The following is a 113,109-nucleotide window of genomic DNA, read 5'->3' as shown; positions in this document are numbered from 1 at the left end:
GCCCCGCGCTGCCGTTCGACTTGCATGTGTAAAGCATGCCGCCAGCGTTCAATCTGAGCCAGGATCAAACTCTTCAGTTTAATCTCTGTTTGTTGACTCTTTCGAGTCACCGGTATTGCTACCGGGTCGCTCACTCAAAATACTGACCGTTACTCATTGCTGAGCAACGTTATACTTTTTGTGAACATTTGATAATTTAAGTAATCAGCTGAACTAGTCAGCTGGCACCTTCATCAAACGCCCACACTTATCGACTGTTAATTTTTAAAGAACTTATTCGGTACTGCCTTGCCACTAGCGACAAATCGTTTTGTTTGTCAGCAGCAGAGAAGCGAGAGTATGCAGTGTTCAGCTTAATTCGTCAACTTCTTTTTTGCCTCGTGGCTTTTAGACACGATCCTCATTGCAAGCAGCTTCGATGGTGCAAGAAGCCGTCGTTTGCGACGAGGGAAAGCATGATAGCAAAGCCGGGAGAACGCTGCAAGAGCCCTCACCCGCGCGTACAATGCCCGCTTTGCTTTTGCCGACGCCATCAAGCCCGCCATGACGATCCTGCTCTCCACTCTCAACGCACGCTATGCCCACGCTTCGCTCGGCCTGCGCTACCTGCTCGCCAATATGGGTGCGCTGCAGGAACAGACGTCACTGATGGAATTCGTGATCGGTGCGAAGACCACTGAAGTGGTGGAACGCCTGCTTAACAAAAAGCCGCGTATCGTCGGTTTCGGTGTCTATATATGGAATGTGGAGGAGACCGCCAGGGTGGTTGCCATGCTCAAGCGCGTGGCACCCGAGGTGACGGTGGTCCTGGGCGGCCCCGAGGTCTCGTACGAGACCGGCGACCAGGAGATCGTGCGCCTGGCCGACTACGTCGTCACCGGCTGGGGCGACATCACCTTCCCCAAGTTGTGCGGCGAGATCATCAACGGTCCGAAACCGCTGATGAAAGTCCACGCCGGCGTCCAGCCGCCCATGGCCGACATCGCCCTGCCCTACTCTCTATATAGTAACGAGGACATCGCGCACCGCACGATCTACGTGGAAGCCTCGCGCGGCTGCCCGTTCAAGTGCGAATTCTGCCTGTCTTCGCTGGACAAGACGGCCTGGCCGTTCGGCCTGGAGAGCTTCCTGGCCGAGATGGAAAGCCTCTACCAGCGTGGCGCACGTCTGTTCAAGTTCGTCGACCGCACCTTCAACCTGAACGTCAAGACCAGCCTGAAGATCATGCAGTTCTTCCTCGACAAGCTGGCGGCCCACCCCGACGATCCGGTCTATGCCCACTTCGAGCTGGTCCCCGACCACCTGCCCGATGCGTTGAAGAGCACCATCGCCCAGTTCCCGCCGGGCGCCCTGCAGTTCGAGATCGGCATCCAGAGCTTCAATCCGGAGGTGCAGGCCCTGGTGAGCCGGCGCCAGGACAATGCCAAGGCGGCCGACAACATCCGCTGGCTGACCGAGCACTCGCACGCCCACCTGCACGTCGACCTGATTGCCGGCCTGCCGGGCGAAGATGTCGACAGTTTTGCCGCCGGCTTCGACAAGCTGGTCGCGCTGAACCCGCACGAGATCCAGTTCGGCATCCTCAAGCGCCTGCGCGGCACGCCGATCATCCGCCATACCGTGCCTTACAAGATGGTGTTCGATCCCTATCCGCCCTACACCGTGCTGGCGACCGACCGCATCGACTTCGGCACCATGCAGCGCCTGGTGCGCTTTGCCCGCTACTGGGACCTGGTGGCGAACTCGGGCCGCTTTGCGCACACGGTCAAGGCCATCCTTGGTGACGCTCCCTTCGCCAACTTCATGGCCTTCGCGGACTGGATCTACACCCGGACCGACGCTACCCACCGCATCGCCCTCGAGCGCCTGGCGAAGCTGGTACAGGAATGGCTGCAATTGAAAGGCATGACCCAGCCTGACGCGGCCGCCCTGCTGGCCAGCGACTATGCCGGCAATGTCGACAAGGCCGCAGACAAAGCTGACAACAAGGACAAGCAAAAGCCGGCCGCGGCCCCCGAGCGCCAGGTCCGCCACCTCGCAGCCTGAGCACGCTAGCGCCACCCCGGTGGCAGCCATCCCGAATCTCTTTTACACTGCCGCAATGCGGATTGAAAATGCGCCAACATTAACCATCGAACATCCAGAGTCCACCAAGGAGCAATCCGTGGTGGCGCGCGGCGTATGGCAGGTGCACGCGCTGAGCGATCGCGGCGCCCTCAAGGGCATCAACAAGATGCTCGGCACACTCAAGGACCAGCCGCAACTGGTGTGGGACCTGTCCGGGATCAGCAGCCTTGACCACATCGGCGCCCAGATGTTCTGGACCGCCTGGGGCAAGCGCCGGCCCAACCGCCTGACCCTCGATCCGCGCCAAGAGGAACTGTTCGCGCGCCTCGAGGACGCCAGCCACCTCAGCTACCCGCGTACCCGCTCCAGTCCCCTGGGCTGGATCATCGCCCTGGGCGCCAGCGTGCTGTCGCTGTTCGAACACCTGAAAAGCGTGATCCTGCTGATCGGCCAAGTGGTGCAGGACCTGTTCCGCTTCATCCGCCATCCGGTCACCGGCCCCTGGCGCGAGATCTCGGCCAATATCTACCATTCCGGCTTCCAGGCGCTCGGCATCACCGCGCTGGTCGGCTTCCTGATCGGGATCGTGCTCTCCTACCTGTCGGCGCAGCAGCTGCGCATGTTCGGCGGCGATATCTTCCTGGTCAACATCCTCGGCATGGCCGTCATCCGCGAACTCGGTCCGCTGCTGGCCGCGATCCTGGTGGCGGGCCGATCCGGCTCCTCGATCACCGCCCAGCTGGGCGTGATGCGGGTGACCGAGGAACTCGATGCGATGCTGGTGATGGGCATCTCGCACGGCTACCGCCTGATCATGCCGAAGATCCTGGCCCTGGCCGTGGCGATGCCGCTGCTGGTGGTCTGGACCGATGCCATGGCCCTGCTGGGCGGCATGCTGGCGGCCAAGTTCGAGCTGGGTTTGTCGCTGCGCTACTTCGTGCAGAAGCTGCCTTCCGCCGTGCCGATCGTGAACTACGGGATCGGTCTCGGCAAGGGCGTGGTGTTCGGCACCCTGATCGCGCTGGTGTCCTGCCACTTCGGCCTGCGCATCAAGCCGAACACCGAAAGCCTGGGACGCGGCACCACCACCGCGGTCGTCACCGCGATCACCGTCGTCATCATGGCCAACGCCGTGTTCGCGATCGTCTTCTCCAGCGTGGGGTTCAGCTGATGGACAAGGTCAAGCAACGTCCGCCGCAACGATTGAACGCCCGGCCCGACGAAGACGTCGGCCCGCCGGTGGTCCAGATCCGCAACCTGTGGACGCGCTTCGGCCGCACCGTGGTGCACCAGGACCTCAACCTGGATATTTACGCAGGGGAGATCCTGTCCATCGTCGGCGGGTCCGGCACCGGCAAGACCGTGCTGCTGCGCCAGATGCTGGGCCTGGAACGTCCCAGCAGCGGCACCGTCAAGGTGTTCGGCGAGGACGTCAGCAGCGCCAGCCCGGCACAGCTGCAGCGCATGCGCAACCACTGGGGCATGCTGTTCCAGCAGGGCGCGCTGTATTCGGCGCTGACGGTGTTCGACAACATCGCCCTGCCGCTGCGCGAACTGAAATCGCTGCCCGAAGCCGTGATCCGCGACGCGGTCCTGCTCAAGATGGACATGGTGGGGCTCGGCGCGGGCGACATCAACAAGATGCCGGCCGACCTGTCCGGCGGCATGATCAAGCGCGCCGCCCTGGCGCGCGCGCTGGCGCTCGAGCCGCAGCTGCTGTTCCTCGACGAGCCGACGGCCGGCCTCGACCCCGACCTGTCCGACACCTTCGTCGAACTGATCCAGACCTTGCACAGCGAGCTGAAACTGACCGTGGTGATGGTGACCCACGACCTCGACAGCCTGTTCGCGCTGTCGTCGCGCATCGCGGTGCTGGCCGAGAAGCACGTGCTCGCGGTCGGCCCGGCCTGCGACGTGCTGCGGGTCCAGCATCCCTTCATCAAACAATTTTTCCTCGGCCCCCGCGGCCAGCGGGCGCTGGAAGTGCTCGAAGAACGCTATGCGCGAAAGGATACGGAAGACTGACATGGAAAACAGATCGTACGCCCTGATGACCGGCTTCTTCACGGTGGCCCTGCTGGTGGCCGCCATCCTGGTCGGCCTGTGGCTGAACCGCGACCGCACCGAAGTCCACCCCTACGAGATCGTCACCACCCAGACCATCCCCGGCCTGAACCCGCAGGCGACGGTGCGCTACCGCGGCCTCGAGGTCGGGCGCGTCGACGAGATCATTTTCGACCCGCGCGTGACCGGCCAGATCCTGATCAAGCTGTCGATCGAGGAAGGCGCGCCGGTCACCACCACCACCTTCGCGTCGCTCGGCTACCAGGGCGTGACCGGCATCGCCTTCATCCAGCTCGACGACGACCGCACCGGCTCGCCGTTACTGGCGAGCGACCCGCAGCACGTGCAGCGCATACCGCTGCGCGCCGGCCTGCTCGACCAGCTGGAAAAGCGCGGCCTGGCGATCCTGGAAAAGACCGAACGCATCACCGATGGCCTGAACAACATCCTCAGCACCGAGAACCAGGACAAGCTGACCGGTGCCATCGACCACATCAGCAAGGCAGCCGAAGCCTACGGCGAGATCCCGAAGCAGCTGCAGCCGGCCCTGGCGCGCCTGCCCGCCATCACCAACAAGCTCGACCAGACCATGGGCTCGGTGAACGACCTGGCCGCCAACGCCAACCGCACCGTGCAGAACTACGACCGCCTGGCCACCGGCCTGCAGGCGCCGGGCGGCCCGGTCGAACGCGCCAGCGCCGCCATCGAGTCGCTCGGCGGCGTGACGGCCGACCTCGAGCTGCACACGCTGCCGCACGTGGTCGAGATGACCGACGAAGCCAAGACCTCGCTGCGCGCCGTGCGCCGCACCGTGACCAACCTCGGCGACCGCCCGCAGAGCATCCTGTTCGGCGCCCCGACCGCCACACCCGGCCCCGGCGAGCCCGGCTTCGTGCCCCCGACCAAATGAAGATGAGGCAACCCGTGACCCTGCATCCGACTCCACGCAAGACCAATAACAAGCTGGCCGCCTGCGCCCTCGCCTTCGTGCTGTCCCTGTCCGGCTGCGCCTCGAACAAGGGCCAGCCGACCACCCAGTTCGATTTCGGCCCGGCCACCCCGAACACGCAGACGGCGCAGTCCACTCTGGGCGCACTGGTCGTCACCGACGTCACCGGCTCCAGCGCGCTGGACAGCGAGCGCATGTTCTACCGCCTGAGCTACGCCGACGCGCTGCAGGCGCGTACCTACGCCAACAGCCGCTGGACCGCGAATCCGCTGCAGATGATGACCCAGCGCCTGAAAACCCGCATGGGCCAGGCCGGCGCCAAGGTGCTGTCCGAGTCCGACGCGTCGCTGGGCGTGCCGATCCTGCGCGTCGACGTCGACGACTTCGTCCACGACTTTTCGAGCGCCACCCAGAGCCAGGGCGTGGTGGCGGTGCGCGCCTCGCTGTTCCAGGGCCATACCCTGGTCGACCAGAAGAGTTTCATCCGCACCACCCCGGCCACGACGCTGGACGCCGCCGGCGGCGCCCGCGCGCTGGCCGCCAGCACCGACGCCATCGCAGCCGACATCACCGGCTGGCTCGGCACGCTGAACCTGCAACGCCGATGACCGCGACGGAAGACGACGCCGGGCCGCGCGCCTCTCCGGTGGCGCGTGCGGCCCTGCTGGCCTACCTGCTGCTGATCGTCTACGCCAGCTGGTTCCCGTTCTCGGGATGGCGCAGCAGCGGGCTGTCGCCGTTCGCCTTCCTGAACCTGCAGCCGCAGCGCTACTGGACCGGCTTCGACGTCATGGTCAACATCGTCGGCTACATGCCGCTCGGCGTGCTGTTCATGCTGTCCATGTATCCGGCGGTGCGCGGCATCTGGGCGGTGCTGCTGACCGGCGTCGCCGGCCTGCTGGTGTCGGGCACCATGGAAACCGTGCAGAACTACCTGCCCAGCCGCGTGCCCTCGAACCTCGACCTGCTGACCAATGCCGGCGGCTGCCTGGCAGGCGCCTTCGTCGGCGCCTATTTCGCTTCCATGCTGCTCGACGAGAGCCGCCTGTACCGGCTACGGCGGCGCTGGTTCTCGCCCTACGCCAGCCAGGGCCTGGTGCTGGTGGCGCTGTGGCCGCTGGCCCAGGTCTACCCGCAGGGTTATTTGTTCGGCAACGGCCAGGTGCTGCCGCTGCTGTCGGAATGGCTGTCCGACTGGCTCGACACCGACATCGACCTGGTGACCCTGCTGCGCGGCGATTCCATCATGTCGGTCGAGCAGTACTGGCTGTCCGAGACCATCATCACCGCCTGCGGCATGACTGGCGCGGCACTGACCCTGATGTGCCTGACCCGGCGCGGCGCCCCGCGCATGCTGCTGATCCTGGCGCTGCTGGCGGCCGGCGTGGTCGTCAAGACGCTGGCCAGCTCGCTGTTCTTCGCGCCCGACAATGCCTTCCTCTGGCTGACGCCGGGCGCCGAGGGCGGCTTCCTGATCGGCCTGATCATGCTGGCCGGCCTCGCCTTTGCGCCGCAGGTGGCGCAGCGCCGCCTGGCGGTGGTAACGCTGGTGCTGTCGCTGATCGTGGTGAACACGATCCCCGCCAACCCGTATTTCGTCTCGACGATCCAGGCCTGGCAGCAGGGTAAATTCCTGAACTTTAATGGCGCCGCCCAGTTCCTGGGCATGGCATGGCCGATTTTCGCGCTCTGGTTCCTGCTGCTGCCTTCGCATCGCCTGAACCGTCAGTGAGTTGCGCGTATCATATGACCGATACCAGCAATCGAATGGATACTCCCATGGACACCAACGACAAACCTTTCTACGAACATCACGTGTTCTTCTGCATGAATGAACGCGAAGGCAAGGATTGCCGCGACAGCTGCGGCAAGCACGGCGCCCTGGAAGCGCAGAAGCACGCCAAGTCGCGCATCAAGGCACTCGGCCTGAGCGCCCCCGGCAAGGTGCGCATCAACAAGGGCGGCTGCATGGACCGTTGCGAGGAAGGCCCGGTCATCGTGGTCTACCCGCAGGGTACCTGGTACACCTACGTCGACAATTCGGACATCGACGAGATCATCGACCGCCACATCGTCAAGGGCGAGGTCGTCGAGCGCCTCAAGATCTGACGCGAGCCGGCAGAACATGAACAAGAATTCGCACAAGTTTTACCTGACCGGCCACGCCGGCAAGATGGAATGCCTGCTGGACGAGCCGGAAGGGCAGCCGCGCGGCATCGCCCTGGTGGCGCACCCGCACCCGCTGTACGGCGGCACCATGGACAACAAGGTGGCGCAGACGCTGGCACGCACCTTCGTCGGCCTCGGCTACGCGACGGCGCGCTTCAACTTCCGCGGCGTCGGCGAGTCCGAGGGCACGTATGACGACGGCCGCGGCGAGGTCGACGACATGGAAGTCATGCTCGAGCACATGCTGAAGGAATACCCGGGCCTGCCGTTCACCTTGAGCGGCTTCTCGTTCGGCACCTTCGTCCAGGCCCAGCTGCAGCAGCGCCTGGAAGCGCAAGGCCGCCCGGCCGAGCGCCTGGTGCTGGTCGGGACCGCGGCCGGCAAGTGGCCGATGCCGCCGGTCCCGCCCGACACCATTCTGATCCACGGCGAACTTGACGATACGATCACGCTCACCCAGGTGTTCGACTGGGCGCGCCCGCTCGACATCCCCGTCACCGTGATCCCGGGCGCCGACCACTTCTTCCATCGCAAGCTGGTTCACATTAAAAATCTCGTCGCACAAATGTGGCGCCGTGACATTTGAGCCGATCACTGGCCTATAATTAAGCGTCTTATTCTCAGGCAATGTCTTTCGGAAACTCCCGGTAAAGACATTGCCCGCTTTGCCATTCACTGATCTTCTCGTTTGCTCCCCATGAAAAAGTTAATCGCGGCCCTGGCCGCCAGCGCCCTCCTGATGTCCGCCGCCCATGCACAGCAAGTGCCGGCCCCGCAAATCGCCGCCCGCTCGTGGACGCTGCTGGATGCCACCAGCGGCCAGATCATCGCGTCGCAGGATGCGGACATGCGCATCGAACCGGCCTCGCTGACCAAGGTCATGACCGCCTACGTCGTGTTCGGCGCGATCCGCGACAAGAAGATCACGCTGGACCAGATGGTCAACGTTTCGGTGCGCGCCTGGAAAGTCGACGGCAGCAGCTCGAAGATGTTCATCGACCCGGCCACCCCGGTCAAGATCAACGACCTGCTGTACGGCCTGATGGTCCAGTCGGGCAACGACGCGGCGGTGGCGCTGGCCGAGGCGGTCGCCGGCGACGAAGCCACCTTCGTGCATCTGATGAACGAGCAGGCGCAGCGCATGGGCATGAAGAACACCCGCTTCGCCAACCCGCACGGCCTGCCCAGCCCGGACAACTTCTCGACCGCGCGCGACCTGTCGATCCTGGCCTCGCACGTGATCAAGGACTTCCCCGAGTTCTACAAGATCGACTCGGTCAAGGAATTCACCTATAACAAGATCAAGCAGCAGAACCGCAACCGCCTGCTGTGGATCGACCCGACCGTGGACGGCATGAAGACCGGCCACACCGAAGCCTCGGGCTTCTCGATGATCGCCTCGGCCCATCGCCCAAACGGCCCGTCCGGCGAGCGCCGCCTGATCTCGGTGCTGTCCGGCGCCACCTCGGACGGCCTGCGCACCGCCGAGAGCCAGAAGCTGCTGAACTGGGGCTTCCAGAACTTCGACACCGTCAAGCTGTACTCGAAGGGCCAGGCCATCCAGACGCCGGAAATCTGGAAGGGTTCGCAATCGAAGGTGAAGATCGGCTTCCTCAACGACGTGCTGGTGACCGTGCCGAAGGGCGTGGCGCAGAAGATGAAGCCGGTCCTCGAGCGCAAGGACCCGCTGGTCGCGCCGCTGGCACGCAACAGCCGCGTCGGCACGCTGAAGATGGTGGTCGACGGCAAGCCGCTGCTGGCGCTGCCGGTGGTGTCGCTGGAAGAAGTGCCGGAAGCGAGCATCTTTGGCAAGACCTGGGATTCGATGCGGCTCTGGATGAAGTAATCCTTCCCGCCAGCTTCAAACAATAGTCGTTCCCGCGCAGGCGGGAACCCAAGTTCTGCATGCGCCATCGAGATGCGTCCAACTTGGGTTCTCGCCTCCGCGGGAACGACGTTTTTATGGCAACTAAAATTGCCGGGGTTGCTTTAGCTATAATGAAGCCAATCCCAACCTCGGAAAAACCACAATGACCCACGCCCTCCCCCGCGACCTGTCCTGCCCGCGCATCGCCACCCGTCCGGGCGGCCTCGAACTGTCCCGCGTCGTCACCGGCATGTGGCGCATGGTGGAGTGGAACATGACGGTGGAGCAGCGCGTCGCCTTCATCGAGCAGTGCCTGGCGCTGGGCGTGACCTCGTTCGACCATGCCGACATCTACGGCAACTACGGCGTCGAGAGCCTGTTCGGCGAAGCGCTGCGCGCCCAGCCTTCGCTGCGCGCGCGCATGCAGCTGGTCAGCAAGTGCGGCATCAAGCTGCTGTCGAATAAACGCCCGCAGCACGGCATCCAGCACTACGACACCACGGCCGCCCACATCATCGGGTCCGCCGAGGAATCGCTGCGCCAGCTGCACACCGACCGCCTCGACCTGCTGCTGATCCACCGTCCGGACCCGCTGATGGACTTCGACGAGATCGCCGACGCCTTCACGCGCCTGAAACAGGCCGGCAAGGTGCTGCACTTCGGCGTGTCGAACTTCAGCCGCCACCAGTTCGAGGTGCTGAACCGCCGCATCGAGCTGGCCACCAACCAGGTCGAATTCTCGCCGCTGCACGTGGCGCCGATGTTCGACGAGACCTTCGACGGCCTGCAGGACCTCGGCGTCGCGCCGATGATCTGGTCGCCGCTGGGCGGCGGCCGCCTGTTCACCGCCAACGACGCCAACGCGGAAAACCTGCGCCTGGTGATCAAGGACATCGCCGACCGCCTGCACCAGCCCTTCGCCAGCGTGGTCTTCGCCTGGATCATGCAGCTGCCATCGCGGCCGATCCCGCTGACCGGGTCCGGCCGCATCGAGGCGATCAAGGTCGCGGTGGCCGGCGCCGGCTTCCAGCTGGCGCGCCAGGACTGGTTCGCGATCCTGCGCGCGGCGCGCGGCCACGAAGTGGCGTGACGGCACCGCCATGGCCGAGCCGCTGAAGATCGTCGAGGGACGCGCCCTGAGCGCGCAGCAGAAAAAGGATCTGCTCAACCGCCTGGCGCGCGTGGAAGGCCAGCTGCGCGGCATCCAGAAGCTGGTGGCGCTGGCCGACGCGCCCTCCGACTGCGACGCCGTGGCCCAGCAGATGGCGGCGGCGCGCAAGGCGCTGGACCGCTCGTTCGTGCAGCTGCTGACGGCCAGTATCGTGACCCACACCGGGAATGCCGCCGACGTCGACGAGGCAAAACAAAGCGCCGCCCATCTGGCGGCGCTGTTCGACAAATTCGCCTGATTCAGGCCGGCTCGTCGTCGTACACGCGCGGCGGCGCGATGCCGGTCCAGCCGCCCTTCCAGGCGATGTTCAGCAGCAGCGTCGCGCTGATATAAAACACGAAGAACAGCGCAAAGAAGCGCGTCTGCAGCAGCGCCAGCAGCAGCACGCATACCCCGAGTCCGATGAACACCGCCTTCGACTTCGGCTGCTTGGAACTCGGGAAGCGGACCGTCGATACCATCAGCGTGCCCACCGCCACCATCAGCACCATCACCATGAAGGCCTGGAACATCGTGTACGCCGGATCCGGCCAGGCCACCACCACCGACGCCACGCAGGCGGCACCGGCCGTGATCGGCATGCCGACGAAGTAGCGCGGATCGGTCTTGCCGACCATGACGTTGAAGCGCGCCAGGCGCAGCGCGCCGCAGGCGACGAACACGAAGCAGGCCAGGCCGCCCATGCGCACCAGGGTCGGATGGGCGGCGCTCATCTGCGCGAAGCCGTAGCAGTACAGCAGCAGCCCGGGCGCGCAGCCGAAATTCATCACGTCGGCGATCGAATCGAGCTGCACGCCGAAGTTGGACTGGGTGTTGGTGGCGCGCGCCACGAAACCGTCGAGGGCATCGAACACGCCGGCCAGCACCAGCAGGATGGCGGCCAGGCGGTAATCGCCGGGATCCCCGACCGGGGCGTTGTCGACGGAGATGACGATGCTGCCGAAGCCGCAGGCGATCGACAGCAGGGTCACGAAACTGGGAAGGGCGAACTTGGCGCGCGCAAGGCGGCGCTGGGAACTTGGTTTCAACATGTGCTCGATAAGGCAGGGCAATGGCTCATTTTACATGGGCTGGCACCACACCCGCATTTTCGGTCCAGCCCTGCCGCTGAGCGTCACCGATCCGCGATTTCGCCTAGAATGATGGCTCTTTCGCCCGCTAGGCCGAACCTTAGGAGTTTACAAGATGAGTACCCTGCGTCATGCAAAAAGCGTCATTGCCACCTGTATCGCCGCCTGGGCGCTGGTGGCGTGCGGCTGGCAGGATCCCGTCGCCGACAGCGGCAGCGGCAGCGGCAATGGCGGCTCCACCGGGTTCTCGGGCCAGGATGGCTCGGCGCCGACGCTGACCAAGAACATCGCCGTCGACGGCCGCGCCTGGCTCAACTACCGGCGCAGCCAGATCGGGCTGTCGACGCTGGCACAAGACACCACCGTCGACCGCGTGGCGCAAGGCCACTCCGATTACCAGCGCCTCAACAATACCGTCACCCACGACCAGGTGCGCGGCCAGCCGGGCTTCACGGGCGTGACGCTGGAAGACCGCTTCAAGGCGGCCGGCTACAATTTCGGCAACACCAATGCCATCGGCGAAGTGATTGCGGCCACCTCGAACCAGACCGGCTTTTTCATGGCCGAGCAGCTGATCACGGCCATTTACCACCGCTTCGTGATCTTCGAACCGGTGTTCCAGCAGGTCGGCACCGGCGCTGCCACCGGCGCCGCCGGCTATGCGTATTTCACCGCCGACTTCGTGACCAACAATGGCTATGGCACCGGCTTGCCCGCCACCACGCTGGCCAGCTGGCCCTTCGATGGCCAGACCGGCGTGCCGATCGATTTCCTCAGCGATTCCGAGGAACCGGATCCGGTCCCCGACGTCAACCAGGTCGGCTATCCGATCAGCGTCCACACCAACCTGACGCGCAAGCTCACGGTCCAGAGCTTCACGGTGCGGCCGCGCAGCGGTGGCGCCAACCTGCAGACCCGGCTGCTGACCAAGGACGTCGACCCGGTCAACACGACCAGCCAGTCGGTAGCCGCGATCATTCCGCTGGGGCCGCTGACCGCGAACACCCGCTACGACGTCACCTTCAGCGGCACGATCGACGACGTCGCGGTCAGCAAGACCTGGTCGTTCACGACGGCCCCATAAGGTGGCTCCCGAAGACGATCCCCATGCCCCGGCGGTGAACCACGCCGGCGGCATCGCGCGTCTGATGGGAGATAACGCGCTGTTCGCGCGCGTGCTGGCGCGTTTCCGCAACGAGTACCGCCAGACCGCGGCCGGCATCCGCACCGCGCTCGGCAACGGCGACGGTCCGCAGGCGCTGCGCCTGGTCCATACGCTGAAAGGGGCGGCCGGGATGATCGAGGCGGTACCGCTCAGGCACGCGGCGCAGGCGCTGGAACAGGTGCTGCGGCAGCCGGACGGCGGCGGCGATGCGTGGCAGCGCCTGGCGCGGCTGGAACAGGCGCTGGATCGTGTGCTGCTCGAACTCGATGCCGCCGCGGCCGTGGCGCCGCCCGCGCAGGAACAGGCACGCGCGGGCCTCGCGCAAGGTGCAAAACAAGGACGGAAACGAGCGCGCAGCGACACCGTACGGCGACTGGCCACGCTGCTCGACGACGGCAACGGCGAAGCCGTCGACCTGGTGCGCGAAGCCGCAGGCACGCTGGCGGCGCAACTCGGAGAACAACGCTACCGCCGGCTCGCGGACACGATCGAAGCCTTCGACTTCGACGGCGCGCTGGCAATGCTGGCGGAGTGGACCTGACGGTCAGCGGGTATATTCCGCTTCCTCGTCGAAGGCATCGGCGCATGGCTTGCCGCAGAAACGGCGCACGCTGTCGAGCGGTTTTTCGCAATACCAGCACGAGCCTTTCGGCGGCAGGCTTTGCCGGGTAGGCACTGAAACCGCCAACTTGTCCGCGTTCAGCGACGCGGCAACGAGCGGCTCGACCGCCATGCTCTTGTCGGGAAAACTGTCTTGTACTGTTTCCAAGATTACCCCCTTACCGGCAACACCTCAGTAACGCTGAGATTACTTCAGTGGAACACCATGTGCATGAGAAAGCGCAAGCGCCGCTTGTGCATTGCGTGCTGCCGGGCCTTCGAGACCTTTTCAGTGTGCGCCGATTACGATAGCTGTGCAACGGCATGTGGGCCGAAGTTTACAGATACAACAGTCGCGCCACGCTCTCGTAGGGAGCGGGCCAGGCGGCGCCCATCCATGCGATTGCGGTAAATAATAGCAGTATTGACAAGGCCCGCGCCGGGCTGTTCAATCGTGCGCACAGCGTCTCTTATTTGCTACGCCGGCGCCGGAAAAGTGCGCTAGCGGGCAGGTTCGAGGGTCACCACCAGCGCGCCCGGCGCCGTCTCGAGGCGGGTCGGCACGAACTGCATGCCGGCATAGCGCAGGTCCTCGGGGTGGAAGGAATATACCGCCATGTCGCGCACCATCTGGTTCAGCAGCAGGTCGGCGGCCTGGCGCAGGTCGCGCGCGCGGCCGGCGTCGATGCCGTCGATGTCGAAGCGGTCGACCCGGACGTCGGTCAGGAATACGGCATTCCGGGGCGCATCCAGCACCAGCCGTCCGGACAGGCCGACGGTGCCGCGCCAGGACTGGCGCAGGAAGGGTGGCGCCACCGAGGCGTCGAGCGTGAGGCCGACGCGCTCGCTCTGCGACAGGATCGCCAGTTGCGGATGGGTGAGCTGCACGTCGAACAGGTCGAGCATGCGGTTGCGCAGCGGGAAGCGGCGTTCCAGCCCGGCCTGCAGGCGCGCCTGGCTCAGCTCGACGCGGCGCGGTCCGACGATGCCGGCGCAGGAAGCCAGCAGGCCGGTTGCCGCCAGCGCCAGCGCGCCTGCGCAGAAACGCCGCCGCGCGATGTGCGGTTCCACCTTGTCCATGCTGCCCTCCCCTGTCTGCTCATGTTCGGCCAGGCAGAGGGTAGCACATCCATTCTCAGAGCATCATGCCGCCCGAGGCTTCCACGCGCTGGCCGGTGATCCAGCCGCTGCCCTCCGCCAGCAGGGCCGCCGCCGCGCCGCCGATATCGTCCGGCAGGCCGGCGCGGCCGAGCGCGGTCATGCCGGCCACCATGCGGTTGAGCGCCGGATCGTCGCGCACGCGGCCACCGCTGAAATCGGTCTCGATGGCGCCCGGCGCCAGCACGTTGACGGTGATGCGGCGCTCGGCCAGTTCGCGCGCCTGGTAGCGCGTCAGCACTTCCACCGCGCCCTTGGCGGCGCCGTACACCCCGGATCCCGGCAGGCTGACGCGCGCCAGCCCGCTGGAAATGTTCAGGATGCGGCCGCCCTCGTTCAGCAGCGGCACCAGCGCCTGCGTCAGGAACACCACGGACTTCACGTGGACGGCAATGATGTCGTCGAACTGCTGTTCCGTGACTTCCATCAGCGGCACGTGCAGGCTGGTGCCGGCGTTGTTGACCAGGATGTCGAAGCGCTCGCGCCCCCAGCCGTCCAGCAGCGTGCGCACCGCGTCGGTGAAGGCGGCAAAGGCGCGGCTGTCGGCCACGTCGAGCCGCAGCGCGGCGGCGCGGCAACCAAGCGCCTCGATCTCGGCCACGGCTGCGCGCGCGGCTGCCTCGTTGCTTTGCCAGGTGATGATGATATCGGTGCCGGCGCGCGCCAGGTGCAGCGCGATGTTGCGGCCCAGGCCGCGGCTGCCGCCGGTGATGACTGCGATGCGTTTGTTCATGTCGGGACTCCTTATGGGTGAGGCGTCCAGTATATTTTTCGCGCTTTTGCCAATAAACTAGCCAATCCTGCATAGACTTTACAGAATCCGCGAAGAATCGGCGACCGATGAACGAACTCGACAACATCCAGGTCTTCCTGAAAGTCGCGGAGCTCGACAGCTTCAGCGGCGCCGCCCGCCAGCTCGGCCTGCCGAATGCGACGGTATCCAGCGCCGTGCGCCAGCTCGAGGCCGGCCTGGGCACGCGCCTGCTGCAGCGGACCACGCGCCGCGTGCAGCTGACCCAGGAAGGCGCAGCCTTCTATGCGCGCAGCCGCGAACTGGTGGCCGACTTCGACGCCCTGCGCTCGATGTTCCGCGGCGGCGCCGACGTGCTCAGCGGCCGCCTGCGGATCGACATGTCGGTGGCGATGGCGGCGCGCATCGTGCTGCCGCACCTTGGCGAATTCATGGCGCGCCATCCGCGCCTGCTGATCGACCTCGGCACCGCCGACCGCCGCGTCGACGTGATCCGCGAGGGTTACGATTGCGTGCTGCGCGCCGGCACCCTGCAGGATTCCTCGCTGGTGGCGCGCCCGCTCGGCAGCTACCGCCTGCTGAACTGCGCCAGCCCCGGCTACCTGCGCGCATACGGCACGCCGCGCACGCTGGACGACCTGGCGCACCATCGCGTGATCCACTACGACGCGCAGCTGGGCGGCAGTGCGCCGGCCTGGGAATGGTTCGATGAAGCGGCCGGACAGTCGCGCAGCGCGCCGGTCGGCGCCGCCCTGACCGTCAACGGTACGGTGGCCTACGAAGCGGCCTGCCTGGCCGGCCTGGGCCTGGTCCAGGCGCCGGAAGCCGGCCTGCGCGAACGCCTGCGCGACGGTTCGCTGGTGGAAGTGCTGCCGGATTACCGGCCGGCGCCGATGCCGCTAGCCTTTGTCTATCCGTCGCGGCGCCACGTGCCGGCGCGCACGCTGGCGTTCATGGATTGGGCGCAGGCGCTGCTGGCGCCCTGGCTCGAGGGACCGCACCGGGACATCTGAGCTGCGGCGGCAGGCTTATTTACCGATACAGAACCGGCTGAAGATCACTCCCAGCAAGTCATCCGGCGTGAACTGCCCGGTAATGCTGGACAGCTGGTCCTGCGCCAGCCGCAGCTCTTCCGCAAACAAATCCAGCGACTGGTCGTCCTGGGCCGCATGCAGGCCCGCCATCTGCAGGTGCTCGCGCGCCGCCCGCAACGCGACCAGGTGGCGCTCGCGCGCCAGGTACAGCGACTCGCCGGTCTGCTGCCAGCCGGCGATGCGCAGCAGTTCCGCGCGCAGCAGGTCGATGCCGGTCTTCTCGTGCGCCGACAGGTAGATGTGGGTCGCATCGGCACTCTGGTCGCGCGACGGCTGGTGCCCGGACAGATCGATCTTGTTCCAGATGCGCACCACTGGCACGTTCGGCGGGAACGCGGCGACGATCTCTTCGTCGGCCTTGGCCGGGCCATGATTGGCGTCGAGCAGGTGCAGGATCACGTCGGCCTTGCCGACCTCGCCCCAGGTACGCTCGATACCGATGCGTTCGACCACGTCGATGCCCTCGTCGATGGCGCGGATGCCGGCGGTGTCGACGATGTTCAGCGGGATACCCTCGACCTGGATGGTCTCGGTGACTTTATCGCGCGTGGTGCCGGCGATCGGGGTGACGATCGCCACGTCGGCACCGGCCAGCGCGTTCAGCAGCGAGGATTTGCCGACGTTCGGCTGGCCGACCAGCACCACGTTCAAGCCTTCGCGCAGCAGCGCGCCCTGGGCCGCCTGGCGGAACACCGCTTCCAGCGACGCGACGATACCCTTCAGCTGGCCGCGCGCGTTCGATTTTTCCAGGAAGTCGATCTCCTCTTCGGGAAAGTCGAGCGTGGCTTCGACCAGCATGCGCAGGTTGATGGTCTGGTCGACCAGCTGGTGCACGACTTTCGAAAAGGCGCCGGACAGCGACTGCGTGGCCGACTTCGCCGCTGCTTCGGTGGAGGCGTCGATCAGGTCGGCCACGGCTTCGGCCTGGGCGAGGTCGAGCTTGTCGTTCAGGAAGGCGCGGCGCGTGAATTCGCCCGGCTCGGCCAGGCGCAGGCCCAGCCCGGCGCCGGCTTCCAGCACGCGTGCCAGCAGCATGCGCAGCACCACCGGGCCGCCGTGGCCCTGCAATTCGAGCACGTCTTCGCCTGTGTAGGAGTGCGGACCCTTGAAGTACAGCGCCAGGCCTTCGTCGATAGTGGCGCCGGCGGCATCCTTGAACGGCAGATAGGTGGCGTGGCGCGACGCCAGCGTCACGCCGGGAAACAGGACGTCGATCAGGGGCGCCAGCGCCTTGCCGGAGGCGCGCACGACGCCGATGCCGCCGCGGCCGGGAGCGGTGGCGATGGCGGCGATGGGGGAAGTGTCTAATTTCATGGGGGGATTGTAGTGGAATAAAAAAAGCCCGTGCAAGCACGGGCCTTTTCCATCAATACGAACCAGCCTACTTCGCCGGCGCGTACTTCTTGGTGATCACATACTGCTGCGCCATCGAGATCAGGTTGTTGGCCACCCAGTACAGCACCAGGCCGGCCGGGAAGAACAGGAAGATCACGGAGAAGGCGATCGGCATGAACATCATCATCTTGGCCTGCATCGGATCGGCCGGCTGCGGGTTCAGCTTCTGGGTCACGAACATCGAGATCGCGTACAGGATCGGCAGGATGAACAGCGGATCCTTCATGGTCAGGTCAGGGACCCAGCCCCACGAGGCGCCGCGCATCTCGACCGCGGCCTGCAGCACCCAATACAGCGCCAGGAACACCGGCATCTGCACCAGGATCGGCAGGCAGCCGCCCAGCGGGTTGATCTTCTCGGACTTGTACAGCTCCATGGTGGCCTGCTGCATCTTGACCGGATCGTCCTTGAAGCGCTCGCGGATCGCCTGCATCTTCGGCGTCACCGTCTTCATCTTGGCCATGCTGCGGTAGCCGGCCGCCGACAGCGGGAAGAACAGCAGCTTGATCAGGATGGTGAAGGCGATGATGGTCCAGCCCCAGTTGCCGATCATCGAATGCAGCCAGTTCATGGTGGCGAAGATCGGCTTGGCGATGATCGCGGCCCAGGCGTAGTCGCGCACCAGGTCCAGGCCCGGGGTCACGGCTTCCAGCAGCTTCTCTTCCTGCGGACCCGAGTACAGGCGGCTCTCGTTCGACACGGTCTGGCCCGGCTGCAGGGTACCCAGCGGCAGGTTGGTGCGGATCGCGAACAGGTTGTTGCCCAGGCTCTTGGTTTCGATGTCGCGCTGCAGCTTCTCCGGCGGCACGAAGGCCGAGACGAAGAAGTGCTGCGAGATCGCGATCCAGCCGTCGGTGGCGGTCTTCGAATGCTCGGCGCTGCCCTTGGCGATCTTGTCGAAGGTCAGCTTCTGGTACTTGTCCTGCGAGGTGTACAGGGTCGGGCCGGTGTAGCTGCTGTTGAAGAAGGTGTCGCCTTCCGGCTTGCTGCCGTCATGCATCAGCTGCAGGTAGAGCACCGGGTTCACCGCGGCGGCGCCGACGTTGGCGACGTCGTGGCGCACGCCGATCACGTAGTCGCCGCGCTTGAAGGTGAAGGTCTTGGTCAGGCGCACGCCGCCCTGCTCCGCTTCCAGCACCAGTTGCACCTGGCCGTTGGCGTCGACGGTCGGACCCGAACGCACGGTGAACGGGGTGCTGTGGCTCGGCATCGGACCGGCCGGGCTGTTGCCGGTCAGGCCGGTCTGGCCCAGGTAGGTGCGGCCGTTGGCGCTGTCGACGTGGAACAGCAGCTGGTTCTTGCTCTGATCGACCTTGTCGCGGTACTTCAGCAGCTCCAGGCGCTGGATCACGCCGCCGGCGGTGTTGATGTCGACCTTGAACAGGTCGGTCGTGACGGTGACGATGCGGGTGGCGATCGGTGCCGCGGCCGGGGCGCCCGGGACGGCCGCCGTGGTGGCGGTGTTCGGCTGGACGCTGTTGCCCTGGGCGGCCGGTGCGGTCGCGACCTTGGCCGGCGGCGCGTTCGACAGCAGCGATTGCTTGCCGTTGGCGACCATCCAATCGTTCCACAGGACGAACAACGAGACCGCGAACACGATCCACAAAATGGTACGTTTATTGAATTCCATTGAGGTCTTAGTCAGGAGTGCTTGCAGCCGCAAGCGGTTGGTGATGAAGGTGCGTGTTGACCAGTACCGGCGGGCGGCACCGGGTCGACGCCGCCGTCGTTCCACGGATGGCAGCGGCCCAGCCGGCGCACGGCCAGCCAGCTGCCGCGGAGGGTACCGTGGACTTGCAGCGCTTCGACTGCGTAATGGGAACAGCTCGGATAGAAACGGCAGTTCTGTCCGAGCATCGGAGACACCAGTAACTGGTAACCGCGCAACAGCCAGACGAGCAGCCGGTTCATGATGGCCTCGGCCCCGACCCCGGGGGCGTAGCTGCAGCTGCCGGTTCGGCAGCTGCAGCGGTGGCATTCCCTGTATTCGACGGCGGCGCAGGCTTGCGCGTGCGCGGCGCCTGCGACGCAAACAGCTTCGCCAGTTCGGCGTGCAGCAGCGTCTTCAGGGCCGTGTTGGTGGCCGGACCGGTCTTGGTATTCACCGGACGCGCCAGGCGCACGATGCAATCGATACCGGGTAGCGGCGTGGTACGGAACAGTTCGCGCGTGACGCGCTTGATCGTGTTGCGCGTGACCGCGCGCGGGGCGAAACGTTTGGCCGCGACGACGCCCAGCCGCGCATGAGGCAGGGCATTCGGTCGGGTGTAGAGCACGAAATGCGCGGTTTTTTGTGCCGGGCGCAAACGAAAAACGGATGAAAACTCATCCGTTTTTACGATACGCCGAACGCGCGCGAAGTCGTGCGAACCTTCGCCTGTCATGGCTGACCGCAGCGCGATTCGAAAGGCAGGCTTGGCTTAGACAGCCAGGCGCTTGCGGCCCTTGGCGCGGCGCGCGTTCAGGACTTGACGGCCACCACGGGTAGCCATGCGTGCGCGGAAGCCGTGCGTGCGCTTGCGACGAACGACGGAAGGTTGGTAAGTACGTTTCATGGTGGTCTCGCTTAAAGCAAATTAAAATGCAAAATCGGGCTGAGCCCTCATAGGTCAGCATTGCGCCAATGACATTTCGCAGTTGTTAAGCCAGCGTCACGCCACAGCAAAGCTAGTTCGCCTGTGTGCCGAGTGTCAGGTTGACAATGCGTACGGGCGGGGAACCCTGAATTAGACAGCATTTGCCTGTCCACTGTCAAGGCAACTGTTGCGTTGCAACGGCGGCAACCCGATCTGCTTGCCGTACGCAAACGGTTGCTTTTACGGCCAGACCTGTTGAGATTCAGTGGAAAAATCCTGGATCGCCTGTGGATAACTTCCGAGAAGACAGGTAAAATAGAGTGTTACGCTTAACTTAGTCGATGTATGGAAAACTTTTGGCAGACCTGTTCCTCGCAGTTGGAACTCGAGCTGACACCGCAGCAATACACCGCGTGGATCAAACCGCTCGTCGCCCTCGATTATGAGGATGGCAAGCTGCGTGTCGCCGCACCCAACCGTTTCAAGCTCGACTGGGTCAAGACACAGTTTGCAAACCGCATCACGGAACTGGCTTCCCAATACTGGGAACGGCCGGTCGACGTGCTGTTCGTGCTCGATCCGAAGAACAGCGCGCCGAAGAAGGTGGCCACGTCCGCCCCTGCCGCGCCGTCGAGCAACGGCAGCGGCGCCATTGGCGTGAATGCCGCGGCCGACCGCACCGTGCCGGAAATGCCGGTGATTACGCCGGACAACGTCATCGCCAACAATCCGCGCCGCGAGCAGAGCCGCGTCAACCCGGACCTGACGTTCGAGAACTTCGTGACCGGTAAGGCCAACCAGCTGGCGCGCGCCGCCGCGATCCAGGTCGCGAATAACCCCGGCATCTCGTACAACCCGCTGTTCTTCTACGGCGGCGTCGGCCTCGGTAAGACCCACCTGATCCACGCGATCGGCAACCAGGTGATGGCCGACCAGCCGGGCGCGCGCATCCGCTACATCCACGCCGAACAGTACGTGCGCGACGTGGTGACCGCTTACCAGCGCAAGGGTTTCGACGATTTCAAGCATTACTACCACTCGCTGGACATGCTGCTGATCGACGATATCCAGTTCTTCGGCGGCAAAAGCCGCACGCAGGAAGAGTTTTTCTATGCGTTCGAAGCGCTGATCGCGGCCAAGAAACAGATCATCATCACCTCGGATACCTATCCGAAAGAGATTACGGGCATGGACGACCGCCTGATCTCGCGCTTCGATTCCGGCCTGACGGTCGCGATCGAACCGCCGGAACTGGAAATGCGGGTGGCGATCCTGATGAAGAAGGCGGAATCCGAAGGCGTGGTCCTGAACGACGACGTCGCCTTCTTCGTGGCGAAACACCTGCGCTCGAACGTGCGCGAGCTGGAAGGCGCGCTGCGCAAGATCCTGGCCTACTCGCGCTTCCACGGCAAGGACATCACCATCGACGTGGTGAAGGAAGCCTTGAAGGACTTGCTGTCGGTGCAGAACCGCCAGATTTCCGTGGAAAACATCCAGAAGACGGTGGCCGATTTCTTCAATATCAAGGTGGCGGACATGTACTCGAAGCGCCGTCCGGCCAACATCGCCCGCCCGCGCCAGATTGCGATGTACCTGGCGAAGGAGCTCACCCAGAAGAGTTTGCCGGAAATCGGCGAACTGTTCGGCGGCCGCGACCACACCACCGTGCTGCACGCGGTGCGCAAGATCGCCCAGGACCGCCAGAAGAACGCCGAATGCAACCACGAATTGCACGTGCTGGAACAGACGCTGAAAGGCTGATAACGGAGCGGGGACCCTACCCTGCCCACATGGGAAACTGAAGAGGATTTTTCCCGGTTACTCTGGCAAAATATTGCGCAGAATATATTTTTTACCAATGAGGAGGGATCGAGTAACCGTAGCGCCCAGGTTAATCGGTCTCTGCTATGACTACCGAGGATATTTATGCAACTGGTCAAATCCACCCGAGACACGCTTCTCCGGCCACTGCAGATCGTGAGTGGTATTGTCGAGCGTCGGCACACTATGCCGATTCTGGCCAATATCCTCATCCGCAAGAACGGCGAAAGCGTCTCCTTCCTGTCGACCGACACCGAGGTGCAGATCACGACCCTGGCCAACATCGGCTCCGGTCCTGAAGAGACCGGCACGACGGTCGCCGCGCGCAAGCTGCTGGACATCCTGCGCGCGCTGCCGGAATCCGGCGACGTCACCCTGACCCTGCTGAACAAGCGCCTGACCGTGCAGAGCGGCAAGTCGCGCTTCGCGCTGCAGACTCTGGCTGCGGAAGAGTTCCCGACCGTGAACGTGGCCGAGACCCACAACGCCTCCGTCACCCTGCCGCAGAAGACGCTGAAGCACCTGTTCAACATGGTGCACTTCGCGATGGCCCAGCAGGACATCCGCTACTACCTGAACGGCCTGCTGCTGGTGCTGGACGGTAACAATGTGATCGCGGTCGCCACCGACGGCCACCGCCTGGCCTTCGCCCAGGTGGCCACCGACCAGACCTTCGAGCGCCAGGAAGTCATCATCCCGCGCAAGACCATCATCGAACTGCAGCGCCTGCTGGAAGAAAGCGACGACCCTGTCCAGCTGGACATCGCCGCCTCGCAGGTGAAACTGACCTTCGCCGACATCGAACTGGTGTCGAAGCTGGTCGAAGGCAAGTTCCCGGATTACACCCGTGTGATCCCGAAGGGCTACAAGAACGATTTCACGATCAGCCGCGAAGAACTGCTGCGCTCGCTGCAGCGCGCTGCGATCATGACCAGCGACAAATTCAAAGGTGTCCGCTGCATGATCTCGCCCGGCTCGATGAAGATCAGCTCGACCAACGCCGACCAGGAAGAAGCGGTGGAAGAACTGGAAATCGACTACGGCGGCGACGTGATCGACATCGGTTTCAACGTCACCTACCTGCTGGACGTGCTGAACAACCTGAAGTGCGACCAGGTGAACATTGCGCTGGGCGATTCGAATTCGTCGGCGCTGATGTCGATTCCGGAAAATGGCGACTTCAAATATGTCGTCATGCCGATGCGTATTTAAAAAAGGCGCAAACGACCCCATATCGTCTTGTTGCCTGAAGACCGCGTGCGCCTGAGCCCGCGGTCTGGTTTACCCGTTTTTTGAGAAAGCAGTCATGTCCGAGAACACTCAAGCAGTTTTGGAATCCACGCCAAGCAAGGCGGAAGAGTACGGCGCCTCGTCGATCCAGATCCTCGAAGGCCTGGAGGCCGTGCGAAAGCGTCCGGGCATGTACATTGGCGACACCTCGGACGGCACCGGCCTGCACCACCTGGTGTTCGAGGTGCTGGACAACTCGATCGACGAAGCCCTGGCCGGCTTCTGCACCGAGATCCACGTCACGATCCACGCCGACAACTCGATCTCCATCACCGACAACGGCCGCGGCATCCCGACCGGCGTCAAGATGGACGACAAGCACGAGCCGAAGCGCTCGGCGACCGAGATCGCCCTGACCGAACTGCACGCCGGCGGCAAGTTCAACCAGAACTCGTACAAAGTGTCCGGCGGCCTGCACGGCGTCGGCGTGTCGTGCGTGAACGCGCTGTCGAAGCTGCTGCGCGTGACCGTGCGCCAGAAAGGCAAGATCCACCAGCTGGAATTCTCGCGCGGCGTGCCGATGGACCGCATCATCGAAGTCGTCGACGGCGTCGAAGTGTCCCCGATGAAGGTCCTCGGCGACACCGACAAGCGCGGCACCGAAGTGCACTTCTGGGCCGACGAGGAAATCTTCACGCACGTCGAGTTCCACTACGAGATCCTGAGCAAGCGCATCCGCGAACTCTCGTTCCTGAACAACGGCGTCAACATCAAGCTGTCCGACCAGCGCACCGGCAAGGAAGAAATCTTCGCCTTCGAGGGCGGCACCCGCGGCTTCGTCGAGTACATCAACAAGGCCAAGGCCGTGCTGCACCCGACCGTGTTCCAGGCCACCGGCGACCGCCAGTCGGACCAGGGCACGAATATTTCGGTGGACGTGTCGATGCAGTGGAACGACTCGTACAACGAACAGGTGCTGTGCTTCACCAACAATATCCCGCAGCGCGACGGCGGCACCCACCTGACCGGTTTGCGTGCGGCGATGACGCGCGTGATCAACAAGTACATCGACGAAAACGAATTCGCCAAGAAGGCCAAGGTCGAGATCTCGGGCGACGACATGCGCGAAGGCCTGACCTGCGTGCTGTCCGTGAAAGTGCCGGAGCCGAAGTTCTCGTCGCAGACCAAAGACAAGCTCGTGTCGTCGGAAGTGCGCGGCCCGGTCGAAGAGATCGTGGCAAAGACGCTCACCGACTTCCTGAACGAAAAGCCGAACGATGCGAAAATCATCTGCGGCAAGATCGTCGAAGCCGCACGCGCGCGCGAAGCCGCCCGCAAGGCGCGCGACCTGACCCGCCGCAAGGGCGTGATGGACGGCCTCGGCCTGTCGTCGAAACTGGCCGACTGCCAGGAACGCGACCCGGCGCTGGCCGAACTGTACATCGTCGAGGGTGACTCGGCAGGCGGCTCCGCCAAGCAGGGCCGCGACCGCAAGTTCCAGGCCATCCTGCCGCTGCGAGGCAAGGTGCTGAACGTGGAAAAGGCGCGCTTCGAGAAGATGCTGTCGTCGGAGCAGATCACGACCCTGATCGCGACGCTGGGCACCTCGATCGGCCCGGACGAATTCAACGTCGACAAGCTGCGCTACCACCGCATCATCATCATGACCGACGCGGACGTCGACGGCGCCCACATCCGTACCCTGCTGCTGACGCTGTTCTACCGCCAGATGCCGCAGCTGGTCGAGCGCGGCCACATCTACATCGCCCAGCCGCCGCTGTACAAGGTCAAGGCGGGCCGCGACGAGCGCTACCTCAAGGACGACGTCGAGGAAGCCAGCTACATGATGAACTTTGCCCTGAACACCGCCGCACTGGTGCCGCAGGACGGCGCCGAGCCGATCAGCGGCGACGCCCTGGCCGGCCTGGTACGCCAGTACAACCTGGCCAACGCGATCATGATGCGCCTGACCCGCCTGATCGACCGCGCCGCCCTGTCCGCCATCATGACCGGCGTCACGCTCGACATGACGACCCTGGACAACGCCGAAGCCACGGCCCAGGCGATGGCCAAGACCATCAACGACCCGGCGGTCAAGGTGCTGGTACGTACGGACGACCTGTCCGGCAAGCACGCGCTGCGTATCGAGCGCATGCACCACGGTAACGTGCAGGTGACGTCGATCGACGCCGACTTCGTCGACAGCGCCGACTACGCCACCCTGGCCAGCTCGGCCGCGACCTTCCAGGGCCTGATGGGCGAAGGCGCACTGGTGCGCCGTGGTGAAGGCGAGCGCATGAAGGAGTTTGCGGTGCGTGACTTCCACGGGGCCATGGGTTGGCTGCGTGAAGAGGCGGAGCGTGGCGTGTCCAAGCAGCGCTATAAAGGTCTGGGGGAGATGAATCCCGAGCAGCTTTGGGAGACGACCATGGATCCGACCGTGCGTCGTCTGTTGAAAGTGCAGATTGAGGATGCGATTGCTGCGGACCAGATCTTCACGACCCTGATGGGCGACGAAGTGGAGCCGCGTCGTAACTTCATCGAGTCGAATGCGCTGCAGGCGGGGAATATTGACGTCTGATCGGATGTTTCGAGCTCAACAAAAAGCCAGCCCTCGGGCTGGCTTTTTTCATGTGCGCGCATTTCGCATCGCGCCAGCCGCATCGCCAGCATTATCCGCGCACTGTCGACGCCTTGGACGGCAGCGCATGCATCGGCAGCGCTCGGGACGATTTGGCGAACAGCTTTCCGAGGGGCGCCTCCACCCAACGGAAAAAGACAGCGCCGGCAGCCACACTGGCAGCCCAGGCGACCAGCATGCCCACTGCCTGCAGATAAGGCTGCTCAAACACGAAACGCTCGAACACCGCGTTCACGACCAGGCACACGGGAAAGTGAACGAGGAAGATCGAAAACGAGATCTTTGCCACGCGATTGACGAGACCCAGGGCGCCACCCGTGCAAAACACCAGACGCGCACGGCCAAACAGCAACAGGACGCCGGCCACGACGAAGGCCACGGCGATACGGCTGCGGAAATCCAGCGCCAGTGCCACTGCAGCCGGCAGCACCATCATCAGTAGCAAGATCAGGCTTGCAGCGGGCTGACGCTTGGGATCGCTGGCCCACCATGCCAATGCGCCCAAGCCATAGCTACCGAAGAAGTACGGCGCCCATACATCCCAGTCGGCGTCACGGTTGAAGTAGAGCAGCGACGCGCTCATGCCGATCACGACCAGCGCAGGCGCCAGCCAGGCTTGCACGTCCTTGCCGGCGACACGGGTCGGCAGCCACAGCAGCAGCGTCATCAGCGCATACAGTTGAAAATCGATTGCCACATACCAGGCGCCGGCGGACAAGGACTCATAGCCCAGCACGCCCTGCAGCAACAGCACATGCGACATCAACTGGCCAACGGTCGGCGACGCCGAAATCGAATCGTCGGTCATCCACAAGCTGGCCACGGCCGAGGCAAGGACGGCCAGCAACATCGCCACGATGAACGGCGGCGCCAGCTTCATGTAGCGGCGCCAGATGGCTTGCAGGGGATTGGCGACACCAGGCAGCCCCAGCGGCGACAAGGATTTCGCCGCCAGGAAGCCGCCAATGACGAGGAAGACTTGCACGGCAATGCGTGCGTAATCGTAGAGCCAGTCGATCAGCGACGGCATGATGGTCCGCGCATGGTCGGACATTGGGCCGTAGAAGGCCAGGTGGTGCAGGACGATCAGCTGCGCCGAACCGGCCTTGAGCAGGTTAATCAGGACAAACTGCTTCTGGGGTGCCGGTTGCGATCCGGACGTGGGTACCGCTCCATGTATGAACTTCATGCCTAGCCTTCTCAACAACGAATCGTTCAACATTGCCTTGGAGACAATGCCGAGCGACGCATCATAGCTGAGCTGACCGAAGCATGGTCACTCGTTACATTCAGTAACTTTCGTCAATACGCTGTCTTTTCGCGGTAATTTCGCTTGCCTGGTGAAAATTTTGTCAGCAATAGCTTGCATAAAATAGATCAGGACATTGGTGACGCTATCGTGCACCCGCTGCTCATCGCTTCTATGCGATCATCCCCGCCATGAGCTACCGCCTCGCCCTCTTCGACTTCGACGGCACACTCGCCGATTCCTTTCCGTTTTTCCTGAGTGTCTTCAATACCATTGCCGACCGCCATGGTTTCAAGCGCATCGACACGTCCCGGGCCGGCCAGTTCCGCCACTACACCATCCGCCGCATGATGGCGCACGTCGGCCTGCCGGCCTGGAAGCTGCCGCTGGTCGCGCGCAGTTTCATGGGGATGATGACGGAGAACGCGCACACCATCCCGCTGTTCGACGGCGTCGGCGACTCGCTGCGCCACCTGTCTGCCGGCGGTGTGCGGCTGGCGGTGGTGTCCTCGAATTCGGAACACAACGTGCGCCAGGTGCTGGGGCCGGAACTGGCCGGGCTGGTTGCGCAATTCGAATGCGGGATGTCGGTGTTCGGCAAGGCCAGCCGGATGCGTGCGGTGCTCAAGGCCAGCGGCATCGCCGCGGACCAGGCGATCTATGTCGGCGACCAGGATACCGATGCCGAAGCATCGCACCGGACCGGCGTGGCCTTCGGAGCGGTGCACTGGGGCTATGCCACCATCGAATCCCTGCGCGCGGCCGGCTGCGAGGAAGAATTCGTTACGCCGCGCGACCTGCACCGAATCGGCTGACCAGCTAGTTACACTAAAGAAACAACATTTCCCGAGAAAAATTGCGTACCGAGTTGAAGCAAAATACTTCGCATGCTAAACTTTCGCATATCAACAGTATCCAAGCGAACTATATTTACGCGAAGCTTCCATGACCCTGTCGGACCAGACCCTCAGTAGCCTCACGGCCGCCCTCACCCACGCTTCGCGCGCTTACCGCGCCGCCGCCGACAAGGTCGGCGCCACCTATGGCCTGTCGCAGGCGACCGGCCTGCCGGTGCTGGTCATCAGCCGTTTCGGCGAAGCCGGCGTACGTCCCGGCATCCTGGCCGAAACCCTGGGCCTGGAAGCGTCGTCGCTGGTGCGCGTGGTCGACCAGCTGATCGAAGCGCGCCTGCTCGAGCGCCACGAAGATCCGCACGACCGCCGCGCCAAGATCCTGCGCCTGACCCAGGAAGGCGAACAGACCGCCCAGCGCATGGACCAGGCTTTGATCCCGTTTCGCCGCAAATTGTTCGGGGATTTTGCACCCGCCGACGTCGAGGCCGCCCTGCGCGTGCTGGCCGGCCTGCCGGCGGCGATCGCCAACATTACCTTTGCCTCGGACAACGCAGAAGAGTCGATGCACGCATGAAGTTTGCTAGCAGGTCGGAGCTGCTGTTCTCCGTCAAGTCTTTCGCGGCAGCGATGCTCTCGGTATATCTATCCTTGCGCATCGGACTGCCGCGTCCTTTCTGGGCCATGATGACTGCCTACATCGTGGCCCAGCCGTTCGCCGGACCGACCCGTTCTAAGGGACTGTACCGGGCGGGCGGCACCATCCTCGGCGCCACCGCGGTCGTCCTGCTGGTGCCGCACCTGGTCAATTCTCCCGAGCTGCTGTCGCTGGCGCTGGCCTTGTGGATCGCCGGCTGCCTGTATTTCTCGCTGCTGGACCGCACCCCGCGTTCCTACATGCTGATGCTGGCCGGTTATACCGCCGGCCTGATCGGTTTCCCGGCCGTGAGCAATCCGGGCGCCATCTTCGACATCGCCCTGGCGCGGGTCGAGGAAATCGTGCTCGGCATCACCTGCGCCACCGTCGTGCACAGCCTGGTGCTGCCGCAGTCCTTCGGTCCGGTACTGCTGGCGCGCCTGGACCAGGCGGTACGCGATGCGCGCCACTGGATCCGCGACGCCCTCAACCCGGCCGGCGACGCGCGCTCGGTGGCCGACCGCCGCAAGCTCGCGACCGACATCACCGAGCTGCGCATGATGAGTACCCACCTGCCGTTCGATACCTCACGCCTGCGCTGGACCGGTAGCGCCGTGAACGCGCTGCAGGAACGCCTGTCGCAGTTCGTGCCCATCGTGTCCGGTATCGAAGACCGCCTGACCGCGCTGCGCGAGATGGGCGCGACCGGCGTGTCCGCGCACTGGAGCGCGCTGCTGCAGGACGTCGTGGCCCTGGTCGAGACGCCCAAGGAAACCGATATCGCCAAGGCGGGCGGGAACCTGCACGAACGCATCGACGAACTCGCGCCGCCGGTGCTGCGCGGACTGGGCTGGACCGGCATGATCGAACTGAACCTGGCTGCGCGCCTGCACCGCCTGGTCGACATCGCGGTCGAGATGCGTGCGCTGCGCCAGCATATCGACGCCGGCGTGCACGGCCGCCTGCCGCCTGAAGTACGGCGCATGCCGGGTGTGCCGGCCAGTGCGCTGCACCTGGACCGCGGCATGGCCCTGCTGTCGGCCTTTGCCGCCATCGTCGCCGTGCTGGTCTGCTGCGCCTTCTGGATCCTGAGCGGGTGGCCGGCCGGGGCGGCCGCGCCGATGATGGCCGCCGTGCTGTGCTGCTTCTTCTCGACCCAGGACAACCCGGTGCCCTTCATCCGCGGCTTCCTGGAGTACACCATCTATTCGATCCCGGTGTCGGCGCTGTACCTGCTGGTGCTGCTGCCGGCGGCGCACAACTTCGAGACGCTGGTGCTGTTCTGCGCCCCGGTGTTCCTGCTGGTCGGCGTGTTCGTTGCGCGGCCGGCGACTTTCGGACGTGCCTTCCCCTTCCTGTTCGGTATCGTCGGCACGCTCGCGCTGATGGACACGGATACTGCCGACATGGTGTCGTTCACCAACGGCATGCTGGCGCAGATCGCCGGCCTGGTGGCCGCCGCCGTCATCACCAGCATGTTCCGCCGCGTCGGTGCCGGCTGGACCGCGCGCCGCCTGCTGAAGGCCGGCTGGCGCGAGCTGGCGCGCCTGGGCAAGGGCGAAAAGACCACGCTGGCGGAATTCTCGGCGCGCATGGTCGACCGCATCGGCCTGCTGGCGCCGCGCCTGGCGCTGGCCGCCCAGGCAACCCCGGGCGACCTGGAAGGCTTGCAGGCACGCGACGCGCTGCGCGACCTGCGCGTCGGCCTGAACATGACGCTGCTGCAGCAGGTCCGTGCCCAGCTCGGCCGCGGCGACACCGCGCTGGGTCCTCTGATGTCTCAGCTGTCGCATCATTTCGAGCGCCTGCCCGCGCTCGACAAGGATGGCGAGACGCATCTGCTCGGCGCCCTCGACAACGCCCTGCGTGCCGTCTGCGAAGGCACGCACGACGCGCCCCAGCGCGAAGCGCTGGCGGCCCTCACCGGCATCCGGCGCGACCTGCTCCCGTGGGCGGCGCCGTACCAGCCCGCCCAAATGACTGCTGTTTAACCAAGGAGATCCGATGATCGGCGAAGTCAGCATCTATGGCCTCTACCTTCCTCCGCTCCTGCTCCTCACGCTGGCGGCACTGGTGGTATCGCGCCTGTTCAAAGTGGTCCTGGCCTGGACCGGCTTTTACCGCGCGGTGTGGCATCCCGCGCTGTTCGATTTTTCTTTATTTGTCATCGTGCTCGGCGCGCTGACGTATTTCACACGTAACTGGTCCTGACATGGCGACGAAAAATTTTCTTCCGGCGGTCGGCCGGGTTGGTATCACTCTGCTGGTGACTGCGGGCGCAATCTATGCGGGCTGGCAGATGTGGCGCCACTACGAGGTCGAACCCTGGACCCGCGATGGCCGCGTCAAGGCCTACGTGGTGCAGATCGCGCCGGACGTCACGGGACAGGTAACGAAAGTGTACGTGCACGACAACCAGCACGTGGCCGCCGGCGAACCGCTGTTCGAGATCGACCGCGCCCGTTTCGAGCTGGCGCTGCGCCAGAGTGAAGCCCAGGTAACGGCGGCCGAGGCGGCCCTGAGCCAGGCGACCCGCGAGAACAAGCGTAATACCCAGCTGGACGATCTGGTGTCGCAGGAAACCCGCGAACAGGGCCAGACCCGCACCGACCAGGCCCGTGCCACGCTGGCCCAGGCCATCGTCAACCGCGACACGGCCAAGCTGAACCTGGAACGCTCGCACGTGGTCTCGGCGGTGGACGGCATCGTCACCAACCTCGACCTGCGCGAAGGCGCCTACGCCACCGCGGCACACCCGGTGATGGCGATCGTCGACCGCAGCACTTTCTATGTCGAAGGCTATTTCGAGGAAACCAAGCTGCCCGGCATCCAGCTCGGCGACAAGGTCGAGGTGACCCTGATGGGCACGCGCCAGCCGATTTCCGGCCACGTCGAGAGCTTCGCCGAAGGCATCGCCGACCGCGACCGCTCGACCGGCGCCAACATGCTGCCGAACGTGAACCCGACCTTCAACTGGGTGCGCCTGGCCCAGCGCATCCCGGTGCGCATCGCACTCGATCCGGTACCGGCCAGCGTGCGCCTGGTCGCCGGCCAGACCGCGACCGTGAAGGTGCTGCCGGGCGCGGCGCAGCCTGCGCCTGCTGCCGCACCTGTCACTACACCTGCTGCTGCTCCGGCCGCGCCTGCGGCGACCGCTACCGCCGCCGCACCTGCTGCCAAGGCAGCGCATTAAGGAATTCATCATGACCCGGTATCGCTCCACTGCCTCCATCAAGAAGGCGCTGACCCTGTCGCTGATGGCGGCGGCGCTGGCCGCCTGCACCACGGTCGGCCCCGACTACCACGTGCCGAAAGAGGCCGTGGTCAAGCGCGACGCGGCCAACGCAAAGTTCATGGGCGCGGCCGACAAGGCTTTTAAATCCGACCCGCTGCCGGCCGACTGGTGGCGCCTGTACCAGGACCCGGTGCTGGATAAACTGATCGCGAAAGCCTTCAGCGCCAACGCCGACCTGCGCGTCGCCGCTGCCAACCTGCAGCGCACGCATGCGGTGCTGGAAGAAGTCGAAGAGAAGAAGCGTCCGGAAGCCGAGGCCAGCGTGGCGCCGGTGTACGGCCGCCTGGCCGGCGAATCGATCGGCATCCCGGAACAGTTGCCGCGCACCGGCCTCTACGACGGCGACATCCGGGTGTCCTACCAGCTCGACATGTTCGGCCGCATCCGCCGCGCCATCGAAGCCGTGGAAGCCGACGTCGACGCCGCCCAGGCCGCCGCCGACCTGGCCCACGTGTCGGTGGCGGCCGAAACCACGCGCGCCTATGCCGACGCCTGCTCGGCCGGCTACCAGCTGAAGGTGGCGCAGCAGTCGGTCGACCTGCAGCAGAAGTTCGCCAACCTGACGGCCGAGCGCGTCCAGCGCGGCCGCGGCATCGCCATCGACAACAGCCGTGCCCAGGCCCAGCTCGACCAGTTGCGCGCCAACCTGCCGCCGCTGGTGGCGCGCCAGCGCACCGCGCTGTACCGCCTGGCGGTGCTGACCGGCGAGGTGCCGAGCGGCTTTCCGCAAGAGGCGGCGCAGTGCACCACGCCGCCGCGCGTGATCAGCGCAGTCCCGGTCGGCGACGGCGCCGCCCTGCTGCGCCGCCGTCCCGACGTGCGCCAGGCCGAGCGCCAGCTGGCCGGCGCCACCGCCCGCATCGGCGTCGCCACCGCCGAGCTGTACCCGAACATCACGCTGGGCGCCTCGTTCGGCGGCGTCGGTTTCATGGACGACTTCGGCAACGCCAACACCTGGAAATTCTCGATCGGCCCGCTGATCCAGTGGAACCTGCCGTCGACCAGCTCGGCCCACTCGCACATCGCCCAGGCGAATGCCGCCACCGCGGGCGCACTGGCCCACTTCGACGCGGTGGTGCTGAACGCGCTGCGCGAGACCGAGAGCGCGCTGACGGTGTATGCCCGTGAACTCGACCGCAACGGCGCCCTGCGCGCGGCGCGCGACCAGAGCGCGCTGGCAGCCCGCCAGACCGCCAAGCTGTACCAGTTCGGCCGCACCGACTTCCTGGCGGCGCTGGATGCGGACCGCACGCTGGCCTCGGCCGAGAGCGTGCTGGCGGCGTCGGATGCGCAGCTGGCGGCGGATCAGGCGCAGCTGTTCCTGGCCTTGGGTGGTGGTTGGGAGAATGCGCGGCCGAAGGGTGGCGAAGGCCATGAAGGCGGCCATGGCGAGGCGAAGGAAGGCAAGGCCGAGCATGTGGCGCAGGCGGGGCACGCAGGCCACACCAAATAAAGCGTACCGCCCCTACTTGATCCGTCGCCCCTGCGCAGGCAGGGGCGACGTAATTATTTTTATCTCTATTGATTACTGGTGCGGCTGCCCGTTAGAAGCCCGCAACCCCGCATCCACCGGCAGGTTCACGCCGGTAATCAGGCGCGCATCCTCGCTCGCCAGGAACGCCATCGCAGCCGCAATACCCTCCGGATCCTCGGGCGCCCCGAGCGGCATGCGTTTCTTGAACTCGGCGATCAGTTCGGGTTTGGCCATCATGTCCTGGGTCATCCCGGTGTCCGTGAAGCTGGGATTCACTGCATTCACCCGCACGCCATCCTTGGCCGCATCCATCGCCATCGCGCGCACCATGTTGCTGACCGCGCCCTTCGAGGTGTTGTAGGCGAACAGCTCCCAGTCGCCGCCCAGGCCCGAGACCGAGGAGGTCATGACGATGGCACCGCGCGTCTTGACCAGTTCCGGCATCGCCGCCTTGGCCATGTGGAAGTAGCCGCCGACGTTGACCGCCATGACGCGTTCGAAGTCTTCTTCGCTCGTGTTCATGATGTCGCCCTCGGTGGCCACACCGGCGTTGTTGATCAGGATGTCCAGGCCGCCGAAGCGCTCGACGGTTGCCTGGACGGCGGCAGTGGCGGTGGCCTTGTCGGCGGTGTCGCCGACGTGCACCAGCACGCGCTCCTGCGGCAGTCCGCCGGCAGCGTCCTTGAGCTTGGCTTCGTCGTTGTCGAGCATCACGACACGGGCGCCTTCATCGAGGAAGCGGCGCGCGGTGGCCAGGCCGATGCCGGATGCGGCGCCGGTGACGAGTACGGTTTTTTCTTTGAAACGGGTCATCTTTTTCCTTTCTGCTTACAAAACTTTATCCAGCGTGATCGGCAGATCCCGCACCCGCTTGCCGGTTGCGTGATACACCGCGTTGGCGATCGCCGCGCCCACGCCCGTGATGCCGATCTCGCCGATGCCCTTGGCACCCAGCGGGTTCACATGGGGGTCGTCCTCGTCCACGATCTGGACGTCGATTTCCTGGATGTCGGCATTGGTCGGCACGTGGTACTCGGCCAGGTTGCCGTTCACCGCGCGGCCGTTGCGCTTGTCGATCAGGGTTTCCTCGAACAGGGCGAGACTGATGCCCCAGACCACACCGCCCATCAGCTGGCTGTAGCCGGTCTTTTCGTTCATCAGCTTGCCCACGCCGTAGACGCCGACCACGCGCGGCACGCGGATCTCGCCCAGCGCTTCGTCGACCTGCACTTCGACGAACACCGCACCGAACGAGTGCATCGAATATTTTTTCGGCGCGTCGCCCGGCTCGGCCTTGGCCGTGACTTCGACGTCCTCGCCATGGCGCTGCCGGTGGCGCGTGGCGATCTCCAGCATGCTGGCGCGCCTGGACGGATCGGCCAGCAGGTACAGCTCGCCCTGCTCCACGCCGACCGCATCCGGCAGCGCCCCGAACAGCGGCGAGCCGTCGTCGGCGGCGGCGATGCCGATCAGTTTCAGGCGCAGCGCATGGCCCGCCGCCTGCACCGCCGGGCCGACGCTGGCCACCGTGGTGGAGCCGCCCGACACCGGCGCTTCCGGCATTTGCGAGTTGCCGAGCTCGAAGCGCACGTTCTCCACCGCCACGCCCAGCGCATCGGCCGCGATCTGCGTCATGACCGTATAGGTGCCGGTGCCCAGGTCCTGGGTGCTGGAACGGAACAGCGCGGTGCCGTCCGGCTGCAGGCTGGCCGAGCACTGGCCGGCCGAGCGGTTGGTCGGATAGGTGCAGGTGGCCATGCCCCAGCCGACCAGCTTGTCGCCCTGGCGCATCGAACGCGGCTGCGGATTGCGGTCCTTCCAGCCGAAGCGCTCGGCGCCGATCTCGTAGCACTGGCGCAGCGATTTGCTGGAAAACGGCAGTTCCTTGCCCGGATCGATCTCGGTGTAGTTCTTCAGGCGCAGTGCGACCGGATCCATGCCCAGCTCATAGGCCAGTTCGTCCATTGCCGACTCCAGCGCGAACGACCCCGAGGCTTCGCCGGGCGCGCGCATGAAGGTCGGCGTGCCCAGGTTCATGGGCGCCAGCCGGTGCGAGGTTTCCTGGTTCGGGCTTTCGTACATCATGCGCGTCATCAGCGCGGTCGGCTCGATCCAGTCCTCGATTACCGAGGTGTAGGCGACCGTGTCGTGGCTGGAGGCCATCATGCGGCCATCGTCCAGGGCGCCGATGCGCATGCGCTGCTCGGTGACCGGGCGCTGGCCGACCGGGCCGAACATCTGGTTGCGGTCGAGCGACAGCTTGACCGGGCGGCCCAGCTGCTTCGCCGCCATCGCGGTCAGCGGCACGTGCGACCAGATCGATCCCTTGGAACCGAAACCGCCGCCGACGTAGGGGCAGATCGCGGTCACGTTGTCCTGCGGGATGCCGAAGATGGCCGACAGGATCTTCTGCACGCCCTTCATGTACTGGGTCGAGTCGTGCACCGTCAGCTTGTCGCCGTCCCACTCCGCAATCGTCGCGTGGGTCTCGAGCGGGTTGTGGTTTTCGATCGGGGTCGTGTACACCGCGTCCACGTGCTTGCTGGCCGCCAGCAGGCCGGCCTGCAGGTCGCCGCGTTTGGTGTCGGTGTCCTCGGTCAGGACTTTTTCCGGCGGATGCACGGATTGCTTGGCGACGTCGAAATCCAGCACCGCCGGCTTGTGCTCGTATTCCACGCGCAGGCGCGCGGCAGCGTCGCGCGCATGTTCCAGCGTGTCGGCCACGACCACCGCGATCGGCTGGTTGTTGTAATAGACATCGTCTTCCTGCAGCAGCGTCAGGCGGCGGCCGACCGGCGGCTGGATCTTGCCATCCTTGGTTTCCTGCGGCAGGCGCATGGCGTTCTGCGGCGTCATGACCAGCAGCACGCCGGGCACCTCGCGCGCCGCGCTGTCGTCGACGCGCAGCACGCGTCCGCTCGGGATGGTGGAGGTGACCAGCACGCCGTGGGTCAGTCCTTCGACCGGGTGCTCGGCCGAGTAACGGGCCTGGCCGCTGACCTTGGCCCAGGCGTCGGTACGGTTGATGGGTGCGCCGATTGCGTTCATACGTTTCCTCCCGCTGCAGTCTGTAAAGCGCGCACGACTGCGCGTTGGGCCAGTTCGACCTTGAAAGCGTTGTCCTTGTAGGCATGGGCGCCGGCCACCGCCGCCGCGGCCACCTTGGCCAGTACCTCGTCGGTCAAGGGCTTGCCGCGCAGCGTGTTTTCAGCATCCACCGCGCGCCAGGGTTTATGGGCCACGCCGCCCAGCACGATGCGCGCGTCGCGCACCAGGTCGCCATCCATCTCGACGGCGGCCGCCACCGACACCAGCGCAAACGCATAGCTGGCGCGGTCGCGCACCTTGATGTAGTGCGAACTCCGGGTAAATTTTGCCGGCGGCAGTTCGACCGCGACGATCAGTTCGCCCGGCTGGATCACGGTATCGTCCTGCGGCCGGTCTTCGGGCAGGCGGTGGAATTCGGCCACCGGCACCTGGCGCGCACCGCCAGGGCCCTGCAGGTGGACGATGGCGTCCAGCGCCACCAGCGCCACGCTCATGTCCGAAGGATTGGTGGCGATGCACTCCGGGCTGGCACCGAGGATCGCGTGGATGCGGTTGTAGCCTTCGAGGGCGTCGCAGCCCGAGCCCGGGTTGCGCTTGTTGCAGTGGGCGAAAGTCGGATCGGTGAAGTAATAGCAGCGTGTTCTCTGCAGCAGGTTGCCGCCGACCGTCGCCATGTTGCGCAGCTGGGTCGTGGCGCCGTTCAGGATGGCTTCCGACAGGATGCGGTAGCGCTGGCGCACCAGCGGGTGGTTCGCGGCGGCGGTGTTCGACACCGTGGCGCCGATGCGCAGGCCGCCGTCCGGCAGTTCCTCGATGGCGGACAGGGCCAGGCGGCTGACGTCCACCAGCCGGACCGGCTTTTCGATGCCGCTTTTGTACAGGTCGAGCAGGTTGGTGCCGCCGCCGATGAACTTGGTGCCGGGCTGGCGCGCCAGTTCGATCGCGTGGTCCACGTCGTTCGCACGTTCATAGGATATCGAGTGCATGGATCCCCCTCAGGCCTGGCGCAGGACGACGCTGCGGATCGCCTTGACGATGTTCGGATAGGCGCCGCAGCGGCACAGGTTGCCGCTCATGCGCTCGCGGATTTCATCGTCGCTGAGCTGGCCAGGTTCGAGTTGCTGGCCTTCGGTCAGGGCGCTGGCCTGGTGCTGCTTGACTTCGTCGAGCAGGGCCACGGCCGAACACAGCTGGCCGGGGGTACAGTAGCCGCACTGGAAACCATCGCAATCCATGAAGGCCTGCTGCATCGGGTGCGGTTCGCCCTCGTGGGCCAGGCCCTCGACGGTGGTGATCTCGCGGCCGTCGTGCATGACGGCGAGCGTCAGGCAGGAATTGATGCGCTGGCCGTCCACCAGCACCGTGCAGGCGCCGCACTGGCCGCGGTCGCAGCCTTTCTTGGTGCCGGTCAGGTGGGTGACTTCGCGCAGGGCGTCGAGCAGGGTGACGCGCGGTTCGATATTCAGCTGGTGTTCGGCGCCGTTGATGCGCAGCGTCAGCGCTTGGGGAGGGACGTAGGAAGGCGCGTCCGGCACCGCCGTCGCGTCCAGGGTCTGGTCGTCTTGTGGCATTGCTGGTCTCTCGATTCGGGTTGGTAGTGTGTTATTGATCATCGCCGAAATCAAAAAAATGCGCAGCGCGGCAGAGGCAATTCCGCTTGGAAATCAAAGGCTTGTGGAAACTTTTAAAAGGGAGGCGGCGTGCAGCGTTGCAGATGGCGTTTGAAGGGTTCTATACTCGGGGCAGTGATGCACACAGGAATGACTCATGCGCTCCCCTCTTACCAGGCTGACTTATTTGCTGCCGACGCTGCTGCCGACATTGCTGCTGGCCGGCTGCGTCAACGATTCGGCCAGCTATACCATCGATAACGACCGCGACCATGCCGTGATCGTGAGGGTCACGCAGGATTATTTCTGGAGCAAGCAGGCATCGCTGAGCGTGCTGGCCTCACACCTGCCCGATTGCCAGCGCCGCTTCGATTTCGGCAAGACCGACCTCACCGACCTCAACATCGAACTGTTCTCGACCGGCCAGGAAACCTTCCTGCTGCGCGCAGGCGAAGACATGTGGCAGATCGAAACCAACAACTGTACCCGGTTGCCGGCACCGGGAGACGACGTGCAGGCGCAGCCGATCGGCGTGTTCCACCTGGACGGCAAGAAGAAGCTGGTGTTCGAGAAAGCGGAAGGCGCTGCCTGAGAGTAGCAGCCGCTCAAGGGCGCAGCCAGCCGCGCGCGATGGGCCGCGCCAGCAGGCGCCGGTACAGCGTCGCCATCGACTCGGCCAGCGCCGCGCACGGTCCGTCCACGGCCGTGCTGCGGAACAGCAGGGCCACGGCGATCGCCACGCCGAGCGCTCCGATCATATCGAGCGGCCAATGTACCCCAAGGAAAACCCGTGCCCAGGCCACGACCGCGGCAAGCGGCAGCAGCGCTGCACCGAAGCGGCGCGCTGCCGGTGCCCGGGCACCGGCCAGTACCAGCGCCACCGTGAACATGATGGTGCCGTGGTCGCTCGGGAAGGAACTGTCGGGCGCATGGCGCAGGAAGCTGTGGCCGATGCCGCCGGCAAAGGGACGCGCGTGGAACCACAGCAGGCCGATGCAGGCATTCAGCGCCAGCGCGCCGGCGGTGGCGGCAAGCGCCCTGACCGCCGCTTCGCGCTGCAGCGGCTGCCCGCCGATCCAGAGGCCGGCCAGGCCGAGCGGCACCAGCAGGATCAGGTACTTGGCGGCGGCGATGCCGAGTTCGAGGCGCCAGCCATGCAGGCCGGCGTCCGCGTTGAGCATGGAAAACCACAGCAGGTTCAGGTGTTCGAGCATGATGAAGTGATGGCTTCGCTAGGGAACATCACTTCGTTATAGACGCCCGTCGTCCTGCCCGGAAGAGCGAGCTCAGCCGTAAACCTGCGCTAGATCAACCGGGCTTCGCCACCCTGCCTCGTCAACCCATCTCGCTGTCGAGGTGCGCCATCTGTGCGGCGTTGTAGCGCTCGCCCGCGGCCGCATTCGGCGGTACGATCGCTTCCAGGCGCGCCAGGTCCTCGGGCTTGAGTACCAGGTCGGCCGCGCCCAGCGCTTCCTGCAGCCGGTCGCGCTTGCGTGCGCCGACCAGCGGGACCACGTCGGCGCCCTGCGCCGCCACCCAGGCGATCGCCAGCTGGGCCACGGTCACGTCCAGGTCCTGCGCCAGCGCGCGCATGCGCTCGACCAGGGCCAGGTTGGCATCCAGGTTGTCGCCCTGGAAGCGCGGGCTGGCGAGGCTGCGGAAATCCTTGTCGCCGCCGCGCGCGCGGCTCCAGTGCCCGCTGATCAGGCCGCGCGACAGCACGCCGTAGGCGGTGATGCCGATGCCGAGCCGGCGCGCAGTCGGCAGGATCGCAGCTTCGATGCCGCGCGAGATGATGGAATATTCGATCTGCAGGTCGCTGATCGGGTGCACGCTGCTGGCGCGCTGCAGCGTGTCGGCGCCGACTTCGGACAGGCCGATGTGGCGGACGTAGCCGGCCTTGACCAGGTCGGCGATCGCGCCCACGGTCTCTTCGATCGGCACGTCGGGATCGAGGCGCGCCGGGCGGTAGATGTCGATGTAGTCGGTGCCGAGGCGCTTGAGGGTATAGGCGACGAAGTTGCGCACCGCTTTGGGGCGGCAGTCGTAGCCGTTCCAGGCCCCGTCCGGGCCGCGCAGGGCGCCGAACTTGACGCTGATCTGCACGTTCTCGCGCGGGCGCCCGGCCAGCGCATCGCGGATCAGCATCTCGTTATGGCCCATGCCATAGAAGTCGCCGGTATCGAGCAGCGTGATGCCGGCGTCGAGCGCGGCGCGCAGGGTGGCGATGCTTTCGTCACGGTCTGCCGGACCGTACAGGTCAGACATGCCCATGCAGCCCAGGCCGAGGCGCGAGACGCGCGGGCCGTGTTGTCCAAGTCCGGTGGTGTGCATCTTCTGTAGATTTCCTTTGGCTAGCGTTGTCCGGTCAACTGGCGCAGCCGCGTGATTTCGGCGCTGCGTCCGAGACGGTCGAGCGCCTGCTCGAGCAGGGTGCGGTCGCCCTCGCGCAGCATAGTCCATTGCGTGAAATACTCGTGCACGGTACGCCAGGGCGGAAATTCGGGCGGCATGCTGCGCCAGGCGCTGCCGGTGTGGAGGAAATACAGGACAGCGCAAAATACGTCGTACAGGTCGTGCTTGCGCGGACGGGTCTTGCGGCGCGCCGCTTCCAGCATGTCGCGCACCTGGTCGAACTGCTCACGCGGTACATCGCTCGGGAATATTGGCCTGGACATGTCGCTCGCCTCAAAATGACTTGGAACGCCCGATCCGGAACAGGTTCCCGATCGAAGCTGAATGGGACCACTCCCGTGTTGACTTTTAAACTTCGTCAATACGAGTGTAGCATGCGTTCCGCATCCCTGTGTACCACGATGGTGCAGGCGTGCATGGTCATGCGCACTCGCAGTGCATACAGGAAAATGAGGGAGAAAGACAGGGCGGCGTGCATGCCGCCCTGGGGGAAAGCGCTCGTGGCGCCTTTGCCGACGCGCGCTCAGTCGCGGGCCAGCGCCAGGAACTCGGTACGCAGCGCCAGGTTCGGCTGCAGTTCGCCCAGCATGGCCGAGGTGATGGTTTCCTCGCCCGGGGTGCGGATGCCGCGGCTTTCCATGCACATGTGGCGGCACTTGATGACCACGCCGACGGCTTTCGGCTCCAGCACTTCCATCAGCGTATTCGCGATCTGCACGGTCAGGCGTTCCTGCACCTGCAGGCGCTTGGAAAACACGTCGACCAGGCGGGTCAGTTTCGACAGGCCGACGATCTTGCCGTTCGGCAGATAGCCGACGGTGGCCTTGCCGAAGAACGGCGCCAGGTGGTGTTCGCAATGGCTGTAGACCGGAATGCCGCGCACCACGATCAGTTCGTTGTATTGCTCGGCGCCGTCTTCGAAGGCCTTCAGGATTTCGACCGGATCCTGGTCGTAGCCGGAAGTCCAGTGTTTCCAGGCCTTGGCGACGCGCGCCGGCGTCTCGTGCAAGCCCGGACGATCGGGATCTTCGCCGATGCTGGCCAACATGCGGCGCCAGTCGTTTTCGGTGAAGAGTTCTTTGTCAGACATGGTGGTCCCTAAATATGTGTAGATAAAACTGCCGAGAGTATATAGAAAATGCTGTGGACCTACAGGCTGCAGGCCGACTGTTGACCAAACCGGACGCATCCGTTGTAGCGATGCGCTAGCGTTGTTGACGTCCTTATCACCGCTTGGGAGACAAACATGCTCGGCAGCACTGTCCTGGAAGTCGCGGTCGGCCTGACGTTTTGCTACGGCACGGTCGCCCTCATCGTGAGCACCCTGCAGGAGGCGCTGGCGGCGCTGTTCCGGCTGCGCGCCAATACCTTGCTGGCCGGCGTCAAGAGCATGCTCAACGACCCGCGTTTCGACGGCCTGGCGCGCGCCGTGTACGCCCATCCGCTGGTCAATCCGCACACCGACGGCACGGCGCAGGACGAAGCGTCGCTGCGCACCAAACCATCGTACATCGAACCCGCGCATTTTGCGATTGCCCTGGTCGACAGCCTGTGGAAGGCACCCTGCGACTTCCTGGCCCTGCGCGGCGCCATCGACGCCATTCCCGACCCGCAGCTGCGCACCGCGCTGCAGGGCATGTACAACCGGGCACGCGACCTGCAGCAGTTCCAGGACATGCTGGCCGGCTGGTTCGACAATGCGATGGCGCGCATGTCCGGCACTTATAAACGGTGCCAGCTCCTGATCTCATTCCTGCTGTCGCTGCTGCTGGCGATCCTGTTCAACATCGACAGCATCCACCTGTTCCGCACGCTGTGGCAGCAGCCGGCGCTGGTGGCGCACCTGCAGGACGTACCGGATGCGATCGATCCGGCGCTGGTCGATGCCCTCATGACGCTGCCGATCGGCTGGCGCAGCTTCCCGCCGCAGGTGAACGCCGACTTTGCGCTGCAGGTGTCGGGCTGGCTGCTGACCGCCTCGACCACGCTGTTCGGGGCGCCGTTCTGGTTCGACCTGATGCAGCGCCTGGTACGCATGCGCAATACCGGCAACAAGCCGGAAGAGATCCCGCCCGGACTGCGGCTGGAAGGCCGGATCGCGGCCACGCCGTCACCGGCACGCCTGCCTTAGTCGGCCTTCGGCCGGTGGGCATCCACCAAGATGCTCGAAATCGAGATATGCGGCACCCGCTCCGGCCATTCGTCGCCGGGGCCGAACCAGCGCGCTTCCAGGATTTCGTTGGGATCGGTCTTGATCTCGCCGTCGAGATAATCGGCGGTGAAGGCGATCATCAGCGAATGCGGGAACGGCCATGACTGGCTGCCGAAGTAGTTCAGGTTGTGCACGCGCAGGCCGACTTCCTCGAACACCTCGCGGTGCACCGCTTCCTCGATCGTCTCGCCGGCTTCCAGGAAGCCGGCCAGCGGCACGAAGCGCTGGACGGCGGACTGCGCATGCAGGGCCAGCAGCACCTTGTCTTCCTTGCGGATCAACACCATCATCGCCGGCGAGATGCGCGGATAGGCCATGTGACCGCAGTTCACGCACTTGAAGCAGCGCTCGCCGCTGGCCAGTGCGGTGCCGCTGCCGCAGGCGCCGCAGAAGCGGTGCGTGCGCGCCCATTCCGCGATCTGCACCGCGCGCATCGCCACGCCCAGCAAGCCTTCGTCGAGCTCGCCGAACAGCGAGCGCAGGCCGCGCCAGCCATAGCCGCTCGGCGCCAGTGCCTCGTCGTCGACCCAGCCGGCCTGGCAATAACGCTCGTCCAGCAGGCCGACCGGCTGCAGGCGCTGCGGATCGAGGCGCAGGCTGGTTACGGTAGCCTCGTCCGGCAGGGCCAGGTCGGCTTCGCGCACCAGCAGGCGGCCGGCGTGAAAGATGAACGACAGGGCATCCGGGCTGGAGCGGGATGCCATCAGGGGCGTGAAGGAAGCGGGCGTGTGCAGCATGGGAAATCGGCTGAATATCCATTGGTCATTAGCCTGATGATACGCCGAACTAAAGTCGTCCGCTGTGTTCAAAGACTTTGCTGGACCATACGACTACCCGCATGCGCACCCACCAGGAGAGAGCGATGAACGAGGCGCCCGTCGTGCTTGGCATCAACCGGACGCAGGATGCCAGCGTCTGCCTGATGCAGGGATCGCGCCTGCTGTGGGCGATCCAGAAAGAGCGTCTTACGCGGCGCAAGCACCACTGGGGCAAGGTCGGCGATTTCCGCGACCACTACGGCCCGCGCCTGCCCTGGCCCGAGCGCCCGATCGACGTCGTGGTCGAATGCTTTTCGTCGGACCTGGAAGCCGGCAACCTGGCGCTGTACGAAGACGAGCTCACCGCTAGCCTGCGCCTCGCCCCCGACTGCCGGCGCGCGCGCATCTCGCACCACCTGGCGCACGTCTACAGCGTATTCCACCCTTCGCCGTTCCGCGACGCCGCCGTCATGATCGTCGACGGGCAAGGCAGCCCGGTGTCCGAGCTGACCGAGCACTGGGGCGGCGCCGCCTACGTCCCCGGCGACTGGCGCGAAGTCGCCTCGTTCTACCGCGCCGACCGCGAACGCGTGCTGTGCATCGACAAGCAGGTCTGGAACCGCGACGATGCGCGCCTGGTCGGCCTCGGCATGTTCTATTTCCTGCTGACGCAAACCGTGTTCCCCGGCGAAGGCAACGAGGGCAAGGTGATGGGCCTGGCGCCGCACGGCAACGCGCGCGTCCTCGGCCTGCCGCCGCTCGACGTGGAAGCCGGCCAGGTCAGCATCCCGGCGCCGTGGCGCGCCATCCTGCACGAGCGCGAACGCTTCCGCTACGGCCAGCCGGGCACCGCCTTCGACGACTGCGCCAACCTGGCGGCCGCCGGCCAGCGCGCCTTCGAGGATGCACTGCTCGAGGTGGCGCGCTGGCTGCACGCGCAGACCGGCCTGCCGCGGCTGTGCTTTGCCGGTGGCACCGCGCTGAACTGCTCGGCCAACGAAAGGCTGCTGCGCGAAACGCCCTTCCGCGAGGTCTTCATCCCGCCGGCACCGAGCGACGCCGGCACGGCGCTGGGTTGCGCCATGTACGGCCTGGCCGAACTGTGCCACGAAAGCCCTGCCTTCCGCTGGACCCGCGACGACCTCGGCCCGGCCCCGAGCCGCCAGGACATCGAGGCCGCCCTGCTCGACCGCGACGATGTGAAAGTCGATTACCTGCCGGGGCTCGACGCGCTCAGCAGCCACATGCTCGACCTGCTGCGCAACAACCGTGTGCTCGGCCTGCTGCAGGGAGCGAGCGAGTTCGGGCCGCGTGCGCTGGGCCACCGCAGCATCCTGGCCGACCCGCGCCGCGCCGCCATGCGCGACTGGATCAATGCCCGCGTCAAGCAGCGCGAATGGTTCCGGCCGCTGGCGCCGGTCGTGCTCGAGGAGCGTGCGCCCGCGTATTTCGACCTGCCCGGCCCGTCTCCCTTCATGCAGTTCGCGGCCCCGGTGCGCCCGCAGATGGCGGCGCGGGTGCCGGCCATCACCCACGTCGACGGCACCGCGCGCCTGCAGACGGTCGGCCCCGACGGCGATCCGCTGCTGCGCCGCCTGCTGGGCGGCTTCGAGGCGCGCACTGGCGTGCCGATCCTGCTCAACACCTCGTTCAACGGCAAGGACGAACCGATCGTCGAGACGCCGCGCGAAGCGCTCGCCGCGTTCCGCCAGATGCCGCTGCACGCACTGTCCATGCCGCCCTTCCTCGTCACCAAGCGCATCGAGCCGGAGCTGCCCGCATGATCCGCGCCTATCCGGGGCAGGCCAGCGTGTGGCCCGGCGGCACGCTGACCCTGCACGTGTCGACCGACAGCCCGCGCTTCCGGGTCGCCTTCCAGCGCTGGTCCGACGGGCCCGCACTGCTGCAGCGTTCCGACTGGCTACCCGGTGTACAGGCCGAGGCGCGCGCCGCGGACCAGGACTGGGCCTGGCCTGCCTACACATTCGCCATCCCGGCCGGCTGGCCGTCCGGCGTGGTGATCGCCGACCTCGAGGAAGAAGGCCGCAAGCGCGCCTTCGACCTGGCACGGGGTGACGGCGCCGCCCTGTTCGTGGTGCGCGGCAACGGCCGGTCGCTGCTGTATAAGCTGCCGCTGGCCACCTACCACGCCTACAACTGCAGCGGCGGCGCCTGCTTTTATGCCAGCCCGCCGCGCTCGCTTGAGCCGCCAGGCGCGCGCGTGTCGCTGCGCCGTCCTGGCGGCGGCATCGGCGGCTACGTCTGGGGTGCCCCCGACCATTACGATGCGGCCTCGCCGCGCCAGTCCTTCGCCCACTGGGATGCGCGCTTCATCCGCTGGATGGCGCGTGCCGGCTACGCGGCCGACTTCTGCACCGACCTCGACATCCACGCCGATCCCGGCCTGCTGAACGGACGGCGCCTGCTGGTGTCGAGCGGCCACGACGAATACTGGAGCGAAGCGACGCGCAATGCGGTCGAGTCGTTTGCTGCGGGCGGCGGCAATCTTGCCTTTTTCGGCGCCAACCTGTGCTGGTGGCGCATCCACCTGGTCGACGGCGGCGCGGCGATGGTGTGCCACCAGGGCGGACCGCAGGGCGCGCGCGATCACTGGTGGCCCGCCAGCGGCGCTGGCCGGCCGGAAGACGGCCTCGGCGGCGTCAGCTACCGCCACGGCGGCGGCTGGTGGGACGGGCCACGCACGACGCGCGGCTTCATCGTCCAGCAGCCGCGCCACTGGGTATTCGCCGGCACCGGACTGGTGCGCGGGGACGCGTTCGGCCGCGATACCTGGCCGCCGCTGGCCGGCTACGAATGCGACGGCGCACCGCTCGATGCGCTGGACGGCATGGAAGGTGCGCGGCTGGCAGCCGGCGCTGTTGCAACCGGCACGCCGCCCGGCTACCAGCCGCTGGCCGTGGCGCCGCTGGATGCCGGCTGGCAGGAGTTGCCGCCGCGCGAAGGCCTGGCGGCCGGAGAAGGCCTGCATGCTGCCACGCTCGGCCTGTTCCGGCACGCAGGCTGGCGTGGCGGCGCAGGCAGCGGCAAGGCCGGCGGCACCGTCTTCTCGGCCGGCACCACCGATTGGGCGCAGGTGCTCGGCAACGCGCGCGACCGCCGCGTAGAACGGATCACGCGCAACGTGCTCGACACGCTGTTGCATTGAGGAGCCCGCCATGTCCCGGCGACCGCTGCTGCACCGGCTGGACCCCGCATCCGTCATCGTGTTCCGCGCCCTGCAGCTGGGCGACATGCTGTGCGCCGTGCCGGCCCTGCGCGCCCTGCGCACGGCGCTGCCGCAGGCGCATATCACCCTCGTCGGACTGCCGTGGGCGCAACAATTCGCCGACCGCTTCAAGGCTTACGTCGACGAGTTCATCGCCTTCCCCGGCCATCCGCTGCTGCCGGAACAGCCGGTGCGGCACGAGGAACTCACCGGGTTCTATACCGGCCTGTGCCAGCGCCGCTTCGACCTGGCGCTGCAGCTGCACGGCAGCGGCGAGGTCAGCAACGATATCGTCAGCGGCTTCGGTGCCGGCGCGATGGCGGGTTTCTGCCGGGGCGACGCGGTCGTGCGCGAACGCATGGTCCTGTCGACATATCCCGAGACCGGCACCGAGCCGGAACGGCTGCTGCTGCTGGTCGAACAGCTCGGCGCCGGCGCGGCCACGGCAGAGGCCGGCACGCAGCTGGAATTTCCGCTGTCGCGCCAGGACGAGGACGAACTCGCCGCCAGCGGCGTCGCCCGCGGCCTGGAACCGGGCCGCTATATCTGCATCCACCCCGGCGCACGCCAGCGCGACAAATGCTGGCCGCCACGCCACTTCGCCGAACTGGGCGACCGCCTGGCATCCGAATTCGACGTCAAGGTCGTGCTCACCGGCTCGGCACAGGAAGCCGACCTGACGGCCGCGGTGGCGCAGCACATGCAACAGACCCCGGTAGACGCCGCCGCCCCGATCTCGATCGGTGCCATGGCCGCCCTGATGCGCGATGCGCGCCTGCTGCTGTGCAACGACACCGGCGTGTCGCACATCGCCGCCGGCCTGAAACTCAAGAGCGTGGTCATCTTCAGCAAGGCCGACATCGCGCGCTGGGCGCCGCTCGACCGCCATACCCACCGCTGCATCTGGGATCCGGGCGCGGAACGGGCGTCCGTGGTGCTGCAGCATGCGCGTGCCCTGCTGTCGGGCACGGCGCCCAGCCGCCAGCGCACGGTCGGCATGTGGCCGTACTGGTGAAGCGCAGGCGGCTCGCACGACTGCCTTCGCTACTGCCTGCGTTAGTGCCTGCGCTACTGCCTGTGCCCCTGCCTGTGCCCCTGCCTGCACCACTGCCCGCGGCGCGATTCATGCTGCCGACGCCGCCAGCGCCGCACGTGCCAGGCCGGCCACCTCGTCCACGCTCACCTCGTCCACGAAACTCACGTCGTGCGCACAGCGCTGCGCCAGGTTGTCCTGCCCGCACACCGGACAGCGCGTGCGCACCGACAGGGCCGCCCACAGGCCGGACGGCCGCAGCGGCATCCCTTCCAATAGATTGGTCAGCCAGAAGATGCCGACGCTGGGCACGCCCAGCGCCAGCGCCAGGTGCAGCGGGCCGGTATCGTTCGACACCACCAGCGCCGCCCGCTCCAGCAAGCCGCACAGCCCGCCCAGGTCGAGGCCGCCACTTTCCGGCGTGCCGCTCAGCACCACGGCGCGATGGCGCATGCCCCCGGCCACGGCCTGGACCAGCGCCGCCTCGGCCGGCGCGCCGTTGATGGCGATCTGGGCGCCCTCGGCAGCCAGCATGTCGCCGAGTGCCGCGAAGCGCTCGGGCGGCCAGCAGCGGCGCGGGTCGGTGGCGCCGGGCTGCAGGATCACCAGGCGCTCCCCCGCCCCGGGCGGCAAGGCCTGCGCCGCCTTGGCGCGGTCGATGGCGGTGACGGCCAGTTCCGGCATCGGCAGCGGGCCGGGCCAGGCGCCGGCCAGCCCGGCGATTTCGAGCAGCGCCAGCCTGCGGTTGATTGGTTCGCGATACGGCAGCCAGCGATCCAGGGCGGGGGCATCGGGCGCGCGCATGCCGACCGTGAGCCGGGCCTGCAATTGCATCAGGAATGGATTCGAATACAGGCCGCCGCCGAACATCTGTAGCGCCAGGTCGAACCGTTCGCCGCGCATGCGCTCGATGAACAGCGCAATGGCGTGCGCGTCGGCAGGTGCGTCGGGCGGCACACCCACGCCCGGCAGCGCCGGCATCTCGGCCACGCGGTCCACCGGCCCCGGCCGCCCGGCCAGGAACGCGCGGTGCCATGCCCTGCCGATGAAGACCAATTCGGCGTCGGGATAGGTGCGCTTCAGCGCGTGCAGCGCCGGCAGCGCGAACACGAAATCGCCGACGGCATTCGGCCGCAGCACCGCGATCCTGCGCACGCCGTCGAGCCGAGGCCAGCTGCGGTCCATCGCTTACTCGAGCGTACCGGAGCGCCGGCCCTGCGGCAGGCGATCCTGCTGCATCGGATCGGGTCCATCTGGCTCCAGCGGCAACACATACGGCGCATCCACCGCGCGCACCGTGACCGTGGTCGGCAATTCCATGTGATAGGCACCGGAAGGCAGGATCGCGCAGCCGCCGTAGCGTGCCATCACGCGCTGCTGGGCCAGCACGTCTTCGCCGCAGTGCTGGGACGGCAGCTCGCGCCAGAAGTCGAACCCGCCGGCGGCGCGCAGCATGCCGGTGTCGAACATCACGCAGCCGCCGACCCAGGCCACCTTGTAGCGCCGGTTGACGGCGTCGCCGGTGGCGAGACGGGTCTGCACGTGGAACAGGTTGGCGGCGCTGTGCAGGTGGTGGCGCGCCCAGGCCGCGCTGCCCGTGCGCACGGTTTCCGGACGCACCGGCCCGTTCCAGAATTCGACGGCTTCATGTGCCGGGCGCAGCTGGCCCAGGTAGCTCAGGCCGTGCAGCGCGCTGCCGACGAAGCCGCAGCCCTCCGCGCGCAGTACGCCGTGCAGGCGCGCCACCAGGTCCGGTTCGAGGATGACGTCGTCGTCGACGAACAGGCACACCGCGGCGCGGGCCTGGGACAGCAGGAAGGCGCGCTGCTCGGCCATGCCGCGGCGCGGCAGGCGGCGGAAGGTGTCGACGCTGCGGCCGGTGGCGCGCAGGTAGCGCAGCACGGCGGCCACCTCGGGCTGCTCGCAGGCGCCGGCGCGTTCGGACTGGTCGGAAACGACGATGCGCAACCTCGGCCAGCTCTGGCTGCCGAGCGTGGCCAGCGTGACGGCCAGCGCCGCCGGACGGTTGCAGGTCGGGACCAGCACGTCGATGGTATCGTGGCCGGCGCTCATGGCACGCCCCTGCCGAGACCCTGCGCCTGCCCGTTCAGGTAGGGGTTGAGCGCGGGATCGTTGTACATCTTGAACTGGCGGTACAGCTTGAAATAGGCGCGCCCGTCCTGGGCTTCCTGCAGCAGCGTGTCGAAACAGGATTGCAGGTCGTCGCGCTGCACCATCAGGCGCTCGAGCTTGGCGGTGCAGGCCTGCACGTGGGCATCGGTGGCATCGCGGCGCCGCGCCTGGGCGCGCATGTGGTGGATCTTGAGGGACAGGATCGACAGGCGGTCGATCATCGCACCCGCGGTCTCGCTCGACAGGCGCGCGCCGGCCAGGCGTGCCACACCGGCCAGTTCGGCCAGCAGGGCTTCGTCGATGGCTTCGACGGCGTCGTTGCGGCGCTGGTTGTAGCGGTCGATCAGGCGCTTGCTTGCGGCGATCTCGTCCGGCGGCACATCGACCCGGCGCGCGCGGTCTTCCTCGCGCCAGAGCAGGCCGTTGTAGCGGTGGTTGGCGTCGATCGCCTGCCACAGGCTGGCGGACGCCTGGGCATGGGACAGCATCGGCCAGTCGCGTTCATGCAACTGGCGGTCGTGGAACGCGGCGACGGATGCGGCGTCGATTTCTGACTGCATGACAACTCCGTTCTGGCAAACTGGCGACTCAGCTTGGAGTCGGCAGGCGGTCTGGAGTTCTTGTCAGTCATGCGCCGCTTGGCCCAGCGCAAACGCGTGCCCGCGCCGGGCGTGGATCAGGCAGCGCTCAGGCTGGGCAGGCGCGCCGCCACGGGACGTGCCGGTGCATGCGTCGTTGCCACAGGCCGGGCATCGGCGCCATGGCCGTGCCCGCCGAGGCGGAACACGCTCACCAGGCGCGCCAGGCCGGCGGCCTGTTCCTGCAGCGAACTCGAGGCGCCGGCGGCTTCCTCGACCATGGCGGCGTTCTGCTGGGTCACCTGGTCCATCTGGCTGACGGCCTGGTGGATCTGTTCGATGCCGGTGCTCTGCTCCTGGCTGGCCACGGTGATCTCGTTCATGATGTCGGCCACGCGGCGGATGCTGTCGACGACTTCCTGCATCGTCGCGCCGGCCTGGTCGACCATGCGGCTGCCGCTGTCGACCTTCTCGACCGAATCGTTGATCAGTTCCTTGATTTCCCTGGCGGCGGTGGCCGAGCGCTGCGCCAGGCTGCGCACCTCGGACGCCACCACGGCGAAGCCGCGGCCCTGCTCGCCGGCGCGCGCCGCTTCGACCGCTGCATTCAGGGCCAGGATATTGGTCTGGAAGGCGATGCCGTCGATCACGCCGATGATGTCGGCGATCTTGCTCGCCGACTCCTGGATCGCGCCCATGGTATCGACCACGGCGCCGACCGTGGCGCCGCCCTTCACGGCGATCGCCGAGGCCGAGGCCGCCAGCGCATTGGCTTGGCGCGCGTTGTCGGCGTTCTGCTTCACGGTCGCGCTCAGTTCCTCGACCGAGGCCGAGGTTTCTTCCAGCGTGCTGGCCTGCCGTTCGGTGCGGCCCGACAGGTCCAGGGTGGCGGCGCTGATCTGGGACGAGGCCGAGGCGATGGTGTCGGCCTCGGCGCGCACTTCGCCGACGATGTTGGCCAGGCTGCCGTTCATCTCGCCCAGCGCCCCCAGCAGTTGGCCGAATTCGTTGCGCGCATCGGTGCGGAGGTCGGCGCTGAGGTCGCCCTTGGCCACCTTGCGCGCGATCGCGACCGCTTCGCCCAGCGGCTTGACGATGCTGCGCGCCAGGAACATGGCGGCGGCGACGCCGGCCAGGCAGCCGGCCACGATGGCCGCAACCATGATCGCATCGTTGGTGCCGATGGTGCTGATCGCCAGTTCGGCATTGGTGTGGCCGCGCTCGTCGAGCAGCGCCTGCAGTTCGTCATACGTCGACTGGCCGCGCTTGTAGGCCGGGTTGACCCGGGTGATCAGGATGCGCTGGGCCTCGTCCCACTGGCCGGCTTCCAGCGCCTGGGTCGCGCTGCGCACGTCCGCGATGCCCAGGTCGCTGCTCTGCGCGTACCACTTGTGCACGATCGCCTTGGCGGCCGGCGTACGCAGCGAGGCATCGAAGTCGTCGCGCGCCTTTTCCAGCGCAGCCGTGTTGTCGGCGATCTGTTTGAAATGCACCGTCAGCGGATGGTCGTGCAGCTTGGCGTAATCGGTTGCCGGGTTGTGCTGCAAGGCTTGCAGCAGCTGGCTGCGGTTGGTTTCCATGCGCAGCATGATGTTGCTGATCATGCCTTGCTGGCGGGCGTCGCGCAGGGCGACGCCTTCGAGCAGCTCGACCGCACTCTGCGTGCTGTGGTAACCCAGTGCGCCGACTGCCAGGATGATGCCGATGAGCAAAGCAACAACGGACATGACGATAGTTTTGATACTGATGTGTCGCATTGGTGAATACTTTCTTGGGACGATATCGGCGCAAACGGAGAGTGGGAGATCGCATCGGGCGGCGCCGTCGCCAGAGCTGTGGCTGAATGAGATTCCAAACATTCATCAAGCAATAATTGGTGATTATCGTTGAATCCGTCAATTTTTCCAAGAGGAAACACGTGTTGTTTCTATAAATACACATATTTTCGTCAAATCAGGCTACCTGATATGTTCTTTTATGCGCTGTAAACGAAAAAAAGGGCGGCGCCGTTTGGCGACCGCCCCGAACAAAGGAGGAGAACTACAAAGAAAAACGCTTGCTGTTACTGCTCACTGCCACTGCAGGGTGAAACGTCCGTGCAAGCCGACAGGCGTGCCACCCGAATCACTTCACCGCATTACTTCAGCATGCGCGAACGGCTTGCCACGAAGGCGATCAGCGCTGCCAGGCCGCCGACGTAGGCGATGGCCACCTGCATGCCCATGCCCTGGGCGATGGCGCCGATCACCGGCGGGCCCATCAGGCTGCCGCTGTAGGCCATGCTGGCGACGCCGGCCAGTGCCGCCGGACCCTGGGCGCCGGCGGCGCTGAACACGAAGGGGAACACCAGCGCCAGGCCCAGGCCGGCCACCGCGAAACCGGCCAGCGCCAGGTAGGCGTTCGGCGACAGCACGGCGAAGAACAGGCCGGCCGCACCCAGCATCGAGCCGCTGGTGACCAGGGGACGCGCACCGTAGCGGGTCTTCAGCTTGTCGCCGACCAGGCGTGCCATCAGCATCATCACCGAGAAGGCCGACAGGGCCAGCGGGGCGAGGCCGTCCGATGCGCCGAAATGCTCTTTCAGGAACACGCCGCTCCAGTCGGCGATGCTGCCTTCGGCCATCGAACCCAGGAAACCGATTGCGCCCAGGAACAGCAGCGGGCCGCGCGGCAGCGAGAACGACTTCTTCTCGACTTTCTGGCCGACCTCGTCGGCATCCAGCAGCGAATACGCGAAGTACAGGGCCACGGCCAGCGGCGCCGCCAGCATCATGAAATGGGTGCCCGGGGCGATGTGCAGGCTGGCCATCAGGCTGCCCAGGGTCGCGCCGGCCAGGCCGCCGGCACAGCCGAGACCGTGCAGCTTCGACAGTTCCGATTTGCCGGTGCGCTTTTCGCGCTCGGTGGCCGACGAGTTGATGGCGACGTCGAAGGTGCTGGCGGTAATGCCCAGGCTCAGCACGGCCAGCATCAGCAGCGGCACGGTCGGGGCGACGCCGATCGCGATCAGCACGCCCAGCAGGGCCAGGCCGGCGAACAGCATGGTCTTGCGTGCACCGAGCGAAGCCATCATGCGCGACGACACCGGGTAGGACAGGACGGCGCCCAGGCCGCCGCACAGCAGCACCATCGACAGCGCGGAGTGCGACACGTGCACGCGTTCGGCCATCGACGGGATACGGCCGGCCCACGAACCCATGATCACGCCGAACAGGCTGAACAGGACCGGCAGGGCATATTGTTGCGCCTGCGCCATCGACTGGCTGCGTGATGCGATGGCGTTGGTGCGGCGAGGAGTTTGCATTTGAGAGATTTCTTTTATTGGGTGACTGTTGAATAACAGGCGCTGAAAGCACAACGCCAACCATAAGTAGTTGGCGTCGAGAAACTGATGAAGGTGAATTCTACGCACTTTGACGGGAGTTTGCTTTGCCTGCGGGAAAAAAAATTCTTTCAGTTTGTAACCTTCCATCGAAGCGTTGCACATTGCAGACAATGCCCGAAAATGGGGCATCTTTTTTATAAGAAATCGAAAAAATCAGTGGTTTTAAGGCTGAGTTAGATGAAAAAGACGCGTGATATCAGCCATATGCGCTGGTGATAATCAATGCCAGAGTGTAAGTACGCCGACTTCTCACCGGACCAAAAAGACCAAAATGTAAAATCTAACTAGCAAGAATCCATGCTCAGATTTAGCTGCTCTGACATCTGCATTTGGCTGCATGCAGTTACAAACCAAACATCGACGACGCTATGAATTTCCCACTGTTAATGTGCGATGCACATGAGCCAGCTCCGGCTAAGATGTGTTCTCGCCGGCATCGTGCCGGCCGCTGCGAAAGGCGATGGATGCAGAGGTTTTTGTTTGCGACAGGGATCGAGAGCAGCTATCCGGTGATCGAAGGACCGGATGGCGCGCCCTTGCGCATGGATGAAATGGAAAAGACCGATCATTACCGGCGCTGGCGGGAAGACCTGCAGCTGGCGCACGAGATCGGCGTCGACGCCTTGCGCTACGGCCCGCCCTGGCACCGCGTGCACCTGGGACCGGGGCGCTATGACTGGGAATTCACCGACGGCGTCATGGCGGAACTGGAGCGTCTCGGCATCACGCCCATCGTCGACCTGTGCCATTTCGGCGTGCCCGACTGGGTCGGCAATTTCCAGAACCCCGACTTCCCGCGCTGGCTGGCCGAATACGCGCGCGCCTTCGCCGAGCGCTTTCCGTGGATTACCTTCTATACGCCGGTGAACGAGATGTACGTCACCGCCAAGTTCTCGGCGCGGCTGGGCATGTGGAACGAGCGCCTGGCGTCGGAGCGCGCCTTCGTCACCGCGGTCAAGCACCTGGCCCGAGCCAGCATTCTGGCGACCGAAGCCATCCTGAAGGCCCAGCCCGCCGCCCGCTTCGTCCAGAGCGAATCGTCCGAGTACTATCACCCGGTCGGTCCCGAAGCGATCGGCTACGCGCGCCACCTGAACGAATTGCGCTTCCTGGCGCTGGACCTGACGTACGGCCATGATGTCAGCGGACGGATGTACGAATTCCTGGCCGACAATGGCATGACGCGCGAGGAATACCATTTCTTCCTCGACCGCAGCATCAAGTCACGCTGCATCATGGGCAACGATTACTACGCCACCAACGAGCACATGGTGTATGCCAACGGCAAGGTCGACATCTGCGAAATGTTCGGCTACTACATGATCACCAAGCAGTACTACGAACGCTACCGCCTGCCGGTGATGCATACCGAGACCAATAACCGTGACGAAGGCGACGGCGAAAAGGATGCCCGCGTCTGGCTCGAGAAGCAATGGTCGAACCTGGTCCGCCTGAAATCCGACGGCGTCCCCCTGCTCGGCTTCACTTGGTACAGCCTGACGGACCAGGTCGACTGGGACAGCTCGCTCACCGAAAACAAGGGCAAGGTGAACCGCTACGGCCTGTACGACCTGGACCGCCGCATCCGTCCGGTCGGCAGCGCTTACCGCGACCTGATCAAGACCTGGCGCCACCAGGTCGACAACGACTTCATCTGCCTGGGCTGACTGCCTCCCTTCTGATTGCCTCACGGCCGGACAGCACGCTGCGCCTGGTCTTCGGCCAGATATGCAGGATGAGATCGGTTAGTTGCAAATATGCAGAGTGCGTAAAGCCATACGTGCCGTTACCAGCGCCCGGTCCTGCGGCAGGCTACGTCACGGTTGATTGCGCTATCAAACCATGTTTCCGGTTTTACGGCCGGCATCGGTGGATTAACGCATGCTTCCAATAAAGGATTTTTTAAATATAGTGCTATGCAACATCGATAGTGCTTTACAAAATTTTGGACTTGCTGAAGACTTGGTAAAAAATAAAATGATAGCGCTAACTGCTATCCACACGGAGACCACACCATGGCAGCAAGCAATTCCCCTCCCACGCCACGACACCCGCAAAGCTGGGTCGTCATGGGCGTCAGCGGCTGCGGCAAGAGTACCGTCGGCGCCGCGCTGGCCGCGCGCCTGGGCCTGCGTTTCATCGAAGGCGACAGCTTCCACCCGGCCCGCAACGTGGCCAAGATGTCGGCCGGCCTGCCGCTGGACGACCACGACCGCGCCGACTGGCTGCAGGCGCTGGCCACCGAAATCCGCAGCGCCCGCGCGCAAGGCACCGCCCTGGTGCTGTCCTGTTCCGCGCTCAAGCGGCGCTACCGCGACCTGTTGCGCCAGGCCGATCCGGACCTGCGCTTTGCGCACCTGCAGGGCCCGCGGGCGCTGATTGCCGAACGCATGGCCGGCCGCAGCGGCCACTACATGCCGCCGGCACTGCTGGACAGCCAGCTGCGCGACCTCGAGCCGCTGGACGATGGCGAAGCCGGCCTGCGCCTCGACATCACCGAAGCACCGCAAGCACTGGTCGATCGCATCGCCCAGCGCGCGGCCTGAACGACGCCTCCGCATCGGGCTTTTGCATCCTGCTCTGAAAGGATCTACCTGTGTTGAATATGTTATCGGTGCTGCTGGCGGTCGGGCTGCTGACCTTGATGATCGCCTGGGGCAAGGTGCAGCCGCTGATCGCCTTCGTGATTGCCGCGCTGGTGGCGGCCCTGATGTTGGGGATGCCGGCCGCGAAGATCCCGGGTGCCATCGAAAAAGGCATCGGCGACCTGCTCGGCTCCCTGGTGGTGATCATCTGCCTGGGGTCCGTGTTCGGCAAGCTGATCGCCGACAGCGGCGCCGCCCGCTGCATCGCCGGCTCCCTGGTCAAGCGCCTCGGCCTGGGGCGCATCCCGGTGGCGATGACGGTCACCGGCTTCGTGGTCGGGCTGCCGCTGTACTACAACGTCGGCTTCGTGCTGATGGTGCCGCTGATCTTCTCGCTGGTCTACCAGTCGGGCCGGCCGGCGGTGGCGCTCGGGATTCCGCTGCTGGCCGGCCTGTCGATCGCGCACGGCTTCCTGCCGCCCCACCCTTCCGCCACCGCGCTGGTGGCGGCGGTGCATGCCGACATCGGCAAGACCCTGGTCTACGGCCTCGCCGTGGCGATTCCGACCCTGATCATCGCCGGGCCGATCTTCGCCATGTCGCTGGGCCATATCCGCGCCCAGCCGTCGCAGATGTTCCGCCACACCGAAGTGCCGGACACCGAACTGCCCGGCGCCTTCAACAGCTTCGCCACCGCACTGCTGCCGGTGGCACTGCTGGCCGCGCTGACGCTGGTGACGCTGGCCCGCCCCGAATTGACCAAGCCGCTGGCCTTCCTGTCCAACCCGCTGGTGGTGATGCTGCTGTCCTACGCCGTCGCGATCTGGTCGCTCGGCCTGGCACGCGGCAAGACGCTGCCCCAGGTCATGCAATCGGCCCAGGAAGCGCTGCGCGAGATCGCGCCCATCCTCCTGATCATCGCCGGCGCCGGCGCCCTGAAACAGGTGCTGGTCGATTCCGGCGTCAGCGCCGAACTGGGCAAGCAGCTGAGCCAGATGCCGGTGCCGCCGCTGCTGCTGGGCTGGGCGGTGGCGACGCTGATCCGCATCTGCCTCGGCTCCGCCACCGTGGCCGGCGTGACCGCCGCCGGCGTGGTCGGCCCGCTGGTCGAGAGCTCGGGCTGCGATCCGAACCTGATGGTGCTGGCGGTCGGCGCCGGCAGCCTGATGTGCAGCCACGTCAACGATTCCGGCTTCTGGATGTTCAAGGAATATTTTGGCCTGTCGCTGAAGGACACCTTCCGCTCGTGGTCGATGATGGAGACGCTGGTCGGGATCTTCGGGCTGCTGTTCGTGCTGCTGCTGTCGGTGCTGATCAAATAAGTCAAACAGGAGACAATGACAATGAAGATGATGTCGACTTCGCGCCCGGCGCCGCTGGTGCTCGCACTGGCGCTCGGCCTGGCCTTCGCCGCCGGCGCCGTATCGGCCGCGCCGGCCTCCACCTCCGCCTACCAGCAGATGCCGGACGACCCGCACGCAGTCGTGGTGCGCGCCAGGGGTGACGGCGTCGCCGACGACAGCGCTGCCATCCAGGCAGCGATCGACAGCGCCGCCAACAAGGGCGAAGGCGGACTGGTGTTCCTGCCGTCGGGCCGCTACCGCATCACGCGCAGCATCCTGATCCCGCTCGCCGTGCGCGTGTACGGCGTCGGCAAGACCCGCCCGGTGTTCGTGCTGGGGGCGAACACGCCGGGCTTCCAGAAGGGCGTGGCCAACATGGTGATCTTCACCGGCGGCGACCAGTACACGGTCGGCAAGGTGCCGATGCCGGTGCAGGGCGAAGTGCCGTTCACGGGCAAGGTGCGCGACGCCAATTCCGCCACCTTCTATTCGGCGCTGTCGAACGTCGACTTCGAGATCGGCGACGGCAACCCGGCCGCCGCCGCAGTGCGCATGCACACCGCCCAGCACTCGAACCTGAGCCACATCGATTTCCATACCGGCTCGGGCCTGGCCGGCGTCTACCAGGTCGGCAACATCGCCTACGACCTGCGCTTCTTCGGCGGCCGCTACGGCATCCTGGCCGAAAAGACCTCGCCGGCCTGGCAGTTCACGCTGCTCGACGCGCAGTTCGACGGCCAGCGCGACGCCGCCATCCGCGAGCACGAAGCCGGCCTGACGCTGGTGAACACCGATATCCGCAACACCCCGGTCGGCATCGAGATCGACCGCGGCTACGGCGACTGGCTGTGGGGCCGCGACGTGCGCTTCGAGAACGTGGCAAAGAGCGCGCTGGTGGTCAGCAACGAAAACAATGTGTATACCCAGGTCGGCTTCGAGAACGCCAGCGCGCGCAAGGTGCCGACCTTTGTCCGCTTCCGCGACAGCGGCAAGACCCTGGCTGGGGCGAATGCCGGCGGCGCCTACAAGGTCGACGCCTTCAACTACGGCCTGGCGCTGCAGGACATGGGCACGCCGGGGCGCTTCGCCACCAATTACAAGACCTCGCTGCTGTCCGCCTCATCGGCAACGGCAACGGCAGCGGCGCCGGCATTGCGGCCGCTGCCGCCGACCGCGCAATGGGCCAACGTACGCAGCTTCGGCGCGCGCGGCGACGGCAAGACCGACGACACCGCGGCGCTGCAGAAGGCAATCGACAGCAGCCGTGTGGTCTACCTGCCGCTCGGCTTTTATCTGGTCAAGGACACCATCCGCATGAAGCCGGACACGGTGCTGGTCGGCCTGCATCCGGGCCTGACCCAGATCGTCCTGCCGAACGGCGCGGCCGCCTTCGAGGGCGTCGGCAGTCCCAAGGCGCTGCTGGAAAGCGCGCGCGGCGGCGACGCCATCGTGTCCGGCATCGGCCTGGCCACGGGCGAGGTCAACCCGCGCGCGGTGGCCCTGCTGTGGCGCGCCGGCGCCAATTCGCTGGTCGACGACGTGCGCATCCAGGGCGGCCACGGCACCCGCCTGGCCGACGGCCGCCGCAGCGATCCCTACCAGAAAGACGCCAATTTCGACCCTACCGCGCACTGGGACCGCCAGTACCCCAGCCTGTGGGTGACGGACGGCGGTGGCGGCACCTTCTCCGGCATCTGGACCCCGAGCGGCTACGCCCAGGCCGGCTTCACCGTCACCAACACCAGCACGCCGGGCCACGTCTACGAACTCTCGGCCGAGCACCATGTCCGCGCCGAGATCGTGCTGGACGGCGTCAAGAACTGGGAATTCCTGGCGCCGCAGACCGAGGAAGAGGTGCGCGACGGCATGGATGCGGTGTCGCTCGAGATCCGCAACTCGAGCAACCTGCTGTTCGCCAACTACCACGCCTACCGCGTGACGCGCTCGATCAAGCCGGCGCCCAGCGCCGTGAAAATCACCAACTCCAGCGACATCCGCTTCCGCAACGTCCACGTCAACGGCGAAAGCGGTTTTGCGACCTGCGACGACAATGGCTGCGCTACTTATTTGCGCGCTTCCAAGTACCCATATGAGCAGTCGATCGTCGACGTCACCCGCGGCCTGCAGGTGCGCGAGCGCGAATTCGCGGTGTTCGACTACAGCGGCAAGCAAAGCGCCGCACCGGCACCTGCCGGCAAGGTCGAAAAACTGGCCGACGGCTTCTACTCGATCGCCGGCGGCGCCGTCGACAGCAAGGGCAAGCTGTATTTCGTCGACCGCCACTGGCGCCGCATCCACGGCTGGAGCCGCAGCGAAGGCCTGACGGTGGAGCGCGACGCGCCGCTCGACCCGGTCAACCTGGCGATCGACCGCAGCGGCAACTTGATGGTGCTGTCGTCGTGGGGGCCGGAAGCCACGGTGTACGCCTTCAAGCCTGGCACGCCGGCCACCGAGATGGCGACGATCAAGCCGACGCCTGTGGCCCAGCGCGCGGGTGCGCGCGTGGCGATTCCCGTCAACTTCTGGCAGAACGCCGAATTCAAGGACCAGATCGACCCGCAGACCTACGAATTCACCACGCTGGCCGAGATGTTCGCGCGCGACGTCGCACTGCCCAAGGCGCGCGAATACGTGTCGCCGGACGGCAGCCTGGTACTGCCGGCATACCGGGTGCTGCGCCAGGGTCCGGCCGACCACCTGGGCTACCGCTGGTCGGACACGCTCGACACCCACGGTTTCGTGCAGGGCGCCGTGGGCGAGCGCGTGGTATTCACCAACGGCTCGGAAAACCGCACCTTCAGCGGCCTGCTGGGCCAGGGCGGCGCCATCACCGATCTCAAGGCAGTGGCCGACCGCGGCGGCGAAAGCGCGGCGCTGGGGCCGGACGGCAAGGTCTACGTCGCCAACGGCCAGGTGTTCGTCTACGAAGGCGGCAGGCAGACCGGCCGTATCGACGTGCCGGAGCGCCCGCTGCAGCTGCTGTTCGGCGGCCCGGACAAGCGTACGCTGTTCATCCTGACCCACCACAGCCTGTATGCGGCGCGCGTGGAATAAGCCGATGCGAGTGCGCGCTTTCCTCCCCCTGCTGCTGGTAATCTCCTGCGCCGGCGCCGGCGCCCAGCAAGCGGCCGCGCCCGCGGTGGTCGCACTGTGGCCGGACGGGGCGCCCGGCGCGGAACAGCGCCACGGCGAGCCCGAAAAGCTCACCGACGGCGCCTATGTGAGCAACGTCCACGATCCGTCGTTGACCGTGGTCCCGGCCGACCCGCGCCATGCCAACGGCGCCGCCGTGATCGTGGTGCCGGGCGGCGGCCACCGCATGCTGGTGTTCCAGAACGAAGGCATGCTGGCCGCGAAGACCCTGAACCGCGTGGGCGTCTCTGCCTTCGTGCTCAAGTATCGCCTGGCGCGCGACACCGGCGCGGGGGCCCATTACAGTATCGAAGGCGACGCCGCTGCCGACCTGCGGCGCGCGGTGCGTTGGGTGCGCGCCCATGCGCGCGACTACGGCATCGATCCGCAGCGGATCGGCGTGATGGGTTTCTCGGCCGGCGGCGAACTGGTGACGCTGGTGGCCGACAATCCCGAGGCGGCTGCCACCACCCCGCGCGATGCGCTCGACCGCCAGAGCGGCCGGCCCGACTTCCAGGTACTGGTGTATCCCGGTCCGCTGGGGGTGCCGGCACGGGCTGCCAAGGATGCGCCGCCCGCCTTCCTGGTGGCCGGCTCACGCGATGCCTGCTGCATGCCGCCGGCGCTCGGCCTGTACCAGCAGCTGGTACAGGCCGGCGTCCCGGCCGAGCTGCACCTGTACGCCGACACCGACCACGCCTTCAACATGGGCCAGCGCGGCGAGCGCGTCTCGCTGCAGCACTGGCCGGACCGCCTGTCCGACTGGCTGGCCGACGGCGGCTGGCTGGTGCCGCGGGCCGGACGCAAGCCCGAGGGCGTACCCGCGCCCTGACGACCAAGGAGCCCCAATGCGCACCCTTTTACCGATGCTGGCCGCCGGCGCCGCACTGTCGATGGCGGCAGCGGCCGGCGCCGCCGACACCCAGTTCAAGCTGCTGGTGCTGGCAATGCCCAACAAATACCACTACGAATACATCCCGATCGCGCGCGCCAGCCTGGAGCAGCTGGCCAGGCTGCACAACTTCGACCTGGTCTACACCAACCGCCCCGACAGCTTCGAGGGCGACCTGAAGCAGTACGGGGCCATCGTCCTGCTGAACACCGCCGGCGAAGAACTGAATCCGGCCCAGCGCACCCGTTTCGAGGCCTACATGAATGGCGGCGGCAACGCCGTCATCGTGCACCGCGCGATGATCGCGCCGCAGGACGGGTGGGTCTGGTACGAGAAGCTGGTCGGCCGCTCCTTCACCATCCACCCGATCGTGCAGACCGCCGCCATCGACACCGTGGACAGCGGGTTCCCGGCCACCTACGGCGTGCCGCAGCGCTGGATCTGGAGCGACGAGTGGTACGAGCTGACCAATCCGTACAAGGTAGCCATCCACACGATCCTGAAGGTGGACGAGTCCAGCTACGACCCGACCCGGATCTGGCCGGGCCAGGTGGCGCGCGGCATGGGTGCGGAGCATCCGGTGGCCTGGTATCGCACGGCCGGCCAGTCCGGCCAGGGCCGCGTGTTCGTCACCACCCTCGGGCACAATGCCGAGATGTACCGCGATCCGCAGTACCTGGGCCACCTGATGGGCGGCATCTGGTGGGCCGCCACCGGCAAGGGGCAGCGGCCCGCCGCGGCAGCCAGGCCCTAGCCGCGCAGGAAGCCCAGCATCAGCGCGTTCAGCTGCTGCGCATGGGTCGCCGCAAAGCCGTGCGGCGCGCCCTGGATCACCTCCAGGCGGCTGCCCCGGATCAGCTCGCGCGAACGCCGCCCCGCGACGTCGATCGGCACGATCTGGTCGGCGTCGCCGTGCACGATCAGGGTCGGCACGTCGAACTTGGCCAGGTCGGCGCGGAAGTCGGTCTCGCCGAAGGCGACGATGCATTGCGCGGTTCCCAGCGGCGACGCCGCCCAGGCGATCCACTTGCTGAAGGCAAGCAGCTCATTACTGGACTGCGGCCCCTGTCCGGAGGACTTGTCCAGGTTGTAGAACTTGTAGAAGAAGTCGCCGAGGAAGCTGAGGCGGTCGTGCCTGACCGCGTTGAACATGTCGGCGAACACGGATTCGTCGACGCCCTGCGGGTTGTCGCCGGTCTTCAGCAGGAAGGGCGGTACGGCGCCCAGCAGCATGGCCTTGGCCACGCGCATGCTGCCGTAGCGGCCGATGTAGCGCGCCACCTCGCCGCCGCCCATCGAGAAGCCGGCGAGGACGGCATCGCGCAGGTCCAGCTTGGTCATCAGGTCGTTCAGGTCGGCCGCGAAGGTGTCGTAGTCGTAGCCGGCGGTCGGGTGGCCGGACTGGCCGAAGCCGCGGCGGTCGTAGGCGATCACGCGGTAGCCCGCTTCGGACAGCGCGGTGATCTGCGATTCCCACATGCGATGGCTGAGCGGCCAGCCATGGACCAGCACCACGGGCTGGCCCCGCCCCTGTTCGTAATAATAGAGTTCGGTGGGGTGCGGACCGGACGTATGGAGGCGCGGCATGGTGGTTGTCTCCTTTGAGGGCAATGTTGTTGGAAAGCCAGTGTAAGCCTTCCAACCGCGCCGCTCCGCACGCTTGCGCTAGAGCCCTCGGCTGGCGGCGGCGTCGCGCAGCAGCCGTTCGACGCTGTCGAAGTCCGCCGGTTTGGTCAGGTGCGCATCGAACCCGGCCTCGCTCGAGCGCTTGCGGTCCTGTTCCGCGCCCCAGCCGGTCAGCGCCACCAGCGTGGCGTCCTGCATGCCGGACAGCGCACGCATCGCCTGCGCGACCTCGAAACCGCTGCGGTCGGGCAGGCCGATGTCGAGGAACACGACGTGCGGCGGTTGCGCTGCCGCCGCTGCCAGCGCCGCGGCACCGTCGTGGGCCAGCGCCACGGCATGGCCGCTCATCTCGAGCAGGGCGCCCATGGTCTGCGCCGCGTCGACGTTGTCGTCGACCACCAGCACGCGCAGGGTGTCTGCAGCCGCAGGGCTGGCCGGCTGGACAGCCGCATCTGCCGGCGCATCGGGCAGCGCCGGCGCAGGCTGCGTCAGCGGCAGCCACACCGTGAAGCGGCTGCCCTGCCCGGCCCCGCCGCTCTCGGCGCCGACCCGGCCGCCGTGCAGCTCGACCAGGCGCTTGACCAGGTTCAGGCCGACGCCCAGCCCGCCCTGCGCCATCGCGTGGCCGTCGTGCGCCTGCACGTACATGTCGAACACGTGCGGCAGCACCTCGGGACCGATGCCGATACCGTTGTCGATGACGGAAATCGCCACCTCCTCCCCCTGCAGCGCCGCCTCGACGGCGATGCGTCCGCCGGCGGGCGTATACTTGGCCGCGTTGTTGAGCAGGTTGCTCAGCACCTGGGCGATGCGGTGGCGGTCGGCGCTCAGGGCGACCTCGGTCTCCGGGATGCGCACCGCCAGCTGGTGGTCGCCGGCATGCAGCAGCGGCGTGCTGATCTCGACGGCGTCGCGCACCACTTCCTGCAGCGTCACCGGGGCGCGCCGCAGTTCGACCTTGCCCTCGGACAGGCGCGCCATGTCGAGCAGGTCGTCGACCAGGCGCACCATGTGGTCGACCTGGCGCTGCATCATCGCCTGTACCTTGCCGCCGTTGGTGGCGGCGGGCCGCACCCGCATCAGTTCCAGGCCGGTGCGGATCGGCGCCAGCGGGTTGCGCAGCTCGTGCGCCAGCGTGAACAGGAACTCGCTCTGCATGCGGTTCTTTTCGGTCAGCTCGTGCGCCAGGCGCTCCTGCTCCTGCTGCGCCAGCGCACGGTCGTGGACGTCGATCACGGTGCCGACGTAGCCGGCAAAGTTGCCGGCGTCATCGTAGCGCGGCAGGCCGGTGTCGACCACCCAGCGGTAAGTGCCGTCCTTGCGGCGCAGGCGGAAGTCGGCCACGTAGGGCGTCTGCGCGGCATTACAGGCCAGGAAGGTGGCCTTGGCCTGTTCCAGTTCGTCCGGATGGATGTTTTCGGTCCAGCCGATGCCCAGGTCCTGCTCGACCGGCCGTCCGGTGAACTCGCCCCAGCGCTGGCTCAGGTAATAGCAGTAGCCGCTGGCATCGGTGGTCCACAGCATGATGGGTGCGCTGTCGACCAGCGTGCGGAAATAGGTTTCGCGCTGCGCCAGCTCGTCCTGGTGGCGGCGCCGCTCGCGCGTCAGGCCGATCTGGTGGCGCACCCGAGCCAGCAGCTCGTTGGCGGCGAAGGGCTTGACCAGGTAGTCGTCGGCGCCGGCCTGCAGGCCCTCGACCTTGGCTTCCTCGCCGGCACGGGCTGACAGCAGGATCACCGGCAGCTGGCGCACGGCGTCGGTGGCGCGGATGCGCGCGATCAGGCCGAAGCCGTCCAGCTTGGGCATCATCACGTCGCTCAGCAACAGGTCGGGCGGATCGCGCAACAGGTGTTCGTAGGCGGCTTCGCCGTCGCTGCAGGCGCTGACCACGGCATACGGGTCGAGCAGCGATTTCAGGTAGGCGCGCATGTCGTTGTTGTCGTCCGCGATCAGGATGCGCGGCAGGACGGCCGGCGGCTGCAGCAGGACCGTGGCCGTCGGTTCCACCGCCCCGGCGGGGGAGACAGGCCGGCTGTTGGTAGTCTCCTGGTCCGGCAGCCAGCGCAGCGCTTCCTCGACAAAGGCCGCGCCCATGCGGCCGCCGTCGCCGTCCGGTGCGGTGGCGTCGGGACCGGGCTGCACGATGCGGTCCTCGGGCAGGTGCGCGTGGCCGAACGGGATGTCGACGTCGAAGCGGGTTCCCTGCCCCTCCACGCTGTGCACCGCGATGCTGCCGCCGTGCAGGCGCACCAGTTCCTGGATCAGCGCCAGGCCGATGCCGGTGCCTTCATAGGTACGGCCGGGGGTGCCCTCGATGCGGTGGAAGCGCTCGAACACGCGCGGCAGCTCGGCTTCGGGAATGCCGCTGCCGCTGTCGATGACCGACAGGCGCGCCATGCCGTCGAGCTGGCGCAGCGTCACCGTCACGCCGCCGTGCAGCGTGAACTTGAAGGCATTCGACAGCAGGTTGAAGACGATCTTTTCCCACATGTCGCGGTCGACCCAGACCGGCTGCTGCAAGTCGTGCAGGTCGAGGTGGTAGGCCAGGCCGCCCTTGGCCATCGCCGACTCGAACACGCTGGCCAGGTCGGCCGTCAGGCGCGCCAAGTCGACCGGTTCGTAGGTCGCGCGCACCCGCCCGGCTTCGATGCGCGAGAAATCGAGCAGCGAATTCACCAGCTTCAACAGGCGCAGCGCGTTGCGGTGGGTGACGTCGATGCGCTTGCGCTGGCCGGGGCCCAGCGGCTCGGCGGCATCCGCCAGCGCGTCGTCGAGCGGCCCCAGGATCAGGGTCAGCGGCGTGCGGAATTCGTGCGAGACGTTGGAAAAGAAGGCGGTCTTGGCGCGGTCGATCTGGGCCAGTTCCTCGGCGCGGCGCTGTTCCTTTTCGTAGGCGATCACGTTGCCGACCGCGGTATTGACGGCGGCGCCCAGCAGGCCGTAGAAATTCAGGTAGTCGGCATCCAGTGCGCGCGCCGCGCTGACGCCGGCCACCACGAAGCCGTACAGCTCCTGCTGGCCCGGCACCGTCACCGGCAGCACCAGCGCCGCATCGGGCGCGATATCGTAGGGGCCGCATTTGACGTTGCCGAAACGCGGCCGCAGGCCATGCACCTGCTTGGCGCTGCGCGCCTGGGCGGTGGCGGCGAACGGCCACAGCGCGTCGTCGAACGCGAGGTACTCGGGCGCCAGGTCCGGGTGCCCGTCGAGACCGGCGCTGCCGCAGCGGTGCAGCTTGCCGCTGTCGGCGTCGATGTGGTACAGCACCACGAACGGCAGGTCGAGCGCCAGGTTCGGGTAGTGGGCCGCAATGTCGTTGCCGATGTCGCTGACCGCGCGTGCATCGCCGATGGCGGCGCTGAGGTCGCGCAAGCCCTGCGAGCGGCGCGCGTTCAGCACCGCCGGCGTCGCTTCCGAGATCGGGTGGAAGATGCCGCCCACCTCGCCCGACTCGTCGCGGATCGGCGAGAACGAGAAAGTCATGAAGGCTTCCTCGAGGTAGCCATGGCGGTCCAGGAACATGCGCTGGTCGCGGATATAGGTGCCCTCGCCCCGGTGCGCGCGGTCGAAGGCATCGCCCACCACCGGCAGCGCGCTGGCCCAGATTTCCTTGAAGGCACCGCCCATGGAACGCGGATGCAGGTCGCCGCAGATCGGCCGGTAGGCGTCGTTGTAGATCTGGACGTCGTCCGGCCCCCAGGCCACCAGGATCGGGAAGGTCGAGGACAGGCACAGGCTGACCGAGGTGCGCAGGCTTTGCGGCCAGGTGTGCAGGGGACCGAGGGGCGTGGTCGACCAGTCCATCGAACGGATCAACGCGCCCATTTCGCCGCCGCCGGCTAGCCAGCTGAGATCGTCGTTCGTATTCTGGTCGGACATGGATGCCAATTGAATGAAAAATAATTGCGGATGCCATCACATTGTACGGCAAAGCAAGCGCAACATTCGTCCAAATAAAACCGGCCCGGCAATCCGTTCGTCAGTCCTGTTTCGCTTGATGGAACACCAGGTCTTCCACATGCTCGCCCTTGCACAGGTGCTGGTCGATGATGCGGTCCATGTTGCCCGGCGTCACGTTGTAATACCAGGTGCCGTCCGGCTGGACGCACACGATCGGGCCGCCCTTGCAGGCGGCAAAGCAGCTGACCCGGCTGCGTTTGACGCGCAGGTCGCCGGCGTTCAGGCCGGCGGCCTTGAACTTGTCGCCCAGGCTGTCGAACAGCGCCTGCGACTGGCCGTCTTCGGTGCAGCGCGGGCCGGTGCAGACCAGCAGGTGGCGGCGGTAGTCGCCGATCTTCGGTTTCGGAATCGGGTTGTCGATCGGTTCGGTGCTCATGCTTCGCTTTCTTCGGTTGCGGATGCCGGCGCGGCGGCATCCAGGGGTTCGTCCAGCGTGGCCTGGATGTAGTCGGCGGGCAGGCGGTGGCGCGCCGCCAGGGTGGCGATGTCGGCGCCGGCCGCGTGTTCGGCCTGCAGCGTTTCCAGCCAGCCGAGCAGGCCGGTGGACAGCGAGCGGCCGGCCTTTTCGCCGTCGCGGGTGCTGCCGCCATCTTCCATGTCGTATTTATTCGCGTAACCGCGCGGCGTCACCATCAGGCCGTTGCGCACGAAGGTGTTGCTGTTGCCGATCAGGACCGTGCTGAGCATGCCGATGTCGGCATCCGCCATGCTGTCCAGCGTGGTGAACACGATGTTCTCGCGGCGCCGGTAGGCGCTCTTGACGATGGCGACCGGCGTATCCGGGCGGCGGTGGCGCAGGAACAGGCGCTGGGCCTCGACGATCTGGCGCGTGCGGCGTCCGCTCTTCGGGTTGTACAGCGCCACCACGAAGTCGGCCATGGCGACGGCATCCAGCCGCCGGGCGATGGTCGGCCATGGCGTCAACAAATCGGACAGCGAGATCGCGCAAAAGTCGTGGGTCAGCGGCGCGCCGACCAGGGCGGCGCAGCTGTTCAGCGCCGAGGCGCCGGGGATGATCTCGACCTGGACTTCGTCGTCCGGGGTCCAGCCGGACTGGAACAGCACCTCGAAGGTCGGGCCGGCCATGCCGTAGACACCGGCGTCTCCCGAGGAGATCAGCGCCACCTTCTTGCCGGCGCGCGCCGACGCCAGGGCGCTGACCGCGCGGTCGAGTTCCTCGGTCATCGACTTGCGGATGATCTCCTTGCCTTCGACCAGGTCGGCCACCAGCTTGATGTAGGTGACGTAGCCGATCACCACGTCGGCTTCGGCGATCGCCGCACGGGCGCGCTGGGTCATGTGGTCGACGCTGCCGGGGCCGATCCCGACCAGCATGATCTTGCCGGGCGCCGCTGCGTCGGCGGGCGCCGCCTGCGTGAGTTCTTGGTTCATTGGGTTTTCCTTGCGATCGAGACGGTGGCATTGCGGCCATCCTCGCCCCGGTATTTGTATTTTTCGACAACCAGCGCGCTCATCGGCGTGCCGGGACCGGCGGCCAGCAGCGCCGCCGCCTCGCTGACCGAGGGCGTGCCGGTATGGCGGCGCACGGTCTCGGACGGATTCGGCACCTGCACCCCGGCCAGCTGCTCGGGCGGATAGAACTGCAGCGGCCAGTCGTATCGCTGGGCCAGCGCCAGCAGCGCGGCTTCGTCCATCTTGAGCGTGATGCTGGCGGCGGCCACGACCTGGTCGGGCACCGCATTGACCAGCGCCAGCGCCACCTCGACCGCCTTGCTCACGGTCTCCAGCGAGGTGCCGCGGTCGCAGCCGAGGCCGATGGCGAAGGTGATCATGCGCCGCTGTCCTCTACCCCGTCCTGCGGCGGGCGATATACCACCAGGCGTTCCTTCAGCGCGTCCCAGCGCTCGGCCGGCACCTCCGCATGCGTCACCCACAGCAGGGCGGCGTAGCGCTCCAGCGGCACCTCGTCGAACCGCGCGAAACGGTGAATATTCTCGGGCAGCGGCGTCGGCCGGGTCCACCAGTCGGGACTGCCCGCATCCTGGATAAAGGCGATCGGTTCGCCGTTCACCACGTGGGCCGAGACCCGGGTGATGTTGATCTTCGGCGCTTCCACGCGCCAGCCGAGCTGGCGCCCAAGGATGTCGACCGGGATGGTGCGGCCCACGTCCGAGGCCGTGGTCAGCACCGGCGCCGCGTCCAGCAGCAGCGCCACCCGCTCGCTCCATTCGTTGGCGCCGCCGACGTGGCCGGACAGCACGGGAATGACGTACTGGCCGGCGTCGTCGACCACGATCACGCCCGGGTCTTCGTCCTTGCTGCGCAGGTGCGGCGCGATCAGGCGCACCACCGCGCCCAGCGACACGAAAAACACGATCTGGTCGTAGCCGGCGAACAGCGGGCCGATCTCGTCGCGCAGCGCGCCTTCGTAGGCGCGGATCGCGTTCGGCAGGCCGGAAAAGCTGGCCGCGAACTTGGCCGAGGTGCAGATGTCGGCATCGGGCAGGTCGACCGCCAGGCGCGCAGCCTGGGCGGCGCCGTGCTTGGTGATCGCCACCAGGCACAGACGGGGGTTATCGGTTGGTGCGCTCATGCGCTCTCCTCTAATAAAGGTAAGGGGCCGCTCTTCTTGAGGCAGCCCTTGATGCGTTCGCCGCGGATGCGGTGCGGGTGCTTGACGATCAGCAGCGACAGGTAGCTGACCCTGGTACCGCGCAGCGCCAGGATGTCGCGCGCGCTGAAGCGGCGCTCGTCGGGCGCGCCGACGCGTTCGATGAAGTGGGCGCCGGCCAGCAGGTCGCGCCGTTCCAGCCAGTCGATCAGCTCGTCCAGCAGCGGCTTCACTTTCATCAGCACCAGCGTGTCGAAGTCGGGCAGCAGGCGGTCGACCGCGCTCACGCCATAGGCGGCCGGCACGATGGCGACCGTGTCGTCCTGCTCGGCGAAAGGCACCGGCACTTCGGCGCAGGCTGCAGTGAAGGCATTCACGCCTGCGATGATTTTTACCCCCACCTGCGCGTCGAGCGCACGCACGGTGCGCGCCAGGTGGCCGAAGGTGGCATAGGTGCTGGCGTCGCCTTCGACCAGGAACAGCACGTCGCGGCCCGCGCGCAGCCAGGGCAGCACGGTCTCGGCGGCGCGCAGCCAGGCCCGCGCCAGCTTCTCGCCGTCGTGCGTCATCGGGAACAGCAGCAGCGCGTGCTCCTCGGGCGGCGCCAGGCCGGCGCGCTGCACGATGTCGAATGCATAGCTGGGGGTCTTGCCGCTGCGCGCCGGGTAGACCCAGACCGCATCGCGGCGCTGCAGTTGCTCCCAGGCGGCGCGCGTGATCAGGCCGGGGTCGCCGGGGCCGAGCGAGATGCCGTACAGTGTTCCGGTCATGCCTCGCCTCCTTCACGATGCGCGCACACGATCCATACCGGGTTTTCGGCCGCCATGCGATGCATGTGCAGGATCGGCTTGCTGCGCGCGGCCTGCAGCTGCAGCACGTCCCAGGCTACACCCTCGATGGCGTCGAGGGTAGCTGTCGCAGTCGCCAGGTTTTCCAGCGTGACGAAGTTCATGACCAGGTTGCCGCCGGGGCGCAGGCGCGCCACGATCATCGCGATCAAGGTCGCCAGTTCGCCGCCGGAGCCGCCGATGAAGACCGCATCCGGGTCCGGCCAGGCATCCAGCCCTTCCGGCGCTTTGCCCTGATGCAGACTGTAGTTGCCGACACCGAAGGCCGCGTGGTTCCGGCCGGCGATGGCGAAATCGGCATCGTTCTTCTCGATCGCGTAGACGTGGCCCTGCGGGCACAGGCGCGCCGCTTCCAGGCCGACCGAACCCGAACCGGCACCGATGTCCCACACCACGCTATCAAGCCGCAGCTGCAGGCGCGCCAGGCTCACCGCGCGCACTTCCTGCTTGGTGATCAGGCCCTTCTCGGGCTGGCGCTGCACGAATTCGGCATCCGCCAGGCCGAACTGCACCGGGCGCGGCGCCGGCGTCACGCGCCACAGCAGCACCACGTTCAGCGCCGCGAAGCGCATGCCAGCCGCATCCTGCGGGCTCAGTTCGGCCAGCACCCGCTCTTCCGGCTGCAGCAGGTTTTCCGCCACCGCCATGTGGAAGTCGTCGCCCAGGCCCTCGGCCAGCAGCAGGCGCGCGATGCGGTCCGGGGAATTGTCGGGACTGGTCAGTACCAGCAATCGCGCATGGCGGCGCAGTGCCTGGGCCAGGCCGTACAGGCCGTGCTCCGGGGTGCTGCCGCGCGCCCACTCGCCGGCATCCTTGGCATGCACCGAGACGATGCGCGCATCCTGCCAGGCCAGCCCGATGCGCGCGCAGGCCAGCTGCAGCGTCGACAGGTTCGGCAGGATGTCGAGCGCCTGCACGCACAGGTGCTGGGCCAGGTAGGGCGCGATGCCGTGGCACAGCGGGTCGCCGGTGGCCAGCACCACGCAGGCCAGGTGGTCGGCACGCGCCGCGCGCACCCATTCGGGCACCGCTTTCAGCTTGCCGGTGAGGTCATGCTGGACGGCGCCGGGTCTCAGTTCGCGCGCCAGCAGCGCCAGCGTGCGGGCGCCGCCGATCACCACGTCGGCATTGCGCAGGTAGGCCAGCGCGGTGGCGTTCAGGCTGGCGACGCCGTCGTCGAGCACGCCGATCACGCGGCAGGGGTTGGGGTCTTGCACGGTGGTGTCCATATCAGTCAGTGTCAAGGATGTGGTCGATGCTGGTGCGGCCGGCCGCCGGTGCGGCGCGCGGCAGCCCGGGCGGCGATAGCACGTCGGCCACCTGTTTGCCTTCGAAGTCGGTGACGATCACGCGCAGCTGGAAGGCGCGGCCATAGCGTTCCGGCGCCGTCAAGGTATCGATGGCGGCCTGCGCCAGCGCGTGGTGAAAGGCGTCGCCCAGCCCGCGCTCGACCATCAGCTCGGCGCCGAAGCGCGCGGTCTCGGCAGCGGCGATGGCGGCGCAATCCTCCGGCGCGGCGCCGATGCGGCGTGCGATCTCGGCCACCAGGTCGGTATCGACCTCGCTGCGGTTGGCGTGGGTGATGGTCTCGCCCTGCGCGATCTTGGTCAGCTTGCCGACCATGACCGCCAGCACCACCAGGCCGATGCCCTGCGCCGCCGCCTCGTCCAGCGCATAACGTAAAAAGTCGCCCATCTGCACGAAGCAGGCCGACGGCAGTTCGGGCCGCTCGGCGCGCAGCGTGGCCATGGCGAAGGTCTCGGTACGGCCGCCGGTGGTCAGCGCCACCAGGTTATGGCCGGCGGTGGCCGCCACCTGCACGCCCTGCACCACGCTGGCGCGCCAGGCGGCCGTGGAATACGGCTTGACGATGCCGGTGGTGCCGAGGATGCTGATGCCGCCCAGGATGCCCAGTCTGGCATTGGTGGTCTTTTTGGCCATGACCTGGCCGTCGGGCACGCTGATGGTGACCTCGATGCCGTGTTCCATCAGTAGCTGCGGTGCCGCTTCGCGCAGGTTGTCGGCGATGTTCCGGCGCGGTACCGGGTTGATCGCCGGGCCGCCGACTTCCAGGCCGAGGCCCTTCATCGTCACGGTGCCGACGCCGTCGCCGGCCACGTACGTGACGGTACCGGCCTGGCCCGGCAGCAGGCGCAGGTCGACCGTCAGGTGGGCGCCGTCGGTGCAGTCCGGATCGTCGCCGGCGAACTTGATCACCATCGCGTGCGCCTGCCCGCCATCGCAGCGGCCGTCGTGCACGTCGAAGCGCACCCGGGTGCCGTTCGGCAGCAGGCTGTCGATTTCACCCGGCACCGCGCCGCCGGCCAGACCCAGCACCGCCGCGCGCGCCGCCGCCGCCGCGCAGGCGCCGGTGGTGAAGCCCGTGCGGGTGCCGCGCTCGGCCGTCTTGTCCTTCATTTTTGCGCCGCCTGCATGGTCTTCTGCCTGGCTTCGGCCAGCGCCAGCAGCGCGTGCAGCGCCGCCACCACCAGCGTGGAACCGCCCTTGCGCCCGCGGATCACGATCCAGGGCACGTCCTTCAATTCGGCCATCAAGTCCTTCGACTCGGCCGCCGACACGAAACCGACCGGCATGCCCACCACCAGCGCCGGGCGCACGCCCTCCTCGCGGATCAGGCGCACCAGCTCGATCAGTGCGGTCGGCGCATTGCCGATGCCGACGATAGCGCCGTCCAGCAATCCGCGGCTGGCCGCCTTGCGCATCGCCTGCACCGCGCGTGTGGTGTCTTCCTGCCTGGCGCGCTCGATCACGTCGGCGTCGCTGATGAACTGGTACGTCTTCATGCCGAAGTGCGCCAGGCGCGGCTGCGACAGGCCGGAACAGATCATCTCGACGTCGGCCACCACCGGGCGGCCGCCGGCCAGCATGGCCTCGATGCCTGCGCTGACCGCATCCGGGTGGAAATCGGTGAGGCCGTTGAAATCGAAGTCGGCGTTTGCATGGATCATGCGGCGCACGATCGGCCACTGCTGTTCGGTATAGGCGTGCGTACCGGCTTCGGCGTCGATGATCGCGAAGCTGTCGTGCTCGATGGCCTGGCCGGCGCGGGTCAGCTGTTCGGTGACGGTGTTAATCGTGCTCATGCCGGCTGCTTCTCCGCATGGTCATGATCGTGTGCATGGTCGTGCCCATGAGCGTGGTCATGCGGGTGCGCGTGACCGTGGTCGTGGGTGTGCGCATGCGAATGGCCATGTCCGAGGTCGTGCGCGAGCTCGCGGTAGCCGCAGCCGTCGCAGGGCAGGCGGCTGTCAGGCACGCCGGCACGCAGGTCGGCCACGCGCTGGTCCATCAGCTCGAAGATCTCCTTTTCGAAGCCGAAATGCTCGCCGCAGAAAAAGCGCACTTGCGGGTACTGGCCGCGCAGGTGCTCGACCTGGCGGTGGATACGCTGCATCAGCGTGCCGGTGTACAGGTAGTACGGCAGCACCACGACTTGGCGCATGCCGAGCAGCACCTGGCGCTGCACCACCTTTTCCAGGCGCGGCCAGGTAATGCCCGTAAAGGCCAGGTCGACCAGTTCATGGTCCCCCTCTTCCTGCAGCCAGCGCGTCATCTTGGCCATCTCGCCGTTGGCGCCGCGGTCGGACGAGCCGCGGCCCAGCACCACCACGCCGGTGGTGGTCGGATCCGGCATGTCGAGCGCGCCCATGGCGCGGCGCAACCGGCGCTTCAGGATCGCCAGGATCGGATCGCAGGCGGTCAGGTGCGGCGCCAATAAAATCTCGGCCTGCGGGCACGCGATGCGCGCCTGCTCGACCGCTTCCGGGATCTCCATCTTGACGTGGCCGGCCGCATTCAGGATCAGCGGCACCACCAGCACCCGGCGCGCACTGCGCGCGGCATCCAGCAGGGCGGCGTTCAGCTCCGGCGGCGCGAATTCGATGAAGCACAGTTCGATGCGCAGGTCCGGCCGGCGCGCCCGCCACTGCGCCACGAATTCGCGGATTTCCTGGTTGCCGGCATCCTCGCGCGAGCCGTGGCCGACCACCAGCACGGTGTCGTCCGCGTGCAGCGTGACGGAGGGAGTAAAGATGATCTGATTCATGCGCTGGCCTTCCTGAAGCGATGGGTGAATGTGGGGTCGTACAGCTTGGAGCGCACCAGCGTCTCCCAATGCAGCGCGCCCAGTGTGGGACTGGCGACGATCATCGCCTGGCTGGCGACGCCGGCCTCGCGGCAGCGCGCCTTGATGTCGGCAAGGGTGCCGCGGATGATCTTTTCCTCGCCCGGCCAGCTGGCCTTGTGCACCACCAGCATCGGCGCATCGTCTGGCCAGCCGGCCGCGCGCAGCGCCGCCTCGACCTTGTACATCAGCGTGATCGACAAGAAGATGCAGATGGTGGTGCGGTGCGCCGCCAGGCTGGCCAGGTCTTCGCCTTCCGGCATCGGCGTGCGGCCCTCGACCCGGGTGAGGATCACGGTCTGGGTCACTTCCGGCAGCGTCATCGATTCGCCGGCGGCCGCCATCGACGCCATCGCCGACGACACGCCCGGCACCACCGCCCATTCGATCCCGGCTGCCGTCAGCGGGCGCGCCATCTCGATCAGGGCGCCGTACAGGGCCGGGTCGCCGGTCTGCAGGCGCACCACGGTGGCGTGGCGCTGCGCCTGGTCGATCAGCCAGGCCGTCATCTCTTCCAGCGTCATATCCTTGGAATCGCGGATGGCGCAGCCGGGCGGCGCGTACAGGGTCACGGCGCGGTCGACCAGCGAACCGGCGAACAGCACGGCGCCGGCCTGCTCCAGCAGGCTGCGGCCTTTCACGGTGATGAGTTCGGGGTCGCCGGGGCCGGCGCCGACGAACCAGATCTTGCCGGCGTCGTTGGCGATGTGGATTGTCATGTCGTTGTCTTCGTCAAAGGTTGGAACGGCAGGATGCGCAGCGCGTCCAGCACCGCGTCCACGCTGCGCGGCGCCTGTCCGGCCGGCAGCACGCCGCGCGTGACCAGGTGCGCATGCAGCGCCAGCGCCAGCGGCGGCCGCTGGCCGGCGGCGTCCAGCGCATCGACGTCGGTGCCGACCGTCGGCGCCGGCCCGGACGCGATCACGCGCCCGCCCGCCATCAGGTGCAGGTCGTCGGCCCAGCCGTAGGCAAAGTCGATGTCGTGGGTGGACAGCAGGATGGTCGTGCCGCGCGCCGCCAGGCGGTCCAGCAGGGCCGTCAGTTCGTCCTGCATCGGCGCGTCGAGGCCGGCCATCGGTTCGTCGAGCAGCAGCACGTCCGGCGCCATCGCCAGCACGCCGGCGATGCAGACCCGCTTCTTTTGGCCGAAGCTGAGGTGGTGCACGGCGCGCCGCGCATGCCCGCCCAGCCCGACCGCATCGAGCGCGGCTTTTACGCGCGCACGCACGGTGGCGGCGTCGAGGCCGAGATTCAGCGGGCCAAAGGACACGTCTTCCTCGACCTGGGCCGAGAACAGCTGGCGCTCCGGATTCTGGAACACCAGGCCGACGCGGCGGCGCAGCTGCGCCAGCCCGCTGCGACTGTAGTCATAAGGCTGGCCGTCCAGCAGCAGCCGGCCGGCAGTCGGGCGCAGCAGGCCGTTCAGGTGCTGCAGCAGCGTGGTCTTGCCGGCGCCGTTGGCACCCAGCAGCGCATGGCGGCGGCCGCGGCCCAGCACCAGGCTGCAGTCGCGCAGGCCGCTGCTGCCGTCGGCAAAGGCGTGACTGACCGCCTGCATCTCGATGATGGGATTCATACGCGGTCTCCGGCTGCCGCCAGCAGCAACAGCGCCGCAGCCAGTACCGCCCACGCGTTCTGGCGGCGCGCCTGGGGGAACTCGGCCGGCAGGAAGCGCAAGGTGCCCTGGTAGCCGCGCGCATCGGCTGCCATCTGCAGGGCGCTAGCGCGCTGCCACACCTGCACCGCCATCTGCCCCGCCAGCAGGCCGGTCGAGCGCCAGGCGTGTCTCCAGCCGCGGTAGCCGAGGCGCGCGCTCTGCGCCGTGACGCCCTCTTCCCAGGCCTGGCGCAGTACGAACAGCATGCGGTAGCACAGTGCCATCAGGTCGAGCAGCAGTTCGGGCGTGCGCAGGCGGCGCAGCAGCGCCAGCAGGTCGGGCAAGGGCGTGGTCAACACGAAGCCGAGCAGCGCCGCCAGCATCGCCAGCGAACGCCCGGCGGTGCGCGCCACCGCCGGCCACATCGAAGCGGCCCAGTGCCAGCTGCCATCGACGCCCGGCGTGGCGACGCCCGGCGTCACCAGCATGGTCAGGCAGGACAGCAGCAGGAAGCCGAGCGGGGGCACGGCCACGGCGACGTAGGTACGCAGCGGCACGCGCGCGCCGATCAATGCGGTGAGCGCCAGCACGGCCGCCAGTCCGGCCAGCGTACCCGGACGCGTGGCGAGCCAGGCCGCACCCATGCCGCCCAGCGCGAACAGGGCCTTGGCCGACGGGGCGACGCCCTGCCAGCGGCTGGCGTAGGCGGCTGTCTCAATCCGCACGTGGGTCCTGTTCCGAAGGGATGCCCTCATGCGCGCTCTTGCGCGCACGCTCGCGCGCCACCGACAAACCGAGCCAGTAGCCGATCACGCCGGCGCCGATGGCCGCCTGCAGCGCGAACAGCAGCGAGGCGATCTCGCTGCTGGCCGGTTCGAACACCGGCGCGAACCAGGGTTTATAGTGCGGCGCGATGGTGCCGATCACCTGCTGGGCGCGGTCGTCGGACCCGCCGAACAGGTCGGCGCCGGGCGGTGCGCTGATCAGGCACAGCGGCAAGACGGTCAAGAGGACGATGGTTCCCCACAGCAGCCAGCTGCGCGTTTTCATGCGCCCTCCCGCGTGCGCAAGGCCATCACCGGCAGCGCGCGCAGCTCATGCGCATTGAAGCGCGCCATCGCGTTCACCACCAGCACCGTCAACAGGCCTTCGCTGATGGCGATCGGCACCTGGGTCAGCGCAAAGATGCCGGCGAATTTGAGGAAGGAGGTGTCGAAGCCGCCGACCGCATCCGGGAAGGCCAGCGCCAGTTGCGCCGACGTGGTGAGGTAGGTCGCCAGGTCGCCCAGGCAGGCGGCCAGGAACACGGCGATCGAGCGGTTCGCGCCCAGCGTCGCGGCACCGCGAAACACGGCGTAGGACACGAAGGGGCCGACGATTGCCATCGAAAACACGTTGGCGCCGAGCGTGGTCAGGCCGCCGTGCGCCAGCAGCAGCGCCTGGAACAGCAGCACGACGAAGCCTACCGGCACCATCGCCGCGGGGCCGAACAGCAGCGCGCCGAGGCCGACGCCGGTCGGGTGCGAGCAACTCCCGGTCACCGACGGCAGTTTCAGGGCCGACAGCAGGAAGGCAAAGGCGGCGGCCACGCCGAGCAGCATGCGCCGCTCGGGATGCGCTTCCAAGGCCCGTCCCATCGAGCGCAGGCCCCAGGCCAGGAAGGGAACGGAAACCGCGGCCCAGCCGAGCGCATGCGCCGGCGGCAGAAAGCCTTCCATGATGTGCATTCGAAACCTCCCGTCGAATGGTCGATAAGGACACCAGACGGAGGCTGAAAAGACGGTCGACGGACTGGGAGCGGGACTGAAGGCGGACGCGCGCAAGCCGGTCGACAGCGGCTTCCCGTCACCCCGGGGAATGGTGCTGACAATTCGGGCCGGTATTCTGGCTCGCCTTCGTCCTCCTCCGGGCCTTCCCACGATGGACATCGCAGTGGCGTATTGCCGGAGTCGTCAGGCTTACAGCAGCGGGGGCTGCACCGGAATGACCGCATTTCTCATGCGGCGTCACCGGTTTCCCGTTTAACGCCATCCCCGGACGGGAATGGACGCACCCAAAGTCGGGATATTACACGGATGAGAACAGGCGTGCCAGTCTTGCCATCGCGGATTGTGGCTGGCATGCCATCAAGATGGCGGTATCAGTCCGGCGTGCCGGCGCCCAGCATGCCCATGACGGCATCGCGTTTATCCAGCAAATGCTGGCGCAGGATGGCGCCAAGGCGCTTGCCGTCGCGTGCTTCCAGGGCCTTGATCATTTCTTCGTGGTCGTGGGCCGCGCGGTCCCATTTGTCGGCCTTGAAGTTGGACTTGAAGCGCAGCGCCTGCAGGCGCCGGTTCATGCTCAGGTACGTCTGGTTCAGCACCGAATTGCGCGCGGCCTGGTTGATCTTGTCGTGGATCTGCTGGTTGCGGCTGTAATAACCGGGCAGGTCGTTCTGCACCTTGCAGGTCAGCATGGCGTAATGCAGCGCCTTGATCTCGGCCAGTTCCTCGGCGGTGATACGCTCGCACGCCAATTCTCCGGCCAGCGCTTCCAGGCCGCTCATGAATTCGAAGGTCTCGCGCACTTCGAGGGTCGACATTTTATAAACCGAGGCGCCGCGGTTCGGCGCGATCTCGATCAGGCCTTCCACCGCCAGCACCTTGAGCGCTTCGCGCAGCGGCGTGCGCGAGATGCCCATCGTTTCGCACAACTCGCGCTCGTTCAGCTTGGTCCCGGGCGGGAATACCGCTTCGACGATCAGGTGGCGCAGGTGCTCGACGACGGTGTCGTGCAGGTGCTGGCGCTCGAGTTTGGGAACGGAAATGGTGGCTGCGCCAGGAACGGGCGCCTGCTCGACTGCCGAGTTTTGCATACAAAATCCTATCTTGCTGTTGTTCTCATTTTAGCATGTACCGGCGCTGTCTTTACCGTTCCCCCGACCCACGAATGTTACTGATAAATAAGCGTTGTCCTGCCGAGAACCCACTGCTATTCTGGATTGCATGCAAAATACAAAATAAATCATTCATTCATGGAGGAGTACATGCTGAAACTGGATTTCCACCCTGCCGGCCGTCATTTCCTGCAGATCCCGGGGCCGAGCCCGGTCCCCGACCGCATCCTGCGCGCCATGAGCTACCCGACGATCGACCACCGCGGTCCGGAATTCGGCGCGCTCGGCTTGCAGGTCCTGAATGGCATCAAGAAGATCTTCAAGACCGAGCAGCCGGTCGTGATCTACCCGGCTTCCGGCACCGGCGCCTGGGAAGCCGCGCTGGTCAATACCCTGAGCCCGGGCGACGACGTGCTGATGTACGAAACCGGCCACTTCGCCACGCTGTGGAAGAAGATGGCGGAAGCCCTCGGTCTGCAACCCGAATTCCTCGGCCTGCCCGGCATCGAAGGCTGGCGCCGCGGCGTGCAGCCCGACCTGATCGAAGCGCGCCTGCGCCAGGACGGCGCACACCAGATCAAGGCTGTCTGCGTGGTCCACAACGAAACCTCGACCGGCGTCACTTCCGACATCGCCGCGGTGCGCAAGGCGATCGACGCCGCCGGCCACCCGGCGCTGCTGCTGGTCGACACGATTTCCGGTCTGGCCTCGGCCGATTACCGCCACGACGAATGGGGCGTCGACGTCACCGTGTCCGGGTCGCAGAAAGGCTTGATGCTGCCGCCGGGGATCAGTTTCAATGCGGTCTCGAAAAAGGCGCTCGAAGCCAGCAAGACCGCGAAGCTGCCGAAGGCATTCTGGGGCTGGACCGAGATCATCGAGATGAACGCCACCGGCTACTGGCCCTACACCCCGAACACCAACCTGCTGTACGGCCTGGCCGAAGCGCTCGACATGATCCTCGGCGAGGGTCTCGACAACACCTTCGCGCGCCACCAGCGCCTGGCCCACGCCTGCCGCCAGGCGGTGCGGGCCTGGGGCCTCGAGATCCAGTGCGCCGACCCGGCCGTCTACTCGCCGGTGCTGACCGGCGTCATGGTGCCCGAAGACTTCGATGCGGACCAGATCCGCAAGACGATCTACGAACACTTCGACATGTCGCTGGGCACGGGCCTGGGCAAGATGAAGGGCAGGATGTTCCGCATCGGCCACCTCGGCGAAGCCAACGATCTGACCCTGATGGCCACCCTGGCCGGCTGCGAAATGGGCCTGAAGCTGGCCGGCGTGCCGCTCGCGGGCAGCGGCGTGCTGGCGGCGATGGAGGTGCTCGGCGCGCAAAAGGTCAAGCCGGCGCTGAAAGCCGCCTGACGCCTCGTACGAACAGCCCGGCCGCGGGCCGGATCCAACAGTTTTTCCAAGCATCGAATCCGTGCCGGGCATCAGTCTCGGAGAAGACCCTGCCCCGACGAGGGCGGGCCGGCACCATCAGGAGACAACCATGAAATATCTGCGTTTGCGGGCGACGTCGGTCGTCCTGTTGATGCTCTGCTTGATGTATTTCATCACCTATCTGGACCGCGTCAACGTCAGTACCGCCGCTTCCGGCTTCGGCAAGGAATTCAATCTGTCGAAAACGGAAATCGGCCTGGTCTTTTCCGCATTCGCCTACCCCTATCTCGTCTTCCAGATCATCGGCGGCTGGGTCAGCGACAAGTTCGGCGCGCGCAGGACGCTGATCTGGTGCGGCCTGCTGTGGGCGGTCGCCACCATCTGCACCGGCTTTGCCGGCGGCCTGGTCTCGCTGCTGCTGGCGCGCCTGCTGCTCGGCTTCGGCGAAGGCGCCACCTTCCCCGCCGCCACCTCCGCCATGTCGCGCTGGGTGTCGAAGGACAACCGCGGCTTCGCCCAGGGCATCACGCATGCCTTTTCCCGCATCGGCAACGCCGTGGCGCCGACCGCCGTCGTGGCCGTCATGGCGGTCTACGGCTGGCGTGAATCCTTCTATATCTGCGGCGTCATCAGCCTGGTCTGGGTACTGATCTGGTCGCGCGTGTTCACGGAAGACCCGTCGAAACACCCGCGCATCACGCCGCAGGAACTGGACGTGCTCCCGGTCGCCAAGAAAAAGAAGGTGACGGTGGCATGGAAGCCGCTGTTCTTCCGCATGCTGCCGGTGACGCTGGTCTACTTCTGCTACGGCTGGACGCTGTGGCTGTTCCTGAGCTGGATCCCGCAGTACTTCCTGCACAGCTACGACATGGACATCAAGAAGTCGGCGCTGTTCGCCTCCGGCGTGTTCTTCGCCGGCGTGATCGGCGACACCCTCGGCGGCATCATCAGCGACCGCATCCTGAAACGCACCGGCAATCTCAGGAAAGCGCGCAGCTACATGGTCGCGGTGTGCATGTTCCTGACGCTGCTTTCTCTGCTGCCGCTGATGTGGACCCACGACCGCACCGTGTCGATCCTGAGCCTGAGCGCCGGCTTCTTCTTCGCCGAAATGACGATCGGGCCGATGTGGGCCATTCCGATGGATATCGCCCCGGACTGCTCCGGCACCGCCAGCGGCATCATGAATACCGGCTCGGCGATGGCCGCGATCCTGTCGCCGGTGATTTCCGGCTATGTGATCGACAGGACCGGCAACTGGGAACTGCCTTTCGTCGGCAGTATCATCCTGATGGGGATCGGCGTTTTGCTGTGCTTCCGCATCCAGCCCGACAACCGCTTCCACAACGTCAAAACGCCGCTCGACGACGCCATGGCGAATATCCAGGCCTGAACGATCAATTCAATACGATAGACAATGACAAGCACCCCTGAAGAACTCGGTATCCTGCTCAGCGATGCCCATGCACAGAAAGCCGGACAGGTGACCGTGCCGGCGCACCTCGAACCGGCGAGCGGCGCCGATGCCTACCGCGCACAGCAAGCCTTCCTGCAACGCCGCGGGCTCGACATCGGCGGCTGGAAGATCGGCGCCAAGTCCGAAGACGGCCCGATCCAGGGCGCACCGCTGCCGCGCCAGGGCATTTACGCGTCCGGTGCCGCTGTGGCGCGCAGCGATTTTCCGGTATTCGGCATCGAGCTCGAAATCATGTTCCGCTTCGGGCGCGATTTCCTTCCAGGTTCCGCTGCGGTGACCGAGGAGCAGGTGCTGTCCGCCATCGACGGTATCGCGGCCTCGATCGAGATCGTCTCGAGCCGGCTGACAGGCTGGCCCGACGTGCCCAAGCTGAACCAGCTCGCCGACCTGCAGAACCACGGCGCGCTGATCGCCGGCGAGTTCGTCGCCTACGATGCCGGCGTCGACTTCCGCAGTCCGCAGGCGCACCTGGTGCTGAACGGTCGCGACGTATTCAAAGGCGCCGGCACCAACCCGGCCGGCGATCCGCGCCGCCTGCTGCACTGGCTGGTCGGACATTGCAACGCGCAGAACATTGCGCTGCCGGCCGGGACGGTCATCACGGCCGGTTCGTACACGGGGATGCTGTTCCCCGAGGAAGCCGGCCTGGTCGTGGGCGAGATTGCCGGGCTGCCGCCGGTGCGCTTCGACATCGCCTGAGCTTCATCCTTGATCTGTGCCTGACCCGCTTGCTGCCGCGGCGGGATTTTTTCGGCTGCCGCAACGGTCTATATTGGGGACACTCATCACAGGAGAACGCCATGCCGTATGTCGATGGTTTTGTGGTGCCTGTTCCACGGGCCAAGCTGGACGCCTACAAGGACATGTCCAGGGCCGCGGGCAATATCTGGCGCGAACACGGCGCACTCGAGTTCCGCGAATGCATCGGCGATGATGTCAAGCCGGGCAAGCTGACTTCGTTTCCGCAGAGCGTGATGCTGGAGGATGGGGAGGTGGTGGCGTTTTCGTGGATCGTCTACGCATCGCGGGCCAAGCGCGACGAGGTCAACGAGAAGGTGATGAAGGATCCGCGCATGGCCGAGTTCATGAAACCGGAGAGCATGCCTTTCGATGGCAAGCGGATGATTTATGGGGGGTTCGAGATGGTGGTGGATGTGTAAGCCCGCTTGAATGAAAAAAATCCCCGCAGCCTGAAAGCTGCGGGGATTTTTCGAATCAGGACGCGAAAAACGCGGCGCGATCAGAATGGAATATCGTCATCCATATCCGAGAAGTTCGCAGCCGGCTTCGGCTGCGGACGGGCTGCCGGTGCCGGCGGCGCCTGGCGCTGCGGTGCCGGACGGCTCGGCGGGGCGTCGTAGCCGCCACCGCCACCGCCGTAGCTGTCGTCGCCACCGTAGCTGTCGCCGCCGCCCATGCCCTGGCGGCCGCCCAGCATCTGCATGTTTTCAGCGATGATGTCGGTGGCGTAGCGTTCGATGCCGTCTTTATCGGTGTACTTGCGGGTCTGCAGGCGGCCTTCGACGTAGACCGACGAACCTTTTTTCAGGTACTGGCCGACGATTTCGGCGAGGCGGCCGAAGAAGGAAATGCGGTGCCATTCGGTCAGCTCTTTCTGCTCGCCCGAGTTGCGGTCCTTCGACTTGTACGAGGTCGCAACCGCGATGTTGGCGATGGCGTCGCCGCTCGGCATGTAGCGGATTTCCGGGTCGCGGCCGAGATTGCCGACGATGATGACCTTATTGACTGATGCCATGGTGAAACTCCTAAGTTGATCCCCGACTCTGCGTGTTGACTAAGTGCCGGAGAGGCTGTTGATTTGCGTCCGTTATTATGCCTGTTTGCTTGCCCTGATAGGCAACTTTTTGCAGGTGTTGCAGGCTGGCGGACGCCCCGTTTTCCGACATCCGCTCAGACCACGAAAATGGGGGCGGAGTGCCCCATTTGGAAGAGATACCGGTCAAAATTCTTGAGGTAACAATGCGCTAATTAATGGCGCGTCATGACTGCAGGTTCACCGCCGTGACCGCCCCTTTGAACGGCGTGATGTACAGCACCCCGTTCGGCGAGATCGACAGCCAGCCACCCTCCGGCGTGCGCCACACGACTTTGCGGGTCGCGATGTCGATGGCATAGGTGCCGCTGTCCGACTGCGGAGTGCTGCTGACGAACAGCAGGTTCCTGGTGGCCAGGATGGCGTTCGCCCCCGACGTCGGTGCCGGCGTCGGCATGCTCCACAGCAGCTTCCCGGTTGCCCTGTCGATCGCCTGGATCGCATTGCTGGCAATACCGTACAGCACGGGTCCCGGCGGCGCGGCCAGTTCCAGCAGTTCCGGGCCCTGCCACTTGAAGGTGCCGCGCTTCAGGTCGGTCGCGACCAGGCCACCCGCGGCGAGTGCGTACGCCGTCCCATCGGAGACCATGCCCGGCATCGGCGCATCGGTGAATTGCCGGTGGTGCTCGAGCACCGTTTTGCCGGTGCGCGCATCGACGGCGAGCAGGCCGCCGCTGGAAAAGGCGGCGTACACCCGGCCGCCCTCGACGGCCGGCGCAAAGGCGTGGTTCGCGGCGCCGGCCCACTCGCTTTCCCACAGCAATGCGTGCGTCGCAGCATCGAACTTCGCAAGCAGTTTGCCGCCGGCGCGGTCGTTCACGTAGATGCCGTCACCCGCGATGACCGGCGCCATGCGCAGGTCGGCCGTCGAATGGCCGGCCATACGCCGGGCCGGCATCGTCCGCTTGTCGAGCAGTTTTCCGGTGCGCTGGTCGAAGAACCACAGGACGTCGCCGTCCAGGCCGGCGGCGCTGCTCAGTATGACCTTGCCGTCATGGGTGGCGGGCGGGTCGACGATGTCGAGCTGGCCCAGCGGTGCGGTCCAGTTCTGCTTGCCGCTCGCTTCGTCGATCGCATGCAGGCGCCAGGTCCCGCCGGCGTCGCGGACCACGGCGAAAGCCTGTCCACCGTCGAGCGCAAGCTGGGCCTGGGATACCGAGGCGCCGGCAGGCAGCGTCCAGCTGAAACGGTGCGAGAATTTTGCCGGATCGAAGGTAGCGGGCACGTAGTTGGTGTGCCCCGGATTGCCGCCGGTCGTCGACCAGGCGGGCACGCCCGGAATGGCGGACAGCGCCGTCAATCGGGCCGGCGCCGGCTGCGGCGCCACGATGGCGGGCGCGTCCACCTGCGCCGTCGCCGTCGCCGTCGCCGTAGCCGCGGGCAGGCTGGCCGCGGCGCGGTCAGCGCTGCTGCCGCAACCGGCTTGCACGACGGCGAGCATCATCAGGCCAAGCGGACCCAGAACGGTTTTCATGATTGAAGCCAGGAATGAAGTATGAAAGGGCGGGAAGTATTCCACCGTCCGCCACGCCTCTCAATTCCATAGCCTCAGATACCAAAAGTCATTAAGAAATTCATACTTTTGATGAATCGCCATCCATGCACCACAAATTTATTTTCAGATTTTGATCGCTTTGTCATTGAAGAGCGCTTGAAACAGCCCACATAGATGCGGTCCCTGTGGAATCCGTTGCGTCTGCTTGCAAGACTGCCATGCAAGGATATTCACGCTGGCACGAGCGCTTCAGCGGCACGTACGGGCAAGAATGAAACCGGCTATAGTTAACGGTTCTCCCCGATTGGCCCGCCCACCGCGACAGTCTCGTGCGCCGGCCCTCAAACCATGTGAAAGGCTTCAAAACAAGCTAATGGAAGAAATCCGAATCCGCGGCGCCCGCACGCACAATCTCAAGAACATCAACCTCGATCTGCCGCGCAACAAGCTGATCGTGATCACCGGCCTGTCGGGTTCCGGCAAGTCCTCGCTCGCGTTCGACACGCTGTACGCCGAGGGCCAGCGCCGCTATGTCGAATCGCTGTCGGCCTACGCACGCCAGTTCCTGCAGCTGATGGAAAAGCCGGACGTCGACCTGATCGAGGGCCTGTCGCCCGCGATCTCGATCGAGCAGAAGGCGACCTCGCACAATCCGCGCTCGACCGTCGGCACCGTCACCGAGATCCACGATTACCTGCGCCTGCTGTACGCGCGCGTCGGCACGCCCTACTGCCCGGACCACTCGCACGAGCCGCTGGCCGCGCAGACCGTATCGCAGATGGTCGATGCCGTGCTGGCCATGCCGGAGGGGACCAAGCTGATGATCCTGGCGCCGGTCGTGGCCAACCGCAAGGGCGAGCACGGCGACCTGTTCCAGGCGATGCAGGCCCAGGGCTTCGTGCGCTTCCGCATCCAGAGCGGCACCGGCACGGCCAAGATCTACGAGATCGACGACCTGCCCAAGCTGAAGAAGACCGAAAAGCACACGATCGACGTCGTCATCGACCGCATCAAGGTGAATGACGAGATCAAGCAGCGCCTGGCCGAGTCCTTCGAGACCGCGCTGCGCATCGCCGACGGCCGCGCCGTGGCCTACGAAATGGATACCGAGAAGGAGCACATCTTCTCGAACAAGTTCGCCTGCAACGTCTGCGGCTATTCGCTGCAGGAGCTGGAGCCGCGCCTGTTCTCCTTCAATAACCCGATGGGCGCCTGCCAGGAATGCGATGGCCTGGGCCACATCGAGTTCTTCGATCCGAAGCGCATCGTGGCCTTCCCGAACCTGTCGCTGGCGTCCGGCGCCGTCAAGGGCTGGGACCGCCGCAACCAGTTCTACTTCCAGATGCTGACCAGCCTGTCGCAGCACTACGGCTTCGACCTGGATAAACCGTTCGAGCAGCTGCCGAAGACGGCCCAGGATGCCGTGCTGTTCGGTTCCGGCAAGACCGCGGTGCCGTTCGCCTACGTCAACGAGCGTGGCCGCACCGTGATCCGCGAGCACACCTTCGAAGGCGTGGTGAACAACCTGCAGCGCCGCTACCGCGAGACCGATTCGATGGCGGTCAAGGAAGAGCTGGCGAAGTTCATCAACGAGAAGGAATGCCCGACCTGCAACGGCGCGCGCCTGCGTACCGAAGCGCGTTACGTCAAGATCGGCAACGGCGAACAGCAGCGCGCGATCTACGAGGTCGCCAAGACCCCGCTGCGCGACTGCCTGAAGTACTTCGACGGCCTCGAACTGACGGGCGCCAAGAAGGACATCGCCGAGCGCGTGATCAAGGAAATCGTGGCGCGCCTGAAATTCCTGAACGACGTCGGCCTGGATTACCTGTCGCTCGACCGCAGCGCCGACACCCTGTCGGGCGGCGAGGCGCAGCGTATCCGCCTGGCCTCGCAGATCGGTTCCGGCCTGACCGGCGTGATGTACGTGCTGGACGAGCCGTCGATCGGCCTGCACCAGCGCGACAACGACCGCCTGATCGCGACCCTGAAGCACCTGCGCGACATCGGCAACAGCGTGCTGGTGGTCGAGCACGACGAGGATGCGATCCGTACCGCCGACTACATCGTCGACATGGGTCCGGGCGCCGGCGTGCACGGCGGCGCCGTGATTGCCGAGGGTTCGCTCAAGGACATCATGAAGAACAAGGAGTCGCTGACCGCGGCTTACCTGTCCGGCAAGAAGAAGATCCACGTGCCGAAGAAGCGTACCGTGGCCGATCCGGAGCGCCAGATGGTGATCACCGGCGCCACCGGGAACAACCTGAAGAACGTGTCGCTGGAGCTGCCGGTCGGCCTGATGACCTGCGTGACCGGCGTCTCGGGTTCCGGTAAATCGACGCTGGTAAACGACACGCTGTACCCGGCCCTGTCGCGCCACCTGTACGGTTCGCAGACCGAGCCGGCGCCGCACGACGCGATCCACGGCCTCGAGCACTTCGACAAGGTGATCTCGGTCGACCAGGCGCCGATCGGCCGCACCCCGCGCTCGAACCCGGCCACCTACACCGGCGTGTTTACTCCGATCCGCGACCTGTTCGCGACGGTGCCGACCGCCAAGGAACGTGGCTACAGCGCCGGCCGTTTCTCGTTCAACGTCAAGGGCGGCCGCTGCGAAGCCTGCCAGGGCGATGGCGTGATCAAGGTCGAGATGCACTTCCTGCCGGACGTGTACGTGCCGTGCGACGTCTGCCACGGCAAGCGCTACAACCGCGAGACGCTGGAAGTCCAGTACAAGGGCAAGAGCATCACCGAAGTGCTGGACATGACGGTCGAGGATGCGCACGAGTTCTTCAAGCCGGTGCCGGTCATCGCGCGCAAGCTGCACACGCTGCTGGACGTGGGCCTGGGCTACATCAAGCTGGGCCAGAGCGCGACCACGCTGTCGGGCGGCGAGGCGCAGCGCGTCAAACTGTCGCTGGAACTGTCGAAGCGCGATACCGGGCGTACGCTGTACATCCTGGACGAGCCGACCACCGGCCTGCACTTCGCCGACATCGACCTGCTGCTGAAGGTGATCCACCGCCTGCGCGACCAGGGCAACACGCTCGTCATCATCGAGCACAACCTGGACGTGATCAAGACCGCGGACTGGATCGTCGACCTGGGACCGGAAGGCGGTGCCGGCGGCGGTACGATCGTGGCGCATGGTACGCCGGAGGAGGTGGCGGAGAATCCGGAGAGTGTGACTGGCAAGTACCTGAAGCCGTTGCTTAAGCAGTAAATATCAGCATGGTGGCTGTATCACCGTAGTCACCACAATACGTCGCCCCTGCGCAGGCAGGGGCCCAAGTTCGATGCGCCGTCGAAACGCGTATAACTTGGGCCCCTGCCTTCGCAGGGGCGACGGCTATTGAGCTGCCTGCTCCACCGTATAAAACGGCTGCCGCACCCTCACCGGCCGCACATCCATCCGAATCCGGTAAATCGAAAACGCATCCTCGCGGTTGGTGGCAAACTCGCCGCTGTCCGGCATCCGCGTGAACGTGAACTCGAACCCACGCTCGGCCATCGGGCTGCCGGGCGCATCGAAGGCCACGCCGACCGCGCGCTGCTGGTCGCTGTCGACCAGCTTCTCCAGCAGATTCACCACCGTGGTGTTACCCAGGATATCCGTGTAAAAAATCGGCGGGCGGTGCTCGGGCACCGCTTCGTTGATGCGCTCCTTGCCCGGTCCTGGATAAAAGGTGCGGGTGGCCAGATTGAAACGGTCGCCGCTGTCCAGGTAGCTGATGCGCGCGTTGGCCAGGTTGAAGCCGGGCTGCGTCTTGTCGCTGGTGGCCTGCGCCAGCTCGAGCACGATGGCGCCGCGGTAGCCGATCATGGTGACGTCGCGTCCCGGCCCGATCACGGCGGCGGTGTTCTCGTCGATCCCCAGTCCCAGCACATAATGCTTGGCCAGCATCGCCGGCAGCATGCGCGCAAAGCGGCCGCGCACCAGCAGGTGCTGGTCGACGAAGACGTCGTCGCCGATGAAGCCCAGGCCCGGCGCCACGTCCTTGCCGTCCACCACACCGTTCTTCAGCACTGGCAGCACCTCGGCCGGCGGATCGTAGAACATGGTGCTGCTCATGATGGCGGCGCCGGCGCTGGTGCCGGCGATGACGCCGCCGCGCCGGTACAGCTTCCACAGCGCGTCCAGCACGGCGGTGTTGCTGCCGTCGGGGTGGCGCAGCGCGGCGGTGATGCGGGCCTGGTCGCCGCCGGTGAAGAACACGCCGCCGGCATCCGCCAGCGCGCGTGCCAGCGCCGGATCGTCGGCATCCTTGCGCACGTCGCGCCCTGGCAGGCGCGGCGCGATCGGCACCACGAAGGCTTGCGCGCCCTGGCGGTTCAGGTTGGTTACGGTGAGCTGCCCTTCGCGTTCGGGATTGCCGGCCGCCGTCGCCAGCACCGCGATGCGCGCGCCCTTGCCGCCCGCCAGCGCGACGATCTTTTGCCACACCGCGGCATTGTCGGCCTGCAGGCCGCCGCCGATGATGACCAGTGATCCCTTGGGCGCCTCGGCAGCCGCCGCGCCGGTCACCGCAGCGCCGGCCAGCGCCAGCGCCACCGCACAACACAGTCGCTTCAACATGGGCGGCCCATCACTTGAACGAGTAGTTCACGCTCACGAAGGCGCTGCGGCCGCGCGGATCGGTGTAGCTCGGGTCGTACCCGGCCAGGAAGAAATATGCCTGGTTCGAGAACGGCGGATCGGTGTTCAGCAGGTTCAGCACGCCGGCGCGCAGCTTCAACTGTTTATTGATCGCCCAGCTGCCGGTCAGGTCCCACAGCGAGTACGACTTCACGTGGTTCGGCGGCAGCAGCGCGTCGGTGTACGGGTCGTAGGTCGTGTTCTGGTCGGTGTAGCCGGACGAGTACTGGTTCGCCAGGGTCAGGCTGTAGGGACCCGCATCCCAATCCAGGCTGATGCGGTGGCGCCAGCGCTGGATCACCTGGTCGTTCAGGAACACGCCGAGGTTGGTGCGGTAGGGTTCGTCCGGACCGAACTGGCGATCATAGCGCAGGATGTAGGTGCCGGACAGGCTGAGGCCGAGCCGTCCCCAGGCGCCGCGCTCGCTGTGCCAGTCGGCGCCGAGGTCGATGCCGGACGTCTTCAGGCGGCCCTGGTTTTCCTTCATCAGCAGGATGTTGGAAATGAAACCGTCTTCGTCGCGCTGGATGTACTTGCCGTTGTAGGCGTCGGGATTCTCGATGATGACCTGCTCGCCCAGCGTGCTGATCACGTCCTTCTTCTCGATGTTCCAGTAGTCGATCGAGAAATTGGTGCGCTTGTCCAGTTCGACCACGGCGCCGAGCGTGAACTGGCGCGATTTCTCCGGCTTCAGATCCGGGTTCGAGCGGCGCTCGACGTTCCACTGGTCGGTGCAAGTGTCGATGCTGCCTTCCTGGCGCACGCACTGCGGGTCGGTCAGGATGCCGGCCGAGGTGCCGAAGATGGTCGGGCGCTTCAGGTCGGACAGCGAAGGCGCGCGGAAGCCGGTGCCGGCCGAGCCGCGCAGCAGCAGCGACTTGGTCGGCTGCCAGCGTACCCCGATCTTCGGGTTGGTCGTGTTGCCGACTTCGCTGTAGTGGTCGTAGCGCAGCGCGAACTGCATCTCGAGTTCCTTGGTCAGCGGTGCGATCACCTCGGTGAACACCGAGGCCACCTTGCGCGCATCGTCGAGCGTCTCGACGTCGGCCAGCTGGCCCGGTGCCAGCGTGCTGTCGCGGTCGCCGGCGATGTTGTTCGAACGGAGCAGGTCCGACGGATTGAACTGCTGGCGCTCGTGGCGCAGCTCGCCGCCGACGGCCAGTGCCAGGTCGCCGCCGGCCAGCGTCGTCAAGGAGCGCGACATCTTGCCGTCGAGCGAAGTCGACACGCCCTTGGCCTTGCGCGCCTCGTCGTTGATGCGGATGCCGTCGATCAGGTCCTGGCCGGCCTGCGACGACGGCGCAAACGGATTGACGGTGCCGTTGCGCACTGCCGCGTCGAACTGGTCGTACAGGACGTAGCCGTTCACGTACTTGTCGTTGGCGCGGTTCTCGGCGCGCGACACGGCGACGTCGTAGTCCCAGCCCCGCAGGGTGCCGCTGGCGCCCAGCACCAGGCGCTGGCCGGTGCTGGTCACTTCGTTGCTGCGGTTGCCGGCTTCGGCCATGCGGTAGCGGATGCCGCTGAAGGTATCGGGCAGGCCGGGACCGGTCAGCGCGTTGCGGTAGGCCGTCGGCAGGATGCTGACCGGCAGGTTGCGGATGCGGACCGGATTCGGCGACAGCACATACTTGGTGCGGGCCTGGGTCTGCACCAGTTCCGCGAACAGCTGGTTGTCCGGATCCAGCTGGAAGGTGGCGCGGCCGATGAAGCCGATCTTGCGCGACTCCGGATAGATCTCGGTGTCTTCCATGTAGTCGTAGCTGCAGCCGGCCGCGCCGCCCGGTCCCTTTTCGGCATACACGGTGGCGGGCGGGTTGCAGTCCGGTGCGCTCGGGTTGACCCGGCTGACCCGGCTGCCGGCGGGCAGCAGGCCGGCGCCGATCAGGGCATTGCGCTGGGCGGCCGAGATGTCGATATTCGCCGGGAAGGTGTTGCTCGACATCTGCGCCGGCAGCGTGGTGGCCAGCGGACGGTCGCGGATGAAGCTGCGCTGGCTGGAGCGCATGCGATCCAGCTGCTGCACGTCGAGCACGCCGAACACGTTGAAGCGGTCGTCCGTCAGGCTGCCGGTGCCGGCGCTGATGCTGGCGGTGCGCTTGCCGGCGCCGCCCTGCTCGGTCCCGGCGGCGGAGGCGGCCACGTCCACGCCGGTGTAATCCTTGCGCGTGATGAAGTTGATCACGCCGCCGATGGCGTCGGTGCCGTAGATCGCGGAGGCGCCGTCCTTCAGCACCTCGACGCGCTGGATCGCGCCGGCCGGGATGTTGTTCAGGTCGACGCCGGCGTTGTCGCCGGGCGACGCGAAGTTGGCCAGGCGGCGGCCGTTCAGCAGGATCAGCGTCGACGACACGCCGATGCCGCGCATGTTGGCGCCGTTGAAGCCGCGCTGGCCGGAAGTGCTGTCCGAGATGCTCGGGCCGTCGGTCAGCGGCGCGGTGTTGGCGCTGATGTTCTTGACCAGTTCGGCGGCGGTGGTGGCGCCCATCTTGTCGATGTCCTCGCGCGTGATCAGCTGCACGGGCAGCGCGGTCTCGCTGTCGATGCGCTTGATCGACGAGCCGGTGATCTCGACGCGCTGCATTTTCGGTGCTTCCTGCGCCCAGGCGGACTGGCCCATCAGGCCCAGCGCGGCGGCCACGGCCGACGCCAGGACGGTCTTCGACATCTGCTTCATATGCAATGCTCCCTCTCTCGGTGGGTGACTCAGGATTTTTTGTTGGTGGCGCGTTTATGGGTGCTGCGGATCTGGTGTTCGCCAACCAGGTAGGCGGCAATCGCCCCGGTATGGCGCGCCGCCTTGGCGACATTGGCTTTATTGGAAGTCATCAGCGATACCGCCAGCGCTTCGATGACCGCCAGCGCAGCGCTCGAGCTGCTGGGCAGCACCGGATGCGTGCTGTGCGCGTACAGCACGTGGTGTCCGAGCGCCGCCAGCGGGGACGCGGGCGAATCGGTGATGGACACGATGGTGGCGCCGCTGTCGCGCGCGAAGCGGGTCAGCGACACCGCATCCAGCGTGTAGCGCGGCAGCGAGATCACGACCAGCACGTCCTTGGCGGTGATGGTGGCCAGGTGGCTGGCGGCGACCTCGGTGCCGCCGCCGACGGCGACGTCGATCACATGGCGGCAGAACGGCTGCAAATGCATCGCCAGCGCCCCCGCCAGGAACGAGGACAGGCCGAAGCCGAGCACGTACACCGCGCGCGCCTTGGTGAGCATGGCGCCGATACGGTCGATCCGGTCGCCGGCCAGCGCGGCGCTGGTGGCGGTGATGGCTGCCTCGGCATAGCCCAGGCTTTCCAGTGCCGGGGATTGGACGGCGCGGCGTGCGATCGTGGAGCGCAGCTTCTCGACCGGCTGCAGTACCGATTGCAGCGTCTCGGCCACCGCGCCGCGCATCGCCGCGTAGTTCCTGAAACCGAGGTCGCGCGCGAAGCGGCTGATGGTGGCGGTCGACACCGCGCAGGCCTCGGCCAGTTCCTCGACGCCGAGCGCGGTCACGCGCACCTGGTTGCGCAGCAGGTAGTCGGCGATCGCGCGATTCGACGCCGATCCCTCGGCCAGCATGTGCCGCAGGGCCTGGCCGAGCCCGGACTCGGCAAAGCCGATGTCGGGCGTGGCAGCGCTGGAGGAGGCAGCAGGGGTCATCGTCGCCTTGGATGAAAAATTAGCTTTTTTACTCTAATCTAGTTGCATTCAAGAACTCAACAAGATTCTGAAAATAATCCTTCATCGATTTACCTTGTGTAAAAATTCATACATAATCGATCGAACAAAGCCATCGACCGGCGTCCGGAGACTGCAACATGCCTATACAAACCCATCCGATTGCAGACGAACCCGGCATCGCCGCCTACCGGTTGACGTCCTGCCATTACGGCAACCCCGGCCGCGGCAAAAAGGCGTACATCCAGGCCTCGCTGCACGCCGACGAGGTGCCGGCCATGCTGGTGGCCCACGTCCTGAGGCGCGAACTCGAACGGCTGGATGCCGAAGGGCGCATCCACGGCGAGGTGATCCTGGTACCGGCCGCGAACCCGATCGGCCTGTCGCAGCTGATCCAGGGCACGCCGTTCGGGCGCTTCGACCTCGGCACCGGCATCAATTTCAACCGCGACTTCCTGCACGTCGCCGGCGAACTGGCGGCCACCCTGGCCGGCCGCCTGGGCAGCGACGCGGCGCAGAACGTCGCCGTCATCCGCGCCGAGGCACGCGCCGCGGTCGCCCGCTGGGATGCAAACGGCGCCACCGCGGTCCTCAAGAAAACGCTGCTGTCGATGGCGATCGACGCCGACGTCGTGCTCGACCTCCACTGCGACAACGAAGCGCTGCTGCACATGTACGCCGGCACCGCGCTGGCCGCGCGCGCCGAGCCGCTGGCCGCCCTGCTCGGGGCGCGCGCCCTGCTGCTGTCCGGCGCCTCCGGCGGCGAACCCTTCGACGAAGCCTGCAGCCGCCTGTGGTGGGACCTGGCCGACCACTTCGGTCCGGAGATCCCGATTCCACCGGCCTGCGCTGCCATCACGGTGGAGCTGCGCGGCGAGATGGACGTGCGCTACGACTACGCCGAGCGCGATGCGCAGGCGCTGCTGCAGTACCTGGCGCGCGAGGGCGTGCTCGACCTGCCGCCGGCGGCGGCACCCGATGCCCTGTGCGCGGCGACCCCGCTCGAAGGCGTCGAGCCTGTATATGCGCCGCAGTCGGGGGTGCTGGTGTTCCTCAAGGCGCTGGGCGACCAGGTGCTGGCCGGCGAAGCGGTCGCCGACATCGTCAACCCGGTCAGCGGCGCCACCACCACGCTGCGTGCGCAGCGCGGCGGGCTGCTGTTCGCCTCTACCGCGCACCGCCACCTGCTGCGCGGCATGCAGGTCTGCAAGCTGGCCGGCGCCACGCCCTTCCGTAGCGGTTCCCTATTAAGCCAGTGAGTCTGTAACCATGCGCCTGCGCCTGCCCAATACCTTCGTCCTGCTGTTCGCGATCCTGGCGCTGATTGCGCTGGCCACCTGGCTGATCCCGGGCGGGAAGTACGAGACCCACCTGGTGAACGGCAAGCAGCTGATCGACCCGGCGTCCTTCCACTACGTGGCCAGCAGCCCGCAGGGCCTGGTGGCGCTGATGAAGGCGCCGATCAAGGGCTTCGTCGAAGCGGCGCAGATCATCGGCTTCGTGCTGATCGTCGGCGGCGCCTTTGCCGTGATCCAGAAGACCGAAGCGATCGATACCGCGATCCGCTCGGTCGCCAGGGCGCATGCGCACTCGCCGCTGATCCGCGCCACCCTGATCCCGGTCTTCGTCACCCTTTTCTCGCTCGGCGGCGCCACCTTCGGCATGAACGAGGAGTCGATTCCGTTCGTGCTGATCTTCGTGCCGCTGGCGCTGGCGCTCGGCTACGACACCGTGACCGGCGTGTCGATCCCCTTTCTCGGCTCGCAGGCCGGCTTCGGCGCCGCCTTTCTGAATCCGTTCAACGTCGGCATCGCGCAGGGCATCGCCGGGGTGCCGGTGTTTTCGGGGATGGGCTACCGCCTGATCGTATGGGTGACGGTGACCGCGGTGACGATCGCCTTCCTGATGTGGTACGCGGCGCGGGTCAAGCGCACGCCGACGCTCAGCCCGACCTTCATCCTCGACCAGGCCAAGCGCAAGGAACAGCCGGCCGGACTCTCCATGCAGCATCCGCATGAGCGCATGCGCGGGCGCCATGTCGCGGTGCTGGCGATCTTCGCGCTGTCGCTGGGCGCGATGGTGATCGGCGTCGTGAAATTCGACTGGTTCGTCGACGAGATCGCCGCCCTGTTCCTGGCGATGGCGATCGTCGCCGGCCTGGTGGCGCGCCTCGGCACCGACGACTGGGTGGCCGCCTTCATGCAGGGCGTGAAGGACCTGGCGCCGACCGCGCTGGTGATCGCAATCGCGCGCGCCACCATGATCATCGCGCGCGACGCCCACATCATCGACACCATGCTGCATGGCCTGATGCCGCTAGTGCAGTCGAGCCACCCGGTATTCGCGGCCCAGAAGATGTACCTGATCCAGTCGGTGATCAACTTCTTCATCCACTCGGGCACCGGCCAGGCCGCGCTGACCATGCCGATCATGGCGCCGCTGGCCGACCTGGTCGGCGTGACGCGCCAGACCGCGATCCTCGCCTTCCAGCTCGGCGAGCTGTCGACGCCGATGCTGCCGACCTCGGGCATCACGGTCGGCGTGCTGGCCCTGGCGCGCGTGCCCTGGCTGACCTGGGCCAAGTGGATGATTCCGCTGCAGCTGATCTACCTGGTGCTGGCCCTGCTGCTGCTGGTGCCGCCTTGCCTGATGCAGTGGAGCTGACCCGGTCTCACGGCTTCGCTGCGATCTTCACCAGCACCACATCGTTGACCCGCATCGGCACCTGCACGCTTGCCGTGCCGTTCGCCGCCACCTTTACCTGGCGCGTCTCCGGCTTGTCCACGGTCAGCGCCTGCAGCTGCGCGACCTGCGACTGAGTGAGGCTCTTGGGCTTGCCCATCTCCAGCCAAGTGGTGTGCGCATCGTTGGCCTTGAAGCCGGTGCGGTACACCTGCATCGTGTAGGTGCCCGGCTTCATCCCCTTCAGCTCCAGCGCCAGCGGGGTGCCGTCGCGCGTCGGCTGCACCGTCGTGTAGTAGGGCCGGTTGCTCTTGTTGCCCTGGTCCGGCTTCTGGAAGTCCCAGGCCAGTACCTGCACCCCGCCCTTGGCGTCGCGCGCGACCCAGGACTGCGCATCCGGCGTCCTGACTTCCTGCTCGCCCAGCTGGTGCAGGTATTTGTAGGCGAACCAGGCCGGCTTGCGGATGCCCTGCGGGTTCATCAGGCCGAAGCCGCCCTCGAAGGGCGCGGTCGGCGGACCCGGCTCCTCGAACAGATCGGAATAGGTCCAGTAGCTCATCCCCTGCAACTGGCCTTCGCTGCCTTTCAGCTTGCTCAGGATGTAGGGCGCGCTCACGTACGAATCGTGCACCGGGTCGCGCGGCGTGTAGCTGGTGCTCCATTCGGTGAAGTACAGCGGCAGCTTGGGCAGGTAGGAGGCCTCGATTTCGCGCCGCACCTTGCGCACGTCGCCGACGATGGCGTCGTCGGACGCCGACAGCTTGGTGTCGCCCTTGCCGTTCTCGTCGAGGAAGCCGCCGTCCACGCCATAGGTGTGGGTGGTGATGAAGTCGACCGCCGCCCCGCTCTTCTGCGTATGCGCCAGGAATTCCGGCACCCAGGCCGCGCCCGCGGTCGACGGCCCGCCCACGCGCAGCTGCGGATCGATCGCCTTGATGGTGCGCGCGGTCAGATCGTACAGCGCGAAGTATGCCGGCTGGTCGGCCTTTTCCCAGAAACCGTCCAGGTTCGGCTCGTTCCACACCTCGAAGAACCAGGTGCGCACCTCGTCCCGGCCGTAGCGCTGCTGCAGGTGCCGCACGAAGGCGTCGACCAGTGGCGCCCACTGGGCGTGGTCCGGGTGCGAGGTGTTGCCCTTCCAGTAGAAGATGCTGTTATCCGAGGTCTTCATCGCTTCCGGCGTGAAGCCCAGTTCGACGAAGGGCTTGATGCCCATGGCGAGCAGCTTGTCGTACAAATAATCGATCCTGGTCCAGTCGTAGACCGGCTTGCCGCCGACGACCTTGTAGGTGCCCAGCACGTCGTGGAAGATGCCGTGGAAGCGGATGTAGCGGAAGCCCAGTTCCTCTTTCGCGGTCTTGATCTGGGCCAGGCTGTCGTCGCGGATCAGGGTGCCGGGGAAGTCGGAACCGACCGAGAGGTCGGCGAAGCGGTCGCGCGCCACCGTGGGCGCGTTGAGGTCGATGGGAATGCGGCGGGCGGCGTTATCGGCCGCCAGCGCCGGGACATTCAGGGTGGAAGCGAAAACCAGCGCCAGGGCGCTGCCGAGCAGGGTACGACGTGATCGCATGCTTGTTATCCTTTATGGGCGTCGATTGTCTCCAAATGAATGTTTGCGCTAACAATTCATTTCGCACAAGAATAAAGGATAAATACTGCGAAGTAAAACAAAACGGCCGGCATCGCATGCCGGCCGTTTCATCGAGCCCCGCTGCCTGCGCGGGTGGCAGATCAGCCGTCGATATGCACCGCCACGCCGGTATTGCTGTACTCGAGCGACGCCTTGTAGCCATCGGCGCTCACGCCGGTGAACACGCCCTTGCGCGCGCCTGCGCTGACCACCTGGTACGACGTGCCGACGCTCGGCTTGAAGCCGTTCGCGAACTTCAGGCGCAGGGTGCCGCCGACGATGGTCGCGGTGCCCTTCACGCTGAGGGTGCCGGCATTCGCGGCGCCCAGCGTGATCTGGAGCGTGCCCTTGTCGAGCTGGGTGTAGTTGCCGCCCACGGTCACCGGCGCCGGGGCGCTGCTGGCCACGGTGGCGCCGGCGCCCACATATACGTCGCCGCTGCCGAAGGCCGTCGCTGACAGCGCCTCGAGCGTACCGGCTTCCACCTGGGCGCCGCCGGTCCAGCTGTTGTTGCCGCCCAGTTTCAGGGTGCCGCTGCCCTGCTTGACCAGCTTGCCGCTGCCGCCGATGTCGTTGCGCCAGCGGTCCGACGCGTTGAAGCCGCCTTTGCTCCCATCCATGTTCAGCACCACGTTGCCGCTGAAGGCGGCGTAGCCGTCGGCGGCGGCGAACAGGTTCAGGCGGCCCCAGCCTTCGGCATCGTCCAGCACCGGATAGCCGGACGCGATCGCCGTGGTTTTCAGCACCACGCGGCGCTGGGCATCGCTCAGGTAAGGCAGGCGGGTTTCGAGCAGCACTTCGGCGCCTTTCGGCACCACGGCCGGCGCATTGGTGGCGCCGGTCTGCGGCAAACCATAAGTCATGCGGCGCACGTAGTTGGCCTTGCTGGCAGCGTAGTCGGCGAAACGGTCGTTGGCGGCGGTGCCCGACACGGCATACGCCGCGAAGGTGTCCGCCGTGGTGTTGGTCAGCTTGATGAGCGTCGTATGGGCCTGGGTCACGGTGGCGGCACGGGTGGTGACGCCGGCGGCGATGATGTTGGCGGCGGCGACGGCCTGCGCCTGCACACGGCCGCCCATCACGTCCAGCGGCGAGTGCATGCCGGCCAGGATGCGGCTTTCGCCCAGTTCCAGGCCGCGGCCGACCAGTTCCTGGTAGCGCTCGGGCAGCACGTAGGCCATGCCGACCGCGTTGCGGGTCGCCTCGGCCGCGTGGCCGCTGGGGAAGCCGCCGTCGCTGACCGGGGTCGGGCTCTTGGCCGGCACCAGCGCCGGCAGCACCACGACCTGGCTGCTCCAGCGGTAGGGACGCGCGTATTTGTAGAAGCGCTTGGCCGGTTCGGTCGACCCGTTGCCGCCCATCGCATTGACGAAGTCGACCACCTTGCCGAAGTCGGCATTGGCATCGCCGCCGACGCCGTTGTTGTTGCCGCCGTCGTCGTATTTGACGGTAGTGGCGTCGGCCGGCACGTTGGTGATGGTGGTCGTTGCGCGGCTGGCGCTGCGCCAGGCGTCGGTCAGCGGACCCATGCCTTCGGTCACGCTGTAGCCCTTGTTGCGGCGGTCGTCGAGGTAGGCTTGCAGGCCCTGCGCCGCAGTGCGGCTGCCGGTGGCCTTGACCACGTAGTCGATGTTGGCGCTGTGCACGGCGGCGTTGGCAATGGTGCCGCCGTTGCTGCCGTCGTTCGGCACGCCGGTCCAGCTCGATTTGACCACGGCCGGGAAGCCGTCCAGCGCGGGCGCGCTGACGTCGGCATCGACGATCTCGGTCAAGGGTTTCCAGACGTTGAGCATGCCGCCCAGCACGCGCACGCCGGCATTCGTGGCCAGGGTCGCGTAGCGGGCGTCGCCGCGCTGGTTGCTGGCGGCGCTGTCGACGAAGGCGGTGACCTGCGGCACCGGCGCCGTATCGGCTGCACCCTGGTCGGCCGGCGCGGCCGGGGCGACGCTGACTGGCGTCAGGTCGGGACCGTCGTTGCTGCCGCCGCAAGCGGACAGCAGCACCAGGATGGCGCCGGCAATGGCGTGACGTGAAATAGTATGGGCAGTACGGGATTGGGACGTGCGCAGCATGCTTGCTCCAGAATATTGAACATCGAGTGACGCGCATTATTCCGATGCAATGTGACCTGGCGATGAAATGAAAAAAGGGACAGGCGAAAGCCCGTCCCTTCTTCGTTCTTCTTCTTGATATTCGCGGCTGCGATCATTTGCCGCAGCCGTCGTCTCCCCGCCTGGAACGCTAACAGAACCTTCATGGCTGCGTTGTATCGTCTCGCCGTACTATCGTACTGTCTTCGACGATACGCCTTGCCCTGAAGCTCCTGTTAGACGTTCCTACTTCTCCGACAGAAACATTTTAGCTGGACAACCTTTCCTCCAGCGCACGCTTGGTTGCCACCAGTTCCTGAGGCAATCCATGCGCCAATTTATCGAAGAGTTCGGTGTGCAGCTTGAGTTCGTCGCGCCAGGCATCCTTGTCGATCGAGGTGATGCGCTGGAAGGCTTCCGGGCTGAAGTCGATGCCGGTCCAGGTCAGGTCGCCGTACGACGGCGTGGTGCCGAAGATGTGCTCGACGCCGCCGGCCTGGCCCTGGACGCGGTCGAGGATCCACTTCAGCACGCGCATGTTGTCGCCATAGCCCGGCCACACGAAGTTGCCGGCGTCGTCGGTGCGGAACCAGTTGACGCAGAAGATCTTCGGCAGCGCGGCCGGATTCTTGGCCTGTACTTTCTTGCCGAGGTCCAGCCAGTGCTGGAAGTAATCGCTCATGTTGTAGCCGATGAAGGGCAGCATCGCGTACGGATCGCGGCGCACCACGCCCTGCTGGCCGGCAGCGGCGGCCGTGGTTTCCGAACCCATGGTCGCGGCCATGTACACGCCTTCGGTCCAGTCGCGCGCCTCGGTCACCAGCGGCACCGTGGTCGAGCGGCGGCCACCGAAGATGAAGGCCGAGATCGGCACGCCGGCCGGATCGTCCCAGGCCGGGTCGATCACCGGGTTCTGGGTCGCGGCTACCGTGAAGCGCGCGTTCGGGTGCGCGGCCTTGGTGCCGGACGCCGGGGTCCAGTCCTTGCCTTGCCAGTCGATCAGGTGCGCCGGGGCTTCCTTGGTCATGCCTTCCCACCAGACGTCGCCGTCGTCGGTCAGCGCGACGTTGGTGAAGATGACGTTTTCACGCAGCGACGCCATGCAGTTGGCATTGGTTTTCTCGTTGGTGCCCGGGGCCACGCCGAAATAGCCGGCTTCCGGGTTGATCGCAACCAGCTTGCCGTCGGCGCCCGGCTTGATCCAGGCGATGTCGTCGCCGATGGTGGTGACTTTCCAGCCTTCGAAACCGGCGGGCGGGATCAGCATCGCGAAATTGGTCTTGCCGCAGGCCGAGGGGAAGGCGGCCGCCACGTACTGCTTTTCGCCCTGCGGCGATTCGACGCCCAGGATCAGCATGTGTTCGGCCAGCCAGCCGGTGCCGCCCTGTTGCGCTTCCTGGTAACCCATGTTGGAGGCGATGCGCAGCGCAAAGCACTTTTTGCCGAGCAGCGCATTGCCGCCGTAGCCCGAGCCGAACGACCAGATCTCGCGCGTTTCCGGGTAGTGGACGATGTACTTGGTGGCATTGCATGGCCAGCGCACGTCCTGCTGGCCGGCGGCAAGCGGCATGCCGACGCTGTGCACGCAGGGCACGAAGTCGCCATCGGACCCCAGCACGTCGTACACGGCGCGGCCCATGCGGGTCATGATGCGCATGTTGACGGCGACATAGGGCGAATCAGACAGTTCGACGCCGATGTGGGCGATCGGCGAGCCCAGCGGCCCCATCGAGAACGGCACCACGTACAGGGTGCGGCCGGCCATGCAGCCGTCGAACAGGCCGTGCAGGGTCTGGCGCATTTCCTGCGGATCGGTCCAGTTGTTGGTCGGGCCGGCCTGCTCTTTGGTAGCGGAGCAGATGAAGGTGCGGTCTTCGACGCGGGCGACGTCGCTCGGGTCGGAGCAGGCGAGATAGGAATTCGGGCGTTTTTCGGGGTTCAGGCGCTTCATCGTGCCTGCCTCGACCATCTGGGCGCAGAGGCGGTCGTATTCTTCTTCGGAGCCGTCGCACCAGTAGATGGCGTCGGGTTTGGTGAGGGCCGCGATCTCGGCCACCCAATTGATGAGCTTGTTATGCTTGATGTAAGCTGGGACGTTCAGAGCGGCGACGCCGTGCATGATGGGTTGATTCATGAGGTACTCCAATGCCAATAAAGAAATCTTGGCGACTCCGAAACCCGGGCGCGTCCGCTTCCGTCATGGCGATGCGGTCCGGCGGTGCGCGCTGCCGCGTTTCGCGGTCCCTGTTGTCTCGTCCGGACGCGGCTGCCCTGCGGGTTCGCGATGCGGACGATGGACGTCTATCGTACTGGCCGCAAAAGATATCAATCAGACATCGCGGTCTCTTATTTCTGGACGATTCTACACCCGCGCCGATGCGTTTCAAATGCTTCAACAACAAAAATGTAGGAATTTTGGTTGACTAATGTAGTAGGCTATTTTTGCCGTTTCAGATCCTGTCATTTCATTACGTCCAACACACAAACTTCAGCGAACTCCCATGAAAATAGCGATTCTCGACGATTACCAGGATGCGGTCCGCAAGCTAGACTGTTTCAAATTATTGGATGGGCATGAGGTCAAGGTGTTCCAGCACAGCGTACGCGGACTCGGCCAGATGGCGATCCGCCTGGCGCCCTTCGATGCCCTGGTCCTGATCCGCGAGCGCACCGCCCTGTCGCGCGCCTTGCTGGCGAAACTGCCGAACCTGAAACTGATCTCGCAGACCGGCAAGGTGTCCGGCCACGTCGACGTGGCCGCGGCGAGCGAGCGCGGCATCGCGATAGCCGAAGGCGTCGGTTCGCCGGTGGCCCCGGCCGAGCTGACCTGGACGCTGATCATGGCGGCGTCGCGCCGTATCGTCCCGTACGCAAACAACCTGAAGGATGGCTTGTGGCAGACGGCATCGATCAACCCCGAGTTGAACGGGCTGGGACGGGTGCTGCGTGGACGTACCCTGGGGATTTGGGGTTACGGCAAGATCGGACGTCTGCTGGCCGGGTACGGCAAGGTGTTCGGAATGCGGGTGATGGTGTGGGGCAGCGACGGGAGCCGGGCAGCGGCCGAGGCCGATGGGTTTATCGCGGCGCCGTCGCGCGAAGCCTTCTTCGCAGACGCCGACGTGCTCAGCCTGCACCTGCGCCTGGCCGATGCCACGCGCGGCATCGTCACCGCGGCCGACCTGGCGCGCATGAAACCGGATGCGCTGTTCGTGAACACGAGCCGGGCCGAACTGGTGGCCGACGGTGCGCTGGAAGCGGCGCTGCAGCGGGGACGGCCGGGGCAGGCGGCGCTGGATGTGTTCACCAGCGAGCCTTTGCCGGCCGAGGCCGACCTGTTGAAGATGCCGGTGGTGCTGGCAACGCCGCACCTGGGATATGTCGAGAAGGACAGTTACGAGATGTATTTCCGGGCGGCGTTCGAGAACGTGGTCAATTTTGCCAACGGGACGCCGACCAATATTCTGAATCCGGAAGCATTGACGCGGTGATGCATCCGCTGTCCACGCGTTCAACTGGACGATGCCTTATCCCAGCTCCGGTTCGCCCGTGAAATTCGGCTTGCGCATCGGCATCTCGTGGCGGCGGGTCCACAAACCGGCCCAGCCCGGTGGCCAGGAAATCGCCGGCCCGGCATAGGCCGGCAAGCCGGCGCGCACCGGCACCACGGGCACCGGCGGCATCTCGATCAGGCCGCCGTCTTTCGATGGCGCCATGTCGAAGCTGTACATATAACCCGGCAACAAGGCATCGCACACGCCGGCGAACCAGGCGGTGTGGTCTTCGTCGCGGCCGAGCGCGCGCGCCAGGCCTTCGGGGTCGAACTTGGCCAGCGCGTGGATCAATTCCTCGGTGGTGGCGCCCGGGGCGTCGCCCCAACCCATCACCGGATTGCCGTTGTAGTCGGCGCCCGAACCGTACCAGCCTTCGCGCCAGGGGCGCTGCATCCAGTCGCGCTGGCCGGTGAACAGGTGCCAGCGCCAGTGCAGGCCGGACGCCTTGGGCCAGGAATGCAGGTACAGCCTTTCATAGCCGGCCATGTGCAGGTCGCGCACCATCGCCATCAGGCGCGCGTGCGGCATGCGGTCCGGCGGCGAGCGGCGGAAGCGGATCGCTTCGCCATCGGCGTGCTGCACGTCATCGGTCGACAAATTGAGGTCGAGCGGACGCGCTTCGTTGCCGAAACGTGCAGAAATCCAGCCGGTCAGCAGGTTGACGTGGGTAATGACGCCATAGCCGCGATGGCGGTGAAAAATGACGGTTCCGGGGGCAACGGGTTTCATGTGGGGCGATCAGTATGCTCATCCAATCCTGCCGATTTTAGCGCAGACCCATGGGGGTACACTACCGTTTGCGGCTATCATTACCCACCTTTTTTCACTGCCTTTCCAAACCATCATGACTTTGCGGATCATCGCCACCGGCGGCACTTTCGACAAACATTACAACGAGCTCAACGGTGTACTCGGCTTTGCCGAGAGCCACTTGCCGGACGTTATTAAACGTACCCGCATGACCATCCCGGTCGAGCTCGAAGTCGTTTCCCTGCTGGACTCGCTCGACATGCAGGATGCCGACCGCCAGCGCGTGCTGGGCGCCTGCCAGGCCGCGCCGGAACAGGCGATCGTCATCGTGCACGGCACCGACACCATGCGTGAAACCGCCGAAGTGCTGGGTGCGGCCGTCAGCGACAAGACCATCGTGTTCACGGGCGCCATGATTCCCTACGAAATCGCCAACTCGGATGCGCTGTTCAACTTCGGCTTCGCCTGCGGCGTGGCCCAGGTGCTGCCGCCCGGCGTGTATGTGGCGATGAACGGCAAGATTTTTAGTTGGGACAACGTCACCAAGAACCGGGCAGCCGGCGTGTTCCAGTCAGCCTGACCGGGCCGCATGATCGTCAAATCTGGGGCTTTGACAATGCACCTTTCCTAAAGGCTCCAGAACGCTGCGCATTTTCGTCCTTTTTTATAATTGCTTCCCCATGAAAGCAGGAGGAACAAGCGATGAATGAGCAGCGTCCCACGTTAACCACCCGCCAAGGCCACCCCGTCCGCGACAACCAGTCGCTGCGCTCAGTGGGTGAACGCGGCCCGGCGACCCTCGAGAACTACCAGTTCATCGAAAAGATCACGCATTTCGACCGCGAACGCATCCCCGAGCGCGTCGTGCATGCACGCGGCACCGGCGCCCACGGCTTCTTCGAAGCCTATGGCACCATCGGCGACGAACCCGCCACCAAATACACCCGCGCCAAGGTCCTGACCGAGACCGGCGTACAGACCCCTGTCTTCCTGCGCTTCTCGACCGTGATCGGCGCCAAGGAATCCCCGGAAACGGCGCGCGATCCGCGCGGTTTCGCCATCAAGCTGAAAACCGTCGAGGGCAACTGGGACCTGGTCGGCAACAACCTGAAAGTATTCTTCATCCGCGACGCGATCAAGTTCCCGGACATGATCCACGCTTTCAAGCCGGACCCGGTCACCAACCAGCAGGAACCGTGGCGCTTCTACGACTTCATTGCCAACCATCCGGAGTCGCTGCACATGGTTACCTGGGTCAAGAGCCCATGGGGTATCCCGGCCAACTACCGCGAGATGGAAGGTTCCGGCGTCAACACCTATAAGCTGGTGAACGACCAGGGCATCGCCCATCTGGTCAAATTCCACTGGCAGCCCAAGCAGGGCGTGCGCAATTTGACGAGCCAGCAGGCCGCCGAGATCCAGGCCCACGACACCAGCCACGCCACCCGCGACCTGTACGATGCGATCGAACGCGGCGACTATCCGGAATGGGAACTGTGCGTGCAGCTGATGAGCGACGGCGAGCACCCGGAACTCGATTTCGACCCGCTGGACGACACCAAGCGCTGGCCGGAAGACCAGTTCCCGCTGCTGAAAGTGGGCCGCATGGTGCTGAACAAGAACCCGGACAACGTCTTCGCTGAAACGGAACAGTCGGCCTTCGGTACCGGCGTGCTGGTCGACGGCATCGACTTCTCGGACGACAAGATGCTGCAGGGACGTACCCTGTCCTATTCCGACACCCAGCGCTACCGCGTCGGCCCCAACTACCTGCAGCTGCCGATCAATGCGCCGCAAGAAAAGGCACGCGCCCGCACCAACCAGCGCGACGGCCAGATGGCGTATTTCGTCGACGATGGCGGCGAGAACAAGCACCTGAACTACGAGCCGAGCCTGATCGGCGGCCTGCAGGAAGCACCGCAGCCCGAGAAGGACTATCACCAGTACGTGCAGGGCCACCTGGGCCGCTACCAGACCACCAGCACCGCCGCCGACTACAAGCAGGCCGGCGACCGCTACCGCACCTTCGAGGACTGGGAGCGCGACGACCTGGTCGCCAACGTCGGCGGCGACCTCAAGAAATGCCCGGAAGTGATCCAGCTGCGCATGGTCTGGCACCTGTGGCATTGCGACGAGGACTACGGCCGCCGCGTGGCCGAGATCGCCGGCATCGACCTGGAAAAGGCGAAAGCACTGCCGCCGCTGCCGGGCAAGCCGGCACCGCACGCGAATCGCCAGGCGCCGACCTATACCAGCGGCCAGCAGGAGAATGGCGACACCGGCGGGGTCAAGGAGCCGTCGACCACCGAGGAAGTGGCTGCGGCGAAATGATCGTCGGTATCTGAAAATGCAAACGGCCCGGGTGTGAATCCGGGCCGTTTTTCATGTGGCGAGCGTTAATTACGCCTTGGCTTCGCCACCCAGCGCTTCCACCAGGTCGGCCAGCATCTTGGCCAGCTCGCCGGTCATCAGCATGATGTCGTTATCGAAACGCTCATCGTCGCTGTAGGTGATGGTTTCGCCTTCCTTGATCACGTCCAGCGGCTTGATGCTCTTGATCGCCAGCTGTTCGGTCAGCACGAAGGAGATGCGGCTGTTCCAGGTCATGGCCAGGCGGGTGCACTGCTTGCCGCCGGCGATGTGGCGGCGGATGTCTTCCGGATCCAGCGAGTGCTTCACGTAACGCACGGTGGCCTTGCTTTCGCCGGTGGCGCGCAATTCCGTATCCTGGTCGATCGTGAAGTTGTACGGTGCCTCGTCCGATTCCAGCCAGCCGGTCATGACGGCCACCGGCGAACTCTGCACGCGCACCGATTCCAGCGGCATCTTGTCGACCGCTTTCAGCAGCAGCTTGATGATGTCGTCGGCCTTGTTCGGGCTGGCGGCGTCGACCACCAGCCAGCCGTTGACCGGGTCGATCCAGGCCCAGGTGTTGCCACGGATCGAAAATGCGCGCGGCAGCAGCTCGTCGGCCACGCGTTCCTTCAGTTCTTTCATCGCCTTCTTGCCCGGCGGGAAGCCCTGCTGCTCTTCCAGCTCGGCGGCCTTGGCCTTGGCGACCTGGTTGATGACCGAGCTCGGCAGCAGTTTCTTTTCGGTGCCCAGCATCATCAGCATCTGCTTGTTCACCACGTGCACCAGCTTGCCGTTGCCGCGCGGCGAATCCCAGCCCTGCTGCAGCAGTTCGTTGCTGTTGGCCGGCACGAAGGCTTGCGACGCCAGCGCTTCTTCCAGCTGTTCAGGGGTATAGGCCCAGGGAGCGGGCAGGCGGTAAATCTGAAGATTCTTGAACCACATAAAGTTGCTTTCGGTTATCTCTAAAATCCAGGGGAACGACATTCTACACGCTGCCGCGTGGCTCATTTCACGTGACAGGGCAGGCTTTTTTAATGTGTTGCACGTTCGTCAAACAGCTTGAGCTGTTCGACGACCTCGGTGTCGCCGAGGCGCACGCCGACGCCCAGCAGGCGCACCGGACGGCTGGCGCGCAGCCAGCCGGTTTCCAGCAGCCGCGCATAGATCTCCAGGTTCGGCGCATAGCCGACGCACTCGACCGTCGTCTGCTGGAAGTCGGAAAATTTGATTTTCACGAACAGTTTATTGATGAAGCGTTCGGCGCCGTTGCGCTTGATACGGCCCTGCAAGTGCTCCATCAATTCCGGCAGCAATGCCACGCAGGCGGCCAGGTCGGGCACGTCCGGCGTGTACGTTTCCTCGGTGCTGATCGATTTGCGCTCGCGCACCGGATTCACGTCGCGGTGGTCGATCCCGCGGCTCAGCTCGTACAGCCGGGTCCCGAAGGAACCGAAATGCTCCTGCAGCTTCGCGATCGGCCATTGGCGCAGGTCGCCGCAGGTGTCCAGTCCCAGGCGGTTCATCTTGGCGGCGGTGACCTTGCCGACGCCGTGCAGCTTTTTCACCGGCAGCACCGCGACGAAGGCATCGACTTCGTCGGGCCGCACCAGGAACAGGCCGTCCGGCTTGTTCCAGTCGCTGGCGATCTTGGCCACGAACTTGTTCGGCGCCACGCCGGCCGAGGCGGTGATGCCGACGGTCTCGAAGATGCGGCGCCGGATCTCCTGCGCGATCAGGGTGGCGCTGCCCTTGCAGTGGGGCGACGCCGTCACGTCGAGATAGGCTTCGTCCAGCGACAGCGGCTCCACCAATTCCGTATAGTCCTGGTAGATCTCCATGATCTGGCGCGAGGCGATCCGGTACTTTTCCATGTTCGGCGGGATCACCAGCAGGTCCGGGCACAGCTTGATGGCCTGGGCCGTCGCCATTGCCGAATGGATGCCGTAGCGCCGCGCTTCGTAATTGCAGGTGGCGATCACGCCGCGCTGGTCATGGCGCCCGCCCACCGCCAGCGGCCGGCCGCGCAGCGACGGGTCATCCCGCATCTCGACGGACGCGTAGAAACAATCGCAATCGCAGTGGATGATCTTGCGGACGGGAGCGTTCATACTGTAATTGCATACAGTATCGTTGAATTAATACAGGGATGCAAGTCCGTAGGGTGGGCTCGGGGAGCCCGCCCTACGATATGCGGCAATCTCAGCGCGTGGCGCTCGAATAGCTGCACGCCTTGACCACGTTCGGCAGCGGATCGCCGAAGGTCGCATTCGTGCACGCCGCCGAGCCGGTGAACACGCGCGACACGAAGCTGTTGTTGGCGCCGTAGCGCACCTCGCGCGTGCCGCTGAACGAGCAAGTGCCGCCCTCGTTCGCGCAGGCGGTCCAGGTCACCGGTGCCGGCGCTTCCACGGTCGCGCTCGAATAGCTGCACGACTTGACCACGTTCGGGATCGGGTCGCCGAACACGGCGTTGGTGCACGCGGTCGAGCCGGTCACGACCTTCGTCACGAAGCTGTTGTTGGCGCCGTAGCGCACTTCGCGGGTGCCGCTGAACGAGCAGGTGCCGCCTTCGGGTGCGCAGCTGGTCCAGGTCACGGCCGGGGCCGGCGAGGACGTACCTGCCAGCGCCGCGTTGACGGCGGCCTGGGCATCGACGATGCCGGCGCCGCAGCCGTTGCAGGCGGCCGGGAAGGCGCGCGCGGTCGATTTCAGCGTCGCCTCGACCTGGTCCGGGGTCAGGTTCGGATTCGCCGCCAGCATCAGCGCGGCCACGCCGGCAACGTGCGGGGTCGCCATCGAGGTGCCCATGTAATAGGCGTAGCTGTCGGAGGCCGGTGTCGAGGTACCGCTGTTGAGCGTCGACAGGATACCGGCGCCGTTGTCGCCGCCCGGCGCCGCCACGTCGACCACGCTGCCGTAGTTCGAGTACGAGGCCTTGCCGCCGCTGCGGCCGACCGCCGCCACCGCGATCACGCCGGTGCAGTTGGCCGGGCTCGAGTTCGCGGCGTCGATGTTCGAATTGCCGGCAGCAACCACCACCACGGCGCCGCGCGAACGGGCGCCGTTGATGGCGTTCTGGGTGGTCGTGTCGCAGCTGCCGCTGCCGCCCAGCGACAGGTTCAGCACGCGTGCCTTGTTGGCGTTGGCCGGCACGCCGTTGACGCTGCCGCCCGAAGCCCAGACGATGGCGTCGGCGATGTCGGAGGTATAGCCGCCGCAGCGGCCCAGCACGCGCGCCGGGACGATTTTCGCGTTGTAGGCGATGCCGGCGATGCCCGCGCCGTTGTTGGTGCGCGCGGCGATGGTGCCGGCCACGTGGGTGCCGTGCCAGCTCGAGGCCTGGTCCTGGCCCGGGACGCCCGCCGCGCAGCTGCCGGCCGGGGTCCAGTCGCCCGGGTCGCTGGCGTCGCTGTCGCGGCCGTTGCCGTCGTTGGCGATGCTGGTGCTGGCGATGAAGTCGTAGCCTTGCAGGATCTGGCCGGACAGGTCGGCGTGCGGACGGTAGCCGGTGTCGATCACGGCGACGTTGATGCCGCTGCCGGTCGAGCGGTCCCAGGCGCCGGTCACGTTGATGCCGCCGGTGGCTTCGTACAGGTCCCATTGCTGGCTGTAGCTGGGATCGTTCGGGACCGCCATCGCGGTCATGATGCGGTCCGGCTCGGCGTAGTCGACGCTGGCGTCGCGCGCCTTGAGTTCGGCCGCCAGCTGCCTCGCCTCGGCCAGCGACATGGTGCGGCTGAGCTGCAGCACGTTGGCGCCGGTCGCGGTCGCGCGCAGCGCGCGCAGGGTCATGCCGAACTGCTGGCCGGCCCGGTCGATCACGGCCTGGCGCGCAGCCGACAGCGCATTCGCCGGTAGCGCCGCCAGCGCCTTCAGGCGCGAGGTGTCGACGGCATCCTTGTAGCGGACGATCAGGCGGTCGGTCTGGGTGATGTAACGGGTCGGTTTCGCCGCGTCCTGCTGGCCTGCGCTGGCGGCCAGCGGGCCGCTGACGGCGAGCGCCGCCATGCAAAACTTCAACACGGTGGCGATCTTGCTGTGCTGTGTCATTCTGCTTCCTATTGGGGTTACTATTGATGAGCCGAACCCGCAAGCCTAGCCGAGAATGCTAGCGCTGAGGCCGTTTTAGTGACGTTCGCAACGGGAAAATTTTTGTCAAGTTATTGATTAATAACAAAAAAGTGGTCATATAAATAAAAAAAGGCGCTCGAATGAGCGCCTTCTAATCAAAACAGCAAGGATTTACCAGGACAGTTTCAAGGTGTACTTGCCGCTGGTCGAACCGGTACCGCCGCTGTAGTACACCACGCGCACGTAGCGCGCCGCGGTCGTGCTGCCGCTGTTGGCCGAGCTGGCGCTGTCGACCGCGCCGGTGCCGTTTTCGCTCAGCGCCAGCTGGGTGCCCGCATTGTTGTAGATATACAGGTCGTAGTCCGAGCTCGAGTTCGGGGTCAACACGGCGCTCAGGGTCTTGCCGGCCGGGACCTGCACCACGAAGTAGTCGGTGTCCGAGCTGCTGGCCAGGGTGCCGTTGACGGTGGTGCCCGTGGTCGTCACGCTGTTGGCGGTGGAAAGCGTGTTGTTCGACTCGGCTTCCGAGACCGTCGGGCCGGCCGTGGTGGCGCTGCCGGTGGCGGCGTCCACCGCTGCCGAGGCATTCACGATGCCGGCGCCGCAGCCGCTGCACGAGGCCGGGAAGGCGCGCGCGCTCGACTTCAGGCGGGCTTCGACGTCGTCCGGGGTGAGTGCCGGGTTTTTCGCCAGCATCAGCGCCACCACGCCGGCCACGTGCGGGGTCGCCATCGAGGTGCCCATGTAGCCGGCATAGCTGTCCGCGCCCGGTGCCTTGGTGCCGGCGTTCAGGGTCGACAGGATGGCTGCGCCGCTGTCGCCGCCCGGTGCCGCCACGTCGACCACGGTGCCGTAGTTCGAGTAGGAGGCGCGGCCGCCGGAGCGGTTGGTTGCCGCCACCGTGATCACGCCCGAGCAGTTGGCCGGGTTGCTGTTGCTGGCGTTCTGCGCCTCGTTGCCGGCCGCGACCACGACCACGGTGCCGCGCGAACGGGCGCTGTTGATCGCGTTCTGGGTGGTGGTGCCGCAGGCGCCGCCGCCGCCCAGCGACATGTTGATCACCTGCGCGCGCGCCGCGATGTTCGGCACGCCGGAGACGGTGCCGCCCGAGGCCCAGATGATGCCGTCGGCGATGTCGGACGTGTAGCCGCCGCACTTGCCGAGCACGCGCACCGGCACGACCTTGGCGCCGAAGGCGACGCCGGCCACGCCGCTGCCGTTGTTGGTGAGCGCGGCGATGGTGCCGGCCACGTGGGTGCCGTGCCAGCTCGAATTCGAGGCCGGCTCGCCGGCGCCGCATTCGCCGGCGGCGGTCCAGTCGCCCGGGTCGCTGGCGTCGCTGTCGCGGCCGCCGCCGTCGTTGGCGATGGTAGCGTCGGAAATGAAGTCATAGCCGGCCAGGATCTGGCCGGACAGGTCGGCGTGCGGGCGGTAGCCGGTGTCGATCACGGCGACGCGGATGCCCGATCCGGTCGACTTGTCCCAGGCCGCCGGCAGGTTCATGCCGCCGGTGGCTTCGAAGTAATCCCATTGCTGGCTGTACATCGAATCGTTCGGCGTCAGCAGCGGTTTCATGATGCGGTCCGGCTCGGCGTATTCGACGTTCGGGTCGCGCGCGGCCACTTCGGCGGCCAGCTTGGCGGCGTCGGCCAGCGTGGTCTTGCGGTCGAGCTTGATCACGCGGGCGCCGGTGCCGATGCGGTGCGATTCCTTCATCAGGAAGCCGAACTGCTGGCCGGCGCGGTCGAGCACGGCCTTGCGTGCGCTCGACAGCGGCGCAGCGGACAGCACGGAGGCAGCCGCAGCCTTGCCGGCCTTGACCGCCACCGGTGCGGCTTCGTCCTTGTACTTGACGATGATGCGGTCGGTCTGCTCCACGACCGCCATGCCGCGCGCGGGGGTTGCGGCGTCGTTCACGGACACGCCCGCGAAGGCGGCCCCGGCACCCAGGCCGAGGACGGCTGCGGCGCACAATTTCAACACTGCGGGATACATCGATTGCTGAGACTTCATGTTTCTTCCTTAGGTAAGAAAAACACAAAAGTTTTAGTTTCCGCAAGCACTTTAATGCTTGAGATCTGATTGTCCCGGTACCGCATGTATGCACCGGGCGTCCGTCTTGACAGCGGACAAACCAGACTACTCCGGCTCAGCAATGTGTGGATGGATTTCACAATTGTATTCAATACATATACAACACAAAAACCC

General features: G+C 66.1%; 97 protein-coding genes, 1 rRNA gene, 1 pseudogene and 1 riboswitch. Of the genes and pseudogenes, 44 read left to right on the top strand and 55 right to left on the bottom strand.

Annotated features, from left to right (window positions below; genetic code table 11):
* Positions 1–80 (bottom strand): 16S ribosomal RNA (locus FBX97_RS23200); the annotation flags it as partial.
* Between the two features lie 463 nt (positions 81–543).
* Between FBX97_RS23200 and FBX97_RS23195 the strand changes: the two genes are divergently transcribed.
* From FBX97_RS23195 to FBX97_RS23145, 11 genes are all read left to right on the top strand, one after another.
* On the top strand, positions 544–2,046 hold the full coding sequence (locus FBX97_RS23195) for a B12-binding domain-containing radical SAM protein (protein WP_141837029.1): 1,503 nt from the start codon (positions 544–546) through the stop codon (positions 2,044–2,046).
* 55 nt (positions 2,047–2,101) lie between these two features.
* Positions 2,102–3,238 (top strand): ABC transporter permease, encoded by a 1,137-nt coding sequence (locus FBX97_RS23190; RefSeq protein ID WP_141837027.1) that lies wholly within the window; start codon positions 2,102–2,104, stop codon positions 3,236–3,238.
* Positions 3,238–4,092: an ABC transporter ATP-binding protein gene (locus tag FBX97_RS23185; RefSeq protein ID WP_141837025.1), complete on the top strand. Its 855-nt coding sequence runs from the start codon at positions 3,238–3,240 to the stop codon at positions 4,090–4,092. The genes FBX97_RS23190 and FBX97_RS23185 overlap by 1 nt, the downstream gene beginning before the upstream one ends.
* A gap of 1 nt (position 4,093) precedes the next feature.
* Positions 4,094–5,041: an MlaD family protein gene (locus FBX97_RS23180; protein ID WP_141837023.1), complete on the top strand. Its 948-nt coding sequence runs from the start codon at positions 4,094–4,096 to the stop codon at positions 5,039–5,041.
* 2 nt (positions 5,042–5,043) lie between these two features.
* Complete coding sequence (locus FBX97_RS23175) at positions 5,044–5,688, top strand: ABC-type transport auxiliary lipoprotein family protein (RefSeq protein ID WP_141837021.1); 645 nt, start codon at positions 5,044–5,046, stop codon at positions 5,686–5,688.
* Positions 5,685–6,812: a VanZ family protein gene (locus tag FBX97_RS23170; protein WP_141837019.1), complete on the top strand. Its 1,128-nt coding sequence runs from the start codon at positions 5,685–5,687 to the stop codon at positions 6,810–6,812. The genes FBX97_RS23175 and FBX97_RS23170 overlap by 4 nt, the downstream gene beginning before the upstream one ends.
* Before the next feature lie 47 nt (positions 6,813–6,859).
* On the top strand, positions 6,860–7,189 hold the full coding sequence (locus FBX97_RS23165; RefSeq protein ID WP_141837017.1) for a ferredoxin: 330 nt from the start codon (positions 6,860–6,862) through the stop codon (positions 7,187–7,189).
* Between the two features lie 16 nt (positions 7,190–7,205).
* Positions 7,206–7,835, top strand: coding sequence for an alpha/beta hydrolase (locus FBX97_RS23160; protein WP_141837015.1), 630 nt, complete (start codon positions 7,206–7,208; stop codon positions 7,833–7,835).
* A 111-nt stretch (positions 7,836–7,946) separates the two neighbouring features.
* Positions 7,947–9,095, top strand: a complete 1,149-nt coding sequence (locus FBX97_RS23155; RefSeq protein WP_141837013.1) for a D-alanyl-D-alanine carboxypeptidase family protein — start codon at positions 7,947–7,949, stop codon at positions 9,093–9,095.
* Between the two features lie 184 nt (positions 9,096–9,279).
* Complete coding sequence (locus tag FBX97_RS23150) at positions 9,280–10,206, top strand: aldo/keto reductase family oxidoreductase (protein ID WP_141837011.1); 927 nt, start codon at positions 9,280–9,282, stop codon at positions 10,204–10,206.
* A 10-nt stretch (positions 10,207–10,216) separates the two neighbouring features.
* Positions 10,217–10,525 (top strand): metal-sensitive transcriptional regulator, encoded by a 309-nt coding sequence (locus FBX97_RS23145; RefSeq protein ID WP_141837009.1) that lies wholly within the window; start codon positions 10,217–10,219, stop codon positions 10,523–10,525.
* Position 10,526: 1 nt separating this feature from the next.
* On the opposite strand, the gene pssA is transcribed toward FBX97_RS23145, so the two are convergent.
* A complete protein-coding gene (pssA, locus tag FBX97_RS23140) occupies positions 10,527–11,318 on the bottom strand; it encodes a CDP-diacylglycerol--serine O-phosphatidyltransferase (protein WP_185748700.1) in 792 nt (263 codons plus the stop codon).
* A 154-nt stretch (positions 11,319–11,472) separates the two neighbouring features.
* Between pssA and FBX97_RS23135 the strand changes: the two genes are divergently transcribed.
* Both FBX97_RS23135 and FBX97_RS23130 read left to right on the top strand, forming a co-directional pair.
* Positions 11,473–12,441, top strand: a complete 969-nt coding sequence (locus FBX97_RS23135) for a CAP domain-containing protein (protein WP_141837007.1) — start codon at positions 11,473–11,475, stop codon at positions 12,439–12,441.
* 1 nt (position 12,442) lies between these two features.
* Positions 12,443–13,063, top strand: coding sequence for an Hpt domain-containing protein (locus FBX97_RS23130; protein WP_141837006.1), 621 nt, complete (start codon positions 12,443–12,445; stop codon positions 13,061–13,063).
* 3 nt (positions 13,064–13,066) lie between these two features.
* On the opposite strand, the gene FBX97_RS23125 is transcribed toward FBX97_RS23130, so the two are convergent.
* The 3 genes from FBX97_RS23125 to FBX97_RS23115 all read right to left on the bottom strand — a co-directional run bounded on the left by FBX97_RS23125 (position 13,067) and on the right by FBX97_RS23115 (position 15,013).
* Complete coding sequence (locus tag FBX97_RS23125; protein ID WP_141837004.1) at positions 13,067–13,255, bottom strand: hypothetical protein; 189 nt, start codon at positions 13,253–13,255, stop codon at positions 13,067–13,069.
* Positions 13,256–13,623: 368 nt separating this feature from the next.
* Positions 13,624–14,202, bottom strand: a complete 579-nt coding sequence (locus tag FBX97_RS23120; RefSeq protein ID WP_141837003.1) for a DUF1439 domain-containing protein — start codon at positions 14,200–14,202, stop codon at positions 13,624–13,626.
* A gap of 55 nt (positions 14,203–14,257) precedes the next feature.
* A complete protein-coding gene (locus tag FBX97_RS23115; RefSeq protein ID WP_141837000.1) occupies positions 14,258–15,013 on the bottom strand; it encodes an SDR family NAD(P)-dependent oxidoreductase in 756 nt (251 codons plus the stop codon).
* 107 nt (positions 15,014–15,120) lie between these two features.
* On the opposite strand from FBX97_RS23115, the gene FBX97_RS23110 reads away from it, so the two are divergent.
* Positions 15,121–16,044: a LysR family transcriptional regulator gene (locus FBX97_RS23110; RefSeq protein WP_141836998.1), complete on the top strand. Its 924-nt coding sequence runs from the start codon at positions 15,121–15,123 to the stop codon at positions 16,042–16,044.
* Positions 16,045–16,059: 15 nt separating this feature from the next.
* Here FBX97_RS23110 and mnmE read toward each other — a convergent pair whose 3' ends face one another.
* From mnmE to rpmH, 5 genes are all read right to left on the bottom strand, one after another.
* Complete coding sequence (gene mnmE / locus FBX97_RS23105) at positions 16,060–17,439, bottom strand: tRNA uridine-5-carboxymethylaminomethyl(34) synthesis GTPase MnmE (protein WP_141836996.1); 1,380 nt, start codon at positions 17,437–17,439, stop codon at positions 16,060–16,062.
* A gap of 67 nt (positions 17,440–17,506) precedes the next feature.
* Positions 17,507–19,150, bottom strand: coding sequence for a membrane protein insertase YidC (yidC, locus tag FBX97_RS23100; protein WP_141836994.1), 1,644 nt, complete (start codon positions 19,148–19,150; stop codon positions 17,507–17,509).
* Positions 19,151–19,161: 11 nt separating this feature from the next.
* The gene (gene yidD, locus FBX97_RS23095) at positions 19,162–19,431 is read right to left on the bottom strand and encodes a membrane protein insertion efficiency factor YidD (RefSeq protein ID WP_141836992.1); all 270 of its coding nucleotides are present in this window, start codon (positions 19,429–19,431) and stop codon (positions 19,162–19,164) included.
* Positions 19,428–19,904: a ribonuclease P protein component gene (gene rnpA / locus FBX97_RS23090; RefSeq protein ID WP_141836990.1), complete on the bottom strand. Its 477-nt coding sequence runs from the start codon at positions 19,902–19,904 to the stop codon at positions 19,428–19,430. The genes yidD and rnpA overlap by 4 nt, the downstream gene beginning before the upstream one ends.
* Before the next feature lie 36 nt (positions 19,905–19,940).
* The gene (gene rpmH, locus FBX97_RS23085) at positions 19,941–20,075 is read right to left on the bottom strand and encodes a 50S ribosomal protein L34 (RefSeq protein WP_040378179.1); all 135 of its coding nucleotides are present in this window, start codon (positions 20,073–20,075) and stop codon (positions 19,941–19,943) included.
* 366 nt (positions 20,076–20,441) lie between these two features.
* On the opposite strand from rpmH, the gene dnaA reads away from it, so the two are divergent.
* The 3 genes from dnaA (at position 20,442) to gyrB (ending at position 25,728) form a co-directional block, all read left to right on the top strand.
* Complete coding sequence (gene dnaA, locus FBX97_RS23080) at positions 20,442–21,857, top strand: chromosomal replication initiator protein DnaA (RefSeq protein ID WP_141836988.1); 1,416 nt, start codon at positions 20,442–20,444, stop codon at positions 21,855–21,857.
* Between the two features lie 165 nt (positions 21,858–22,022).
* Positions 22,023–23,129, top strand: a complete 1,107-nt coding sequence (dnaN, locus tag FBX97_RS23075) for a DNA polymerase III subunit beta (protein ID WP_141836986.1) — start codon at positions 22,023–22,025, stop codon at positions 23,127–23,129.
* Positions 23,130–23,223: 94 nt separating this feature from the next.
* Positions 23,224–25,728 (top strand): DNA topoisomerase (ATP-hydrolyzing) subunit B, encoded by a 2,505-nt coding sequence (gene gyrB / locus FBX97_RS23070; RefSeq protein WP_141836984.1) that lies wholly within the window; start codon positions 23,224–23,226, stop codon positions 25,726–25,728.
* A 91-nt stretch (positions 25,729–25,819) separates the two neighbouring features.
* Here the strand turns inward: gyrB and FBX97_RS23065 are convergent, their stop codons facing one another.
* Entirely contained in the window at positions 25,820–26,977 is a 1,158-nt protein-coding gene (locus FBX97_RS23065; protein ID WP_141836982.1) for an acyltransferase, read from the bottom strand.
* A 251-nt stretch (positions 26,978–27,228) separates the two neighbouring features.
* Between FBX97_RS23065 and FBX97_RS23060 the strand changes: the two genes are divergently transcribed.
* The 6 genes from FBX97_RS23060 (at position 27,229) to FBX97_RS23035 (ending at position 33,273) form a co-directional block, all read left to right on the top strand.
* A complete protein-coding gene (locus FBX97_RS23060) occupies positions 27,229–27,852 on the top strand; it encodes an HAD hydrolase-like protein (RefSeq protein WP_141836980.1) in 624 nt (207 codons plus the stop codon).
* A 130-nt stretch (positions 27,853–27,982) separates the two neighbouring features.
* On the top strand, positions 27,983–28,465 hold the full coding sequence (locus FBX97_RS23055) for a MarR family winged helix-turn-helix transcriptional regulator (protein ID WP_141836978.1): 483 nt from the start codon (positions 27,983–27,985) through the stop codon (positions 28,463–28,465).
* Positions 28,462–30,516, top strand: coding sequence for an FUSC family protein (locus tag FBX97_RS23050; RefSeq protein ID WP_141836976.1), 2,055 nt, complete (start codon positions 28,462–28,464; stop codon positions 30,514–30,516). Before FBX97_RS23055 ends, FBX97_RS23050 begins: the two co-directional genes overlap by 4 nt.
* Before the next feature lie 13 nt (positions 30,517–30,529).
* Entirely contained in the window at positions 30,530–30,736 is a 207-nt protein-coding gene (locus FBX97_RS23045; RefSeq protein WP_141836974.1) for a DUF1656 domain-containing protein, read from the top strand.
* Position 30,737: 1 nt separating this feature from the next.
* Positions 30,738–31,718, top strand: a complete 981-nt coding sequence (locus FBX97_RS23040) for an HlyD family secretion protein (protein WP_141836972.1) — start codon at positions 30,738–30,740, stop codon at positions 31,716–31,718.
* 10 nt (positions 31,719–31,728) lie between these two features.
* Complete coding sequence (locus FBX97_RS23035; protein ID WP_141836970.1) at positions 31,729–33,273, top strand: efflux transporter outer membrane subunit; 1,545 nt, start codon at positions 31,729–31,731, stop codon at positions 33,271–33,273.
* A 72-nt stretch (positions 33,274–33,345) separates the two neighbouring features.
* On the opposite strand, the gene FBX97_RS23030 is transcribed toward FBX97_RS23035, so the two are convergent.
* From FBX97_RS23030 to FBX97_RS23015, 4 genes are read right to left on the bottom strand one after another with little or no spacing between them, the layout of a single operon-like run.
* Entirely contained in the window at positions 33,346–34,107 is a 762-nt protein-coding gene (locus FBX97_RS23030) for an SDR family NAD(P)-dependent oxidoreductase (protein ID WP_141836968.1), read from the bottom strand.
* 15 nt (positions 34,108–34,122) lie between these two features.
* Positions 34,123–36,342, bottom strand: a complete 2,220-nt coding sequence (locus FBX97_RS23025; RefSeq protein ID WP_141836966.1) for a xanthine dehydrogenase family protein molybdopterin-binding subunit — start codon at positions 36,340–36,342, stop codon at positions 34,123–34,125.
* Positions 36,339–37,328 carry a xanthine dehydrogenase family protein subunit M gene (locus tag FBX97_RS23020; protein ID WP_141836964.1) on the bottom strand — a complete coding sequence of 330 codons (990 nt, stop codon included), beginning with the start codon at positions 37,326–37,328 and terminating at the stop codon, positions 36,339–36,341. The genes FBX97_RS23025 and FBX97_RS23020 overlap by 4 nt, the downstream gene beginning before the upstream one ends.
* A gap of 9 nt (positions 37,329–37,337) precedes the next feature.
* On the bottom strand, positions 37,338–37,994 hold the full coding sequence (locus FBX97_RS23015) for a (2Fe-2S)-binding protein (protein ID WP_370457324.1): 657 nt from the start codon (positions 37,992–37,994) through the stop codon (positions 37,338–37,340).
* Between the two features lie 115 nt (positions 37,995–38,109).
* Here FBX97_RS23015 and FBX97_RS23010 point away from each other — a divergent pair, with 115 nt between their 5' ends.
* Positions 38,110–38,544 carry a hypothetical protein gene (locus FBX97_RS23010; RefSeq protein WP_255517597.1) on the top strand — a complete coding sequence of 145 codons (435 nt, stop codon included), beginning with the start codon at positions 38,110–38,112 and terminating at the stop codon, positions 38,542–38,544.
* A gap of 13 nt (positions 38,545–38,557) precedes the next feature.
* Here FBX97_RS23010 and FBX97_RS23005 read toward each other — a convergent pair whose 3' ends face one another.
* The 4 genes and pseudogenes from FBX97_RS23005 to folE all read right to left on the bottom strand — a co-directional run bounded on the left by FBX97_RS23005 (position 38,558) and on the right by folE (position 41,457).
* Entirely contained in the window at positions 38,558–39,166 is a 609-nt protein-coding gene (locus tag FBX97_RS23005) for a phosphatase PAP2 family protein (RefSeq protein WP_141836960.1), read from the bottom strand.
* 121 nt (positions 39,167–39,287) lie between these two features.
* Positions 39,288–40,286, bottom strand: a complete 999-nt coding sequence (locus FBX97_RS23000; protein WP_141836957.1) for an aldo/keto reductase — start codon at positions 40,284–40,286, stop codon at positions 39,288–39,290.
* A gap of 68 nt (positions 40,287–40,354) precedes the next feature.
* A pseudogene (locus FBX97_RS22995) lies at positions 40,355–40,630 on the bottom strand (transposase); the annotation flags it as partial.
* A 260-nt stretch (positions 40,631–40,890) separates the two neighbouring features.
* Positions 40,891–41,457 (bottom strand): GTP cyclohydrolase I FolE, encoded by a 567-nt coding sequence (gene folE / locus FBX97_RS22990; protein WP_141836953.1) that lies wholly within the window; start codon positions 41,455–41,457, stop codon positions 40,891–40,893.
* A gap of 156 nt (positions 41,458–41,613) precedes the next feature.
* Between folE and FBX97_RS22985 the strand changes: the two genes are divergently transcribed.
* Positions 41,614–42,498 (top strand): hypothetical protein, encoded by an 885-nt coding sequence (locus tag FBX97_RS22985; RefSeq protein WP_185748699.1) that lies wholly within the window; start codon positions 41,614–41,616, stop codon positions 42,496–42,498.
* Here the strand turns inward: FBX97_RS22985 and nudC are convergent.
* Entirely contained in the window at positions 42,495–43,316 is an 822-nt protein-coding gene (gene nudC, locus FBX97_RS22980) for an NAD(+) diphosphatase (protein ID WP_141836951.1), read from the bottom strand. The two genes, FBX97_RS22985 and nudC, sit on opposite strands and share 4 nt — an antisense overlap.
* Positions 43,317–43,441: 125 nt before the next feature.
* Between nudC and FBX97_RS22975 the strand changes: the two genes are divergently transcribed.
* The 3 genes from FBX97_RS22975 to FBX97_RS22965 are packed head-to-tail and all read left to right on the top strand — an operon-like array spanning position 43,442 to position 47,578.
* Positions 43,442–45,121 carry a carbamoyltransferase C-terminal domain-containing protein gene (locus FBX97_RS22975; protein WP_141836949.1) on the top strand — a complete coding sequence of 560 codons (1,680 nt, stop codon included), beginning with the start codon at positions 43,442–43,444 and terminating at the stop codon, positions 45,119–45,121.
* Positions 45,118–46,503, top strand: a complete 1,386-nt coding sequence (locus FBX97_RS22970; RefSeq protein ID WP_141836947.1) for a N,N-dimethylformamidase beta subunit family domain-containing protein — start codon at positions 45,118–45,120, stop codon at positions 46,501–46,503. Before FBX97_RS22975 ends, FBX97_RS22970 begins: the two co-directional genes overlap by 4 nt.
* 10 nt (positions 46,504–46,513) lie before the next feature.
* Positions 46,514–47,578 carry a glycosyltransferase family 9 protein gene (locus tag FBX97_RS22965; RefSeq protein ID WP_141836945.1) on the top strand — a complete coding sequence of 355 codons (1,065 nt, stop codon included), beginning with the start codon at positions 46,514–46,516 and terminating at the stop codon, positions 47,576–47,578.
* 108 nt (positions 47,579–47,686) lie between these two features.
* Here the strand turns inward: FBX97_RS22965 and FBX97_RS22960 are convergent, their stop codons facing one another.
* The 5 genes from FBX97_RS22960 to FBX97_RS22945 form a co-directional block, all read right to left on the bottom strand.
* Complete coding sequence (locus tag FBX97_RS22960) at positions 47,687–48,781, bottom strand: glycosyltransferase family 9 protein (protein ID WP_141836943.1); 1,095 nt, start codon at positions 48,779–48,781, stop codon at positions 47,687–47,689.
* A 3-nt stretch (positions 48,782–48,784) separates the two neighbouring features.
* Positions 48,785–49,669: a glycosyltransferase family 2 protein gene (locus FBX97_RS30270; RefSeq protein WP_255517596.1), complete on the bottom strand. Its 885-nt coding sequence runs from the start codon at positions 49,667–49,669 to the stop codon at positions 48,785–48,787.
* Positions 49,666–50,289, bottom strand: coding sequence for a DUF4254 domain-containing protein (locus FBX97_RS30265; protein ID WP_255517595.1), 624 nt, complete (start codon positions 50,287–50,289; stop codon positions 49,666–49,668). Before FBX97_RS30265 ends, FBX97_RS30270 begins: the two co-directional genes overlap by 4 nt.
* 116 nt (positions 50,290–50,405) lie before the next feature.
* Positions 50,406–52,034, bottom strand: coding sequence for a methyl-accepting chemotaxis protein (locus FBX97_RS30425; protein WP_370457318.1), 1,629 nt, complete (start codon positions 52,032–52,034; stop codon positions 50,406–50,408).
* 410 nt (positions 52,035–52,444) lie between these two features.
* Positions 52,445–53,611, bottom strand: a complete 1,167-nt coding sequence (locus tag FBX97_RS22945; RefSeq protein ID WP_141836939.1) for an MFS transporter — start codon at positions 53,609–53,611, stop codon at positions 52,445–52,447.
* A 557-nt stretch (positions 53,612–54,168) separates the two neighbouring features.
* On the opposite strand from FBX97_RS22945, the gene FBX97_RS22940 reads away from it, so the two are divergent.
* From FBX97_RS22940 to FBX97_RS22915, 6 genes are all read left to right on the top strand, one after another.
* Complete coding sequence (locus tag FBX97_RS22940) at positions 54,169–55,359, top strand: family 1 glycosylhydrolase (RefSeq protein WP_255517594.1); 1,191 nt, start codon at positions 54,169–54,171, stop codon at positions 55,357–55,359.
* Positions 55,360–55,707: 348 nt separating this feature from the next.
* The gene (locus tag FBX97_RS22935) at positions 55,708–56,238 is read left to right on the top strand and encodes a gluconokinase (RefSeq protein ID WP_255517593.1); all 531 of its coding nucleotides are present in this window, start codon (positions 55,708–55,710) and stop codon (positions 56,236–56,238) included.
* A 59-nt stretch (positions 56,239–56,297) separates the two neighbouring features.
* Positions 56,298–57,599 carry a gluconate:H+ symporter gene (locus FBX97_RS22930; protein ID WP_141837153.1) on the top strand — a complete coding sequence of 434 codons (1,302 nt, stop codon included), beginning with the start codon at positions 56,298–56,300 and terminating at the stop codon, positions 57,597–57,599.
* Between the two features lie 21 nt (positions 57,600–57,620).
* On the top strand, positions 57,621–60,674 hold the full coding sequence (locus FBX97_RS22925; RefSeq protein WP_255517592.1) for a glycosyl hydrolase family 28-related protein: 3,054 nt from the start codon (positions 57,621–57,623) through the stop codon (positions 60,672–60,674).
* A gap of 4 nt (positions 60,675–60,678) precedes the next feature.
* A complete protein-coding gene (locus FBX97_RS22920) occupies positions 60,679–61,584 on the top strand; it encodes an alpha/beta hydrolase (RefSeq protein WP_141836935.1) in 906 nt (301 codons plus the stop codon).
* A gap of 16 nt (positions 61,585–61,600) precedes the next feature.
* The gene (locus FBX97_RS22915) at positions 61,601–62,398 is read left to right on the top strand and encodes a ThuA domain-containing protein (protein ID WP_141836933.1); all 798 of its coding nucleotides are present in this window, start codon (positions 61,601–61,603) and stop codon (positions 62,396–62,398) included.
* Here the strand turns inward: FBX97_RS22915 and FBX97_RS22910 are convergent.
* The 17 genes from FBX97_RS22910 to FBX97_RS22830 form a co-directional block, all read right to left on the bottom strand.
* Positions 62,395–63,231, bottom strand: a complete 837-nt coding sequence (locus tag FBX97_RS22910; RefSeq protein ID WP_141836931.1) for an alpha/beta fold hydrolase — start codon at positions 63,229–63,231, stop codon at positions 62,395–62,397. The genes FBX97_RS22915 and FBX97_RS22910 overlap by 4 nt on opposite strands.
* Positions 63,232–63,309: 78 nt before the next feature.
* Positions 63,310–67,149 carry an ATP-binding protein gene (locus tag FBX97_RS22905; RefSeq protein ID WP_141836929.1) on the bottom strand — a complete coding sequence of 1,280 codons (3,840 nt, stop codon included), beginning with the start codon at positions 67,147–67,149 and terminating at the stop codon, positions 63,310–63,312.
* Between the two features lie 100 nt (positions 67,150–67,249).
* A complete protein-coding gene (locus tag FBX97_RS22900) occupies positions 67,250–67,606 on the bottom strand; it encodes a ferredoxin (RefSeq protein ID WP_141836928.1) in 357 nt (118 codons plus the stop codon).
* A complete protein-coding gene (cobJ, locus tag FBX97_RS22895) occupies positions 67,603–68,622 on the bottom strand; it encodes a precorrin-3B C(17)-methyltransferase (protein ID WP_141836927.1) in 1,020 nt (339 codons plus the stop codon). The genes FBX97_RS22900 and cobJ overlap by 4 nt, the downstream gene beginning before the upstream one ends.
* Positions 68,619–69,023, bottom strand: coding sequence for a cobalamin biosynthesis protein (locus tag FBX97_RS22890; RefSeq protein WP_141836925.1), 405 nt, complete (start codon positions 69,021–69,023; stop codon positions 68,619–68,621). Before FBX97_RS22890 ends, cobJ begins: the two co-directional genes overlap by 4 nt.
* Positions 69,020–69,784: a cobalamin biosynthesis central domain-containing protein gene (locus FBX97_RS22885; protein ID WP_141836923.1), complete on the bottom strand. Its 765-nt coding sequence runs from the start codon at positions 69,782–69,784 to the stop codon at positions 69,020–69,022. Before FBX97_RS22885 ends, FBX97_RS22890 begins: the two co-directional genes overlap by 4 nt.
* Positions 69,781–70,572: a precorrin-2 C(20)-methyltransferase gene (gene cobI / locus FBX97_RS22880; RefSeq protein WP_141836921.1), complete on the bottom strand. Its 792-nt coding sequence runs from the start codon at positions 70,570–70,572 to the stop codon at positions 69,781–69,783. Before cobI ends, FBX97_RS22885 begins: the two co-directional genes overlap by 4 nt.
* A complete protein-coding gene (cbiE, locus tag FBX97_RS22875; protein ID WP_141837149.1) occupies positions 70,569–71,879 on the bottom strand; it encodes a precorrin-6y C5,15-methyltransferase (decarboxylating) subunit CbiE in 1,311 nt (436 codons plus the stop codon). Before cbiE ends, cobI begins: the two co-directional genes overlap by 4 nt.
* A gap of 1 nt (position 71,880) precedes the next feature.
* Entirely contained in the window at positions 71,881–73,068 is a 1,188-nt protein-coding gene (locus FBX97_RS22870; RefSeq protein WP_141836919.1) for a cobalt-precorrin-5B (C(1))-methyltransferase, read from the bottom strand.
* Positions 73,065–73,754: a precorrin-8X methylmutase gene (locus FBX97_RS22865; RefSeq protein WP_141836917.1), complete on the bottom strand. Its 690-nt coding sequence runs from the start codon at positions 73,752–73,754 to the stop codon at positions 73,065–73,067. The genes FBX97_RS22870 and FBX97_RS22865 overlap by 4 nt, the downstream gene beginning before the upstream one ends.
* On the bottom strand, positions 73,751–74,716 hold the full coding sequence (locus tag FBX97_RS22860; RefSeq protein WP_141836915.1) for a sirohydrochlorin chelatase: 966 nt from the start codon (positions 74,714–74,716) through the stop codon (positions 73,751–73,753). The genes FBX97_RS22865 and FBX97_RS22860 overlap by 4 nt, the downstream gene beginning before the upstream one ends.
* On the bottom strand, positions 74,713–75,513 hold the full coding sequence (gene cobM / locus FBX97_RS22855) for a precorrin-4 C(11)-methyltransferase (protein ID WP_141836913.1): 801 nt from the start codon (positions 75,511–75,513) through the stop codon (positions 74,713–74,715). The genes FBX97_RS22860 and cobM overlap by 4 nt, the downstream gene beginning before the upstream one ends.
* Positions 75,510–76,370, bottom strand: coding sequence for an energy-coupling factor ABC transporter ATP-binding protein (locus FBX97_RS22850; protein ID WP_141836911.1), 861 nt, complete (start codon positions 76,368–76,370; stop codon positions 75,510–75,512). The genes cobM and FBX97_RS22850 overlap by 4 nt, the downstream gene beginning before the upstream one ends.
* Positions 76,367–77,116, bottom strand: coding sequence for a cobalt ECF transporter T component CbiQ (gene cbiQ / locus FBX97_RS22845; protein WP_141836901.1), 750 nt, complete (start codon positions 77,114–77,116; stop codon positions 76,367–76,369). Before cbiQ ends, FBX97_RS22850 begins: the two co-directional genes overlap by 4 nt.
* Positions 77,106–77,441, bottom strand: coding sequence for an energy-coupling factor ABC transporter substrate-binding protein (locus tag FBX97_RS22840; RefSeq protein ID WP_141836899.1), 336 nt, complete (start codon positions 77,439–77,441; stop codon positions 77,106–77,108). The genes cbiQ and FBX97_RS22840 overlap by 11 nt, the downstream gene beginning before the upstream one ends.
* The gene (locus FBX97_RS22835; RefSeq protein ID WP_141836897.1) at positions 77,438–78,118 is read right to left on the bottom strand and encodes an energy-coupling factor ABC transporter permease; all 681 of its coding nucleotides are present in this window, start codon (positions 78,116–78,118) and stop codon (positions 77,438–77,440) included. The genes FBX97_RS22840 and FBX97_RS22835 overlap by 4 nt, the downstream gene beginning before the upstream one ends.
* A 129-nt stretch (positions 78,119–78,247) precedes the next feature.
* Positions 78,248–78,463, bottom strand: a riboswitch (cobalamin riboswitch).
* A 68-nt stretch (positions 78,464–78,531) separates the two neighbouring features.
* Positions 78,532–79,248 (bottom strand): GntR family transcriptional regulator, encoded by a 717-nt coding sequence (locus FBX97_RS22830; RefSeq protein ID WP_141836895.1) that lies wholly within the window; start codon positions 79,246–79,248, stop codon positions 78,532–78,534.
* Positions 79,249–79,419: 171 nt separating this feature from the next.
* On the opposite strand from FBX97_RS22830, the gene FBX97_RS22825 reads away from it, so the two are divergent.
* From FBX97_RS22825 to FBX97_RS22810, 4 genes are all read left to right on the top strand, one after another.
* Positions 79,420–80,637 carry an alanine--glyoxylate aminotransferase family protein gene (locus FBX97_RS22825; RefSeq protein ID WP_141836893.1) on the top strand — a complete coding sequence of 406 codons (1,218 nt, stop codon included), beginning with the start codon at positions 79,420–79,422 and terminating at the stop codon, positions 80,635–80,637.
* 130 nt (positions 80,638–80,767) lie between these two features.
* Complete coding sequence (locus FBX97_RS22820) at positions 80,768–82,051, top strand: MFS transporter (RefSeq protein ID WP_141836891.1); 1,284 nt, start codon at positions 80,768–80,770, stop codon at positions 82,049–82,051.
* Positions 82,052–82,075: 24 nt separating this feature from the next.
* The gene (locus tag FBX97_RS22815) at positions 82,076–82,834 is read left to right on the top strand and encodes a 2-keto-4-pentenoate hydratase (protein WP_141836889.1); all 759 of its coding nucleotides are present in this window, start codon (positions 82,076–82,078) and stop codon (positions 82,832–82,834) included.
* Between the two features lie 101 nt (positions 82,835–82,935).
* Positions 82,936–83,295: a DUF1428 domain-containing protein gene (locus FBX97_RS22810; protein ID WP_141836887.1), complete on the top strand. Its 360-nt coding sequence runs from the start codon at positions 82,936–82,938 to the stop codon at positions 83,293–83,295.
* 80 nt (positions 83,296–83,375) lie between these two features.
* On the opposite strand, the gene ssb is transcribed toward FBX97_RS22810, so the two are convergent.
* Complete coding sequence (gene ssb, locus FBX97_RS22805; RefSeq protein WP_141836885.1) at positions 83,376–83,891, bottom strand: single-stranded DNA-binding protein; 516 nt, start codon at positions 83,889–83,891, stop codon at positions 83,376–83,378.
* A 244-nt stretch (positions 83,892–84,135) separates the two neighbouring features.
* Positions 84,136–85,443 carry a PQQ-binding-like beta-propeller repeat protein gene (locus tag FBX97_RS22800; RefSeq protein WP_141836883.1) on the bottom strand — a complete coding sequence of 436 codons (1,308 nt, stop codon included), beginning with the start codon at positions 85,441–85,443 and terminating at the stop codon, positions 84,136–84,138.
* Positions 85,444–85,837: 394 nt separating this feature from the next.
* On the opposite strand from FBX97_RS22800, the gene uvrA reads away from it, so the two are divergent.
* Positions 85,838–88,687, top strand: a complete 2,850-nt coding sequence (gene uvrA / locus FBX97_RS22795; RefSeq protein ID WP_141836881.1) for an excinuclease ABC subunit UvrA — start codon at positions 85,838–85,840, stop codon at positions 88,685–88,687.
* 126 nt (positions 88,688–88,813) lie between these two features.
* On the opposite strand, the gene FBX97_RS22790 is transcribed toward uvrA, so the two are convergent.
* From FBX97_RS22790 to FBX97_RS22780, 3 genes are read right to left on the bottom strand one after another with little or no spacing between them, the layout of a single operon-like run.
* Positions 88,814–90,040: a cyanophycinase gene (locus FBX97_RS22790; protein ID WP_141836879.1), complete on the bottom strand. Its 1,227-nt coding sequence runs from the start codon at positions 90,038–90,040 to the stop codon at positions 88,814–88,816.
* 10 nt (positions 90,041–90,050) lie between these two features.
* Positions 90,051–92,777 carry a TonB-dependent receptor gene (locus FBX97_RS22785; RefSeq protein WP_141836877.1) on the bottom strand — a complete coding sequence of 909 codons (2,727 nt, stop codon included), beginning with the start codon at positions 92,775–92,777 and terminating at the stop codon, positions 90,051–90,053.
* A 29-nt stretch (positions 92,778–92,806) separates the two neighbouring features.
* Positions 92,807–93,751 carry a MurR/RpiR family transcriptional regulator gene (locus FBX97_RS22780; protein ID WP_141836875.1) on the bottom strand — a complete coding sequence of 315 codons (945 nt, stop codon included), beginning with the start codon at positions 93,749–93,751 and terminating at the stop codon, positions 92,807–92,809.
* 158 nt (positions 93,752–93,909) lie between these two features.
* Here FBX97_RS22780 and FBX97_RS22775 point away from each other — a divergent pair, with 158 nt between their 5' ends.
* Together FBX97_RS22775 and FBX97_RS22770 are read left to right on the top strand one after the other, a co-directional pair.
* Complete coding sequence (locus tag FBX97_RS22775; protein WP_141836874.1) at positions 93,910–95,028, top strand: succinylglutamate desuccinylase/aspartoacylase family protein; 1,119 nt, start codon at positions 93,910–93,912, stop codon at positions 95,026–95,028.
* A 10-nt stretch (positions 95,029–95,038) separates the two neighbouring features.
* A complete protein-coding gene (locus tag FBX97_RS22770; protein WP_141836872.1) occupies positions 95,039–96,433 on the top strand; it encodes a YfcC family protein in 1,395 nt (464 codons plus the stop codon).
* A 7-nt stretch (positions 96,434–96,440) separates the two neighbouring features.
* Here the strand turns inward: FBX97_RS22770 and FBX97_RS22765 are convergent, their stop codons facing one another.
* The 3 genes from FBX97_RS22765 to FBX97_RS22755 all read right to left on the bottom strand — a co-directional run bounded on the left by FBX97_RS22765 (position 96,441) and on the right by FBX97_RS22755 (position 102,305).
* Positions 96,441–98,021, bottom strand: a complete 1,581-nt coding sequence (locus FBX97_RS22765) for a beta-xylosidase (protein WP_141836870.1) — start codon at positions 98,019–98,021, stop codon at positions 96,441–96,443.
* A 161-nt stretch (positions 98,022–98,182) separates the two neighbouring features.
* Positions 98,183–100,153 carry a phosphatase PAP2 family protein gene (locus tag FBX97_RS22760; protein ID WP_141836868.1) on the bottom strand — a complete coding sequence of 657 codons (1,971 nt, stop codon included), beginning with the start codon at positions 100,151–100,153 and terminating at the stop codon, positions 98,183–98,185.
* Between the two features lie 286 nt (positions 100,154–100,439).
* Positions 100,440–102,305 (bottom strand): phosphoenolpyruvate carboxykinase (GTP), encoded by a 1,866-nt coding sequence (locus FBX97_RS22755; protein ID WP_141836866.1) that lies wholly within the window; start codon positions 102,303–102,305, stop codon positions 100,440–100,442.
* A 367-nt stretch (positions 102,306–102,672) separates the two neighbouring features.
* Here FBX97_RS22755 and FBX97_RS22750 point away from each other — a divergent pair, with 367 nt between their 5' ends.
* Positions 102,673–103,662, top strand: a complete 990-nt coding sequence (locus FBX97_RS22750) for a D-2-hydroxyacid dehydrogenase family protein (RefSeq protein WP_141836864.1) — start codon at positions 102,673–102,675, stop codon at positions 103,660–103,662.
* A 36-nt stretch (positions 103,663–103,698) separates the two neighbouring features.
* Here FBX97_RS22750 and FBX97_RS22745 read toward each other — a convergent pair whose 3' ends face one another.
* Positions 103,699–104,454, bottom strand: coding sequence for an L-asparaginase (locus tag FBX97_RS22745; RefSeq protein ID WP_141836863.1), 756 nt, complete (start codon positions 104,452–104,454; stop codon positions 103,699–103,701).
* A 115-nt stretch (positions 104,455–104,569) separates the two neighbouring features.
* Between FBX97_RS22745 and FBX97_RS22740 the strand changes: the two genes are divergently transcribed.
* Entirely contained in the window at positions 104,570–105,055 is a 486-nt protein-coding gene (locus FBX97_RS22740) for an asparaginase domain-containing protein (RefSeq protein WP_141836861.1), read from the top strand.
* Positions 105,056–105,177: 122 nt separating this feature from the next.
* Positions 105,178–106,806 carry a catalase gene (locus FBX97_RS22735; protein ID WP_141836859.1) on the top strand — a complete coding sequence of 543 codons (1,629 nt, stop codon included), beginning with the start codon at positions 105,178–105,180 and terminating at the stop codon, positions 106,804–106,806.
* A 69-nt stretch (positions 106,807–106,875) separates the two neighbouring features.
* Here the strand turns inward: FBX97_RS22735 and FBX97_RS22730 are convergent, their stop codons facing one another.
* From FBX97_RS22730 to FBX97_RS22715, 4 genes are all read right to left on the bottom strand, one after another.
* Complete coding sequence (locus FBX97_RS22730; protein ID WP_141836857.1) at positions 106,876–107,772, bottom strand: recombination-associated protein RdgC; 897 nt, start codon at positions 107,770–107,772, stop codon at positions 106,876–106,878.
* Between the two features lie 89 nt (positions 107,773–107,861).
* Entirely contained in the window at positions 107,862–108,938 is a 1,077-nt protein-coding gene (dinB, locus tag FBX97_RS22725; protein ID WP_141836855.1) for a DNA polymerase IV, read from the bottom strand.
* Between the two features lie 91 nt (positions 108,939–109,029).
* Positions 109,030–110,880, bottom strand: a complete 1,851-nt coding sequence (locus FBX97_RS22720) for a S8 family peptidase (RefSeq protein WP_141836853.1) — start codon at positions 110,878–110,880, stop codon at positions 109,030–109,032.
* A gap of 192 nt (positions 110,881–111,072) precedes the next feature.
* Entirely contained in the window at positions 111,073–112,914 is a 1,842-nt protein-coding gene (locus tag FBX97_RS22715) for a S8 family peptidase (RefSeq protein WP_141836851.1), read from the bottom strand.
* Between the last annotated feature and the right edge of the window lie 195 nt (positions 112,915–113,109).

It is taken from the genome of Herbaspirillum sp. SJZ107 (genome assembly GCF_006715485.1).
In the GTDB taxonomy this organism is placed as follows: Bacteria; Pseudomonadota; Gammaproteobacteria; order Burkholderiales; family Burkholderiaceae_D; genus Telluria.
The sequence above is the reverse complement of the archived record's forward strand: the minus strand, read 5'-3'. Positions and strand labels throughout refer to the sequence as shown.

Bases quoted from the DNA above. Each gene is read 5' to 3' on its own strand.
- FBX97_RS23195 (WP_141837029.1), top strand. From the start codon at position 544: ATGACGATCCTGCTCTCCACTCTCAACGCACGCTATGCCCACGCTTCG.
- FBX97_RS23190 (WP_141837027.1), top strand. From the start codon at position 2,102: ATGCGGATTGAAAATGCGCCAACATTAACCATCGAACATCCAGAGTCC.
- FBX97_RS23185 (WP_141837025.1), top strand. From the start codon at position 3,238: ATGGACAAGGTCAAGCAACGTCCGCCGCAACGATTGAACGCCCGGCCC.
- FBX97_RS23180 (WP_141837023.1), top strand. From the start codon at position 4,094: ATGGAAAACAGATCGTACGCCCTGATGACCGGCTTCTTCACGGTGGCC.
- FBX97_RS23175 (WP_141837021.1), top strand. From the start codon at position 5,044: ATGAGGCAACCCGTGACCCTGCATCCGACTCCACGCAAGACCAATAAC.
- FBX97_RS23170 (WP_141837019.1), top strand. From the start codon at position 5,685: ATGACCGCGACGGAAGACGACGCCGGGCCGCGCGCCTCTCCGGTGGCG.
- FBX97_RS23165 (WP_141837017.1), top strand. From the start codon at position 6,860: ATGGACACCAACGACAAACCTTTCTACGAACATCACGTGTTCTTCTGC.
- FBX97_RS23160 (WP_141837015.1), top strand. From the start codon at position 7,206: ATGAACAAGAATTCGCACAAGTTTTACCTGACCGGCCACGCCGGCAAG.
- FBX97_RS23155 (WP_141837013.1), top strand. From the start codon at position 7,947: ATGAAAAAGTTAATCGCGGCCCTGGCCGCCAGCGCCCTCCTGATGTCC.
- FBX97_RS23150 (WP_141837011.1), top strand. From the start codon at position 9,280: ATGACCCACGCCCTCCCCCGCGACCTGTCCTGCCCGCGCATCGCCACC.
- FBX97_RS23145 (WP_141837009.1), top strand. From the start codon at position 10,217: ATGGCCGAGCCGCTGAAGATCGTCGAGGGACGCGCCCTGAGCGCGCAG.
- pssA (WP_185748700.1), bottom strand. From the start codon at position 11,318: ATGTTGAAACCAAGTTCCCAGCGCCGCCTTGCGCGCGCCAAGTTCGCC.
- FBX97_RS23135 (WP_141837007.1), top strand. From the start codon at position 11,473: ATGAGTACCCTGCGTCATGCAAAAAGCGTCATTGCCACCTGTATCGCC.
- FBX97_RS23125 (WP_141837004.1), bottom strand. From the start codon at position 13,255: ATGGCGGTCGAGCCGCTCGTTGCCGCGTCGCTGAACGCGGACAAGTTG.
- FBX97_RS23120 (WP_141837003.1), bottom strand. From the start codon at position 14,202: ATGGACAAGGTGGAACCGCACATCGCGCGGCGGCGTTTCTGCGCAGGC.
- FBX97_RS23115 (WP_141837000.1), bottom strand. From the start codon at position 15,013: ATGAACAAACGCATCGCAGTCATCACCGGCGGCAGCCGCGGCCTGGGC.
- FBX97_RS23110 (WP_141836998.1), top strand. From the start codon at position 15,121: ATGAACGAACTCGACAACATCCAGGTCTTCCTGAAAGTCGCGGAGCTC.
- mnmE (WP_141836996.1), bottom strand. From the start codon at position 17,439: ATGAAATTAGACACTTCCCCCATCGCCGCCATCGCCACCGCTCCCGGC.
- yidC (WP_141836994.1), bottom strand. From the start codon at position 19,150: ATGGAATTCAATAAACGTACCATTTTGTGGATCGTGTTCGCGGTCTCG.
- yidD (WP_141836992.1), bottom strand. From the start codon at position 19,431: ATGAACCGGCTGCTCGTCTGGCTGTTGCGCGGTTACCAGTTACTGGTG.
- rnpA (WP_141836990.1), bottom strand. From the start codon at position 19,904: ATGACAGGCGAAGGTTCGCACGACTTCGCGCGCGTTCGGCGTATCGTA.
- rpmH (WP_040378179.1), bottom strand. From the start codon at position 20,075: ATGAAACGTACTTACCAACCTTCCGTCGTTCGTCGCAAGCGCACGCAC.
- dnaA (WP_141836988.1), top strand. From the start codon at position 20,442: ATGGAAAACTTTTGGCAGACCTGTTCCTCGCAGTTGGAACTCGAGCTG.
- dnaN (WP_141836986.1), top strand. From the start codon at position 22,023: ATGCAACTGGTCAAATCCACCCGAGACACGCTTCTCCGGCCACTGCAG.
- gyrB (WP_141836984.1), top strand. From the start codon at position 23,224: ATGTCCGAGAACACTCAAGCAGTTTTGGAATCCACGCCAAGCAAGGCG.
- FBX97_RS23065 (WP_141836982.1), bottom strand. From the start codon at position 26,977: ATGAAGTTCATACATGGAGCGGTACCCACGTCCGGATCGCAACCGGCA.
- FBX97_RS23060 (WP_141836980.1), top strand. From the start codon at position 27,229: ATGAGCTACCGCCTCGCCCTCTTCGACTTCGACGGCACACTCGCCGAT.
- FBX97_RS23055 (WP_141836978.1), top strand. From the start codon at position 27,983: ATGACCCTGTCGGACCAGACCCTCAGTAGCCTCACGGCCGCCCTCACC.
- FBX97_RS23050 (WP_141836976.1), top strand. From the start codon at position 28,462: ATGAAGTTTGCTAGCAGGTCGGAGCTGCTGTTCTCCGTCAAGTCTTTC.
- FBX97_RS23045 (WP_141836974.1), top strand. From the start codon at position 30,530: ATGATCGGCGAAGTCAGCATCTATGGCCTCTACCTTCCTCCGCTCCTG.
- FBX97_RS23040 (WP_141836972.1), top strand. From the start codon at position 30,738: ATGGCGACGAAAAATTTTCTTCCGGCGGTCGGCCGGGTTGGTATCACT.
- FBX97_RS23035 (WP_141836970.1), top strand. From the start codon at position 31,729: ATGACCCGGTATCGCTCCACTGCCTCCATCAAGAAGGCGCTGACCCTG.
- FBX97_RS23030 (WP_141836968.1), bottom strand. From the start codon at position 34,107: ATGACCCGTTTCAAAGAAAAAACCGTACTCGTCACCGGCGCCGCATCC.
- FBX97_RS23025 (WP_141836966.1), bottom strand. From the start codon at position 36,342: ATGAACGCAATCGGCGCACCCATCAACCGTACCGACGCCTGGGCCAAG.
- FBX97_RS23020 (WP_141836964.1), bottom strand. From the start codon at position 37,328: ATGCACTCGATATCCTATGAACGTGCGAACGACGTGGACCACGCGATC.
- FBX97_RS23010 (WP_255517597.1), top strand. From the start codon at position 38,110: ATGCGCTCCCCTCTTACCAGGCTGACTTATTTGCTGCCGACGCTGCTG.
- FBX97_RS23005 (WP_141836960.1), bottom strand. From the start codon at position 39,166: ATGCTCGAACACCTGAACCTGCTGTGGTTTTCCATGCTCAACGCGGAC.
- FBX97_RS23000 (WP_141836957.1), bottom strand. From the start codon at position 40,286: ATGCACACCACCGGACTTGGACAACACGGCCCGCGCGTCTCGCGCCTC.
- folE (WP_141836953.1), bottom strand. From the start codon at position 41,457: ATGTCTGACAAAGAACTCTTCACCGAAAACGACTGGCGCCGCATGTTG.
- FBX97_RS22985 (WP_185748699.1), top strand. From the start codon at position 41,614: ATGCTCGGCAGCACTGTCCTGGAAGTCGCGGTCGGCCTGACGTTTTGC.
- nudC (WP_141836951.1), bottom strand. From the start codon at position 43,316: ATGCTGCACACGCCCGCTTCCTTCACGCCCCTGATGGCATCCCGCTCC.
- FBX97_RS22975 (WP_141836949.1), top strand. From the start codon at position 43,442: ATGAACGAGGCGCCCGTCGTGCTTGGCATCAACCGGACGCAGGATGCC.
- FBX97_RS22970 (WP_141836947.1), top strand. From the start codon at position 45,118: ATGATCCGCGCCTATCCGGGGCAGGCCAGCGTGTGGCCCGGCGGCACG.
- FBX97_RS22965 (WP_141836945.1), top strand. From the start codon at position 46,514: ATGTCCCGGCGACCGCTGCTGCACCGGCTGGACCCCGCATCCGTCATC.
- FBX97_RS22960 (WP_141836943.1), bottom strand. From the start codon at position 48,781: ATGGACCGCAGCTGGCCTCGGCTCGACGGCGTGCGCAGGATCGCGGTG.
- FBX97_RS30270 (WP_255517596.1), bottom strand. From the start codon at position 49,669: ATGAGCGCCGGCCACGATACCATCGACGTGCTGGTCCCGACCTGCAAC.
- FBX97_RS30265 (WP_255517595.1), bottom strand. From the start codon at position 50,289: ATGCAGTCAGAAATCGACGCCGCATCCGTCGCCGCGTTCCACGACCGC.
- FBX97_RS30425 (WP_370457318.1), bottom strand. From the start codon at position 52,034: ATGTCCGTTGTTGCTTTGCTCATCGGCATCATCCTGGCAGTCGGCGCA.
- FBX97_RS22945 (WP_141836939.1), bottom strand. From the start codon at position 53,611: ATGCAAACTCCTCGCCGCACCAACGCCATCGCATCACGCAGCCAGTCG.
- FBX97_RS22935 (WP_255517593.1), top strand. From the start codon at position 55,708: ATGGCAGCAAGCAATTCCCCTCCCACGCCACGACACCCGCAAAGCTGG.
- FBX97_RS22930 (WP_141837153.1), top strand. From the start codon at position 56,298: ATGTTATCGGTGCTGCTGGCGGTCGGGCTGCTGACCTTGATGATCGCC.
- FBX97_RS22925 (WP_255517592.1), top strand. From the start codon at position 57,621: ATGAAGATGATGTCGACTTCGCGCCCGGCGCCGCTGGTGCTCGCACTG.
- FBX97_RS22920 (WP_141836935.1), top strand. From the start codon at position 60,679: ATGCGAGTGCGCGCTTTCCTCCCCCTGCTGCTGGTAATCTCCTGCGCC.
- FBX97_RS22915 (WP_141836933.1), top strand. From the start codon at position 61,601: ATGCGCACCCTTTTACCGATGCTGGCCGCCGGCGCCGCACTGTCGATG.
- FBX97_RS22910 (WP_141836931.1), bottom strand. From the start codon at position 63,231: ATGCCGCGCCTCCATACGTCCGGTCCGCACCCCACCGAACTCTATTAT.
- FBX97_RS22905 (WP_141836929.1), bottom strand. From the start codon at position 67,149: ATGTCCGACCAGAATACGAACGACGATCTCAGCTGGCTAGCCGGCGGC.
- FBX97_RS22900 (WP_141836928.1), bottom strand. From the start codon at position 67,606: ATGAGCACCGAACCGATCGACAACCCGATTCCGAAACCGAAGATCGGC.
- cobJ (WP_141836927.1), bottom strand. From the start codon at position 68,622: ATGAACCAAGAACTCACGCAGGCGGCGCCCGCCGACGCAGCGGCGCCC.
- FBX97_RS22890 (WP_141836925.1), bottom strand. From the start codon at position 69,023: ATGATCACCTTCGCCATCGGCCTCGGCTGCGACCGCGGCACCTCGCTG.
- FBX97_RS22885 (WP_141836923.1), bottom strand. From the start codon at position 69,784: ATGAGCGCACCAACCGATAACCCCCGTCTGTGCCTGGTGGCGATCACC.
- cobI (WP_141836921.1), bottom strand. From the start codon at position 70,572: ATGACCGGAACACTGTACGGCATCTCGCTCGGCCCCGGCGACCCCGGC.
- cbiE (WP_141837149.1), bottom strand. From the start codon at position 71,879: ATGGACACCACCGTGCAAGACCCCAACCCCTGCCGCGTGATCGGCGTG.
- FBX97_RS22870 (WP_141836919.1), bottom strand. From the start codon at position 73,068: ATGAAGGACAAGACGGCCGAGCGCGGCACCCGCACGGGCTTCACCACC.
- FBX97_RS22865 (WP_141836917.1), bottom strand. From the start codon at position 73,754: ATGAGCACGATTAACACCGTCACCGAACAGCTGACCCGCGCCGGCCAG.
- FBX97_RS22860 (WP_141836915.1), bottom strand. From the start codon at position 74,716: ATGAATCAGATCATCTTTACTCCCTCCGTCACGCTGCACGCGGACGAC.
- cobM (WP_141836913.1), bottom strand. From the start codon at position 75,513: ATGACAATCCACATCGCCAACGACGCCGGCAAGATCTGGTTCGTCGGC.
- FBX97_RS22850 (WP_141836911.1), bottom strand. From the start codon at position 76,370: ATGAATCCCATCATCGAGATGCAGGCGGTCAGTCACGCCTTTGCCGAC.
- FBX97_RS22840 (WP_141836899.1), bottom strand. From the start codon at position 77,441: ATGAAAACGCGCAGCTGGCTGCTGTGGGGAACCATCGTCCTCTTGACC.
- FBX97_RS22835 (WP_141836897.1), bottom strand. From the start codon at position 78,118: ATGCACATCATGGAAGGCTTTCTGCCGCCGGCGCATGCGCTCGGCTGG.
- FBX97_RS22830 (WP_141836895.1), bottom strand. From the start codon at position 79,248: ATGCAAAACTCGGCAGTCGAGCAGGCGCCCGTTCCTGGCGCAGCCACC.
- FBX97_RS22825 (WP_141836893.1), top strand. From the start codon at position 79,420: ATGCTGAAACTGGATTTCCACCCTGCCGGCCGTCATTTCCTGCAGATC.
- FBX97_RS22820 (WP_141836891.1), top strand. From the start codon at position 80,768: ATGAAATATCTGCGTTTGCGGGCGACGTCGGTCGTCCTGTTGATGCTC.
- FBX97_RS22815 (WP_141836889.1), top strand. From the start codon at position 82,076: ATGACAAGCACCCCTGAAGAACTCGGTATCCTGCTCAGCGATGCCCAT.
- FBX97_RS22810 (WP_141836887.1), top strand. From the start codon at position 82,936: ATGCCGTATGTCGATGGTTTTGTGGTGCCTGTTCCACGGGCCAAGCTG.
- ssb (WP_141836885.1), bottom strand. From the start codon at position 83,891: ATGGCATCAGTCAATAAGGTCATCATCGTCGGCAATCTCGGCCGCGAC.
- FBX97_RS22800 (WP_141836883.1), bottom strand. From the start codon at position 85,443: ATGAAAACCGTTCTGGGTCCGCTTGGCCTGATGATGCTCGCCGTCGTG.
- uvrA (WP_141836881.1), top strand. From the start codon at position 85,838: ATGGAAGAAATCCGAATCCGCGGCGCCCGCACGCACAATCTCAAGAAC.
- FBX97_RS22790 (WP_141836879.1), bottom strand. From the start codon at position 90,040: ATGTTGAAGCGACTGTGTTGTGCGGTGGCGCTGGCGCTGGCCGGCGCT.
- FBX97_RS22785 (WP_141836877.1), bottom strand. From the start codon at position 92,777: ATGAAGCAGATGTCGAAGACCGTCCTGGCGTCGGCCGTGGCCGCCGCG.
- FBX97_RS22780 (WP_141836875.1), bottom strand. From the start codon at position 93,751: ATGACCCCTGCTGCCTCCTCCAGCGCTGCCACGCCCGACATCGGCTTT.
- FBX97_RS22775 (WP_141836874.1), top strand. From the start codon at position 93,910: ATGCCTATACAAACCCATCCGATTGCAGACGAACCCGGCATCGCCGCC.
- FBX97_RS22770 (WP_141836872.1), top strand. From the start codon at position 95,039: ATGCGCCTGCGCCTGCCCAATACCTTCGTCCTGCTGTTCGCGATCCTG.
- FBX97_RS22765 (WP_141836870.1), bottom strand. From the start codon at position 98,021: ATGCGATCACGTCGTACCCTGCTCGGCAGCGCCCTGGCGCTGGTTTTC.
- FBX97_RS22760 (WP_141836868.1), bottom strand. From the start codon at position 100,153: ATGCTGCGCACGTCCCAATCCCGTACTGCCCATACTATTTCACGTCAC.
- FBX97_RS22755 (WP_141836866.1), bottom strand. From the start codon at position 102,305: ATGAATCAACCCATCATGCACGGCGTCGCCGCTCTGAACGTCCCAGCT.
- FBX97_RS22750 (WP_141836864.1), top strand. From the start codon at position 102,673: ATGAAAATAGCGATTCTCGACGATTACCAGGATGCGGTCCGCAAGCTA.
- FBX97_RS22745 (WP_141836863.1), bottom strand. From the start codon at position 104,454: ATGAAACCCGTTGCCCCCGGAACCGTCATTTTTCACCGCCATCGCGGC.
- FBX97_RS22740 (WP_141836861.1), top strand. From the start codon at position 104,570: ATGACTTTGCGGATCATCGCCACCGGCGGCACTTTCGACAAACATTAC.
- FBX97_RS22735 (WP_141836859.1), top strand. From the start codon at position 105,178: ATGAATGAGCAGCGTCCCACGTTAACCACCCGCCAAGGCCACCCCGTC.
- FBX97_RS22730 (WP_141836857.1), bottom strand. From the start codon at position 107,772: ATGTGGTTCAAGAATCTTCAGATTTACCGCCTGCCCGCTCCCTGGGCC.
- dinB (WP_141836855.1), bottom strand. From the start codon at position 108,938: ATGAACGCTCCCGTCCGCAAGATCATCCACTGCGATTGCGATTGTTTC.
- FBX97_RS22720 (WP_141836853.1), bottom strand. From the start codon at position 110,880: ATGACACAGCACAGCAAGATCGCCACCGTGTTGAAGTTTTGCATGGCG.
- FBX97_RS22715 (WP_141836851.1), bottom strand. From the start codon at position 112,914: ATGAAGTCTCAGCAATCGATGTATCCCGCAGTGTTGAAATTGTGCGCC.